The sequence below is a fragment of the Pseudoalteromonas sp. T1lg23B genome, from assembly GCF_002964665.1.
Lineage (GTDB): Bacteria > Pseudomonadota > Gammaproteobacteria > Enterobacterales > Alteromonadaceae > Pseudoalteromonas.
In genome coordinates this window covers 57672-173014 of the sequence record NZ_PQBZ01000013.1, presented here as the reverse complement: position 1 = coordinate 173014, position 115343 = coordinate 57672, and the positions used below count along the sequence as shown (strand labels likewise).

Here is a 115343-nt window from a genome sequence, read left to right as displayed (position 1 = left end):
TGCTGACGCATCCACAACACGTAAGTTAGCAACGCCGCGAACTCTAAAGCGACTATCAAGTACGGCCATAGGATCTCTGTCAGAGCCAATTTTTGCTGTACAAGACGCATGGTGACCCCAAGCCACGTTACGAATGTATTGCTCTAATTGCTCATCGCTATCAACATCAATACCAGGAATTGCTTCACCCGCAAGGTGCTGTTGAGCCGAGCCATCAAGCATGAATTCACGCACATGACGGATACCTTCAACCACCGCTTTTAGATCCGACTCGTCTGCATTGCCTTCTTCAAAATAATGGAAGTTAATTAATGGCGTGTCTGTTGGATCTGCGGAACGAAGTTTAACTCGCCCAGCCGAATTTTCGTTGTGTACTTTCAATACAAGCCAAGTCCAGTGATTAGTAATTGGCTCTAGAGAGTATTGTGGATAGTAACCCTTAAAGGCAATCGGTAAGCCTACTAAGAATATATCAGGCATATTTTTAGCGTGGCTCGACTTCATGATACGACTTGCATACACAGGGTTACTCGCGTAAGGACCAGAGAAATTACGCACCTGACCATCCGTTTGCCACTCACCATTGATATAGCTAGCTAAACACGGATCATCAACTTGGAATGCTTGGCAGCGTTCGAATAGCTTGTTACTGTCTTTTAGATTAAAGATCACAGGCACTTCATAGCGGTCTTGTAGGTTTTCACCCACGCCAGGCAAGTGTTTTACCACTTTAATACCATGCTGCTTAAGCTCTTTTCTAGGACCAATACCTGATAGTTTCAATAACTGTGGTGTATTAAAAGCACCCCCAGCTAAGATAACTTCACGTTTTGCGCGGATCCTAGTTTTTACACCTTTGTCTGCAAACTCACTCAACTTATGGGCTTTATATGATTGGCCGCCTTCTGCCATATACTCAACACCTACCGCCATTTTCTTGTGGGTCACTACTTTAGTGACCAGCGCATTGGTGATAATGAATAAGTTGTCAGGGTACTGCTGTTGTGTCTCGATTAGACGTTCACGAATAGCAACACGCTTCTTGTTAAGTGTGTTCATCGGTGTCTTGAAGTAACCGACCGATCCCGTTGCCACCAGCGGGTGGTTTACATCTAACTCTGTATTACCTTGGTAGTAAGAATCTGATAATGTTGCACCCGCTAGGCCAATATCTTTGAACTCTGGGAAGATTTCATAAGCATCTTGTTCTATTAGGCTGGTTGGGATATAGCCATTGAAGCCATGACCTTCTGCATCAGGTTGACAGTACTGACAATCTTCAATGCGCACAAAGTAGTCACGCATCGCTGCGCTATTCCAAGACTCATCGCCCGTCATTTGTACAATTTCATCAAAGTCACTGTCATGTGGATAACAGAAGATCAGTGCGTTATGTGACGCTGAACCGCCTAAACATGAGCCACGAGGATACAACACCCCTTTGCCTTCAACATATTTGAAGTCTTTGCGCTGCTGCTCTAAGTTTGCAAAGTGATCGGTAAAGAAATCCCAGCTTAATAAGGCATGCTCAGAAGCACCACCAAAGAAGCCCGGCGTTTCATATATAAAGCTCGTAGAGGGGTCCGCTTTGTTTGCACGCTCAGACATAGGGTCTAAGCCAGCTTCCAAAATCGCGACTCTGTAACCTGCACGGGCAAGATTGGCAGCGACTGGGCCACCACCAGGTCCGGCACCTACAATCACGTAATCATATTCATCATCAAAATCTAGATGCTTCTTTTTTGATGAATAGTTGGTATGAGCTAACGCGCTACCACTTGCAGCAGCAACCGCAACGGCACTTCCTTTCAAAAAGGTACGGCGGCTCATATTCCCCGCTTTTGAACGCAATTCTTCCTTATCATTTTTTTTATTATTACTCATGTATCCTCCTTAGTCTTGGCATGAATATACCCCCAATTTCTGAGCGCGTTCCGATCCTAGATCACACCTCGAAATCTACTATCACAGTCTAAAAATCGGACAAAACTATCCCGTCTGTATTTTTATCAAAATGATCTTCTGTTATTTAAAACATCTGTGGCTGAGGCACTCTTAAGAGTGAGCCACCGTTTATTTGATTATTCTTAAATTTAAAAAGTGAAGTGTCAGTTGTATAACATCATCAAGTTTGAAATCTAAAAATAAAAAAATTCATCAACCTATAAAGTCGAAAAAAACTCCAGCTTAGAGTGCGCTCTAACAAGCTAAATCCGACGTATCATCCAGAATATAAAATATCTTTCAAAAAGGCGTACAAGCTCTAACCTCAGCCAAAAATTACTGTGGGAACATGAAACAAACGCAATGTATTCATATAAGCAATAATAAGCCACAAATAATTAATTTATATTACACTGACGGTTATCAAGCATTTTTTTTATAAACTTTCTTAAGTACTGCGCATCCAGCTCTATAGCAATTGTTTGGGCTTCAAGAAAATATCCTCTTGATAGCTCACACTCGTCCTTATAAGAGAACTTACCTAAATAATATAAAGCATGAGCCAGCTCCCAACGGAAATGATAAGAGCGGTATAAAGCAACTGCTTTTTTTAAGGACTGATGCCTTGTCTGCAAACTATACTCAGGGTTAATACCAATAGACATATTTACATCTGCCTGCAACTTACCATTTAGCAAATCATACTTATGTCCATTTGTTTGCTTCTCAAATTCGCCTTTGTTTTTACGGTATAAATACGATATCAAATTCTTATCTAAACTATGCTCACTGGCATCCAACAATAAAAAGTCAGTCGTAAAATAAAACATATCATCAACTGTCGCCAATGCATTAGCTTGTTCACTCCAGCTTTGATACCCATGCCAGTCTCCAAGAGTCGCTGCCAAACTTGCCTGTAAACGGAAGCTCCTAGCCAATAGTTCTACATTCGTTGAACGCTTTACCTGTTCAATGGTGCGTTCAATTTGTTGTGGTGCTAACACCCCACGACGAAATGCTATCTCACTTTGCAAAAAGTATACGTACGCATTCAAATAAGCATCTTTATCCATAGCACTTTGCGATATATGCTCTAGCGTCTGCGTAGCTAATTGCCATTGCCCGCTGGCCAACTGTGCGTTTGCCAGATAGATGTACGTCCAGTAATTGTGCTTATTAATTTCCAAAGCCGCTTTAAAATATTTCTGCGCCAGTAGCGGTCCTGATTGGTAAAACTGCGCCAGCCCCTGAGCAATAGCCAAAGACTCCACAGGCTCACCCTTAACCTGCAATTGACCGACAGGGTCTTCGGATAACATGAGCGTGATAATTTGCCTGCTAATTTTTAGTACTTCAGCTGGCAAAGACGCAAAAGCCATACTCCCTTGCTTCACATCACCATTGGCATACACAATCATAAAGTCTAAAACTTGCTGCCCGTCATAAAGACGAACACTTCCCAGCAAAGCCGCGGCAATCCCTTGTTCCTCTAAAATAGCTTTGATCTGTATCCTGCTCGCAGGCCAACTCAAACCTTTTTCGACTAAAAGTAACCTTCCTGACGCAGGAGAAGTTACTTGAATCCGACTATCACCCTGTAACGTAACGGCCAGCATGTCTGCTAAACCTAACTCCAACCAACTCATGCTCGGATCGTTTGTCGCATTGTTCAAAGGGAGTATCATTAATGAGTTCTTTGTTATTTTTTGCTTTTCAAGCGAGACACCTGAATCAGCGTTGGATAACAAATATCCCCCCAGAACCACCACAAATAGCACCCCCAATAACACCATCCAGAAGCGCTTAGCCAACTGGGATTGATGTCTTGGTTGAACAGCAACCTCTGCCGCCTCGGTTGTAATGGCTGATGTTTCACAGACCCATCTATAACCAAGTTGAGTGAAGGTTTTTATATACTCTGGTGACTGTGCATTGTCGTTTAGCACACTCCTTAGCTCTCTGACACTTTGGGTCAGGGAGTTTTCTCGAAGCACATTCTGCGCCCAAATAGCATCTAATAGCTCTTCTTTACTTACCACACGCTCTCTGTTTTCAATCAAGTAGCAGAGTAACTTAGCAACCTTATTTCTAAGTGGTATGCAACGAGGGCCATCACTATCAACCGAGTTTTTTAAACATAATAATTTTTGAGCTGTATCAAATTCATAGTCAGCGAATTGATATCCAGGCATTTTTAGCTGCTCTCTCCATCAACACTTGGCTGTTGCGTGGAAAACATAACATCTGACGAGCGCTTTAATACCAAACTATAGCCAAGGTAATAAATCACAAACCCACTGAGCATTCCTGGCATCGCCTCGTATATTGCAGTATGAAACCCTGCCATACGCCAAGCGATTGAAACCCCAAGACCACCAAAAACCATACATAAAGACAGCCATTGAGGTGACTTTTTACCTAGCGCTTGTAAAATTGCCAAAGGTCCGATCGCGCTTGATAGTCCAGACCAAGCCAAAATAACTAACGTAAAGACACTTTCATCCGCAAACACGCTGATTAGCAACGCGAGTGTCGTCATCGCAAAAGTAAAATGAATGCGGTTAAAGCGCCCTTTCCCTAGTTTTAAATCTTCTGTTAGTACTGCCGAGCAGCTTAAAATCTGTGAATCGGTAGTAGACATAATCGCTGCAAAAATACCCGCCATCATAATCCCTACACCCACGCTCGATAACAACATTGTTGTTAACATTGGCAATGCCAATTCCGCGTCAAAGTTCATAACATCGGTAATATAAATACGTGTAGCAAAACCAACTGCCATTACCAATGAAAGAAATACCGCACTCCAAGTAAAGTAATATACACCTGAGCGTGCAATACTGGCATTTTTATCCAACGCCATAAAACGCACCATTACGTGAGGTTGACCTATCACACCAATGCCACTAAACATCCAGCCTGAAATAAACAAAAATAATGCTGTAAATGAACCAAAACGCTCTAGTCCGAGATCCAGATACGAGGGAGATACCTCTGCCAAACGCGCGATAAAATCGCCAACCCCACCCAGATTGTAAACGGCCACTGCCAAAAGCATAAACATGGCCACCATCATCACGCCCGATTGAATGACGTCGGTCACTATCGACGCCTTTAATCCACCGTACAAACAATAGGAGAGGATCAATATTCCCCCCAAGATCGTACCGACATGTTGATGCCAACCGAATAAAACATGCAGTGCTTTACCACCCGCACTAAACTGCGCTGCCGCATAAGTGATCAGAAAAACTAAGGAAATTAATCCTATTGAGACTCTCAACGTATTATTTTTCTGTCCATTCCAGTTGCTAACCAATTCAGCAAAAGTCAAAGAACCTGTGCGTATGGTTTGCTGTCGAACTTTTTCATGGACAAAGAAATATGCCAACATATCCCCGAATAGAAAACCACACATCAACCAAATAGCTGAAAGACCAAAGGTATATATGTAGCCCATCATAGCAATAAACATATAACCACTATATTTTGTAGCCGCCGCAGAAAGCGCTGCGGCCAAAGGAGATACGTCATTCCCAGCTAATAAATAATCTTCATCACCCTGATTCCTGTTTTTCCTAGATGCCCATGCCCCTGAAAAAGTGAATAATATTAATAAAATAGTAAATATGACAATTTCCATGTCTAAGTTCTTTTATTTGAAATAAGCTGTTAAATTCTAATGTGAGGGCTACCTATGCTGGCTAGCGGGTAAAAACTAAACGATTGTGCAACGATAAGTCAACAAAAATTTACTTTTTCATTCCAATTCAAAATTGAGTTGTATTCCCTATCCCTGAGAGCAATACATGCTAACCCCCTATCAAATCTTAAGTTGCGAGGCATTTCAGCATACATTATCTACATTCCACAAAACATCTCATGTGTGAGATCTTTTATCAAAACCCCCGTGCTTCAACGATAAAACTGTAACAAAAAATTAATATAATAATTTAATATTAAACCTTCAGCTGGGTAATTGACTTCATAATTCCGATGGTGATACCTTAGCCGCGTATTTTCATAAATCATCTAAAAAGTTACTTTTACTCACCTTTGGTGGACTCACACTTAGACCTTGTCCGCGTGTGCTTGCGCATCATTGCGCATTGAGTAATGTCAGGTAATACAAGAAAAACCATATATTTTGCAACAACACATTTAAGGAGATAACTATGGGTATAGGTGGAGTTAGCATTTGGCAACTGCTGATCGTTTTGGCAATCATTGTACTTCTATTCGGTACTAAGAAATTGAAAAATTTGGGTTCTGATTTAGGCGGTGCTTTAAAAGGCTTTAAACAAGCAATGGATGATGGAAAGCACAGCGATGATAAAGTACCGGCACCGGATGCCAACTTTATAGAGCAAAATGATAAAAAAGAAGCACCATCGGTTCAACAAGAAGCGCTTAAGCAAAAGGCATAGTTATGGGCATTTGGGAGTTAATGGTTGTTTTCGTAGTAGGCCTAATTGTGTTGGGACCTGAGCGACTCCCAATTGCGATTCGCACGGTATTGCGCTGGATTAATAAAGCCAAAAGCATGATGAGTTCGATTCAAACCGAGTTAAATGAAGACCTTCATAGCTTGGAGTTGAAAGAGAACTTACGTAAAGCGGCTGAGTTACGGAGTAATTTCAAAGTGCCCGACATACAACATTCTTTGCAAGATCTCACTAAAGTGGATTTGAGACAGCCGCAACACAGGGAAAATCCAAATGGGTCACAAAGCAAATAAACAAACAATTATTGAACATCTCGTTGAAGTTCGTAATCGCTTAGTCAGGATCTTGGCCGCTGTTTTAATCGTTTTCGTTATGCTGGTTGGCTTTAGCAACGATATCTATAGTTTCGTAGCAGCACCACTTGCAACTAGCCTGCCGATAGAAAACACCATGATTGCAACCGACGTAACAGCACCATTTTTCGCCCCTTTCAAATTAACACTGCTCGTTTCTGTGTTCGCGGTCATCCCCTATATTTTACATCAATGCTGGGGGTTTATTGCTCCTGGGCTCTACGGCACGGAAAAACGTATTCTGATCCCCATGTTAGTCTCAAGCATCGTTTTATTCTACAGTGGCATAGCGTTTAGCTATTACATTGTATTTCCAGTTATATTTGAGTTTTTCGCAAGCGTTGGCCCTGATGTTATTGCCCTTACACCCGATATTAGTAGCTACTTGAGCTTTGTCATCAAGATGTTTTTCGCATTTGGAATCGTATTTGAGATCCCGATTGCCACTATGCTGCTTTGCTGGTCAGGTATTACCTCTGCTGATGATTTAAAAAAGCACCGACCGTATATTGTGGTGGGCGCATTTGCTATTTCGATGCTTCTAACACCACCAGATGTTCTATCACAAACCATGCTTGCCATCCCCATGCTAGTGCTTTTTGAGCTAGGTCTTATATTTAGTAAGCTCGTCACCAAGCAACAAACCGATAGTAGTGACTCAAAAGCGCTCTCAAACACATAGTTAGAGCGTGTTCATATCGTTTTTACCCGAAAATAATGTAAACAACAAAGGAGTTGTAATGAAACTAGCCTCACTCAAAAACAATAGTCGTGATGGTAAACTGGTTGTTGTCTCAAAAGACCTCACACGCGCCGTCGAAGTATCGAATATAGCTCCAACCATGCAATACGCAATTGATAATTGGCAAGCTATTGAGCCGAAGCTGAATGATATTTATAAACAGTTAAATGCAAACCAAGTGGAAAATAGCTTTGCATTTGAACAGACAGACTGCGAATCTCCTCTGCCCCGAGCTTATCAATGGGCCGACGGTAGCGCATATGTAAATCATGTCGAACTGGTTCGTAAGGCGCGCGGTGCGCAGATGCCAGACACTTTTTGGACCGATCCATTGATTTATCAAGGTGGTTCAGACGCATTTATTGGTCCAAGAGATAATATCGAATTAGCCAGTACTGATTGGGGTATAGACTTTGAATCTGAAGTGGCTGTCATTACTGACGACGTGCCAATGGGCGTTACGCCAGAGCAAGCCAAAGACCATATCAAACTCATCATGTTGGTCAATGATGTGTCTTTAAGAAACTTGATACCGAACGAGTTGGCTAAAGGCTTCGGCTTTTTCAACAGTAAACCAGCAAGTGCCTTTTCTCCTGTTGCAGTGACTCCTGATGAGCTAGAGCAACATTGGGATGGCGGTAAAGTTTTATTGCCTTTAGTTACTCATCTCAATGATGAACTATTTGGGTCGCCAAATTGTGGTGTAGACATGACATTTGATTTCCCTACTATCATTGCACATGCTGCAAAAACCAGACATATGACAGCGGGAAGCATAATAGGCTCAGGTACAATTTCCAACTATGATCGCAGTGCAGGCTCAAGCTGCTTAGCCGAAAAGCGCATGCTAGAGGTGATTGAAAGTGGCGAGGCTCAAACGCCCTTTATGAGTTTTGATGACACCGTTTCTATCGAAATGCTCGACCCAGCGGGTCAGTCTATTTTTGGCCAAATCAAGCAACGTGTTGTCCAATATCAACAGTAAATAGTCAGATTCATGTTCAGGATAAGCTAAGCAAACCTGCCATGGGCTTAGCCTGAACATCGTTCCCTACACTCTCTAGCAACGCCCATCACTTTTTCATTCACTTTATGTTAGCTATGCCAGCAATCTCTGATGAGAGTAGCTAAGGTTAATACAGGCTAAATACCCACACAAAAAGCACATACCACCTTGATGTTTTTCTTCCCCCTAATGACGCCTAACAGTAACCACAAACTAACTGGCAATGAATAGCAAGGTATACATTTTGGCTATTGATAACGTAGCGATAAATAGGTTCAGATCTTCATCGCACATGACCACCCCAGCAAAAACCGCATACCATTGATAGTTAAGGATATATTCATATGAAATTTATATAAAATAAAATATTAGGATAATTTAAAGAGTATTTGATTGGCTCGTCGAAAAAGTACTGTACCTTACATTTCGTACCAACAATCAAGATACCGGAGCATGGAAGGTCATGAACGACATGATTCAAACAGCCTTAATGAGTGGCGAAATCTCTATCACCATCATGGGGCTAATATTTGTAGCTGGATTACTCACCAGTTTAACTCCTTGTATTTATCCCATGATCCCCATCACTGTTTCAGTCATTGGGAGTCATGCTAAAACAAGCAAGCAGAGCTGCTATTTATCCTTCAGCTATGTGTTCGGATTAGCGGTTGTATATGCTGGACTTGGCATGCTGGCAGGAAAATCAGGACAGGTTTTTGGTTCGGTCGCTCTCATCCTGCTACCTTGTCATTTGTCGCGGTGTTTTGTCTGGTGATGGCAATGTGGATAATGGGTTGGATAAAGCTCCCTCATCTTGGTGTTTCACTCACGCCAAACTTAAAATCCAAGCATTTAAATGTCTTTGTTTCTGGCGCGCTTTCTGGGCTTGTGATGGCACCTTGTACCTCTCCAATATTGGGAATGCTCCTCATGTACGTAGCAGCCCAAGGAGATGCTGTACTTGGCTCAGTCAGTATGTTTTTGTTTGCATTGGGTATGAGCATCCTACTCATTTTAGCCGGTAGTCTAAGCGGTTTTATAAACCTACTGCCGCGCTCAGGCCCATGGCTACGCATTTCAAATATTGTGATGGCATCTGCAATGGTGGGTGTATCTATCTATTTTATTCTACAAGTCCTATAGGAAATTATTTATGTTTATGAAGATCATTCATACCCTAAAAATTACGGCTGTATTACTGTGTTTTGGTATTACCTCTGCAATGGCAAAAGCACCCCAAGTAGGTGATATTGCTCCCAACTTTGAAGTAACAACACTGGATGGCAAAAAACTATCACTCAGTGAATTTAAAGGTAAAAAAGCTGTATACCTCAAGTTTTGGTCTACTTGGTGTAGTTACTGTATTGCTGAGATGCACCACCTACAAAACACATTTGACCGCTTAGGCCAAGATGTGGAAGTGGTTGCAATTAATATTGGTTTAAACGACTCAATCGAGAACATTACCAAACTATACACTCAAGAAAACTATCAATTACCTACTGTATTCGACAAAAAAGGGCATATTACACAAGACTATGGTGTTTTGGGCACCCCCCATCATGTTGTGATCAACAAACAAGGAAAAATTGCGTATCGCACTTTCTTAGTATCTGATGAGCTAGATGAAACGTTAAATAAACTTGCAGCCAAAGCTTCGTCGCAAACACACTTACAAGGAGAATAAGATGAAATTTCTGATCCTACTCTTATTACCATTCACAGCCGCCATGAGTTACGCCGCTGATAGTGCTTTGCCAAAGGAGCTACAACTAAGTACGCTACAAACTGTAGATGGTAATGTTATCGCCATTGACCATAAACAGACAACTCACTTTATCTTTTCTGATATTTGGGCCATGTATAATGGTGGCGGAGATGTTGATATTGAAAAAGTACTGCCAAATTCATTTTTAACTTCCACTAAACGTGTTTGGATACAGCCACAGTTCAATGTTACCGAAGTACAAATCAAAAAATTCCAAGGGTATTTCCCACAAATAAAACCTCTGGTGTTGGATAAAGAGCTCACCTTAATGCGCAAAATGGGTGTATGGGATAGACCTTACCATGTGCTGGTTCAAAATGATGAAATCACTTTCTCTGGTAACACCGACGAGTTAAAGCAGCATTTAGGCCTAAAAACAAATAAGGCGCAACCGGATGTGTCAGCAAAGACAGAACCCGCCACTAAAGAGGCCACGCATGTTAAAGATGTAAAATTGCTCAAACACATAAAAGTTGGTGACCCAATCGCACATTTTGCCAAAACCACAATAACAAATGACAAACTGGATAGTCAGTCTTTGTTAGCAAAGTTGGAACATGGTCAAAAGCTTAACTTGGTATTCATGGATTCTTTATGCCCCATGCCAAAATTTCCAAACTGTGCTGCGCAACTTGAGCAGCTTAAAAAACAAATCGAGAATAATTCTGAGGATCTTTGGGTGGGTATTGCAAATTCCTTTTATGTTGATGCCAACTATGTAAAGCAATTTGCTGATAAGTTCGCTCTGGATCTACCGATCATTTTCGACCAAGACAACGAAATATTCAAAGCCTACAACGTTTACTCTACGCCTTATAAAATAGAGGTAAACAAGCTTGGTATTATCGATAAAAGAGGCAGTAAATTCTAACTTGGTTAACCGCGCTATTAGTTAATATGGCTAATAGTGCGGTCATTCCTTAGGAGCTTCATGCAATGGACCTATTTCTCTGTAATCTTGACCAAGAATGTCTGAAAACAAAGAGCAAAGTTGCGCTTCAAAGCGCTGCTTCACCTCGTTACTGCGTATATGGATACCATCTAGAGAGTCTAGAGTCCCCATCTCATAACCTTTAGAAAATACTTCTATTAATATATTCATATTAATGTGCGCTATCTTGCTCTTTTCTGGCATCAACGTACTCCTTGAATTGCCATTATGGCTATCGCATTACAACAATCAACCTACTTATAGCCTATATTCTTATCTACCATTTACCTATTGACATGCTAAGAAAGTCTAAATTATTTACGTATACGTTGAATGCATTCCATGTTATTCAATCAGTGTAACAATTTTGACAAAATATGCGCACTAAGCAAACATACTAAGATATACTATCGACAACCTGAATATTGTCAATATATTGTCCACTTTCTACTAATATTAAAACGCTAGACTTTATAGTTTTACGCAACAATATAATCATATACCTATTATAAAAACACGCTTCAAAAACCTACCTCCTTGTAATATACAATACACAAACTCGATAACAATAAACTCCACCTCCCCTCTTGTATTGTCTTTATAATTCATAAATTGTAGGAAAATACACTTGTATTGGAAGCTATTTCCGTCAATATTTACAAGTCCCTAAAAAAATACAGACAACATCAACAAGACCCTTATCTCATCTTTATAGCCCACACAACTGGCCACTAACTTAGCTATTCATTGGTTTGCAAAGCAAAATATTCTGCACAAAAAGCGAACAATAAAAAACTGATCATATAACTCGCTTGCTAATCATTTTAGTTAAAACAATAACCCACTCGCCCAAAGGTGTTCTAGACCTTACTTGGCACGTGTCATAGCCTACGTGCAATGTATCAGGGCAAGTAAACCAACTGCAGTAGCTTTTAGTATTAGATCAGGAAAAATAGTATATTAACTCTAATTTGATTAAATAAGTATTCATACGATATATTGCAGAAATATGACTAGATTATAATAATCTTAAAAGACAAAGACTTGAATTGGCCCATCAAATATTTGGTAACAGTAAAAATATATGTAATAGCGTTTGTGATAACAACAATCGAACCAATCTAAGAAAGGACGTTTACCCAGTAATGAATCTTTTTCTATATGGAGAGGGTGTACATTAAAAGCCCGATTGAAGGGCCACCTAAAACACGACTAACCAGCGGTACACTTCACTTTTTGAGTTTCTCGCTCACCGATGGTGGCTTTGCCTATGCGATACTGCAACGATTTATAACGCGATTAAAATTGTCATACCTTATTACTCGGCAGTGCAGTGCTAACCCTTTACTCCATCCATCAAAGATATTTGTCTGGTTTCATCTAAGAGAAAGTTCGGCTACTGACTTTCCCTACTTCACATACAATGTAAAATTCCTTACAATGGCAGGCCAAGCTTTACTCGAGAATACAATGTACAACCCATTGTTAAGATTAACAATTATGATAATGATGCTGGCGTTCTTTGTCGCGCAGTCAATGGCTCACGCATCGATAATATTAATCAACGATAGCATGGTTGCGAACACCACAGAGCCTGCACAAGTATTAACAGCCTCGGACGATGGACATATTGCATCACAAAACTCGGATGGATGTTGTGAGGTTGAGTGTTGTGAAGAGCAATGTATTTGCCCAGCAAACACTTGTATCAGCTTTCTCTATATCGAAAACATCTCTATGCATTCAAATTTAGTGGGTTTAGTTGAGTCTATATTACCGCTGCATACAGCCACTACAAGGGCATTTATAACCTCCTTATATCGTCCTCCAATTTTTATCTCGTAGCTCCAGTTAATAAAAACTATCTCTTATTTTCTTACCAGTAATTGCGAATATGGCTTAATTACTGATATAGCTTGAGGCATAAAATGCTTAATAATAAATACTCTTTAGTTACGCTGTCTGCTGCGCTACTCTCTTCAACGCCCTACGCGGGTGAAGACCATCATGCTGAACATGATAACAAAATTGAAAAAATCCAAGTAACGGCTTCGCGCCTTGGTCGCATAGTTACCGAATCTGCCACTCGGATTGAAATCATCAATGGCGAAGAAATTCAGGAAAAAGCCTTGATGCGACCCGGCAATATTTCCATGTTGGTCGCTGAAACAGGTGGAGTACGTGTGCAAAACACTTCGCCAGCTCTTGGTAGCGCCAATATCCGCCTACAAAGCTTATATGGCCGCTACACACAATTACTCAGTGATGGCTTACCACTGTATGGAGGTTCTGTTGCCTCTATTGGTTTACTACAAATTCCGCCTACCGATCTGGCCAATGTAGAAATCATTAAAGGTTCGGCGTCTTCGTTATATGGCGGCTCCGCTCTAGGCGGTGTAGTTAACTTAATTTCTCGAACTCCCTCAGATGAGCTAGAAGCCGAAGTACTCGTTAATGCCACATCAAAGAATGGACAGGATATTACCACTTACCTAGCCGCGCCTTTAAGTCATGAACTCCGTGCCTCTATCACCGCTGGCGCACACCACCAGCAGCAACAAGACTTAGATAACGACGGCTGGTTGGATATGGCAAGTTATGAGCGAGCCACTATTCGACCTCGCTTTTATTGGTCTGGGGAAAATGACGCAAACCTCTACGTCACCTTCGGCGCAATGAAAGAACAACGACAAGGCGGCACAGCTAAGAGCGCAGTGACGCCCGATGGCACCCCCTTTGCACAAGATCAAGAGTCATTAAGACTCGATAGTGGTTTTACCTTTGAGCAACCAGTCAATGAGGAGCTTAACTTCAATGTGCGTGGTTCAGCCATGGAGCAGAGGCACACTCATGTGTATGGCATCATTAATGAAAATGACAATCATGATAGTTACTTACTAGAATCAAGTCTGTCAGGATACAGCGCTAATATCGCATGGCTTGTGGGGGTAGCTTACCAGTCAGAGCGCTTTAGTTCTGATGAGTTCTCAGCATTTGATTATCACTACCAAGTGCCAGGCTTATTCTCTCAAGTAGATTATGAGGCAAGTGACAACACTTCCATTTCATTCAGCGCTCGCACTGATTGGCATAACAAATACGGTACGCAATTTAGCCCAAGAATGTCAGTGCTTTATAGGCCCGGTAACTGGACCATCCGTGGCAGCTATGGCCAAGGTTTCTTTGCGCCTACACCATTTATTGAAGATATTGAAGATGCAGGTTTATCTCGCCTTGAACCCCTAAACAACCTTGAAGAAGAACATGCAACCACCGCGTCAATAGATGTGAGTTACGTATTTGAAAACGTTGAGACTAGCGTTACGCTTTTCTCCTCCGACGTAGAAAATGCCACTGAGCTTGAGGTTATCAACCCGCTTACCGAATCAACTGATAAACGCGTACGTTTAGTGAACGCTCCGGGTCAAAGTGAGATCCGCGGTGCCGAATTACTACTGCGTTACCGTTGGCATGACCTAAAAATAACGGGCAGTTATTTATACACAGATGCGACCAAGCAAACTCTCTTTGGTGCTGGTCGCTCTCCCTTGTCGTTGACTCCAACACACTCAGCCGGAGCGGTGATCATGTGGGAAGAACATGGGAGTCACTTATTAGGCTTTGAAGCATACTACACCGGCACACAACATCTTGAAGGTAACCCCTACCGTGAAAAAGGAGATGCCTATTGGCATTTAGGGTTGCTCGGCCAAATTACCTTGGGCAAAGTCAGCTACTTTATCAACGCTGAAAACCTTCTGGATGTAAGACAGAGCAAAGATGAGCGCTTGCTGTTACCACAACAAGCACCAAGCGGCCGCTGGACAACAGACCTTTGGTCTCGTAACGACGGCTTTACTGTGAACGCCGGTGTGCGTATTCAGTTTGGTCACTAACTGATAGCTCAACATAAAATCCCGCTAAACAGCGGGATTTTTACTGCAAAAACAAAGCCTGCGCTCAAAACTCAAGCGTATCACCTAAAATTGGGATCTCGGCCTTAATACCATGCAGTTGTTCAAGTTTATCAGCCAACCCCATTAGAGCATCAGGCTCGCCATGTACCAGCACCACTTTTGGCTTGGTGCCAAAATGACTCGCCCAATCAACCAATGCCGCTTGCCCCGCATGAGCAGAAAAGCCATTTAACGTTTCTATATTGGCTTTGACGATAATATCATCACCAAACAACTTCACATGTTGCGCTCCGTCGACCAATATTCGACCCAAGGTGCCATTCGCCTGATAACCAACAAAAATAATGGTATTACGACTGTCCCAAATTCGATGCTTGAAATGATGGGTGATCCGCCCGCCAGTACACATACCACTGCCTGCAATGATCAAAGCGCCACTGCTGATCTTGTTAATAGCCATTGAGTCTTCAGCATCCACCATCAAATGTAAGGTAGAGAGGAAATTCTTTAGTAACGTTTGCTCTCCCGTACACAGCGTTTTTACTCCCTCACAGTCCAGTGTTGGTAACCACTGGTCGTAAACAGACGTGACTTCAATGGCCATTGGGCTGTCGAGAAAGACCTGCCAATTGTCGAGATCTCCCGCCTGTTGTAGCTTGCCAAGATACAGTAATAACTCCTGTGTCCGTCCCACTGCAAAAGCGGGGATCATGACATTTCCCCCTCTCGCAAAGGCCGCATGCAGAATGTCTTTGAGCTGGGTTTGTGTGTCCCCTAAAGATTTGTGTTCACGGTCCCCATAGGTGCCCTCCATCAACACCATATCGGCCTCTGACAAATACACAGGATCCTTCATGAGTAAGGTATCGGTATTACCCAAATCGCCAGAGAACACTAATTTCTTTTGTTTGCCACTTTCAGTTATCGTCAACTCGGTAATCGCAGAGCCGAGTATATGCCCCGCATCGTGAAAACATACAAACGCCCCTTCACCAATTTCCACACGCTGTTTGTATGCAAGTGGCTTAAGGCAATCCAATACATTGAGTACATCTTCTTTTGAATAATGCGCTTCGATATCGCTCAACCCCTTTCGCGCACGCTTACGATTTTCTCGTCGTAAATCATTTTCATACAGACTCAAAGCATCAAACAACATGATGGGTAATAACTGCGCCGTTGCCTCGGTACAATAGATAGGACCCACAAACCCTTCATGTAACAAAGAAGGTAATCGGCCACTGTGATCTAAGTGAACGTGAGATAGAATAACCATATCGATACTAGCTGGGTTAAAGGCAAACTGTTCACGGGAAATAAAATGCTTAGCCTTCATCCCTTGATGCATACCACAATCTAGCAGTACTTCTCCAAGTGCATCCGAGTGAACAAGATGACAAGACCCCGTAACTTCTTGCACCGCACCGTAAAATGTAACTGTTGCCATTGATTTATCTCACTTTTATTCACAGGTAAAAACCCAAAGTATGAGAGTAAGTGTAGCTAGAAAAACACTAAGCGTAGGTTGGTGGCATAACATTATTTTATAATCGAAGAAGGCTGGATGAATCAGGTTACTGCAAAAGAGTGACATTCTCACCGAATGATGAGCTGAGGCATTGATCAGCAAATGACCGTATGTTTAGCGTAGTTAAAAGCGGATAACTAGGCAGCCCATTTGAAGCGGGCCACCTTTACTTATTCAAAAGTTAGATACTTTACTTTCGAAAGCGGGTACACCTTAGTTTATGTACGGCTTACATGGATTGCCATATCTATCACGCCAAACAATCTTGGTTTCCCATCTAGTCGCAACACGGTCTACCACTTTTTCTTCGAATGAAGTGTTTGCCAAAAACCCTGTAGCAGTTGAATTGTATGACATCCCTGTACGCACGCTAGTTACAAGAACTGGCACGGTCTGATAGCTCGGGCAGTTTGGGATACTATATCTGTCACGTACCCAAGCAGTATAAGATTCACCGCCGCCTACAATCTTGCTAAGACCATCATTAGACATATAATCAGCATAGTAGCTACATCTTGCACGATATTCTTTTACTTCATCCCACTCAACAGCTACTCGATAAGCAATGTCTTGACACATCTCACCTGCTTGCGCAGCACCAGATACACCTGCAGTAGCAACTGCTGCTAAAGCCAACATTTTAAGTTTATCCATTTTCATAAGACCTTCCATTTACTGTTTTATAGATTTTTATATAAGGAGCCACATCACATGTATTTTGATTACGACCCCGCTTCCCTATCTAAGTTACATTTCGCCAATGAAAACAGTTAATAAAAACGGGACAATAAGTTATAATATTGGGACAAACAAAAAATAAACTTAACATTCAAAAACTTACACAAAACCCAGCACAAGAAAAGTGAGCAACATGCAATATTGCCTTTTATTGGAGCAATATATCTCAATTGGGTAAACGTTAAAGCACGCACAAAATTAGGCAAAGTGAACTTATGAAGATCATACAACTATCCTTGATTTTATTATTATTATTTATAAGTTGCTTCACCCAAGCTAATACATCATCTAAGCATGTGCCTAACAATCAATTTCAACTGTCAGATCCTTTATTCCAGAAAGTTATCCCAAAAAACAACATTATTCTTGGTAATATCAGGAGTATTCAACAAGATAGCTTTGGCTTTATATGGTTAGCGTCAGCCTCAGGGCTGTTCAGATACGATGGTGAGCAATTCTTACACTATCCCCTACCCAGTTCCCCTAACGTATTTGATATGTTGGAACATGATGGTAATTTGTGGATTTCAACACTTGATCATGGACTCTATAGCTTTAACCTATCTACCCATGAAGTTACCATTTTTAACGCAACATCATCAGAAGTAGCTCGACGTCTTCCATCCAATTCTCTGTCACAACTTTCCATTAGCGACAACTTGCTATGGGTAACCAGTAGCAAAGGGATTGCACAAATAGATTTAGCCACGAAAACAACCGTCACAGACACTGAATTACTAAGCTACCTGCCCAGTAACTTAAATACCAAGGATATATTAATGGATAGCAAGGCAAGGTTATGGATAGCAACCTTGGGAAGTGGGCTATATATGTGGCGAACCACGGACAATACTTTACACCACTTTAGTGACGCCTCCTCTGCAGAGCAGAAAGTCAATAGCGCCAACGTTAGTCACATAGTTGAAGACCATAACGGAAAAATTTGGATTGGAACTTTCAATGGCGTGCAGTATTACGACGAAAAGCTAAAACGCTTCATAGAAGTAACTGCGATAGAGAACAAGTCAATAAGTAGTTTAACCATAAATAGTAACGGTGAAATTTGGGTGGGTACATGGGAACAAGAGCTTTATAAAATAGCGCCTAACTCAACTACAGCAAATCTTGTCCAACCCAAACTATCTGTGCAAGAAACAGTAACATCTATCCAAATTTATAACACATTTGAGGATAGTGCGGGACATGAGTGGTTTGCTTCAAATAACGCCATTTTCCAACTTACTTCATCCAGTAAGGCCTTTACTCACTTATACAATATTAAGAACGAGCCATGCTATATTAGAGGTTTATCATCTAGAGTCGACGATGATTTATGGTTCAGTTGTAACACACAATTACTGCTAACTAACACTAGCTTGACCGATCAACCAACAACGCGGTTTACGGCCCACGATGAAATATCAAAAGTACACTTAGATAACCGCCTCAACCTGTGGCTTACATTTTTTCGGGGGAACGATTTAGTGATGTATAACCCTGAAAAGGATACACATAAACACTTTCGTCCAAACACTAATAGCGGCTTAAATGGTGGTGTAGTGCTAGCCATCACTTCCGCTCAAAATGGCTCTTTGTGGGTTGGTACATATGCCGCACATATTCCAGACCTCAGAGGTCAATTGCTTCTATATGACCCTGTAAAAGATCAGTTTGTTCAGCAGTTAACAATTGATGTTATAACTATCACTCCATTAAACGATGGAACTTTGTTGCTGGTTTCTCCTGATGGTATTTTTAATTACCACCCCAAAACCAAAGAAAATATACGAGTCGATCCAGCGAACAATGTCTCAGGTATCGGAAGAGTCAATTCACAGTTCAAAGACAGCAATGGTGACGTGTGGTTTAGTATCTATGAAGTCGGCCTATTGAAGTATTCTCATAGAACGCACTCTTTGTCTTTTGCAGCGCTCCCCTCACGATTAAAAAATATTGAGTTTCAAACTATTACAGCAGACGAAAACAATAACTTATGGCTTGGCTCACAAAATACTCTATACAAATATTCCCCAAAAAACCAGACCGTCAGTACGTTGTCATCTCAAGATGGACTGAACATTGAGAGCGTCATGATGAATCCATCTTTGTTTTCAAAAGATAAAGAGTTACTCGTTGCCGATATAAACAGCATTGTAAAAATCGAATTGGAAAAAATACCTTCTTCACAACTAACGGCTCCAACAGTTCTAACGCAATTGAAAGTCAAGAATCAACCAATTCTCTTACAATTCAATAATGAAAAGACTTATTTGCAGAAGGCTCTTCATGACTCTGATAAACTAACACTGTCTCACGAAGATTATTTTTTCTCACTATCATTCAGAAACTTAAACTTTACTAATCAAAAGCTTAAGTACTCATACAAATTAACTGGCCTTGACGATGATTGGGTATATACATCCGATGAAAATAAAGTCGCTACCTATACAACCTTACCGGAAGGTAAATATTCCTTTGTAGTAAGAACTGAGAATCTAAATGACCAACTTATCAGTGAAAGTAAACCTCTTGTTATTAAGATAGAACCGCCTTTTTGGCGAACATGGTCTGCATATTTTGTTTATTTATTAGTATTACTAACTGCTGTTTACTTGTTTATTCGAGTCAAAACAAAAGCGTTAAAAGTTAGGACAAAAATGCTCGAAGTTGGTATTCAAGAGCGCACAACTGAACTAGAAAAACGTAGTAAAACGATAGAGTCTTTACTCGATACTAAGAAACAACTGTTTGCCAACATATCGCACGAGTTTAGAACACCATTAACGCTTATAATTGGTCCAGCCGATAAGCTACTAGACACGCAGGCCGACTCCACTTTGCTATCACAAGCTTCATTAATCAAAAGCAATGCTCAACGGTTACTTTATATGGTTGAGCAGTTGCTAGAGCTGGCAAAAATAGACTCTCCAGTACAAGTCGACAAACAGCGCTACCATCTGAATCAAAACATTTGCGCTATAATCGCTGCTTTTCAACTCACTTTAGAGAACAAATCTCAATCACTTGTGTTTAAAACAACTTTTGATTGCGAACTAGAACTCGATCGAGATTCGTTAGATAAAATATTACTCAACCTAGTATCAAATTCGACCAAGTATACTTTGCCGGGTGGGAAAATCGAGATAAGCACTTCTTTTGATAATGATGGGCTTGCCATTACAGTTTCAGACACTGGAGTGGGTATCAGTCCAAAGGAACAAGCATCAATTTTCGAACCTTTTGTGCGCGCAAACAATGAGCACACAAACTATGAAGTAGGAACTGGTATCGGCTTAGCATTAGTTAAAGAGTTGGTTCAAGCGAATGGTGGTCATATCTCTGTTGATAGTACTCTCGGGAAAGGCACTTCGTTCACTATAACGTTCCCACAAGCTACGATCTTAAAAGTGATAACGGACAACTGTGATTACTCGATATCCCACACATTAAATGCACAACCCACAGACACTAACAATGGTAGCAAACCAACTAACCATTCAGCCAAAAAGTTGAGCAATGAGCAGAATATCATCTTAATCATTGATGATAATATTCAAATGCTTAACTATCTAGAAAGTTTGCTCAGTGAAGAGTTTTCTTGTGTCTTAGCCAATGGCGGAAACCAAGGAATAAAAATGGCCACTGATATCGTACCCGATTTAATTATTTGTGACGTCATGATGCCTGATATTGATGGTTATACTGCGGTAGAGAAAATTCAAGACAATGAGATCACGAGCCACATCCCGATTATCATGCTTACAGCTAAAGGCGATATGCAAAGCAGAATTGAAGGATGGAAAAGAAATGTTGATGATTACATATCAAAACCTTTCCACTATCAGGAGCTGGTGACTAGGGTAAAACGTTTGTTGACAATACGAGCCAAGCTGAAAAGAAAATTTGCTATGAACCCAATGGATTTAAGTGCTCTCACAGAGGAGACAATCTATTCTATCGGTTCAAAAGACAAACAATTTATCGATAAGTTTAAGCTTGTTATTGAAAAAAACTTCTCGCAAGAAACATTCAATCGAAGTGAGGCCGCACAGTTACTTGCAATGAGCGAGCGGCAACTGAATCGAAAACTTTCCGCCTTACTTGACTATAACTTTACTGAATATCTACGCAAGTACCGGTTACAAAAAGCGTTAACATTACTTGGCAAAGGCTATCAAGTACAACAGATATCTGAATATGTGGGATTCTCTTCTATTAGCTATTTCAGCCAGTGCTTTAAACAGGAATTTGGTAAGAGTTTTAAAATGTATGAAAAGGAGTTGGTCGATAAAGTAAGGAGTTAACCTGAGCTGTGTCACAGCAATTGATGAGCTCACTTACATTAATACACTCTCATCAATAAAGTGAATGCTGTGATTCATTAGAACATTAGAACATTAGAACATTAGAACATTAGAACATTAGAACATTAGAACATTAGAACATTAGAACATTAGAACATTAGAACATTAGAACATTGTAGTGATTAACCGTGTAAATTTGGTACATGGATTTATGCGAAGTGGTCTGGAATTTTAGCGAACCGCTTGACTTACATAAGTAAATCAAGCGGTTACTAAAATCATTGAGTCAGCCTATAAGCCGGGTTCTGTACTCTTGCGAGCGATAATCATTCGTCTAGGCCTAGGATCACTCCTAGGCTCAAGCAACCTACCCGGTTCCGATGTGGGCCACACCATAAGGAACCCTATTTGGTCTTGCTCCGGGTGGAGTTTACCTTGCGACCAACTGTTACCAGTGGCCCGGTGCGCTCTTACCGCACCCTTTCACCCTTACCAACCCGAAAGTTGGCGGTCTCCTCTCTGCTGCACTTGTCGTAGGCTTTCGCCCCCCAGCCGTTAGCTGGCACCCTGCCCTGTGGAGCCCGGACTTTCCTCCCCCTGATCATTTTCGTCACAGGCAGCGATTATCCAGCTGACTCGGCGCGGATTATACGCTGAATCGCGATACATGCCTATAGTTGTCAGTGATAAATTACCTCTGCCAAGCTCGATTTTTGAGTTTGCGCTAAATGAAACTGCACTATCACGTTCACCAATATCAACATCGCCATGCCTATTGCTAGCACAATTACGTTGCTCACCTTGGCAATCGCAAAGGCTTCGTTTAGCCAGTTTGCGAAAAACGCAGACAACAGCGCACCGCTGAGCACGCCGACTAAACAGACAACTGAAAACTCTAAAGTCACCGCCATCATTTGCTGATTGGCACTAAGCCCTAATGCTCTAGCAATGCCCATCGATTTTTTCCGAGCGACAAAGTTAAACTTCACCACGCCCCAAACCGCGGCAAACACCACCAACACAAATGCCATGATCACCGCTTTGAGTATTGCGCCCAGAGCCATTTCTTTTTGTAAGCCCAGTGAGCGTTGCGCCAACAACGGCTCACTTCTAGTAAGCAGCCGCTTTACATCTTGCGCATAAATTACATCTGCCAATTTTTTCTGTAATTGCTGGGGGCTTTGTACGTCACGAGTATGGACTAACATAGACGTCCATTTCCCCAACTTTTGCTGAGGCAACACGAGGGTATATTGACCCCGCTGTGATTTAAAATTCGCCCCCACCAACGGATCTAGTACACCAATCACAGTATAACTTTGGCCGGAGGTTTGTATGGTTTTCCCCAATGCTGAACCACCTTCAAAAAGTGCCAAAGCCAGAGTTTGATTGATGATCGCCAAAGTGGCTTGTTGCGCTTCTTCTGCCGCAGCGGACACCACTTCTGAGGCAGTAAAGTTGCGCCCCGCCACTAACTCTATATCTAATGCCGGTAAAAAGTGTTCATCGGCATAAAACACACTGACGGTTATCTCATCTAGCGAGTTACTTCGCTCTAATGTCATCTCTGGCCCCCCGCCACCAAAGGGAGTCGGTGTTGAAAAGCTCACGATATCCACTTCGGGTATAGACAACAACGCATCTCGATCAGCTTGGGCTTGGGCACTGTAATCCACCCCGTCTTCTAAATACTTAACCCATAGTGCGATGGTGCTTGCTCCCAAATACGGGGTTTGTTCAATGTCCTGATGGGTTTTGACTAATACCGCCACCGCGTTGACAAGCACCATCACCGCTAATGCGATAATGAGTGCCATCATCGCAAAAGGTAACTTTCGGTAACTAATAAATTTGATCATTGTTTTTAGGTTCATAGCTTACCTGCGAATAAAAATGCTGTTGCTGTGACAACACTGACTGATCGGCAACACACTTGCCAAAACCACCCCAAGTAAACAACACGCTGCGGCAATAACAATCGGTGTGATATCCAAACTCGCTACCTGTTGATAACTGCTACCATAAAGTTGCTCCATGTAGTTCAACCCAATGACCGTCAGTAACAACCCCAACGCACAACCACTTAATGCTAATAAAGATAATTCTGCAAACAGCAAGCGCGATATATATTGCTTTGATGCGCCAAGCGCCCGATACACATTCAAAGAGCGACGACGTGTTGCATAACTGGCAAACAACAGTGCTGCCACACACACCAAACAAATAACCAAAAACACCACAGCTAATATCAAAAGCAACTGACTATCACTGTTAACGACTTGATTTCTTTCTAGCCATTGACCTGGGGTGAGCAACTCAAATTGATCACGCCCGCGTAGCATCCTGCCTTTTAAGAATTGTTGTTCAGTGTATCCTGCCAACGCCCTACTGAATGCCTCCATGCTTTGTGGGGAGTCAAACTGAGTCCACAACTGCAACCAAATCATAGAGGTTGTCAGTACATCTCGAAAGCCACTAATTGGCTCATTTCTGAAGCCAAGTAAGCGACCATGAGGTAACACGTCATTCTCAATTGCAGTATAAAAAGGTATGTATAAATCTTCCGTTGCGGCATAGGGGTCAACGTGTAAATCGTAGACCTTGGGGGTCATGGTAAACTCTTTGAGCACCCCTACCACGGTGTAAGTTTTACTGTCTAAATAAAGTAATTGCCCAACACTGTTCTGTGAGTCAAATAGCACTTTATTGGCATGATGAGACAACACCACCACCGCAGTTCGATTACTATCTTCGGCCATACTCCATGGGGCGCCATATTTAAACTGAGCTTGGAAAATACTGAAAAAATCCGGTGTGGTTGCCCTAGTTGTCAGTTCATGAACATAGGAAGAACTTGGCTGCTGAGCGACAAGCTTCGAATCATAAGTAAGCGCTCCCTTACCTTCACCTATTAACCCTAACAATGCCGTACCATCTTGATAACTGAGTAATGGTGGGGTCCATTGTAAGTCCTTGTCCGGACTCCAATCATCAATAATCACATAACGTGTATTGTGTTGGCTATCGGACATGGGATTGCTCGACATAATGTGATAAACGCTATAAGTCGTGCCAAACGCACCCAGCCCAGTTGCAATTAACAACACCACCAGCACACTGACTAAAGACTGCGATTTTAAATTACAAACTAAGGTACTTAACCGCATGAGGCTAACTCCTGTGGCTGAGCCTCCACTATTTGACCATCGGATAAGCTAATTTTTCGTGACGCCAAATTTGATAGGTGTTCATCATGAGTCACCATTAAAATGGTTGTGCCTTGTCGGTTAATTTCCTTGAGTAACTGCATGATCTCAACAGCCATTTGAGAGTTTAAGTTACCCGTAGGTTCATCCGCTAAGATCATTTTTGGCTCACAAACTAATGCTCGTGCAATGGCTACTCGCTGCTGTTGCCCACCTGAAAGCAAGTAGGGCTTGTGATGTAAGCGCCCCTGCAATCCCATTCTTTGTAGTTGATAATGCGCCCTGTCTTTTGCGTGCGATGTTTTTACGCCAGCGATTTCAAGTGGCAACATCACATTACTCAACACATCCAACTCTGGTAACAGGTTAAAGTCTTGGAAAATAAATCCCAAATAACGATTGCGTATTGCCGATAATTTCGCATCGTTCAACTGGCTAACATCTTGCCCAGCCAGCTCCAAGCTGCCACTTTGAAAGCGCTCTAATAGCCCGATGGTATTGAGCAAGGTGGTTTTACCCGCACCAGACGGGCCAACGATAGATACAAATTCTCCCTCATTGACGGAAAAAGACAATGATTTGAACACCTCTGTGCGAATGGTTCCCACATCGTAATACTTGCTGAGTGCATGTGCTTTAACAATTGATTGCATTATAAATTTCCTGAAGTTAGCCACCCAAAGACTGATACTTTGGTCTGCCAATGATCCATAGTCCTTTGCCTAATAATGCAAACACAACCAGCCAAAAAAGCTGCAATTGTATTGCCTCTAGGCCCGCTATCCCACCGGTGTTAATGATTTGAGAAATTGGCGCATGAAATAACGCGGCAAAGGGTGAATAAGACGCGATGCTTCCCAGCCACCCTGGTAAAATGCTTAGCGGTAACAACTGACCTGAGAGTAACATCATGATGCTAAAAAGAATGTCTCTTAGCCCAAACACCTTTTCCAGCCACAACGATAACAGCCCAATCACTTTTTGAATTTCGATGAGTATCAACAAAGACAATACACAGGCGATAAAAAATTGTAGCCAACTGCTCGCGTCATACTGGGCCTGTGAATACCACACCGCCACCACTAATACCGGCGTGGCAAACAGCGCATCAACACAGGGCCTTGCAAGATTTTTGCTACTAATCACGGTTAAGTAATCAAATGGTCGACACAGATATTTATCTAACCCACCCTCATTAATGTCGCTCCATACCTGATAGTTGACTGAATAAGCACTTGAGAGAAATGCATTAATAAAGTGCACTAAAAAGTAATACATCACCACATCTTGAAAACCAAGACCAGCAACAGAATCTGTAAATTGGAAAATACCGCGCCATAGCAAGTAGATGATCAGCAATTGCAGAGGGTGTGATAACAACCAAGCATACAAATTCATTCTAAAATGCGTGACTTCCTTTAGCTCGATTCTGATCAGATTAAAAATGCTCATTTTACCCTCCCAACGAATCGTATCGACGTAATGCGCAGCGCCATAGCCAGCAAAATAAAAGCAACCAAGCTGCGAGCAAAGCAAGTTGTGCTAGCAGTAAAACGCCACTGTTGTCATAGCTCCCCATTAGAATCATCACAGGCACTGACGACACCAGCCCGATGGGTAAAACGTAAATCAAGAAATTCTGTAACAGCTTAGGAAATAAAGTGATGGGGTAGCGCTGAAAATCTGAGAAGCTATTTATCAGATAAAACAGTTTATTAATGTTGCCAAACCAGAACGAACTGAGCGCAATACACCCTTCCATCAGCACCAGCGTCAAACTACCGGCTACAATAGAAAACACAAACAGCACAAAGTTACTGGTTTCAAATTCAAAGCCATACACTTCATTAAGCAGCACAAATAAAATGCTACAGGTCAATAATGAATGCCCCGCGGCCCAAATTTTAGTGTCTTCTGCAAGCAATGCCAGCAAAGGTGAAATAGGACGACATAAGTATTTGTCCAAGTCTCCGTTAATGACTTTTTCACTCATGGTGGTAAAACCAAAAAACAACATACGAACCGCCGAAAAAACCAGCCCAACTAAAATCAGTAAGGCGAGACTTCCCTTATCCCAAACCCCCAGATTCGTGTTTAATTGTCCGAGCAAGGCGTCCCAGAAGATGATAAAGATCCCTTGATAGATCAGTATATGTAATATGCTGATCAAAAAGTCGCTACGAAATACCGACAAATCCTTGAAAGACATCTGCAGATATCTGAAAAACACTTTAATATCCATAACTTACTCTCTTACAGACGTCATAAAGTGATGAATAGCATGATCCAAACTGGGCGGTGAAATACTCACGTCCGCAACCTGAGGCTGAAACGCCAATCTTGATAGCGTTTCCTTAGCCTGTTCATTGGAGGTTTTGATACGGTAGTAATTGTCTTCCACCAGTTCATACTCAAACCCTGCAAGCAATTGCTCATCAAACGCACTGAGTGTTTTTATCTCCAGAATTTTGAAATGCTCATAGGACAACAATTCGGTGGTTCTGCCATCATAAATGACACGACCTGCATTCATAATAACGCTGCGTTGGCAGTAGTGATGAACATCCGCCATGTTATGAGAGGTCATGATAATGGTGGTGCCATGCTCTCGATTTAGCTGCAACAGGAAGTTCATTAAATTAAGCCGAGATACTGGGTCCAGCGCAATGGTCGGTTCATCCAAAAAAATAAGCTCAGGGCGATGCAACAAAGACGCTGCCACTTCCGCTTTCATTCTTTGCCCTAACGACAACTTCTTAGGGGGTGATGTTAATAATGACTCAAGGCCCAACAAACAACTTAACTCTTCAATGCGTTGGTTCGCCTCTGTGCGGCTTAGTTTGTAGATAGAGGCATATAAGTGAAAAGACTCAATGATGGCCACATTCCACCACAACAAACTCTTTTGCCCAAACACCGCCCCGATTTTTTGCGTATACGCTTTGCGCTCTTTTACAGGGTGATGGCCCAATACTTTTAACTGTCCCGAATCGGCTTGTAGTATGCCTGTGAGCAACTTTAACAGCGTGGTCTTGCCGGAGCCATTGGTGCCCAAAAGACCAACAAATTCGCCTTTTTCCACCGACAAACTAACATCGTCAATGACCTTAAATTGCTGCTTGGGAGGTGAAAGCCATCCTTTAATTTTGCCCGAAATAGTGCGCGCCTCGGACGATGCGGGTCGAAAGAATACCTTGTTAACACTGTTAGCTTGTAAGATTTCCATATAGCACCTCAAAACATTTCGATAGGTGGTTCCGGTAACTTTGCGCACAAGTAATCGGGTGCGTACAGTCGACCATTAATGAGTTGAGCGCGGTAATAGCAACGCTGACGCACGTTGCACGCGTCAAAGTGACCACAGTCATAACAAGGCGTCCCCTGATACTCTTCTTGGGGAGGGTTGAGTAGGTAAGTCAGCGCGTCTCCATTCCAAATCTCTTTGATGGTGGATTCTTTAACGTTACCTATTCGGGCTTGCTCATACGGCATGGTGCGATCACATGTTGCGCACTCTCCATCAGACCCTATCACCAAGGCGGTCTTTCCTCCTGAACATGCGCCAAAACCTGGGATAGACAAAGAAATGTCACGCTCACTTTGCAATGGGATATTGCCAATTTCCACATCGGGGTATTGTGCTGCAATCTCATTGACGGCTTGCACTAGGTGCACTCGCTGTGAATGCGAGATCAGTAAACTATCATCATGTTTGTGTTCCGAACGTAGATAGCTAGACATGCCAATATCTTTAATGCCCTTATCTTCAATTAAATGAAGTAATAGATTGGTTATGCCATCGATGTTTTTTGCGGTAACTACAATATTAGCGCGTACCTTTAAATCGTATTTTTGGCATAATTCTATCGTTTGGTTAATTTTTGGCAGCCAGTTTTTCACTCTTACTATCGCATCTGCAAGATGAGGAATATGGCTATCAATACTGACCTGAAGCGTATCAAGCCCAGCTTTGGCAAGTCGTTCGATCAAGCTCTCGCGTAAAGGCATTTTGGTCGACACATCCACAAAAACATCATTGCTGAGTAAGTACTCAATAATGTCGATCATATCTTTGCGTAAAAACGGATCGCCGCCATGCAAGTTGATATACTTCACACCCAAAGACACACATTCTTTGAGAAACTTAAACGCTTGCTCTGTGGTCAGCTCATAGGGCGCGATTTCATTCGCTTTTAAAGTTGGGATCACACAGTAAACACAGTCCGCAGGACAGCGATTGGTCGTCATCCATACCACAGTGTTGGGCACTTCTAACTTGTTATCCCACGGTTTGTTATCAGGCTCATAGATAAACTCCGCCGGATCATAACGCTCGCTCGACTGCGCAAATGGCGTGCTTTGACACTCGATAAAATCCGCGACTTGAACAAGGAGCTCAGTAATGAGCTGCTGCGCCTTCTGTAATTCCATATCGTATATTTCAACCAGCGCTTCGCTGATCTCGGTGGTGCTGTTGCGCCCATTACACAGCGACAAAATCAGCCCATGAACCGGAAACATAGAAGCAAATTTTTCGCCCCTATCAACGATAAAGAGAATGACGCGATTAGACTCTTTGACTAGCCGCGATTTTTCTTTCAATCTTATATATTGATTAACAAACACTTTTCACCCCTACCATATACTTGCACGCCCCTTCTTGAGGACCATATAAGGTGCCCGTTGACATGTAGGCACCGTAATAACAACGACCGCGAATATTGCAGGTGTCAAAGCTATCGCACGTAAAACACGGCGTGCCTTTGTACTTTTCTCTTGGAGGGTCGAGTGATTCAACTAATGCTTTGCTGGTCCAAGCTTCATAGATACTTTGATTGAGTACACTGCCCACTATCATGTCGCCCCCAGGCAGCTTCTTATCACAGCGTGAAATATCACCATTTGGGTAAAAAAGTAGCTGTGTACGACCGTTGTGACAGACAAAACCATCTATGCTGTAGTCCATACTTTTGGCTTTCTGCTCGTTGCGAAAAACGACCTGTAACTTCGGCTTGGTTGATATGAATTCATCAACGGCTTGACGAACCTGATGCTGCTGCTCATCGGATGCATGCAGCGCATCATCATGCCTTTGTAAGTTGTCTGAATAGGTATCTATAACAATCGAATACGCACCTAATTGCTCCAGTTGCGCCAAGGTCTGACGGTAGGCATCTGCGTTCAGCGAGGTCAGGAGTGATTTGGCATGAACTCGAATTCCCGCTTGAACAAAATGTGCCACTGTTTGCGATATCTTTTTGGCAAAACCACCAATACCAGTTAATGCAGTGGCGGAGTCTTTTTCTAAGCTATCTATACTCAAATAAGCATCTTTGAGCCCAGCTTTGGCCAGCCTTTGTGCGTGCTCTGCACTGACAAATTGCTTAGAGATGAAATCTGGTGTTAAGCCATGCTCAAGCGCATAGATCATCACCTCATAGATGTCTTCTCTGAGCAGCGGCTCTCCGCCTGTGAGCATGATTTCTTTACCACCTAGCTGAGCCGTTTCACGGATCAGCCTTTTCAACACGTTAAGGTCAACGGTCGAATCTTCCGTTTTGCTGCTCAACGGCGCACCTTGATAACAATACACACACTTGCGATTACAATTACCTGTCACCAACCATTGTAAAGACAGTGGGAACGGCGAACGATTTCCTTTAAATACCGTGGAACGCGTGGTCATTTTTTCAGTGCGCGCAAGGATACAAAGCTGCGCCTGCAATTGTGCGATGTCTACCACAATCCCACTCGCATCTAAGTCATCACTAAAATGAGACTCAAATACTACGTCAACATCGTCGGTAATTTCCTGCGCATCTGCTGGAGCGATACCAAACTGAATTTGAATATCTGCCACTATGTCCGCTAAAGGCTGCTGTTTATCCAAACTATTAAGAATATAAGCAACCAATGGATGGAGCGTGATTGATGGCGCTTGTGACTGTCCTTCTAGTGGATGATAATCGAGGACATAATGCCCATTTTCAAAACATAACTGTGCCAGTTTGCCGAATCTTTTCATCATCTGCTCCTATGCCGTGACTATCTTGACATCGATATCGCGACTTGCGTGAAACTCACCAAGCGGACAATAAACATCAGGCGCATGAATGGTACCAAACTTACTTTTGGCTGAAATGGTGCATCGGCCCCTTACATAGTTACAGTCTCTAAATAAATCGCACTTGTAACATGATGTACCTTTAAAGAACTTGCGGCTAGGCACCACGATTTCTTTGGTTTTTTCACTGATCCAGATCTCTAATAATCCACTTTCATTGAGATCACCAAAGGTATTATGCGGACCGGCGGGAATATGTTCACACTTGACGCATATGCCATTGGGTTGCACCGTGATCCCTTTTAAGCCTTCCATACAACCTTTCACTTCTGTGGCATCACGCATATCAAAGTTGAAACTCATCTTTGCTTTTGGATAAGCTTGTTGAAGTGCTCTAACCTCTTCTTTTAGTTGTGCTTCTCGCTCATTCGATAACAAAAAGCGTGGCTCATGTCGGCCACATGTTTTGCCGTATACATCGATCACGAACTCCCTGACCCCCATGGCATAGGTATGTTCGATAAGCGCCCCGAGGTTATCAACATTAATAGCGGTCATCACAGGACGAAGTATGACCTTGATGCCTTTCTCACAGCACTCTTTGATGGTCACCAACATATCATCAAGCGCACCGTCTACGCCTACTAACTCAAGTACATCATTAGCGTCTATGGAATCAAGGCTAACGTGTAACTCCTCCAAACCCGCCTTGAGTAAACGCGCCATCAACTGTCCTTCCACGCGCATTTTGGTGATCACAATAGGCACAATATCTTGTTCAATCGTGTGACCTATGATCTCTGGCAAATCATGGCGCATGAGTGGTTCACCTCCGGTGAATATCAAGCGGTTGACCCCAATCAGCGCAGCTTCATCAATCGTTTTAATAACTCGCTCATAGGGAAAAGCGATATCTGTTGCATGTCCATCTGCAACATATCTGGCATCTTTGTAGCAGTATTTGCACTTTCGATTACAATCTTCAGTCACCACCCATATCATGGCGCTTGGTGCATCTTCGCGACCACTTAAAATTAGCGCTTCATCGCCTTCAAACAAGAGTGTTTCCAGCTCTATATCTAACAATGGTGTTTCTGATGGTGTGACTTTAGTGAAGAATAAGGAAAATCTATTGAGTAGCTTAGCGACCACTTCCTTGGCTGCTAACTTTTCAATATTCATGACCTCAGAAAGAATTTCAGCCACTTTAAGCTCATCATTTTGACCATTAAATAAAGCCATAATAAATGCTTGGATCGGATGAACTCGAAGTGCTGCACTTGACCCATCAGGTAATTGCCGCTGTAAAGAAACCACGCCCTCATCCTGATTAGGAATTAACTGAATATCCTGTTTTAGCAATGGAACCATTGCAGACCCCTTTTTATAGTTATGTAGTACACGCCGCAAATATGAATCCAATACTATTGAGTGACGGCTCAGTAGTATTAAGGTAAGACAACAGCACCGATACACTCTTCCTCCACAGTGCTGCTTAAGGCCTAGATGGTGCGGCTAAGCGCTTTCCCATCTTTGGAAAGTGATACTGAAATCAGTAAACACTCAGTGTAATCAGCCTAAAAAGTGATACTCACTCCAGGTAAGGGACGATTGCCTCCTACCTGGTTGGGTATTACTTAACTTGCTGTGAGTTGCCACCGCTGCTCATACTGCAACAGCTAGAACAACCTTCACTGCGCATGATGCTTAATGCATCAGTGCTGACACGAACTTGCTTAAGTTGAGACAACATTTTCAGTTTTTGCGTACTCATTGCTTATTCCTTCTATTACTTAATTTGCTGTGAGTTGCCACCGTCGCTGAAGCTACAGCAGCTTGAACAACCTTCTGAACGCATGATTTTTAAAGCTTGGTTTGATGCTTTAACGTTTTGCTTTTGTGCAATTTCTTTTAGTTTATTTACTGACATTGCTTTTATTCCTTTACTATCCACCCTTGATGTTTTTGATGCCGCGGGTGTCGGGTGGTTAAACACCATCAGCATTTAAAAGATGTCGCGTCGTTGTTAAGGTGACTTTACCTGCTGTGTGGGTTGCGATTTGGCCGTTGAACAGGTCTCAACAGCACAGTTGTCACATCCGTGACTAAAGAGTTTGACTGACACATCAACGTCCTTCAGTTGCGCTTTTATAGGCAAAGAAGCAATTTTCTTTAATGCCGCAAACTTCTCCATTGTCACCCCTTAACAAAAGTTAAAATTACGTGTTTTTTATGTTGCTCTTTGAAATCTAAATCCCTTAGAATCAAAAGCTGAATGAATATTTCCAAATTTTTCTCAAACTAAAGCGTACTTCTTTGATTTAAATGCTTTTATTTTCTAAACACTTACTAGAATAACAATGATGAAAAAAATAATAGTTTTAAGGGAAGAACATAAAATATGTATTGATGGACGATTCATTGATATCGAGCCCAAGGTGTTTGCGGTGCTCGAGTACCTATATGTGAATAGAGACAGGTTTGTGAGTATTAATGAGTTGCACGATCAGGTATGGGATGGCGTTATGGTCAGCGACGCGGCGGTCAGGCGGTGCATCAGTAAACTGCGTAGCGCATTTGATGACGATCCCAAGCAGCCAAAATATATACAACTCATCTCAAAAAGGGGCTACAAACTGATTTGCGACGTACATTTTTGCCAAGGTAAGCATTGCCCGAGCAAAGATCAGCTCCCCAATGATTGCCATCATTGGCGCGAGCCAAAACCACGCCACCACTGGCATAAAACTTTTCAAGCCTGCGCAATACTTACTCTCGTCATAATACTCATCGCTTTTATGCCAATTAGCAATCAACTAACGCTCGCTGAGCCACTACAAAATACCAATAGAATTGGTACGCAGCACATTGCGTTTGCTTATTCTTCTGACGCTCAATATGCCTATGCCACAAAACTGCCAGGAGAAACAACATTCTCCATTATGTTACGAGACCAACACAGAGGCACTGATGAAGCGGTGTTAAAGCAAGTAACTTGGCCAGATGCAATGGGGTTTTCTAATTCAGGAAGCACGCTGTATATTTCCAATGTCAAAAAAGGTAACTCTGAGATCATCGCAATAGATACCTCTACAGGCACAACAACCACAATAGTCGACAAATTTACCTTCATCGCTGATATCTTTTTGAGTAAAGATGATAATCAACTCTACTTTATTGCCAGTGATGACGAAGCACATTCGTTTAACTTGTATCATTATGATGTGAGCTCAGGCGTTCATCGACCAGTGATAAAAAACCCAGAGACTTTCATTCATTTTTTTGCCGGCTCAATGGCCCCAAGTGATGAGCATATTGCCTTGCTTAGCTACAATACCTTGCAAAAAACCACCGCCCTTGAGGTGTATAACACCAAGGAATTTAGTAAAGAGTCACACAAGCTGATAGACAGCACTGTGTTCGACTTAGATTGGCTAGATGATGGGCAGGTTATTGTTGCCACTGAAAATGGCTTGCAAAACTTTTCAATCAAGGATGGTTCTAACTCACTGATAGCGAAGCAGGTTGTTCACATGCTGAGTATTGATGAACGCAATCAACTTATTCATACCTCTAAAGCCGCGCAGAAGGCGTCGTTTTTCTATGAAATTCCGTTACCGTTAAATAGCGAAAACACTAAGAGCTACTATCACTTTTCAGAAGATATTAGTTTACTCATTAGCGAAATGGGCGATAACAAATTTATTGGTCTATCTAAACGCGATGGCAGTTCTCAAATTGTCTCATTTAGCAACACCCATCCCGAAGCAACTGAGATTATCTATGAATCAGCTCACCCTATTACACACATTAGCCATGCTGCCGATGCACAATCACTCGCGTTCATTGAGCAAGGTAAAGTAAAAATAGTCAGCTACGCGTCTAAGCTTGCTTTTCCAGTACCGCTTGGCAATGTACAACCACAGAGCATTGCACTGCTAGAAGACGGCCAATCCTTATATTTCACGGCTCGTTCTAACTCTTCATGGCATGTTTACTATTGGGATGGCAACAAGGTGCAACACCGACTCGACGGTTTTCGATATGTTTTCGAATCCAAGGGTAAGTTACTGCTTGTTACAGACGATGGCTCACTATATCTACAACCCGCTGAAGGAACACTTCATGCATTGAATCAACGAGCCCAACTAGAAGCTAATTCACAAATAGCGTTTACAGATAATATTGTGATGTGGACAGAACACGATTTGGCGTCAGTAACCTTTCACCAACTTGACTTAAGTGACGAGAATGTTTTTCACGCGTCACTTGCCATTCCATACAGCAAAAACGCCACTAAATTTTATATAAGCAGTAACAACAAAAGCTTAATAGTAAAAGGCGGTAGTGCAGTACAACATGAAGAATGGCAAAATCAGATAAAAATTACGAAAAAGTTTATGTTGAGTTATGTTGTTGAGGCACTCCTTTAAGTATTGATAGCGAAACAATGTTCAAAAAGGATATTACCATGGCTATCAAAACTATTTTGTTCTGTGTATTTGCGTACACCACTATGGCGTTTTCAGCGACGACTTCTCCCGAACCTTATACGGGCGACAATAGCACTTCAGGCTGGTGTTTAGTCAGTCCTCACTTGTGTGACAAAGAGTAAAGCTGTGTAATGTATTGGCCTCGATGCGTAGGCCAATACATTCGAAAGCCATCTAATTTGACTGCTGGATCCACGCTTTATATAGCGCGTTCTTTTTCAGTCCAAAATATTCGGCCACCACACCACAGGCTTTCTTTAAAGGCATTTCAGGCTCTAATAATGCCAGCATGCGCTGTGCATCTGCGGGGATTTCTTCTTGTTGCTTTGGCTTGCCTGGCAACATAAGTACCAGCTCGCCGCGCTGCTTTTCGGGTTCATCTGTTAAAAATGCGATAAGATCAGCAACACTACCACTGAAGAAAGTTTCGTAAGTTTTGGTCAACTCTTTGGCGAACACCACCTGTTGCTCGGCCCCTAAGGCGGTTTGTAAGTCATCTAAACTTGCCATGATGCGGTGCGTGCTTTCATACATAATACTGGTGATACCACTTTCATATGCGTCTAGAAAAAACTGTTGGCGCGCCTGACTTTTTGCTGGGGTAAAGCCTATAAACTGAAAGCGATCGGTTGGCAGACCTGAGCAGCTTAAAGCAGTAATAGCAGCACATGCTCCCGGAACGGGCGTCACATGAGCACCTTGCTCACGACATAAATTGACCACCGCATAACCGGGATCGCTGATCAAAGGGGTGCCCGCATCAGAAACGAGCGCAATATCGAGTCCTTCGTTGAGCCAATCAACAATCTGTTGGGCTTTTTGCTTTTCGTTGTGGTCATGCAAGGCAAACGTTTTTGCCTTGATATTAAAATGACTCAGTAATTTTCCAGTATGTCGAGTATCTTCAGCCGCGATTAAGTCCACGCTCGATAAAGTGGTGATTGCGCGTTCGCTAATATCGGCAAGGTTACCTATTGGCGTCGCTACTACGTAAAGGGTGCCTATTTTATCTGAGTTCGGTGCTTTAATCATTGAGCTCTCCAGGTTCAGTCAGTAAGATAGCCATCAGAGAATAAATCAATTAGGGCGTTGTTGTGCGACTGAAAATAATTAGTCTTGTAATCGCTATATTGTCGGGGTTATCCGCCTGTAGTACAACCGAAAAAATACCGAAAGCAGACGCAAAGCCAAAAAGTCAGCAAATAGAAGTCGTAGTCGATACGTCTGATGCGCATATGCTGTATCAAAAAGCCATGAATAAACAAGGTGCTGACAGAATTCAGTTGCTCTACCTAGCGCGTGATCTCGCCATTGATAACAAAAGCTGGCAAACCTTAGAAGAAATTTGTTTTGCGCTGGAAAGTAAAGCCAGTGTTGACCACGTACAAAACAAGCTGTACATCGCGCTAGCCCGCAAAGAAAGAGGCTTAGCCAGCGCCGCTTTAGCTATTTTAAATACCTTGGAGGAGCAACTCAGCTTGCCAGAGCACCAAGCGTGGCACCAATATCTAAAAGGAGACATTTACGCTTCGGAAGGGTTGCCCAATCAAGCGCTCACTTATTTCTTCAGTGCCGCAGATATTGCGGCTAAGCACGATTTAAAAGTCACCAACTTAAATAGCGCTATCTGGCAGGCTTTACAACAGCTGTCCTCTTACGCTTTAGAACGCATTGATACTGGCACGGCCTTGCAGCAAGGCTGGGTCAAACTGGCAAAATATCAACAAATATACCTTGGTTCTGGTGTACAACTACATCAAGCACTTAACAATTGGCAGCGCAGATTTAATAATCATCCTGCAAGTTACCTATTGCCAGAAGAAGTGGCTAACTCCGTCAGTCTAGTTCCCTACCGTGCACAGAAATTAGCGATACTGTTACCACAATCTGGTAGTAGTGAACGTTTTGGCAGCGCATTAAAAAATGGCTTTTTAGCCGCACTTGATAGCTTTGATGTGGAAGAAGTGTTTTTTATTGACGAAATGCAAAGCAATGAAGCGATTGAACAAACGTTAATGTTAAATCAGGCTGACTTTGTCATTGGACCACTGCTAAAAAACAATATCGATAGGCTAGCAAGTTCTCAGGTATTGGCCAACCTGCCAACCATTTTTCTCAATACGCCTAGCCAGCCAAATATGCATCCAGAACACTATTTCTTTGCATTAAACCCAGAGCATGAAGTAGAACAAGCCTTGGTCCATTTTTTAGCTAAAGAGTATCAAAAGCCTATGCTACTGGCACCAGACAACAATTCTGGTCACAGACTGATCAGTCACTTTGAACAGCAGTGGCAGAAATATAGTGAGGCAGAACCGGAAGTTGGTTTTTATACCGATAGTAAAAATATGGCTAATGTGGTGGCTGATCTACTCGAAGTCGATAAATCAAAGCAAAGAATAAAAACCATCAAATCCCTTTTCAGGCAAGATGTTGAAAGCGAAACTCGCTCACGTGGTGATATTGATGTGGTCTATATTCTGGGTGATGCGATAGAAACTCGTTTATTGAAACCTTATCTGGACGTTAATGTCAGTACCTTTGCGCAGCGAATTCCACTGTATGCCACTTCTCGCAGTTACAGTCGTCGTATAGACAGTACGGATAAAGGCGACTTGGAAGGGCTATATTTTACCGAGCAGCCTTGGATGTTACCCGAAGTGGTTCAGCCAAAGAATTTGCGAGATCAATATGTCGCCTTGTGGCCGGAGCAAGCAGACATAGAGCAACGCCTCTTCGCAATGGCCTATGATGCATTAAGGTTGATACCTGAGATCAAGCAATTAGCTCGTATTCCAGGTAAAGAGTTTAAAGGTCTAACTGGCCAACTAAGTATCAAAAGAGGCAATACGTTGCACAGAAAGTTACGCTGGGCACAGTACAAGAAGAACCAGATCCGCGTGGTGAACTTAAATGAAACACCACCGACTCCGCTGTTTATGAAACAAACCTCAACAACAAGGGAGCCGGTTCTCAACTAAGGCAGGAGGCCTTATGTTTAAAGGACTATTTAAAAATACACGTGACAAGGGTAATCATTACGAACACTTAGCAGAAAGTTTCCTCAAGAAACAAGGGCTTTGTTATGTTACTCGCAATTATTATTGCCCTTTTGGCGAAATAGATCTCGTGATGAAAGAAGCGGATTGCTGGGTATTTATCGAAGTTAAGTATCGGCAATCCAAGCAGTTTGGCGGAGTGTTGGCCGCTTTGAGTTACACCAAACAACAAAGATTAAAGCGTAGTATTTATCACTATCTAACTGAACAAAAGTTGCATAATGTACCATTACGCGTAGACTTTATCGCAATTGAGGGCAAAGATCCTCCTAATATACAATGGATTAAGAGCGTTTTTTAATATGCAAGAATCTATCAAGAGTATTTTTACAGAAAGTATTCAAGCACAAATTGCAGCAGGCGAAGTACTGCCCGATGCACTTGAGTCGGCCGCTCTGACCATAGTACAAGGCTTAATCAACGGTAATAAGTTACTGTGCTGTGGCGTTGATAGCTGTCATATGCTTGCGGAGCATTTGGCTGGCTTACTGGTGAACTTCTATGAAACGGAGCGCCCCTGCTTACCTGCTGTTGCCTTAACACAATCCAGCGTGCAACTTGGCGCACAGAACAATGCCGATGATAACGATCGTTTTGCTCGTCAGGTCAGAGCATTTGCACAGCAAGGTGACTTGCTGCTTGTTATCGCTGTTAACGGTAATGAAAAAGACGTTGTCAGTGCGACCGAAGCAGCGCTAACAAAAGACATGAAGGTCATCGCATTGGTTGGTGATGATGGCGGTGAATTAACAGGCCTACTAGGCCCCAGTGATGTAGAGATCCGTGTACCGAGCAAACGCCCAAGTCGTATTGTTGAATCTCATCTATTTATTACTCACTGCCTCAGCCAGTTAATTGATAACACCTTATTTCCCCAAGGAGAGCAATAATGCAGCTTAAGCCCATTGCCTTACTGTTAGTTGTTTCATTGTTACAGGGTTGTGCTGCCGCCGTTGTAGCTGGAACTGCTGGAGCAATATCAGCGGCTAACGACAGACGTACAATTGGCTCACAAATCGATGACAATAACATCGAGATAAAAGGCATGTTAGCCATTCGCAATATAGAGCGCTTGAAAGAACACGCCAATATTAGCTTGATTAGTGTTAATGGTGTCGTCCTGATGGTTGGCCAAGTTGCCAATGCAGAAATGAAGCAACAAGCACACAATGCGCTTAAAGACATACCTGCGATACGTCAAATACACAACCAATTGCGTATCAGTAGCAATATCGGAGTGACGACCCAAACTCATGATGTCTGGCTAACGTCAAAAGTTAAAACCAAGCTGTTGGCTGCCGAAGACGTTAGTGGTAACAATATTAAAGTTGTTACTGAGAATAGCGAGGTGTTTCTAATGGGCTTAGTTAAACAAGAAGAAGCTGACCGCGCGGTAGAAATCGCTCGACATATTAACGGTGTCACAAGAGTTGTCAAAGCGTTTGAATATTTATAATGAACGAATTTTTCAATAAAAAAACCTGCGCTAGCGCAGGTTTTTTTGTGACTGTTCTCAGAATTATTTAATAACTCTTAAGTGTGATCCTTTCTTTTTAGAAGTATCACTTTTAACACTCTCGGTCTCGCTTTCAACCGGTTCAGGTGCTTGTACTTCTTCCTCAGGAAAATCTTCCTGCGTAAAAACAGTACCTTCGCCATTTTCACGTGCATAAATCGCTAATACCGCAGCGATTGGAACATAAACTTGCATAGGTTGACCGCCAAAGCGCGCATTAAAGCTCAATTGATGGTTGTCCATGGCAAACTGCGTTACCGCCGTAGGGCTGATATTCAAGACAATCTGCCCATCTTGTACAAACTGTGTAGGCACTTGAACAGCTGGATACTCAGCGTTAACAACTAAGTGAGGTGTACACTCGTTATCAACGATCCAATCAAAAAAGGCTCTCAGTAAATATGGGCGATTTGGTGTCATTATGCTCGTATCTCACGTTCTGCTTCAGTTAAAGAAGCTTGGAATGAATCACGCTCAAATAAACGTAACATGTAGTCTTTAAGCTCTTTTGCACCTGCGCCTGAAAGCTCAATGCCTAGTTGAGGCAAACGCCACAGTAACGGGGCCAAATAACAGTCTACTAAACTAAATTCTTCACTCATGAAGTAAGGCGCTTCATTGAAAATAGGCGCTACCGCTAGTAATGCTTCGGTTAGTTCTTTACGTGCTTGTGCTTCTTCTGCTCCACCGGCCATGATTTTAGCGGCAAGGCTATACCAATCGGTATCAATGCGATGCATCATCAAACGACTGCGACCACGCATAACTGGGTAGACAGGCATTAAAGGTGGATGTGGGAAGCGCTCATCAAGATACTCCATGATGATATCCGCTTGGTACAAACCTAATTCACGGTCAATTAAAGTTGGCACCGTACCATAGGGGTTAATCTCATGAAGAGCCTCTGGCAGGTTATCCTTTTCTGCTAGGTGAATATCAACACTTACTCCTTTCTCAGCCAGTACAATGCGTACTTGATGGCTATACATGCAATTTGCACCAGAGAAAAGAGTCATTACAGGGCGCTTATTGGCAGCAACGGCCATGCCTACCTCCATTAATAATTACAAAAAGTAATAAGTCACTTTAAACAGCAATAGGGGCTAAAGCCCCTATCACAAAATTACCTTAGATTTGTTCTACTTAGTGAACATCTCTCCAGTATTCTTTCTTCAGGAAGAATGCAAGGATAAACAGAATAACTAAGAATCCTAACACCTTTATACCAAGTGATTCTGATTCAAGACGTGAAGGTTCACCTACATACGCCAAGAAGTTTGTTAAATCACGTGCTGCCTGATCATACTCATCAGTACTTAGCTCACCAGAACCATCTGTTTGTACACCCACAACTTTTGTTACAGTGTGACCATGCTCTTCCACCTCTTCGGTGATAGGCGTAGGTAAACCTTGTAACTCTTGTAGTACGTGTGGCATACCAACCGATGGGAAAATGATGTTGTTCACACCAAACGGACGAGAGTCATCTTTATAGAAAGACTTCAAGTAGGTGTAGATCCAATCCGCGCCGCGTACACGAGCAACCAACGTTAGATCCGGTGGCGCAGCACCAAACCATTTTGCAGCGTCATCTTTTTCAATTGCGTTCAAAATGTGGCTACCCACTTTTGAACCATCAAAAATCAACTGCTCTTGGCCGATCTCGGTCGGGATACCAATGTCTCTAAAAGTACGTTCATAACGTTGATACTGCATCTGGTGACAACCAAGGCAGTAGTTCATGAACAACTTAGCACCACGTTGCAAAGACGCTTTGTCTGTTAAATCATTACCTGCTTCCATCAGAGGAACTGATGGCCCCGCTGCCATCGCAAAAGTTGGCAACAATGCGAATAAACCGATAACTAGCTTTTTCATCATTTCGTCAACCTCGTTGGCAATGGTTTAGTTTTTTCATTCTTTGAGTATACGAATAGTAACACGAAGAACATGAAGTAAGTCACGTCGTAATTTGCGATAGCAACGTTTTAAAGTCTGTCTGTGGTGTCGCACCGATCCAACCAAGGATAACAAAGGTAACCACGAACTGAGCAATGTTTAGCTTGTGTAAACCGCAACGGTAGCGAATCGACTTCACTTTACCGCGGTCAATCCAAGGTAGTAACGCAAGTACTACGATTGAAGCACCCATTGCGACAACACCTAATAACTTGTTAGGAATAGCACGCAAGATTGCATAGAAAGGCGTGAAGTACCAAACAGGGAAAATATGCTCAGGTGTTTTCAGAGGGTTTGCCGCTTCGAAGTTAGGCGCTTCTAGGAAGAAACCACCCATCTCTGGTGCAAAAAATACAACCCAACAGAATAAAATTAAGAAACCAGCCACACCTAAAATATCTTTTACTGTGTAATAAGGGTGGAATGGAATTGCGTCCACGATGTCTTTCTTACTTGTGTAATATTCATGGAACTTAAATTTAGGCTTATCTTCTTCTGCTACTGTGCCTTTTTTACGTTTGATCTCAACACCATCAGGGTTGTTTGAGCCAACTTCGTGCAATGCAACGATATGAAGGAACACAAGGATAACTAGAACAAGTGGCAGTGCGATTACGTGCAGTGCAAAGAAGCGGTTAAGCGTTGCACCAGAGATTACGTAGTCACCACGGATCCAAAGCGTTAAATCATCGCCAATCACCGGAATCGCACCGAATAGCGAGATGATTACCTGTGCACCCCAGAATGACATTTGGCCCCAAGGAAGTAAGTATCCCATGAAAGCTTCAGCCATCAGCGCTAAGAAAATGAACATACCAAACAGCCACAATAATTCACGTGGTTTTTGGTAAGAGCCATAAATCATACCGCGGAACATATGCAGATACACAACGATAAAGAACGCTGATGCACCTGTTGAGTGCAGATAACGCAGTAACCAACCATATTCAACATCACGCATGATGTATTCTACTGATGCAAATGCACCTTCAGCTGAAGGTACGAAGTTCATGGTTAGCCAAATACCGGTTAAAATTTGGTTGACTAAAACCAGAATGGCTAGTGAGCCGAATAGATACCAAAAGTTAAAGTTTTTTGGCGCAGGATATTGAGCAATGTGCATATTCCAAACACGAGTCATTGGAATACGTTCATCGATCCAGTTGATAAGATTACCAAACATTACGCAACCCCTTCTTCTTCACCGACTAGAATAGTGGTGTCATCAATAAAGGTATACGGTGGAACTTCAAGGTTTAATGGTGCAGGAACCGATTGAAATACACGGCCAGCCATATCAAACTTAGAACCATGACATGGGCAGAAGAAACCATCTTCTGTACCTTCAACCTTTTCACCAAATCCACCTTGTAAGAAGCTAGGTGAACAGCCAAGGTGAGTACAGATACCAACCGCCACGAATATTTCTGGACGCTTAGAACGATATGGGTTTTTCGCTGAATCCAGCTGTTGAGGCTCTTCAGATGCTGGATCACGAAGCTTATCTTCATGAGCTTTCATTTGCTCTAGCATCTTCGGTGTACGAGAAATAACCCAAACAGGTTTGCCTCGCCACTCAACACGAATTAATTGTCCAGGCTCAAGCTTGCTGATATCTACTTCTACAGGCGCACCCGCAGATTTAGCTCGCTCACTTGGATTCCAAGACGCAATAAAAGGAACAGCAGCCCCAGCCGCACCAACACCACCAACAACAGAGGTAGCTATGGTTAAAAAGCGACGTCGGCCATTGTCTACAGGCGCATTGCTCATCCACTTATCTCCACTATGATTCTCAACACTTGCTATATTGAGAACATCAGTTACAGCAGGTTAATTTTAAGAAACTACAAAATAGAAGCGATCATAAATAAATCCCTTGATTAAAACAAGGTTATTACAGTCCCATGCCCCAATAAACCTGAACAAGTGTTAACAAGGTTACTTCGAGCATGAAGCCGATGGTATATGATAACGCTAATCTAAAAACAATATACTGACCAAGATCAACCTCATTCGAGGCTTGAGAACCACTTTATGTGGGGTTGAAACTCGCTCACTTTACTTGCACAGCAATTGTAGCAAAAAAATACGCTGAGTTATCGACGATTTACTACTAATTCTTCTAAATATTGCAGTTTTTTTATTTTTAAAACCGCTGACTAGGAAAAAAGGTGATTAATTGAGCAGTTCATATGAATAATACGAAGCGACAACACAATGTAAGATATGCTTGGCTGAAAATGAAATCTCTAAAAACAAAAAACCCAGCATAATGCTGGGTTTTTGAATTCTTGAAACGTAAAAAATTAACGTTTTGAGAACTGTGTCTTCTTACGTGCTTTCTTAAGACCAACTTTCTTACGCTCAACTTTACGAGCGTCACGAGTAACAAAGCCAGCTTTACGAAGAGTAGGACGAAGTGACTCGTCAAATTCCATTAGTGCACGCGTGATACCGTGGCGGATTGCGCCAGCTTGACCAGTCATACCACCACCTTCAACAGTGATGTAAAGGTCAAACTTCTCTGTCATTTCAACTAGCTCTAGAGGCTGACGAACAACCATGCGAGAAGTTTCACGACCGAAGTATTCTTCGATAGAACGCTGATTAATTACGATGCTGCCAGTGCCTGGGCGTAAGAATACGCGAGCACTTGAACTTTTACGACGACCTGTACCGTAGTATTGATTTGCCATGAGTGTGCTCCTTAAATGTCTAGAACCTGCGGCTGTTGTGCCGCGTGGTTGTGCTCGCTACCTGCGTAAACTTTAAGTTTACGGTACATTTCGCGACCTAGAGGGCCACGAGGTAACATGCCTTTAACCGCTTTTTCGATGATCATTTCAGGCTTTTTAGCTTGAAGTTTCTCGAAGTTCACAGACTTAAGACCGCCCGGGAAGCCAGTGTGAGCGTGGTACATTTTGTCCTTCGCTTTGTTACCTGTAACAGTAACTTTTTCAGCATTGATAACGATGATGTAATCACCAGTATCAACATGAGGAGTGTACTCAGCTTTATGCTTACCGCGAAGGCGACGAGCGATTTCAGTAGCGATGCGACCTAAAGTTTTACCTTCAGCGTCAACTACGTACCAGTCACGTTTTACAGTTTCTGGTTTAGCAACAAACGTTTTCATTTAAAAATCCAATGTTTTTCTATTTAAAACCACAGGTAACCAAATTTGATTACCGCTTACTATATGAGTGCTTTAACCCCTTCGAGTTTAAGACTTTTTTGCCGCTCAAGTCAGTGGCTAAGCCGACGAGGGCAATAGAACGCAACGTGGCAGGCCGCGGATTATAGCAACTCTATTAAGGCTTGACTAGCGTGAGATTGTTTTTTCTACAAAAAACTTTCTCACCCTAATTTATCTTCAAATACGCGCGCTCACTGCGTTAGGCTAAGTGCTCACGAGCTAGATACTCAAGAGATTGCATTTCCTGCAAACGGCTAATACAACGCTTAAACTCGAAGTTTAATGTGCCTTGTGTGTACAGCTCGGTGATGGGCGCTTGGGCTGAAATAATCAAAGTAACGTTACGCTCATAAAACTCATCCACCAATGCAAGAAAACGCCTTGCAGCATCATCGTTGTGTTGCCCTAATTGTTTGACATTTGACAGAATCACTGTGTTATATAAGCGACTGATTTCCATATAATCTACTTGTGAACGTGCCGTTTCACATAACTGACTAAAATCGAACATAACGATACAATCAGACACCTTGCGGGTAGCAATCAAACGTCCTTCAATTTCTATTTTCTCGTCAAGTTTACCCGGCTCTGGAGATAATTTATCAAAATACTCAAACAGATTTTTGTCCGCTTGTTCATCAAGCGGACTATGGTATATCTCCGCCTGTTCAAGCGTACGCAAGCGATAATCAATGCCTGAGTCTACATTCACCACCTCAGTATTTGCTTTAACCAGCTCTATCGCCGGCAAAAAACGTGCTCGCTGCAATCCATTGCGGTACAGCTCATCAGGCACGATATTAGACGTTGCCACGAGCACAATGCCTCGGGCAAAAAGCGCCTGCATTAAGCCACCGAGTAACATGGCATCGGTAATGTCCTGCACAAAGAATTCATCAAAACAAATGATATCTGTTTCTTGTTTGAACTTATCAGCCACAGTTTCTAGCGGGTTTTTGACGTCTTTGAGCAGCTTTAATTCATCGTGTACACGGTGCATGAAGCGGTGAAAATGTACGCGCATTTTTCTTTGCGTAGGTAATGCTTCGTAGAATGTATCAACCAGATACGTTTTACCGCGTCCAACACCGCCCCAGAAATAAAGCCCTTGTACACTGTGTTGTTTTGGTTTAGCAAACAGCTTCGAAAAAAAGCCCGTCGGCTTCTCTGGCACGGCTGTGAGGTCATCATACAAACGTTGTAAATGCTTAACGGCATTTTCTTGTGCACTATCATATTGAAAGTCGTCACGTTGTAAATCTTGCTGATATTTTTCCCAAGGTGTCATAGTTGTTTACATAGTTCTGCGTTTTTATTTGCGTATTATATTAACACGCATCGATTCTAGGCGTATATTTAGCTTATCATTAGATTTTATCATTAGTCGCAAACTCGCCTTGCTGTACAAAGCTCACGCGCCTCGCGATTTTTTTAGGAGAGATATATGACCTCATTTGCTTGGATGGGACTGATAGTAGTCGTAGCCATCGCCGCCTTTTTCATAGGTTCAGTGTGGACTAAAAAACAATTTAAACATGGTGAACTTGAACAACAAGCTCAGCGAGCCAAACATGAATTAGAGCAATATCGTCAAGAAGTTGCTGATCACTTAGCCAGTACTAAGAAGCTGATGACTAAAATGCAAGATAGTTACAGTCAGTTGCTTAACCATGTTGAAGAAACCAATCAAGTGTTATTGACCGAAAAACCTACACATCCAAGTGAGCCGTTTTTCTCTAAAGAAACCACTGAGCAATTACATGCTTCGTTGAAAAGCCGTCCCGAACGTAGACGCAAAGAAACAACCAATGAAGGCGCGGCTCAACCAACGGACTATGTCGATGGGGAGAGTGGCCTGTTTTCAGGGGAGCGTTCAGAAATTAAGCAATCAAAAGTCTCTTGATGAACTTTTTTTTGACCCCATAGTCAGTAAATATAGTTTTTTACAATAGCGAAATGGCAACGGGTGCTTGCCTTAAAGCATCTGCCTTTTCAATGCATTAACGCTTTTTGCGGAGTATTTACTGACTATGAAATTGAAACACTCGTTATTAACAGCAGCAATTTTATCTACCTCATTACTTCTCAGCCCACACGCTGCACTAGCCAAATTACCTATGGCGGTTGAGGGACAAACCATGCCAACACTTGCTCCAATGCTGGAGCGTGTAACCCCAGGAGTTGTCAGCATTCAGGTTTCTGGTGCTAAAGAGGTGCGCCGTCGTGTTGACCCATTTGATTACTTTTTTGGAAACCCACAGCCTCGCAGTCAAAAGCGTCCTTTCAGTGGTTTAGGCTCAGGCGTGATCATCAATGCCGATGAAGGGTATGTGGTCACCAATAACCATGTTATCGCTGATGCAGAAAAGATCATTGTCACGCTTGAAGATGGCCGAGAGTTTGAAGCCAAGTTGGTCGGCACAGATAAAGAGTCCGACATTGCGCTATTAGAAATTGATGGCGAAAACCTCACCGAAATAAAGCTAGCGGATTCAGACAAACTACGTGTCGGTGACTTTTCAGTTGCAATAGGTAACCCTTTTGGTCTAAGCCACACCGTTACTTCAGGCATCATAAGTGCACTGGGGCGCAGTGGTTTGAATATTGAAGGTTATGAAGACTTTATTCAAACTGACGCTGCAATCAACCAAGGTAACTCGGGGGGCGCATTGGTCAATCTCAGAGGAGAGCTGATAGGTATCAACACCGCAATTTTAGGCGCATCAGGAGGGAATGTCGGCATCGGTTTCGCGATTCCATCCAATATGATGAAAAACTTGGTTGATCAAATCGTAGAATTTGGTCAGGTTCGCCGTGGTTCATTGGGTATTGAGGGTCGCACACTCGATGCTGGTATCGCGAAAGCACAAGGCTTTGACGTCAAACAAGGTGCCTATGTTGCGCGAGTTATTAAAGACTCAGCCGCCGCTGAAGCTGGCATATTAGCAAACGATGTGATCATCAGCGTAAATGGCGACAGCATCAACAGCTTTGCTGAATTGGCCAGTAAAATAGCCACCATAGGTGAAGGCCGAACAGTCGAGTTAGGCGTCTACCGTGACGGTAAGAAACGCACCATTGAAGTCACTTTAAAAGGCCAAGGTGAAGCACAGGCTCCTGCTGATAGAGTCCATCCAATGCTGCGTGGTGCGGTATTAGAAAGTGGCGAACGAAACGGTAATAAAGGCGTTGTTGTTACGTCTGTAGAGCCACGTTCACCGGCAGCCAGAGTAGGTTTAGAAGAAGGTGACGTGATCATGCAAGTAAACCGCAAGCGCGTCGATAGTATCCGAGATATGAGTAATCTTATCGAGGATATTCAAGGCAACATTGTACTAGGCATCAAACGCGGCCGAGATTCGGTGTTCTTACTCATTCAGTAATGAATAAATCACAGGAAAAACACAGTGGCACTTGCCGCTGTGTTTTTCTTTGTGCATCATAAAACGATTAAAAATCATAAAGACTGCGCTTGTGTTAAAATTTATCCGTTTTTTTCTGCCTCCTATATTGATAGGACTTTGCATTGCATTCGTCATTATTTGGTTTTCTCCTAACCTAAAAAATGCGCTCCTTCCCAAATTAAACGTTACTGGCCACTACTCCAGCAGCCATATGAGCTTTGCTGATGCTGTTGCTAAAGCTTCGCCTGCTGTGGTCACTATCTTTTCAGAAAGTATTTCTTCTGTACCTCGTTATATGAGAGCCAATACCACTCAAGAGCTAGGCTCTGGTGTACTGATGTCTCATGACGGCTACATATTGACCAACTATCACGTGGTGAACGACGCTGATCAAATCATGGTGATTCTAACCGATGGACGTCGCTTCGATGATGTACAGGTCATTGGCTTTGATACCATCACTGACTTAGCCTTACTGAAAATAGATGCACAACATCTTCCAGTCATCCCCATTGATGATAACTTTGTCCCCCGTGTCGGTGATGTGGTGCTGGCAATTGGCAACCCACTCAACTTAGGACAGACTATTACGCAAGGGGTGATCAGTGCCACTGGTAAGCAAACACTTACTGACAGTCCCTATAATAATTTATTGCAAATGGACGCAGCGGTGAACGTAGGTAATTCTGGTGGTGCTTTAGTGAATTCTAACGGCGTACTCGTCGGGATCACCTCGGCACAATTTCGCACACGCTACAACATAGATATTCAAGGTATTTCGTTCGCCGTTCCTTATAAGCTCGCAAAAGAAGTGATGCAGAAGCTAATTCTTGACGGCCGTGTAGTCAGAGGATATCTAGGTTTCAGAGGCGCTGCTGTGGACAGTACAGGTAAAGAAGTCACCGACCTCTACACACGCATTGTAGGCCTCAGAGTAAGTGATTTAGACCCTCTTGGCCCTGCATGGCAAGCAGGGATGCAAGAAAATGATATTATTGTCAAAGTTGCGGGGGAGCCTGTTACTAATCCTCAAAAAACACTTAAATTTATCGGCAATACTCGCCCAGGCACACGCCTTGAATTTCAAGTTTATCGCGGCGATGAATTGCGCACCTTCACCCTCGTTGTTGCAGAGCTCGAGACTCGAGCAAATTAAACATGACTTATAGCAGCAAAAAAGCGAGCCTTTGCTCGCTTTTTTTGTTTTTAAGCCTTACGTAAGCAACTAATTATGTCTACGCTTGATTTTCGCACCTAGTTTGCTGAGCTTATTTTCAATACGCTGATAACCTCTATCAACGTGATAGATACGATCAACAATGGTTTCACCGCTGGCAACGATGCCCGTTAATATCAAGCTGGCAGAGGCTCTTAAATCAGTCGCCATCACCTGTGCGCCACTGAGCTTATCTGTTTCTGCACATATCGCAGTATTACCTTCAAGACGAATGTTTGCACCCATACGTTGTAATTCAGGCACATGCATAAAGCGGTTCTCAAAGATAGTTTCCGTGATGGTTGCACTGCCCTCAGCGACCACATTCAAAGCGGTAAACTGTGCCTGCATATCAGTTGGAAAACCAGGGTGTGGCATCGTTTTAATGTTCACCGCTTTGAGTGTTCTCCCTCGCATATCCAGATAGATACTGTTATCCGTCACTTCTAAAAGTGCATTGGCTGCGCGCAGTTTATCCAATACGGGTTCTAGGCTGGTATGATCGGTATTGGTACACAGCACCTCACCTTGCGCCATCGCAGCGGCAACCAAAAAGGTTCCCGTTTCAATTCGATCCGGTAAAATTCGATGCTCGCAACCATTGAGCTTATCGACGCCTTGTATCTCTATTCGGCTAGTGCCCGCACCACTTATCTTAGCTCCCATCGCCTTTAAGCAATCGGCAAGATTAGTGATTTCAGGTTCACGTGCCGCATTTTCCAATACTGTTGTACCATCAGCCAACGTTGCAGCCATCAACAGGTTTTCAGTTGCGCCTACGCTGACCGTTTCCATGTATATTTCTGCGCCTTTCAAGCGTCCATCAACCTTAGCGTTGATATAGCCATTGTCTACGCTAATTTGCGCCCCCATGCGCTCTAAACCGCTAATATGAATATCAACAGGACGCGCACCGATAGCACAACCGCCAGGCAAAGAAACTTGAGCCTCGCCAAAACGAGCAAGCAAAGGACCAAGTGCCAATACCGAAGCACGCATTTGCTTTACCAGTTCATACGGCGCCAGTACTTTATCAACGGTGCGACCATCCACAAATAGAGTGTCACCTTGCCATTTGATCCCTGCTCCGAGGGTTTTCAATAGTGCTTCTGTTGTACCAATATCTCTTAGTTGCGGAACATTTGAAAAACGGCTCTCGCCATCGGCAAGTAATGCAGCGAAAAGAATAGGAAGCGCCGCATTTTTGGCGCCTGATATAGTGACCTCACCCGCTAAAGTGGTGCCCCCTTGGATAACAAACTGATCCATAGTGACTCCGTTATTGCGGTAGAATAAATTTGCGTTCTCTTTGCCACTCCGTTGGCGTAAATGCTTTGATGCTTACGGCATGAATAGTGCCGTCAGAGATAGTTCCCATCAGTGGGCCGTATACTAGCTGTTGCTTTTTAACCCGACTTAAACCGTCAAAACACTCTCCAACTGCTATCACTTCATAGTGATTACCATTGGCTTTAACGATCACTTCTTGTAGTGACAATGCGTCTTTTAATAAAGTTTCGACTTGGTTTGTTTCCATTAGACTCACTCAAATAAGTTTGATACCTGACCTAACGCCATTAAATTATGGAGCTGCTCGGGCACATTTTTAAGCTCAAGGCGTTTACCTTGACTCTGTAATTTACCTAGGGAGTGAATTAACCAAGCTAAACCCGCCGTGTCAACCCTAGAGACCTCAGAAAGGTCAAAATAACGTACTGACTGAACATTTTCTACCTGCTGGTTAAGAAGGCGTTCATTCACTAGGCTATTTCTAGTTAATTCACCACAAATACGGACAAGTTCATCATCAAGCTTCACAAACTCTACTTTATTTGCTGCCATCATCCCCCCTGAACTGAACAGGTAAACGGCTTTTCTTGTCGAGGAGGTCAATCACATGTTCGATGCCTTGTTGGCGTAAAATACCATGTAGCTCGGTCTGTTTGGCATCCAATAAACTAATACCTTCTGCCATCATATCATATGCGCGCCACTCATTATTTGAGCCCCTACGCACTTTAAAATCGATTTTAATATCGGGTTTACCCGCTTCAACAATTTTGGTTTTCACAATGGCTACTTGCTCGTCTTCGAACTCTCTCGAGGTGCCAAACTCAACCTGTTGATTTGTGTACTGAGTGAATACTCCAGCATAGGTCGCCACTAGGTAGTTTTTGAATACTTCAATAAACTGCTTAATATGCTGAACTGCTTGAGCTTTCTCTTCTTTATCTTGGATATTTCTCACCTTTTGGATATAGCTACCCAGTACTCTGTACGCAGCATACTTGTAGTCGATATAAGGCAGCAGCTCTTGTTCGACAATCAAGCGCAGGTGTTCTTTATCTTGCAGTATAATCGCTTGGTCTTTTGTAATACGCTTAAATGTATTGTCCGCAACTTGTTGAACCATTTCGTACGGATCCTGTAAGTTCACCGCATCATTTGCATAAGTCGTACTGCTGCAAATCATTAATGCAGCAACGAAAAAGACTCTTACCATCGCACCCATTATTCGCTACCTTGATTAAATAAAAACTGTCCGATTAACTCTTCTAATACTAATGCTGACTTGGTATCCGTGATCAAATCACCATCTTTAAGCGCCTTACTCTCAACACCAAAGAGATCATCCAGTTCTGAGTCGCTATTTGAAGTTACTTCATTACCCAAGCAAGTTTGTTTTGCAGAGTCAGAAGCAATAACTGGAGAGATACCAAGGTATTGTTCACCTAAAATCCCAGAAGTAAGAATAGACACGGAAGAGGTATCTGAGAACTGACATTCGTAGTTCGCATCTATGCTCATTGCGACCACAGGCACAAACTCGCGAGGATGGATACTTATCCCTTCCACACGACCAATTACAACTCCACCGACTTTGATTGGCGCTCGAGTTTTCAATGATCCTATATTTTCAAACTTAGCGTTTAAGGTGTAAGTTTCGCCATTGCCGCTAATACCTGAGTTCGCAACTTTTAATGCCAGTACCGCAAAAGCTGCAACGCCCAAAGCGACAAATAAGCCAACTAATATTTCTATTTTCCGTGTATTCATTTGTTTTTAAAACCTTTTAACCTGTAAACATCACAGCAGTTAGTAAGAAGTCAAACCCTAATACTGCCAATGAAGAATGGACCACTGTCTCGGTTGTAGCCTTGCTTATCCCCTCAGAGGTAGGGATACAATCGTAGCCTTTATACAACGCTATCCATGTCACGATCAGTGCAAATACAAAGCTTTTGATCATGCCATTTAATATATCTTTTTCGAAAGAAACTTGAGACTGCATAATTGACCAAAAACTGCCTGAATCAACACCCAGCCAATCAACGCCCACCAAATGCGCGCCAAGAATGGCTACCGCAGAAAAAATCAATGCCAGTAACGGCATACTGATGAAACCAGCCCAAAATCGAGGTGAGATCACACGACGCAGTGGATCAATGGCCATCATTTCTAAACTGGATAGCTGCTCGGTTGCTTTCATCAAGCCAATTTCAGCGGTTAACGCACTACCTGCACGCCCTGCAAACAACAATGCCGTAACAACAGGCCCTAACTCACGTAACAAACTCAGTGCTACTAATGGCCCTAAACTGTCCTCTGCACCATAACCAACCAATACGGTATAGCCTTGTAACGCTAAAACCATACCAATAAACAGACCGGAGACCATGATAATCAATAGCGACTGGTGTCCGACCATATACAGTTGACGCACCAGTAAAGCTGGTCCCTTGCGCAGATTTGGGACTCTGACTAAAGCCCCGATCAACATCTGTGTTGCTCGTCCCAACGAAGCAAATCGACTAAGTGTTTTATGGCCAATCGCTTGAAAAAAATCTATCACTGCTTACTCCCCGATAATAGCTCTTCTTCATAGCCTTGTGCCTTATAGTGGAAAGGCACAGGACCATCTGAAAGACCTTGCAAAAACTGCTGCACTAATGGAGATTCGTGTTCCTGCATTTGCTCAGGTGTGCCACTGCCTATGACTCCTTGCTCTGCGATAATCACCACATGATCGGCAATGCTCAATACCTCATTAACATCATGCGTTACAATAAGAGATGAAAGCCCCAAGACTTCATTAAGTGACTTGATCAGTTTCACTAACACGCCCATCGAAATTGGGTCCTGTCCAGCGAAAGGCTCATCATACATGATAAGTTCTGGGTCCAGTGCGATTGCACGAGCCAAAGCAGCACGCCTTGCCATTCCGCCAGACAATTCTGAAGGCATTAAGTCTTTCGCTCCACGTAAGCCAACAGCCTGTAGCTTCATAAGTACCACAAGACGAATGAGATCCTCACTTAACTGAGTATGCTCACGTAACGGAAAAGCAATGTTATCAAACACCGACATGTCGGTAAAAAGTGCGCCACTTTGAAATAGCATGCTCATTTTCGTTCTTGTGTCGTACAAGGTTTTGCGTGACATGCTGGGAATACTTTTGCCTTCGAATAAAATATCCCCTTGATCTGGCTTTAATTGTCCACCAATCAGACGTAACATCGTTGTTTTTCCGATACCACTTGGGCCCATTATGGCGGTTATCTTTCCTTTGGGTACGGAGAAACTCATGTTTTTATAGATGGTCCTATCACCTCGCGTGAACGTCACATCCTTGATTTCTACAATTGCTTGCGACAAGCCGCTCTCCACATCTACTTTTACTAATGGCGCCATGATACGATTTTTTGCTCTGTGAAGGAAAAAAGTTTTCGTAATTTTTTGTAATATAAAATGTCTGACTCAAACCTGAATACGCCTAAAATAGGCAATCAAATCGCCTCTTTTACTTATACTTTTGCGAGGGCATTTGTTACTATTTGCGCCATTGTAACTTAATCAATCGGCTTCGCTTTTTTATGGTTTTATCTTTTGTCATTCTGATTCTCGGATTTGTAGCATTAGTATGGAGCGCTGACCGCTTCGTTTTTGGTGCTGCGGCGCTCGCGCGCAATTTCGGTGTTCCCACACTGATAGTCGGCCTTACCATCGTAGCGATGGGTTCATCGGCACCTGAGATGATGGTCGCAGCGCAAGCTGCATTGGCAGATAAAACCGACACTGCGGTTGGTAATGCGGTGGGTTCAAATATTGCGAATATTTTATTAGTGCTCGGTATCACCGCATTGCTTCGCCCTTTATCAGTAAGTTCAGGCATATTGAAACGAGAAATGCCTTTGCTCGTACTCGTATCTCTTGCTGCATGGTTTATTGTTAGCGATGATCACTTTAGTCTTTTTGAAGGCACTGCCTTACTGGTAGGGTTCATCGCATTTTTAGTGGCATTGATAGTCATCACTAAGAAAAGCGGCAACACTAATGACCCTCTAATCAATGAAGCCTGCGACGAAGTACCCGACAACGTCCCTACTAAAAAAGCTTTGTTTTGGTTAATCATCGGTATGGTACTGTTACCTGTCAGCTCTGGATATTTAGTTGATGCGGCCGTTGATATTGCAAAATATTTTGGCATGAGTGACCTATTAATAGGCCTGACAATTATTGCCATAGGTACCAGTTTACCAGAGCTCGCAGCTTGTATCGCAGGGGTTTTAAAGCAAGAGGATGACCTTGCACTTGGTAACATTATTGGCTCTAATATATTCAATATATTGGCTGTATTGTCTATCGCAGGGATTCTTAATCCAGCTAATATTGATATCAATATCGCTGGACGCGATATTTACATCATGCTTGGTGCGACTTTAGCATTAGTATTCATGAGTCAGAGTTTTACTGGAACGCGTCGCATTAATCGCTTTGAAGGTGGCCTTTTACTCGCAGCATTTATTGGCTATATGTACTACATAATTATCTAGGATCCACTTTCATGTTATCAAAGCAGTTTATTGATACCGCCCAGCGAGTCATTAAGATAGAACAGCAAGCTATCACCGAAATTGGCCAATACATCGACGCGCATTTTGCACGCGCATGTCAGGCAATTTTTGATTGCCAGGGGCGAACAATTGTCATCGGGATGGGAAAGTCAGGACACATTGGTAACAAAATAGCCGCAACGTTTGCAAGTACGGGAACGCCCGCATTTTTTGTTCACCCCGGTGAGGCAAGCCACGGTGACTTGGGAATGATCACAAAACAAGATGTTGTATTGCTGATCTCTAACTCTGGTGAAACCAGTGAAGTTTTGAATATCATTCCAGTGATCAAGCGCATTGGTGCAAAAATTATTGCGATGACAGGAAATCCTCACTCCTCAATGGCAAAGCTATCCGACGTCCACTTGAATATCGCAATTTCGCAAGAAGCTTGTCCTCTTGGCCTTGCACCAACAGCCAGTACCACAGCAACGCTCGTGATGGGTGATGCATTAGCCGTTGCTCTACTTGAAGCGAAAGGCTTTACTGCGGATGATTTCGCACTGTCACATCCAGGAGGCTCCCTTGGTAAGCGTTTGCTGCTTACGTTAGATGAGATAATGCACAAAGGTGAGCAAGTGCCCATCGTCTCACATTCAAGTACCATCAAAGACGCTCTGTTTGAAATGTCAGCGAAGGGATTGGGCATGACCACCGTTGTGAATGAACACGATGAATTAATAGGTATCTTCACTGACGGCGATTTGCGACGTATTATCGAACAGCGAGTTGATTTACATAACACGTCTATTCATAAAGCAATGACGGTTAACTGCACAACAGCAAAAGCTGATATGCTAGCCGCTGAAGCTTTAAACATAATGGAAACGAAACGAATCAATGGCTTAGTTGTCATAGATGGAAATAATCGCCCTATTGGTGCGCTCAATACACAGGACTTGCTACGAGCAGGAGTGCTATAACATGAACGTCAACATGCCCGTAGCCATTAGAAACAGTTCATTGTTTATTCATCAAACACACTTTAGTTTGAGAATGGATGTAACGCTGCGAACACGGTTTGGAAACTTGTAATGAGTAGTAGTCGAGTCATTTTATTTATTGTTTTCGTCATCTCAATGACCTGGCTTTGGTATCCATATTTGACACAAAAAGCGCCAAAAACAGTGTCACAGAGCGACATTATTGCCAAACCTGATTATATCGCCACAGAGTTGCAACAAACCTCTTATAATGAGGCTGGAATTAGAACCTATACCGTCACCGCAGTAAAAATGGAGCTATATCAAGATCTTGGATTTAGCCATTTTACCTCACCGGTGTTTAATTTGTATAACGGCTCACAGAGCTGGCTGATCTCTTCCCAAGAAGCCACTTTGTATGAAAATAACACGTTGATGTTAGAAGGTAATGTAGAAGCTCAAAATCTCACAACGGGTGCGATGATCACTTTAATTAAAGCGGACAATATACGCGTTGAAATAAATGAGCGACTAATGCAGTCGGAAAGGCCTGTTGAAATCACAGGGCCAAGTTTAAAAATTACTGGCAAAGGTCTCTATGCCGATTTAAACACCGATATAATTGAACTAATAAACCATACTCGAACTATTTATTATGACCAATAGATTATTATTTACCGTGACCATGCTTGGATTCCTACTATGCCAAGGCGTAAACGCTCAGCAAAATAAGGCAACCAGTGAGGTTTCTATTAAAGCTGGTAAACAGCAAGCTATGCTAAAAACCAATATTGGCATTTTTGAGCAAAATGTAGAAATCATCCATGGCAACCGCAAAATAAATGCCGACAGGCTAGAAGTTCACCGCCGCGAAGAGTTAGGTGATAATATGCAACTACTTGTTGCAACTGGTAATCCTGCTCGCTTTTTAGAGAAGCAGTCTGATGGCAGCGAGCTTACCGCCAGCGCACAAGAGATCCGCTATGACGTTGCTAATCGAACATTGGTTATTAAAGGGAACGCCACCATCAACCAATCTGGACAAATTATCCAAGCGCAATCTATCACCTATGACATGGACAAACAGCTGATCAGCGCAGAAAGAGGTGAACAAGATAACGCCCGAGTACATACCATTCTTGTACCTGAGAAAAAGTCAAAAAATCCAGACCAAGGCAAATAAATATGAGCGTATTAACCGCAACGGCTCTGGCAAAGAGCTACAAAGGCAGACAAGTTGTCAAAAACGTTAGCCTAAGTGTTGAGGCTGGTAGCATAGTAGGTTTACTCGGTCCGAACGGTGCAGGTAAAACAACGAGCTTTTATATGATTGTGGGCTTGGTGCCGAGCGATCATGGCACAGTGAGTATTAACGACCATGACATAACGCTGTTGCCAATGCATAATCGTGCTCGTCTCGGTATCGGTTACTTACCACAAGAATCATCTATTTTTAGAAAGCTCACCGTGTATCAAAACTTGATGGCTATTCTAGAAACCCGCAATTCGCTTAACAAGACAGCAAGAGAGCAAGTGCTAAACGAATTATTGGACGAGTTCAATATCCAGCATATTCGTGACAGTTTAGGTATGGCGTTATCTGGTGGTGAGCGCCGTCGAGTTGAAATTGCTCGCGCTTTAGCCGCTAATCCAAAATTTATCCTGCTAGATGAGCCTTTTGCTGGTGTTGATCCCATTTCAGTGTTAGATATAAAGAAAATAATCGAACATTTAAAAAATAGAGGGATTGGTGTGCTGATCACCGATCACAATGTTCGAGAAACCCTTGATGTATGTGAAAAAGCTTACATCGTATCACACGGTGAACTGATCGCATCTGGTACCCCTGAACATGTTTTAGCGGATCAAACAGTAAGAGATGTCTACCTTGGTGAACAATTCAGGCTATAGTTAATATACGCTTGGTCACAACAATAAAATAGAGAATAAGAAGGATTGTTAAAGGTACATGAGGCAATCGTTACAGCTGCGCATGGGGCAGCAACTTACCATGACACCACAGTTACAGCAGGCCATTCGCTTGCTGCAATTGAGTACGCTGGATCTACAACAAGAAATTCAAGAAGCGCTTGATAGCAATCCTCTTCTTGAAATAGAAGAGTCTGATTCCGATTCTGAGCACGACAGTGACGCTCAGGAAAAAAATGGTAAAGATAATAGCCATGACGATGCAAACCAAGATCAAGATACCTATGAAGTAGAAGCGGTTAGCGACTATGAAATGGACTCCGATGCAGCGTTGAGCAAAGACACCGTCAGCGAAGAGTTAGCCATGGATGTAACTTGGGATGAGTACATGAGTGCCGCCCCCGCTGCCAGCAGTGGTCCAATGCCCGAAGATGAAACCGTTTATCAAGGTGAAACAACCGAAACCCTCCATGAATACTTGATGTGGCAACTTGAGCTCACCCCCTTTAGCCCTACAGATCATGGTATCGCCGTCGCCATCGTAGAAGCGATTGATGATAATGGCACGCTAACTCTAAGTACCGAAGATATTTTAGAAAGTCTCAATGACGGTAATACCGAAGAACTAATCGAATTAGATGAAATTGAAGCAGTATTGAAGCGCATTCAATTGTTCGATCCTGTGGGTATTGGCGCACGTAGTTTACAAGAGTGTTTGTGTATTCAGCTAAATCAATTTGATCCAACCACAACACCTTGGCTCAAAGAAACCAAAATGATCCTCAATGAGCACATTGACCTGTTAGCGAGTCGAGATTATCGTACCTTGATGAAAAAAACCAAGCTCAAGGAAGCCGAACTCAAAGAGATCATGACACTCATTCATTCACTCAATCCAAAACCTGCAGCAAGTATTATCCGAGAAGAATCAGAGTATGTTATCCCTGATGTCTCAGTTAAAAAAGTCAAAGGCCGTTGGGTGGTTGAATTAAATCCTGATTGTATGCCAAAAATAAGAGTGAATGATCACTATGCAGCTATGTCACGTTCTGTGAAATCCAGCACTGACAGCCAATTTATTCGCTCTCACCTGCAAGAAGCTAAGTGGTTCATTAAAAGCTTAGAAAGCAGAAATGAAACATTAATGAAAGTTACTAATTGCATTGTGCAACAACAACAGGCATTCTTTGAACATGGCCCTGAGGCTATGAGACCTATGGTGTTGAATGATGTGGCTGAAATGGTAGAGATGCACGAATCCACCATTTCTCGAGTGACCACTCAAAAGTATATGCATACACCTAGAGGCATTTTTGAGTTGAAATACTTCTTCTCAAGCCATGTAAGTACAGAAAACGGAGGAGAGTGCTCATCTACAGCGATTCGAGCACTTATCAAAAAGCTAGTTGCTGCAGAAAATGCCGCGAAACCATTAAGCGATAGCAAAATAGCAGACATCCTAGCAGAGCAAGGAATAAAGGTGGCCCGACGCACCATAGCCAAATATCGGGAGTCGTTAGCCATTCCACCGTCCAATCAGCGCAAAAGCTTGATTTAGACGCAATACCAAAGAAGGAAAATGCTTATGCAACTAAATTTAACTGGTCGTCATGTAGAAATCACTGATTCATTAAGAGACTATGTAACCAACAAGTTTGCGAAGCTGGAAAGGCATTTTGATCACATTAACAATGTGCATGTGATCTTAGATGTTGAAAAGCTGGTCCAAAAGGCCGAAGCCACCTTACACGTCAATGGTGGCGAGTTATTTGCGTCAACAGAACATCAAGATATGTATGCTGCGATCGATGGACTTATCGATAAGTTAGATCGCCAAGTAATTAAACACAAAGAGAAGCTTACTCGACACTAATCATGAAATTAAGCTCACTTATAAATAAGGACTGCAGTAAAGCTGCGGTCCTTTTTAATAGCAAAAAACGGGTTCTTGAATATATCAGTGAATTAGCCCATGAACAGCTTCCATCTCTAAGTCAGCATGACATTTTAAATGCACTGATGAATAGAGAAAAACTGGGGAGCACTGGTATTGGTAAAGGCATTGCCATCCCACATGGCCGTATCGAAGGTATCGATGAAGTCACTGCGATGTTACTTGTCAACCAGCAAGGGATCCCTTTTGACGCTATTGATAATCGCCCAGTTGATATATTTCTCGCGTTGATAGTGCCTGAAGGTGACAATCAACAGCATTTGAAAACTCTAGCAGCCATTGCTGAAAAGCTAAATAATAAAGAATTCTGCAAACAGTTACGCAATGCTGGCAATGATGAGGAACTTTATGCCATTATTGCTTCAGCAGACTAGGTTACCAAAGGAAGCATAATGGATTTGATCATCGTTAGTGGACGTTCGGGTTCTGGAAAATCCGTTGCATTACGTGTACTTGAGGATTTAGGGTATTACTGTGTTGATAATATTCCAGTTAACCTATTGCCGTCGTTAGTACGCAGTGTGTCTGACAATTACGATAAAATTGCCGTCAGTATAGATGTCCGTAATCTGCCAAAAGAACAGCAAGACTTTAACGATATACTAGAATATTTGCCTGGTTTTGCGAACCCGATGTTATTTTACTTAGATAGTGATGATAATACGCTCATCAGACGTTTTTCTGAAACTCGCCGTCTACATCCACTCTCTATGCATGATCTCCCCTTAGACTTAGCAATTAAAGCCGAGAAAAAGCTACTTGATGTACTCACCACCCGTGCGGATGTCCTAATAGACACGACCGACTTGAGCGTTCACCAACTGGCTGAGACCATTCGTGAACGAATTTTGGGAAAGAAAGATAAACAGCTTATTGTTACCTTTCAATCTTTTGGTTTTAAGCACGGCATACCTAAGGAAGCCGACTTTGTTTTTGACGCACGTTTTTTACCTAACCCTCATTGGGAACCTGAGCTTAAGCCTTTGACTGGCTTGGATCAGCCCGTTAAAGACTATTTGGCAAGCCACAGCATCGTGCAAAAGTTTACATGGCAAATTCAAACTTTCGTGCAAACTTGGTTACCTCACCTTGAACGCAATAACCGTAGTTATTTGACGATTGCCATTGGCTGTACTGGCGGACAACATCGCTCTGTGTATTTAGCACAAACCATTGGCGAGAGCTTTGCCCGTACACATCCGAACATAAAAATCCGTCACCGAGAACAAGATACCTGACATTATGCGATGTGAAGATACATTCCTAATTCAAAATAAATGTGGACTACATGCCAGAGCAGCTTCGGTGCTCGCCCAGTTAGCAGTCAAGTTTGATGCAAAAATTACTTTATACCAAGATGATAAATCGGCCGATGGACACAGCGTACTTGCCTTACTGCTATTAGAAAGTAGTCAAGGCAAAGAGGTAAAAGTCGTTTGTGATGGACCTGATGCGCAGGGAGCTCTACAAGCAATTGGCGAGCTCATTGCTCAAAAGTTTCATGAACAAGAATAAGTTAGCACCTTTATCTTATATATAAAATCCTCTTAGATACTTGGTAAGCAGGCTGAATTTACGTTAAACTCTTAGGCAATGAGTTGTGCCTGACTTTCCTTGTCATACCTTAGCTGGCTCTTCAGCTTCTCTTTAGGCACTCAAGTTAAAAATAACAAAAGTATTTAAAGGAAGCCTATGCCTGAAGCCCTTGAACAAGACTATACACTGCAACAACTGCAACAAGTCACGCAGGCTTTAAATAGTGGACAGTTTGTTCAAGTCAGACGCATTTTGGCTGAAACTGCACCGTGCGATACCGCATTGCTGCTTGAGTCTTCTCCGCACAAGGTGCGTCGTCAACTCTGGCAACTCGTAGATCCTGACATTCAAGGGGATGTACTGGAAGAGCTTTCGGAAGATGTTCGTCTTAGTATCATAGTCCAGATGGAACCGGAGCTCATTGCTGCCGCTACCGAAGACATGGATGACGATGACTTAGGTGAAGTACTTAGAAGCTTGCCAGAAACCGTTTATCAAGATGTTGTCGGTGCGATGGACGCACAAGACAGAGAACGGGCTACTCAGGCTTTATCTTATCAGGAGCGCTCAGCTGGTGCCTTGATGAACACCGACACAGTCACCATTCGCCCTGATGTGTCACTTGATGTTGTATTAAGATACCTAAGACTCAGAGGAGAGCTTCCAGATGGTACTGATGATCTCTATGTGGTTGATAAAGATAACTGTTTTATAGGTGCTTTATCACTTAACAGCCTGCTGACTAATTCTCCAGAAAAGCTGGTCCGTGATTTGATGGATACGGAGAAAGAGTCAATTCCCATCACCATGGAAGAAAAAGAAGTAGCACAACTTTTTGAACGCCACAATTGGATTTCTGCTGCAGTTGTCGATGATAATGCCCACTTGCTAGGTCGGATCACCATCGATGATATAGTTGACGTTATTCGTGAAGATGCTGAACATAGCTTAATGAGTATGGCAGGTCTCGATGACGAAGAAGATACGTTCGCTCCGGTGTTTAAAAGTTCTAAGCGCCGTTCCATTTGGTTAGGTATCAACTTGCTCACAGCGCTTTTAGCCGCCTTTGTTGCCAGCTTCTTCGAAAGTACCCTCGACATTCTACCCTTTTTAGCCGTGCTCAATGGGATAGTTCCGAGTATGGGTGGCGTTGCAGGTAGCCAGACACTCACCTTAGTTATTCGTGGTATTGCCTTAGGGCACATAAACCAAACTAACCAACGCTTTATTCTCAGTAAGGAGTTAGCTATCGGCGCACTAAATGGCGTGCTGTGGTCTATTCTCATCGCTGGAGTCGTTGCATTATGGCAATGGGACTTTGTATTAGGCGCGGTGATTGCTTTTGCAATGTTTATGAACTTACTCGCTGCGGGCATTGCAGGTGCCAGCATTCCTATTATTTTAAAACGTATGAATATTGATCCAGCATTGGCTGGTAGTGTAGTACTGACAACCGTCACGGACATCGTAGGTATTTTTGCTTTCCTAGGTACGGCAACTTGGTTCTTGATTTAGCCAGTTAGGGGCGTATCCGCCCCTTGCTGGTCTGTTAAGTGCCTGCGACTTGCATTGAGTCAATCAAAACCGAACCTGTTTGTACACTGCTCCGATATTCAATATCTCCCCCAATCGCCTGAATATTTTTGAACATATCGGCCAAATTACCCGCTATGGTGATCTCACTCACAGGGTATTGGATCTGGCCATTTTCAATCCAGAATCCAGATGCCCCCCTAGAGTAATCCCCTGTCACTGTGCTCACGCCCTGACCCATAAGTTCTGTGACCAATAACCCTGTTCCCATTGTTTTTAGCAAAGTCTTGAGATCATCGTGAGTTTGTTGGACTAACCAATTGTGGATCCCCCCAGCGTGGCCTGTTGAGGTCATACCCAATCGACGGGCAGCATAACTAGATAATAAATACGTTCTCAGCTCACCACCGTGAATAATATCTCGATCCAGTGTTTTTACCCCTTCGCTATCGAATGGACTAGAGGCCAAGCCTTTAGGCAAATGCGGTCGCTCCAGCACGTTGACGCAAGGATTAAATATTTGCTCACCCAATTTATCCAGTAAAAAACTAGACTTGCGATACAGCGCTCCACCTCCAATAGCTGATACAAGATGCCCAAATAGGCTACTTGCAATGTCAGCTCTAAAAATAACGGGTGTCTTCATTGTGTTTAGCTTCTGGCTATTTAATTTGGCCAATGTTGACTGCGCGGCTTCTAAACCAACTGCGGTGGCAGATTTTAACCCCTGGCGCTCACGAGAAACTGTAAATGCTGAGTCGCGCTGCATTTGTTCACCGTCTTTACCAATCACCATAGTGCTAAGAGTATGGCGAGTGCGAGGAAAACCAGCTAATAAGCCGTGACTGTTACCGTACACACGCAACCCTTGGTGACTGGCAAAGCTTGCCCCGTCCGAGTTTACGATGCGCTCATCTGAATCTAGCGCGGCTTTCTCCGCTTCGATGCATAATTCAATCCCTTGCTCAGGTGTCACCTCCCAAGGGTGAAATAGATCCAAATCCGGTGGAGACATTTCAAGCAGTTCTTTGTCAGCGACGCCATTACACGGATCGTCCGATGTAAACTTGGCAATATCTACGGCTTTTTCCACGACTGCTCTAATCGCCTTTGGACTTAGATCCGCAGTGGAAGCATTACCTTTGTGATTGCCCACATACACACATACTCCTAAGCCACCATCTTGGTTAAACTCAATTGTTTCTACTTCACCCATTCGAGTGCTTACAGATAAACCCGACGTGCTGGACATTGAAGCTTCAGCCGCCGTCGCGCCAAGCCTTTTGGCGTGACTTAAGGCTTCTGACACAGCTTGTTTTACTTCATCGATTTGCGTATAGATTGGGTGTTTCTGAGAATGCGCCATGCTCATCATCTCTTCAAAATAATCTCTATAATCTAATGCTAACACACATCTAAACTATCGCCCCATTGAGAAAAAGCATTTATGCCACAAAATTGGTATACTTAGTACAAATCCGAAAACCTGTAACTATCATGGCGAAGCAAAACAAACCAATCCCTGACGAAGAAATCATTTACGTATCAAAAAGCGAACTTAAACGCGATGCACAGCAATATCACCAGCTCGCACAAGATCTCGCCAATATGCCTAAAAAACAGCGAGATAAGCTCCCGCTCAGTGATGATCTCATTGAAGCGATGGTTGTCGCCGACAAAATCCGCCAAAAAAGTGAGGCTTATCGACGTCACATTAACTACATCACTAAGACCTTGCGTCTAACAGAAAATGTAGCGGACATCGAAGCGGCCATTGGTCTAATGCTTAATAAAAATAAGCAAGCCGACGTGTTGCTCAATAAAATAGAGCTGGTACGAGATGAATTGATTAGCCAAGGCGACAGCAAAATCAACGAACTCATTGATAAATATCCAAGATTAGAACGCCAAAAAATGCGTCAGCTCGTTAGACAAGCAAGCAAAGAAGAAAAAGCCCAGAAACCTGCCAAAGGTTACAAAGAGCTCTTCCAATACTTAAAAGAAGCAATGATGCCTTAACCAAGAAAACCAGCTTCATGCTGGTTTATTGAGTATGTGTCGAGCTATAGCATCGGCACTACTTTCTTAAGCTCTAGCAACATCTTATAAGCGCTCGCTCCAGACATAAGATAAGGATTAAACTCCGAGGCTTCTGAAAACTTCAAGTTGATGGGAATGGAAATGGTTGAGCTGGGAACATAACCCATGGTCCAATCAGAGAACTCCCTTGAGTCAATTTCTCGATAATCTAACATTACGATACGGTGATGCCTATCGTCTGTTAAAATACGCTTATATGTCTCATTTACCTCAGTTCTAGACCCTTCTAAACATTGAAGAAAATAATTACAATTAAAACACAACATGCCAGTGATATTGTGTTTCTTGTTGTTGCATCGCGCTGACTCTAAGATTTCTTCTATTGTCTGCTGTGAAAAGTTATCACCAATCGTGCTGGCGTAAATTAACCGTGTTAAAAACATATCCGTTACTCTTAGTTAGGTTAAGTACAAAATTAACTGTAATCCACCCCCCCTAAAATGCGAGAAAATTTGTTTCATAAGCGACTTTTTCTCCCTTTACACATGTTGCTCATCGCTTTCCTACTGGCTCGACAAGCGCAAAGCTGGTAACTGGTGAGATGACTTTGGGTTAGCGAATTGTCGAGCCATGAACAACATCTGCTGCGATGCTTGCCACATTGCTACCAACAGGGTGTTTTCGAAGATAAAGCTATTACGGAAAGGATGTTATCTATGAAACCTTTAAAAGGTTAGGGTCTGTGTCGTCAGATAGAGCGATTAAAAACAATGCAAAGTAAAATCTGGGCCACTTTTTTACAAGGCTTGTTATCAGTGAACACCAATAACAAGCCTTATTAAATCGTCCGTTTAAGCTGTACCGCCTACGGTGATTTCATCAATCTTCAAGCTAGGTTGGCCCACCCCGACTGGCACACTTTGGCCATCTTTACCGCATACTCCAACGCCACGATCTAATTCCAAGTCATTACCAACCATCGAGATTTTATTCATAACGTCTGGGCCATTACCAATTAACGTTGCTCCCTTGATGGGCTGAGTGATTTTGCCATTCTCGATTAGATACGCTTCAGAGGCAGAAAATACAAACTTTCCTGACGTAATATCGACCTGACCACCACCAAAGTTAGGTGCATAAATTCCTTTTTTAACACTGCTGATAATATCGGCTTGAGTGTCAGCGCCTGGCAGCATATAAGTGTTTGTCATACGTGGCATAGGTAGATGAGCGTACGACTCTCGGCGACCATTCCCCGTTGGCGCGACTCCCATCAGTCGGGCATTTAGCTTATCTTGCATATACCCTTTTAGAATTCCGTTCTCAATCAATACATTATAGCCAGCAGGTGTACCTTCATCGTCCACATTTAATGAACCACGACGATTAGCCATCGTACCATCATCAATCACGGTACATAGATTAGAGGCAACCTTTTCACCCACTTTGCCGCTAAATGCAGAGGCTCCTTTGCGATTAAAATCACCTTCTAAGCCATGACCAACAGCTTCATGAAGCAATACTCCAGGCCAACCTGCACCTAACACAACCGGCATCGTTCCAGCGGGTGCATCAATCGCTTCAAGATTAACTCTGGCTTGGCGGACAGCTTCTTGTGCGTAGCCCAACCAACGAGGCTTTCCCTCTACAAGTTCTTTAAAGTAACCATAGTCTAAGCGGGCTCCCCCTCCAGCACTGCCTCGTTCACGACGACCATTTTTTTCTAATAGCACTGAGCAGCTTAATCTAATTAATGGCCTAATGTCCGTCGCAAAAGTGCCATCGCTCGCCGCAATAAGCACTTCTTCATACACTGCGGAAAGCGAGCTAACCACCTGTTGTGCATCGGGAGCGAGCTCTCGAATGGCATTTTCGACTTCTCTCAATAAATTTATCTTCTCGGCATCACTCATACTGGTAATGGGCTGAGCTGGCGCAAATTGCTGGCGAACCGCTTGCTCACTGAACACTTGTACCTTTTTCTCTTCTCCTGCTTGAGCAATGCTTCTAGCCGCCATGGAGGCTTTATCAAGCGCTTCGATATTAATAGCATCTGAATAAGAGAAGCCAGTCTTATCACCCGCCACCGCTCTGACGCCGACACCACGTTCAATGTTGTAGCTACCCTCTTTCACCGAACCATCTTCTAATACCCAAGTTTCGTGATGACTGGACTGAAAATATAGGTCTGCGTAGTCTACTTTATGCTGATGTATATAGCTTAACGTCTGTTCTAATTGCGCTCTATCTAACTGACTATCAGTCAGCAAATGCTGTTCGACACTATTCATAAAACTCACTCTTAAATCTGTTGTGAACCTGTACTGGCATATCTGTGCGAAGCCTATGCAGCTGCGTTAAGTCCAGTTCTGCGCTGATCACCCCTAATTGTTGTTTTGCATCTGCCAAAACGTCACCCCACGGTGATAATATTAGGCTATGTCCGTATGTTTTGCGGCCATTTTCATGAGTACCATATTGCGCTGGTGCTATTACAAAACACTGATTTTCTATCGCTCTGGCTTGGAGTAAAGGTAGCCAATGTGTAGCTCCCGTCACCGTCGTAAATGCGCTGGGCACCAACAGTATCTCAGCACCTAAGCTACGCATGGCTTGATAAAGACCAGGAAACCGCACATCATAACACACACTCAAACCAATCTTACCGAATGGGCTATCTACAACCACCACTTCATTTCCTGCGATAGTTAAGCGTGATTCCCGATAGCCACCGCTGCCATCGGCAACATCCGCATCAAATAGGTGTATTTTGTTATAGCGCCCTACCACTTCGCCCGCTTCGTTAAGCAAAAAACTTGCGGCATAGTAACCTCCCTCGCTGTCTTTGCTGGCGATGGTTCCGGCACTCAGCCAAATGTGAAAACGTCGACACAATTCGCCTAGTTTACCTAACCAATATTGGTAATGCTCAGCAAACTGCAACGACTGCTCTGCATCTTGCATAAACGCTAACCAACTTTCAGGTAAACATACCAAAGTTGGTTCTCTGAGATCACTTTGCTCTAGCCACTGTTCTAATTGTTTAAAATTATGCTCTGGTTGCATGCCTGAACACATTTGTACCGCTATAACACGCGCATTAAATGGCATAATTACGAACTCCAAAAATATATGTTGATGCAGTGCTCACCAAGCGCTTGTGAACATCTAGCCCATCACGGGTGTAGAGTCTGCTTTCTCATCGTGAAGGTCTGTTGGTTTTGATTGCTCTGTCGTGGCGGGTTTGCCGTTAGCTTCAGGCGGTTGATTTCTCGCAGCCTGAGGAATTTCAACTTCTCTGCTTTTACGATCAATCTCTTTGACCACTGGCTCTTGCATTGTCCCCGTCACTTTAAACTTAATTTCCGAAATAACTCTGGCGGAGTGAATGACTTTATCTAACGCTAATGCTGCCAGCCCCGATACCGGGTTTACCATCCACGCGACAATAACCGGAATACTAGACGTTACCTGAGGTGCAACAGCTAAATCATAATTGATCTCCTGAGTATTAAGGTTAGCATATCCTTGTATACTCAAATCCGCCGGTACCCCATCTAACTTAGTGTCTTTGGTATACGCAATGCCTTTTTCTAATTGCACACTACCTTTCATTTGATTGTAGAAAAAACCCTTTGAGAACACATCCCTGAAGTCTAGTTTTAACTTTCTTATTAGCGAGTCTAGACTTAGCAATGAGAATACCCGCGCGCCTTGATCACTCACTTCAGCTAAATGCCCCTCGCCAAGCTCCCATGTAATTTCACCACCAAGACTTTCAATATCAAAGTCATACGGAGCACCATGCCAATTTAGCCGATAATTGAGGTTAGCTCTGGAGTCTTTGATAGTTGAGGTAAGATCGAATTCATCGAACAGCTCTCCAATATCTTTGCTATTCATTATTCCTTCAAAGTAACTTACGCCATCAAACCAGCGTCCGGAGCCTCGTAATACATGTTCTTTTTTATCCACCACAATTTCTGACACGGTCAACTGCTTGCCATCACCAAACAATGAAGCACTGACTTTATCCAATTGATAACTTTCGAGTTTACAGTCACTACAATTGAACTCAATGGCGGGCACCCGAGTAAGCCAATCGAGTTCTTCTTTTGCAGGTTTTTGATCGGCTTGCTTTTCCAACTGGTTGATTCTTAAATAATCACTATCTATACGTATCGGCCTACTCGAACCTGACTCTGGTAATAATGCCGTTATCCTTGCTTCTCTGGCGTTTACACGCATAGTCATACCATCATTGCTTGGAAACATTCTCACTTCCAAGTCAGTGAATGGAATATTGGCAATCTGAGTATGTGCCGATTGCAAGGTCAGCTGCCGTAAAGGAGGCAAAACCCTGCGCTCGTCGGAACTTGGTGATGGTAATGAAATTATGCGGTCTATAAACTCAATCCATGGATCCAGTTCAAGCTTTTCTTGGGTAATGGCAACATGTAAACCTTCACCTGCGAGCCCCTTATTGTCTTTACCAATACTCAATTGAGCTTGACTCAACTGTGCGGACTCATTGTCTAAAATAGCATTGAAAAATAACTTATCCGCCAGATTAACCGTGATCAAGTTTGAGATGTCATCACCTTGCACCTCACCGTGTAGTAACCAAACGTCCTCACTGTTTTTTTGGTAAGGCGCTGGAAAAGAACTCGTTATGCCTTCTAAATTAGCATTAAATTTAGCGTTATAGCTAAAACCTTGCTCCGAGAAATTTAGCTGCACCTTGGTAGATAACTGGCTCTCTCCGTCAATCAAACCATCTAGTAAGCCTTGTGTATAGGGCACGAGATGCTGAGATTGAGCAAGTAAGGTCGCACTCACATTGACGGCATAGTTGTTGTTGTCACCATCTGCCATAACATTGATAGCGATGGGCATATCCAACCACGTTGCCTTGCTTTGTGTTAGCTCAATCTTATCATCCACAAAATGCAATATACCTGTGACATCCGACAGCAACATGCCCGGTTGCTTTAACATTACATCAGCACCATTTAAATCCACGCTTCCAGTTGCGCTTACTGCCAACGTTCGTAGATCAATATCGAGTTTGATTTGTGTAGTCATCTCGCCATGACCTTGTACAACGCTCAGAATATCAACCAAAGGCTCGCTTAATGGCGTTTTCTCGAAAAAAGGCAACAGTGTTTGTGCATCGGTTGTGTGGGCAATATCGACATACAGATTATCAGCTTGGTTAAGATTTGGCAGAGTCACGACAACAGGCGCGCTTAATTGCTGATTGATTAACTCTCCTGCATTAGCAAAGATATCCATGCGCTCATTGGCAAAATGCAGAGTTACATCACCATTTTTCAGTGCGGGCCAATCCGGTGCAAACAGAAATTCAGCCTGAGTAATGTGAGATAAAACCTCAAACTGGCCACTTCCATCCTCAAATGGAAACGCTGACAGTGGACCCGACAACAGCACCTGAGTAGTGTGAAGTTGGCCGCCTCTGATACCTTGATTTAAATAATCAACGAGACTCTCTTCCATGACCGTCAGTGGGAAATAGTCTCCAGCGGTGTCAGCACTGCCCCCGAGCATCTCCGCATACAAGTCCAACTTGGTCACTTCACCCAAAGTTAAATGCATTTCTGCGGCTAAGGTAATGTCTTGATTATTAAACCACAACGAATCGCTGCTTAAATGCCACTCACCATTCAACTGATAGAGCTGCAATTCGCCATTTAATTGCTCATACGCCAGCGGTTTTGTAAACATATCCGCAGTTTCAAGCTGAGACTGTTCACTAAATAAAGCGATAACCGCAGCATTATTTTGCCACAGCATTTGAGCCCGTAAATTATTTACCCCTGGGATTCCATTGTGATTAGACCAACTCAACTGCTGGCCGTTTAACCACACATCAAACTGCTGCTGTGCATCCCAGCTAATGCGGCCTTGCAGTGTCCCTTGAGCATCTAGATCAGCCACACTATCGACCCAGTCTGCCTGCATCAACAGCGCAAATTGTTTTACTAAGCCCAAACTAATGTCATCAAACCATATACGACGCAGATTATCGTTAAACAAACCTTGTAATTTGGCGGGAATAAACTGTTGATCATCCAAAGCAAATTCTAACTCGGAGCTAGTGAGATGCCATTGCCTAGCATGTGGCATAAGTTTCAGTTGTCCACGAGTGAGAGATAATGTGTGTCGCAGCTCACCCTCTTGCCACTGCATTTGACTCGGCAACGTGTTAATCGTTACGTCTTGAACCTTACCATGCTCAAGCGCCAGCCAAAGTTCACCATTTAGTTCTGTAGCGATATGCTTTTTCTGTGTCGAGATTTGTTCTGTTAACCATTCCGCCACGTCTAGGTTTTGCGCTTGTAAATACACTTGCCCTGCGAGATCTCTCAAGGTTGAACCTGTCAAAGATAAACGCGCGGCAAAACGCCCCTGCTTTAAACCTGGAATGGCCACTTCACCTTCGCCTTCGTGGCTATTCGGACTGTTTTGCCAAATCAAGTCATTTAGCAGAAGTGTATGCTGCAAGCCACTTTTCATAGTCAAGTTAAGCTGACTAGATTGAATTGAAAAATGCCCTGTTTCACCCAAAAATAGACTTTCAATCAACGATTGTTGTTCAAAATCAGCCCCCTCTGAGTCATTGACTTCAGCCAGCTTGGCAACGTCTACTTGAGCAGAAAACCCTTCCAAAACGAAATAATTAGAGCGAACTTGTAGATTTCTGAGCGACTCAAGTACATTCAATTGCAAGCTCGTTTTCGCAATTGATAGAGCAATCGGGGAACTTTGGTTGTCAACGAATGTTAGATTTTCTAACACCAGCGCTGGGCCTTCACTTTCCCAACTGGCACTAATAGAGCCAATACTGATGTTTACATCCAGCTGTTGATAGATTATCTGTTCAATGTCTGAGCGATAATCGTTAGCGTAGGGCAAGCTATACTTTATAACCGATACCAGTACCGCAAGCGTGACAAGTGTAATAGCAAACACCTGCCATATCTTGCGGACACAAAAAAAACAAAAGGTTTTAACTTGCATGAGACGTTACGTCACCTTACATCATTACGACGTCAAACTGTTCTTGGCTATATAAGCTCTCTGTTTGAATACTGACTTGTTTTCCGATAAAGAGTTCCAATTCAGCCAAATTATGATATTCGTCATTGATTAATGCTTCACTCACAGCAGGTGAAGCATAAACCATAAACTTGTCAGCATCGTAAGCACGATTAACACGTACGATCTCTCTTAATATTTCATAACAGACTGTTTCTACCGTCTTTAATGACCCTCTTCCAGAGCAAGCGGGACAGACATCACATAATATGTGCTCCAAGCTTTCTCTGGTTCGCTTGCGGGTCATTTCCACCAAGCCTAATGCTGACAACCCATTTATGTTGGCTTTGGCACGATCTTTTGCCAATGCCGTCTCTAATGAGTGTAGCACGCGACGCTTGTGTTCATCTGAAACCATGTCAATAAAGTCAATAATAATGATACCGCCAAGATTACGTAGTCGAAGCTGTCTGGCAATCGCAGAGGTTGCTTCAACATTGGTATTAAATATGGTTTCCTCAAGGTTGCGATGACCAACAAATGCACCCGTATTAACATCCACAGTCGTCATCGCTTCTGTTTGATCTATGATGAGATAGCCGCCCGACTTTAACTCAACTTTGCGATGTAAGGCCTTTTGTATTTCAGCTTCCACATCGAATAAATCAAAAATTGGCCGCTCACCGGGATAGTATTCAAGCGCCTTACCAAGCAATGGTACAAACTCTTCCGTAAAGGTTTTTAGCTCTCGGTAGGTCAGTTTAGAATCGACACGAATGCGTTCCATGTCCTCCCCAACGTAATCTCTGAGCGTGCGAAATGCTAAGGTTAAATCTTCATGGAGTATCGATGCTTTACTGGTTTTCTTACGACGGCTGATAATCTTACGCCATAGTTTTTTCAAAAACTCGGCATCATGCTGTAACTCAGCTTCACTAGCGCCTTCAGCGGCAGTTCGAACAATAAAACCGCCATTCTCATCGTTATATGCTGAGACGATTTCCTTTAAGCGAGAGCGCTCTTCTTCCGTTTCAATGCGTTGGCTCACGCCAACATGGGTTGCATCTGGCATAAACACCAAATACCGTGAAGGGATTGTAATATCGGTTGTCAAACGAGCCCCTTTGGTTCCCAGCGGATCTTTGACCACTTGAACCATAATGTACTGGCCCTGTTTGACAAGCTCTCGAATATCTTGAACCTTTTTCACCGGCTGCTCGTCAACACCCTCTTCAAATGAAGCGCTATTAACGATATCCGATGCATGTAAAAAAGCAGCTTTATCCAGTCCAATATCAACAAATGCAGCCTGCATCCCCGGTAGTACACGACTGACTTTACCTAGGTAGATATTACCGACAATTCCTAGGTTGCCAATGCGCTCCACCTGTACTTCTTGCAGCACACCATTTTCAATTAACGCGACTCGACTTTCGCTTGGTGTAACATTGATTAGTAATTCACTACTCATAACTGCCTTCGGTAAATTCTTTAATTAGTTCATCGGTTTCATATAACGGTAGGCCCATGACCGCAAAGTAGCTACCTGACAGTCGCGTGACAAATTTACCACCTAACCCTTGGATACCATAGCCTCCGGCTTTGTCCAGCGGCTCTCCACTGTTCCAGTAAGCCTCAAGCTCTTGTTCATCAAGAGATTTAAAAGTCACTTCAGTGCGCACAACTTTGCTAAGTGTACGAGTGCTGTCAGCAAGTGCAATGGCAGTATAAACCTGATGTGTCCGCCCAGACAAACGAGCCATAGTCGCCATAAAGTCTTGTTTGTCTTTTGGCTTGCCTAGCGCAATGTCGTCTATTACAACAACCGTATCACTGCCCAGCACCGGTCTGTCTGTGTAACCCTTTAATACCGCAGTTTGCGCTTTTAAGCGTGCCAAGCGCTCTACGTGTTCCAGCGGAGTCTCATCATTTAACTGGCTTTCATCAGCATCAACTGAAAATTGAATAAAGTCATACCCCAGTTGTATGAGTAACTGCTTACGTCTGGGGGAGGCTGACGCCAAGTACAAACTTTGGGCCATTAACGTATCCTAAATTGACGACGGTATTTTCGTAGAGTAAAAAGATCCAGGGCCAACATAGCATGCCCGTCAGTGCTGGCCATAAATAATGAGGACTGAAATACACGTCGAGTAAAAAATGGTTTAGCCAAAACAACAGTAAATGATACAAAGTTAAAAATAACCCAACCAACATCGCCTGCTGCCAAATTGAAAAATTACGGATTTTCTGAAAATTACTCACCGTGATGTAGATACATATGGAGTAGGTCAAAGAGTTAACTCCCAACGGGGCACCAATTGCCAGATCCATCAGCAACCCTGCAACCCAAGCCCAACCAATATTGACCCGGTGTGGTACAGCCAACGACCAGTACATTAGCACCAGCAACACCCAATCGGGACGAAATGGTTCTGCTGATATTGGTAATGGCATGAGCGCCATGACCAATGCCAGAAATACGGTAAACGCGATAAGAAAATAGTAGCGTTTAATCATGATCTAAGTTCTCTTGTGACGTACGCCCCAAAATCAACAATAAGCGTATGCGGTCAAGCTGAGCGATTGGTTCAGCATATACTTGCGCAAAAGGTAAGCCTTCATCACGATTAAGTTCCGTAACGACAGCAACGGGATACCCTTCTGGAAAAGTCCCCCCCAATCCAGATGTCACCAGCACGTCCCCGATACGTACATCTAAGCTATGAGGAACATGAGACAGCTTTAGCTTGTTGATCTTCCCTATGCCTTCAACCACAGTGCGCACATCATTACGTAAGATACGTACCGGTGTGGCATGGGTGATGTCCGTCATCAGCAGCACACGAGAAGTCGTTGTGCCCACCTGTGTGAGTTGACCAACCAACCCCATTTCATCAATGACAGGCTGACTTTCGGTAACACCATCTATCGTGCCTCTATTGACCACCACTTGATGGCTGTATGGATTAGAATGTACAGACAGGATTTGCGCAACTAGACGGGTATTTTTTTCTCGAGCTGAAGCGCCGAGCAATGCCCGCAACTTTTGGTTTTCCTTTTGCAGAAATTCGAACTGCTGAAGCTTTTCACTTTGCAACAATTGCTTGCGTCTAAGTGCACTGTTCTCTTCGCTGAGCTGTTCGCGCGTTTGTAGGCTTTTAGCACCGCTGTTAAACGCTTCATAGGGCATACTTGCCAGATACAACAAAGGACTAACCAACGTATGGAGGCTAGTCCTAATAAGCGTTCCGCCTTGTGTAAAGCGGTCACCAACAATGAGTATAATGCTGAGCATCACTGCGACCGTCAGTCGCAGTTGCAAAGATACTGTTCGGCCAAATAACAGATTCATCAGTCGTAGCTAAATACGTCGCCGCCATGCATATCTATCATTTCCAATGCCTTGCCGCCGCCGCGTGCTACACATGTTAAAGGATCATCTGCTACCACGACTGGAATACCAGTTTCTTCCATCAGCAGTCTGTCTAAATCTTTAAGCAACGCACCACCACCCGTTAGCACCATGCCGTGCGCCGAAATATCAGAAGCCAGCTCTGGTGGAGACTGCTCTAATGCAACCATCACCGCGCTCACGATACCCATTAACGGTTCTTGTAATGCTTCTAGGATCTCATGAGAATTAAGGGTAAATGAGCGTGGTACACCTTCAGCTAGATTGCGGCCACGTACTTCAATAGATACAGGCTCATCACTCTTAAACGCAGAACCAATTTCATGTTTGATATGTTCAGCTGTAGCTTCACCAATCAGGCTACCAAAGTTACGACGAACATAATTGATAATTGCTTCATCAAACTTATCACCACCGATGCGAACTGATGACGAATATACAACACCATTTAGAGAGATAATGGCAACTTCTGTCGTACCACCACCGATATCAACGACCATGGAACCGGTTGCTTCCGATACAGGTAAACCTGCACCAATAGCTGCTGCCATAGGTTCTTCAATCAAATAAACCTCTCGGGCACCTGCCCCCATTGCTGACTCACGAATGGCTCGTTTTTCTACTTGAGTTGCACCGCAAGGTACACAGATAAGTACGCGCGGACTTGGACGCATAAAGTTGTTGTTATGTACTTGCTTAATAAAGTGTTGCAACATTTTCTCAGTAACGTAAAAGTCTGCAATAACACCATCTTTCATTGGGCGAATTGCTTTAATGTTACCAGGTGTACGACCCAACATCTGCTTAGCCGCAGTCCCCACAGATGCCACACTTTTTGGGCCTCCTGCACGCTCTTGTCGAATCGCGACAACCGAAGGCTCATTCAAGACAATGCCTTCTTCTTTTACATAAATAAGAGTGTTAGCTGTACCTAAATCAATCGATAGGTCGTTCGAAAATAATCCGCGTAATTTTTTAAACATGAGGCTGGGTAACCTTAAAGAAATACTTTAAATCAAGTGGTGTACAACACCACTCATCGTTATATTGTTTTATCGCTCTCGAACCAGTCGAAAGCCAATGTAATTTGCTCTAAAATCTGTTGCTAACTCTAAACGGGTTGAGACACGAGCCAGACTTGGCGCAAAATTCCAAGCCCCACCACGTACCGTTACACCGCTTTGTGAAGCACGCTTTTGTGTCCACTCCCAGACGTTACCAACAGTGTCATATAAACCATAATGATTAGGCGAAAACTCGCCTACAGGTGCAGCACTTTTATTTGACCATTCACTTCCGCACCAACCACAGTTTGCCAGACTTTTGCCAATCTCATTGCCCCACGGGTATTCTGAGGTTGTGCCTGCTCTTGCAGCATATTCCCACTCTACCTCATTAGGCAATCGATATTGCTGTCCATGTTCACCTGACAGCCAGTTAGCATAAGCCTTTGCATCATCATAGGATACACACACAACAGGAAAATTTTCAGCTTGTTGATAACCGGGAGTTTGCCAATTGTAGTCTAACTCCCAAACTGGCTCGCCATCTTTGTAGTACGCACAACCACGGCTTTTTTCCGCGGCAGTTTGATATCCTGTACTTTCAACAAAAGCACGAAATTCTCCGATGGTCACTTCTTTGCTTTGCATGCCATAAGAGCTGCTAAGTACCTTTTCCATCACAGGGCGTTCATTTGCAAGACCATTACCAACGAGATCACCCATCTTGAATGTTCCAGCGGGAACAATAACGACTTCATTGACAGGCGTGGGCGAGATCACATTTGGCGATGTTTGACTACTTGCTTGCTCGCTTTGTGGTGTCGGTACAGCAATCGACTCAGGCTTTTTTACCAATTTAGCGTTGATCGTTCTCGCTTTACGAATCGTCACTTTCTTTTTGAACGGCTTGTAGCCCAACTTGCGGATCTCGATATCATACGTACCCGCAGGAAGTTTCACTGACAGTTTGGTCGAACCATAGCTTACACCATTGATAAACACCTCATCATCGTAAACATTAGAGCGTAATGTTAACGGGATCATGAGTTCTTGCTTTGGCTTTGCTTGCACTACGGAGTCAGATGAGCTGGTAACTTCAATGACCGGTTGCGTATTTAAACGGGAAACTTGGACGTTACTTGTGGTGCTTTGAGCGTCAGAAAAATTAAGTTGGCTGTCTGTATACACTGGCGGATAGTTAGCCTGATAGCTGCCTACCGCCCCCGCTAAAGGAGTGCCATATTCTGCACAGAAACGGTTATCGACGCTCAATAAGCTACACAATCTACTGTTATTGACATCGCCACGCATGGTCACGCTGAGGTTCACACTATAGTTGCCCTGACCGCTGAATGCACTGCCAACAACATGACTGTTAATGACCTGAACTTGAGCCCCTGCTAGATTACGCTTTGGCTCAACAAGTCGGTGTTCTGTGAGATTCGCAAACAACTGGTCAACGAAACGTTTGGTTGCCTTCTGTAGCGCCATTTGCTGACCTCGTTGCTCACAAGCAGCGAGTGTTTCTGTACGTTTACAGTTAATCGTATGATCAACTTCCAACGTACCTTCGCGAGTAAATTCATTTCTCAGCCGCTCTACCCTTGCCGTACTTAACTGATCTTTTAAGTTCTCTAAGGTGTTAACTAGGGTATGTTTGGTCACTCTGATCTGTTCGATATCTTTACGGTGCGAAGCTATGGCCGCTAGCTGCAACGTAATATCATCTTTATTCTTTTTATGTTCCATGACCGAGTTTTTATAGCGCGTTTGCGCATCCGAGATATCAATGCCAGGGTCATCAATTAAACGTCGATATAGATCATTCATCGCGTCTAAGGCCTGATTCTTTTCTTTGTCTAAGTCAGATGAACGCGCTCTTAGCATCTCAAGTTGAGCTTGTAAGCGCGTTTCTTCGCTGAGGTGCTTGTCCAATATCTGCGTGTAATTATCTAACTCAGCTTGTTTCACCGAAAGTTCTGATTCAATGGCATTCACCGTTGCAGTGTCTTGTGCCCAAGCGTCGTGTGTCACACTAGCAGCCATCAACGTGGCAGAGACTAAAAAAGATAAAGAAGCTATTCGCATATATTCCATTCCCAAAAACGCGGCAATTATTTGGTCTTTGTTGTTTTTTATAGTTAGTTCTTAATGCTATGTACTTACAAAGCAAAACACAAGCTTTGCGCCATTAATATCTGAGTTTACAACTATTAACCATAGCCTTGCCAGTAATCTGGCCATATTTTCGCGCTTAGCTGTTAGAATTACGGTAAGATATTTGTGATAAACCATCCATTAGTATGAGTTGTATGCCATTTAATTTTCCAGAATCCCCAATACAGGTAATCAGTCACCCGCTTTTGGTTGAAAAGCAAATAACATTACAAGTGAAAAGAGATGATTTATTACATCCACATATTTCTGGTAATAAATGGCGAAAATTGAAATATAATTTGCATGCTATGCAGCAACAGAATAAAAGTGCATTTCTCACATTTTCGGGACCATTCTCCAACCACCTTTACGCAGCTAGCATGGCCTGTAAACTTTTTAAAATTGAAGGTCACGCGATAGTACGCGGGCCTCAACTAGATGAAAACAACCCAACGATACGCATGGCGCATGCGTGTGGCGTACACCTACATGCGGTTGACAGAGCAACCTATCGAATGCGTAACCAGCCAGATTACTTAACTGATTTACAACAACAATTTCCTCAATGTCATATTATTCCTGAAGGTGGCAGCAATCAGGAGGCAGTGCTAGGTGTTAAAGAACTAGCCCAGAGCCTACCAAAAAGCGACTATGTACTGTGTGCTACGGGTAGCGGCGGCACCTTAGCAGGCTTGATTGCTGCGTGCGATGAACACGTAAACATCATCGGCATCGCCGTATTAAAACAAGCACAGTATCTTGAGCAAGAGATCATTAACCTTGTACCCGAAGCCAAACACGCTACCAACTGGCAGCTTTTGTGCGATCATCATGATGGCGGTTACGGCAAGTTCTCAGCCGAGCTGTGGCAATTTTGCAAAACAATGAAAAAAACGCAGCAGTTACCGTTAGAACCTATCTATACAGGAAAATTATTCTTTGCTTTATGGCAACTTATCGAACAAGACTTTTTCCCCAGAGGCAGCCGGATCACCGCTATTCATACGGGAGGGTTACAAGGTCTTGATGGTTTACGCTACAGACAGTTAATATTTGACTAATTCGAGTTGTTGTAGCAACTCAGCAAAGTAATAACCTTGAGCTCCATGCACGCCCAGAGATTTCAAACACTCCAACTCAGCTTGGGTTTCCACGCCCACCGCATAAACCGAAATATTTAACCGTTTGGCTTGATAGATGATTTGTTTAATAATTTTTTGTTGCTGAGCACTTTGCTGTACCTGATGAACCAGTTCAAACCCTAACTTCACTCCCTCAATTAATTGATTTTCGCGTAGCGTATTGACCATCAAAGGCGTGGTAACATGGTCGATGATAATCCCTGCGCTAACCCCTGTGAAAAACAATTGTTGAGCACTAATTTGTTGATTGTATTTGTAGTAGTCATCAGCTGGGATCTCAAATAATAGCTTATTAATTTTCGTAGCCTGACGCATTTGCGTTACCAACCAATTAATAAACTCCACGTCGAGCCAATTGGCAATATGAATGTTAATACTTACATTTGATTTATGGGATTCCTTAGTCAATAAAGTGATCGTTTGCTCAATGATAGCTTTATCCAACGTTTCTAAATTTTCTTTGGCATGTAACTGCGGTATAAACTGTTTCGCAGCAATTAGGCCAAGTTGTGCATGACGCACTCTGAGCAGCACCTCATTTTGCATAATATCTTGCTGCTTGAAGCCAAATAGTGGTTGAAAGAAAAGTACAAACTGACCGTTGGTAATGCAACGAATGAAGTCTTCTTCGCTGTTTTGCATTGCAGATGCATGCGTTTCTTCTAGCGGCATCATATGAACATGTTGCCAAACATTATTATTCGCAATCTCAAGTGCTGCTCTTGCCAGCTGATACACATCGGCTTGGTCCGCATCACGCTGGTAAAAACAGCCTCCGACTTTGACCTGTTTGCGTGACAAGTCAGCACGCAAAGTTCGTAACACACGAAACATGAGCTCATGTAACTTTTTACCGGTTTCAACCACGTCACCCCACGCAACTCTATCCAGCGTTACCGCTAAGGCACCTGAATTTAAATATTTAACAGAACAGGTTAACGAGTTCGGCAACTTTTTATGGATGGCAATGGAAAAGTGATTTTTGACATCCAATGTTTCATCAAGGGTGATAGACCAGCGTATTAATAGAAACACACTGAATAGGCTCTGATCTGCGACTCGGGGATCAACTGCGGATAATGCACTATTGGCGGGTATTTCCACACTATCATTGGTTGTTAAAAAGCGTTTTGGCCGCACCTGATATACCTGCCACCAGCGATAGAAAAACACCAGCAAGCCAATAAATAAAATATTAAAGAAGCTAATGATATAGGCATGCTTTTGATAGGGCTGTTGATGATATAATGTCAGTGACGCCCCTTGTGCGGTAAACTCACTCGCACCATGGGGTACTTGGCTGCCTTGTGGCACATATTCCAGCCCATAACGATGGGCTATGTCAGAAATGGTCTCCGTTGTTTGTAACTCTATAGGTAGCAACGCAACACGTTCAACTACAGTTTGCGCTCTTTGATGTATTTTTAAGTGCAATAAATGAAGTAATAGCGTATTGAGCACAACTAAAATGATACTTCCCGCTAAGATTGAGTACCAAAGCTTCTTTTTTGCTTTCCACTTCATTAAAGCCACTCTTTTGCCTTCCACTCTTTCACATAGATTAAGTGTTGTATACAAGGTGCTAAAACTCAAGTAACGGCAACGGTCATTGCGCACTTTTAATATGCATCATCAGCGTACATGCGTTGTTGCGAGAATCGGCTTAATTATGAAAAGAAATTAGGAGATTTAAAGGTGTAGCAAAGCGCAGAAACAACGGGGCGAGCTGAGCACATAACACAACTCGCTCCGTTAAAGTTTATTCGCAACGTAACGCCTCTGAAGGCTGCATATAAACAGCTTTTCTGGATGGTACAATGACGGCGACCAACACCACCAACACAAGACTTAGCAATACGGCTGCAAAAATACTGACATATGCCAATGTCGTTAATGCCAACACACTAGACACCGCAACCAACATCAAACTAGATAGTCCGCCACCGATTAACAAGCCTGCCAACAACAGCTTACTACTTTGCTTGATGAACAGCATGATAATATCTTTATCCGTTGCCCCCAATGCCCTTCTCACGCCAACTTCCTGAGCACGTTTTTCCACTGAGAACGCCGTCAAACCATAGATACCAGTCATTGCCAATATCAATGCAAATAGACCACTCATAATCACCGTGTCTCTGAATGTTGCCACCATTTTCGCGGTTGCAGAGGTCTCCATTTCCCAGTCTTCTATAGCGACAATATTAAGCTGACTATCATTGCTATTGAGAATACGGAAAAATCTATCTTCAGCAACGGCTGCATCAACGGCACGCTTAAAGAATATCGTGCCACGCGCTTGTGGAAATTGATAACCTGCCAAATACAGTTCGTCATACAACGCCGGTTTTTCCAGTGGATTATTGGTAATATCACTGACCACCCCGACAACGGTTACCGTGGCAAGCTCCTCATCCAGCGTAACCTGCAATTGTTTACCTAATGGAGAATCATTGCCCCACAAACGATGAGCCATCGACTGACTCACCATAGCGGTTTTCGCGCCATCTTTTCTATCTCTACTATCGAGGCGACGCCCAGCCAGCAGCTTAGGTCCCATAAACTCGGTACTGCCTATGACGGTATACACGGTTGCTTTAGGTTTATCGGCATCTGTTTTGTAATCAACGCCGGACAGTGCCACGGGTAGTCGCTTAAAGCTAAACCGTATTCCCGCATCCGAGAAAGCGGCATCTTCGCTCAGCTGGCGCTGCATACGCTCAAAAAATAATGCGCGTTTTTCATCAGTTGGATAATTGTGTAAAGGCAGCTCTGCAATAGCAAAATATAACTTATCGTAGTCATACCCAAGTTCTAAGTCGGTCGCTTTGTTCACTTTGAAAGATATAACCGTACCCAGCACCATGATTAATGTAATGGTCGCGATTTGTGTCACCAGCAAAAAGCGAGACAAGCGGCCAATACTGATACTCTGCGCACCTCGTGTTCCATCTCTGAGCACCATATTAAAGTCTTGTCTAGCGGCTTTATATGCAGGTAAAAAGCTCGCCACAAAAATAGTAAACAACGCAAACACCACAGCAGCCATAAACACCGTAGTATCGAGCTCCCATCGATACCAAAACGGTAATTCATTCCCCATCAGGGTATGAAAATAACTATCAATAAAATTCAACAACCAGGCGACCAACACAACGGCTAAAGCTGTGCCTGCTAGTGTGATCAAGACCCCTTCCCACATCAGCTGTGCCACAAGGCGCCAATGGGGCGCACCGATTGCGGTGCGAATAGCGGACTCCTTGCTGCGTTGTATCGCCCTTGCAAACAGTAAGTTTCCGATATTAATCGCCGCAAGCAGTAAGATGAAAAATGCCACCACATTGAGCACGAACACGGTCAAGCGCATTGGATTGTCTACATCAAACCTCTGATATAGATCCATATCGGCGCGGACCAATTCAATTCCCTTGGGCAGTTTCTCAGCTCGAGAATAGAACGCTTGTGAGGTTATGCTAAAAAACTGTGCCTGCGCTTGCTCTAGGCTCACTCCCGGTTTGAGTCGGCCAAAAAATTCAACTTTTTCGCGGTCCAGAATCACAGGATTGAGGATTTGGGCAGGCATAGGTAGCCACAGTTGGTGTGATATCGGAAAACGATAACCTTGCGGCATAACCCCCACCACTTCGGTGGTTTCTCCACTGACATAGAATGTTTTACCGATCACCTCAGGGTCCCCCCCAAACTGACCTTGCCAAATGGCATAGCTAATCACGGCAACGGGCGCACTTGAGCGTTGGCTATCAGAGTCCTCTAAAGTACGACCCAGTAACGGCTGCGTGCGTGAGATTTTGAAAATGTCGGGCGTTGTTGAAGCGGCTTCAACAATCAGCTGGTTGTTACCCAACGAGACCGAAACCGTTTTGTTTTGCCATAAACCATGCTCGGAAAATACCGTTGCATGCTCCCTTAAGCGAGCCGCTTCGTATGCTTCAAGATATCGATTTTCCCCAAATTTTTCGCTATGCCACAACAATGAAGCACGGTACAACGTTCCTTGATCTTCTATTGGTAAGGGCTTAGAAGTAAATGTATATAAGAACGCAAACGTGAATAAGCTAACCGCTAAGCCACCACACAATACAATGATCGTTAACGCGGTAAATTTAGGGGTTTTCTTCAATAGCCGCAGCGCATATAAGAGATCCCTGATCACATACATACTGCTGCTCCTTCTGACTGTTTCTTATCTGAGCCTTGCTCATTAGATGCATTGCTTGGCAATCTAATTTGACCATCTAATATTTCCACATTGCGACTGACATTGTCTAATGAACGAGGGTCATGAGTTACCATACAGATGGTGCTACCTTCTTGGTGCAATTGGTGCAAAATCTCCATCACTGCCGTCGCGTTTGTTGAGTCCAAGTTACCTGTGGGTTCATCAGCTAAAATCAAAGAGGGTTTGTTAACCAACGCACGTGCTATCGCCACCCTTTGTTGCTGTCCACCTGACAGCTGCGATGGAAAGTGGTTGAGTCGATGTTCCATATTTACTTTTTTGAGTACTTCAGCTGCCATACGTTTAGCTTGCGCGTGAGGCACATCTTTTTGGTAGCTCAGTGGCAGCATAACGTTTTCTTCTACCGTTAAATCACTGATTAGATTAAACGACTGGAAAATGAAGCCAATTTGTTGATTTCTCACACCTGCGCGTTGATCTCTATCCAAATGAGTAACATCGATTCCACAGATTTTGAAGGTGCCCGAAGACACCTCATCAAGTAGACCCAGAATTGATAATAATGTTGACTTACCACTACCAGAAGGGCCGGTGAAAGACACAAATTCGCCCTCGTTAATGGTTAAACTAATATCTGTTAAAGCATGCGTTTCTACATCATCTGTACGAAATGATTTATAAATATTGTTGAGCTCGATCACTGCCTTTGTCATAACAACTCCTAATATGTTTTAAAAAATGCAAAATTAATTAATTGAGATACACCATTTGGTGCTCTGCATAGCTGGAGGTATCTGACACAATGATTTCATCCCCCTCATTGAGGCCTTCAAGTACCTGTATAAATTTGACGGATGACTGCCCCACTTCAACTTGAATGCGCTCAGCTTGTTGACTGTCTTTATTGATTTTGTAAATCCCCACGACCGCGTTTGGTTGCACATGTGCCGGACGCTGTACAAACATTGCTTTATCAAAAGAGAGTGTGGTGATTGAACCTTCAATACTTAAAGCGATACGCGCCTCAGGCGGCAGTTCATCTAATAGTTTGACATCCACCTGCACCATGCCATTGGTGACCGATGGATGAATACGAGTTACTTCGCCTCTGATTTGGTTTTTACGTGTATCAATCATCACCGGCTGGCCTTGTCTGACGCTTTGTACTTGCAGCTCTTGAACTTGTAGCTCTGCTATCAATTGCGTGTCATCCGCTACTCGCGCCACCAAAGTACCAATACTCAGTTCTTGGCCAGGTTCTAAGTCCATACCTTGAACTACACCTTTCGTACGCGCTCTCACTTGTAATCTATCAACCTGCTGTTTGGCATGATCTAACGCGTTTTTAAGATTTGAAATTCGAGCAGAATCAGCATCGCGTCTCGCACTCATAATTTCTTCCATCTTGGCTATACGCTTTTTAAACACTCCCATAATTTGTTTCTGTTCGTCCACAGAGAAAATCGTACGTTGGTGGTCAATTTGCGACACAATACCAGGGTGGTTTGCGATAAGGTCACGCTCTGCATCCAGCTTTAGCATGTTGCTTTGATAAGCAAGCTCTGCAAGCAGTGCTTCAGATTGCAACGCAAGAAATTCAGATTCTTGTGATTTCTGGCTCGCAAACGCCTCTGATTTTGCTTGTTGATATTCCAACTCTGCTTGTTCCATTTCTCGCATCAGTAACGGGTTACTCAGTTGCACCAATACCTGACCTGCTTGTACCGTATCACCAGCGTCAACCAGCACGCGGTCAACCACACCACTTACCTGTGCAGAGATGCGTTGAAACTCTTTAGGTCTTAGTTCACCGTTACTGCGCACCAACACCTCAAATTTATCCTGCTTAACCGTTGCCGTACGTAGGGTCTTGGTATCCACCACATAGGACGCATCCCCGAACAAGGGCTTAAGCAAAAAATACAAAGCCAAACCAATGACAGGAATAAACCACTGCGCTTTTATTTTGCGCTTTTTCTTCTGTTCTAATTTAATATCCATTTATTTCTCTCTAAAAAATAACTTGATAATGAGCAATGGCTGTCTATGTTCGATACGTCACATACCTTTACAGCCGCTATTGAATTTTTACTCTTGTGCTTGTTTATACATTCCACAAAGTCATGGGTATGAGCCCCCAATACCCCATCACCAACATCCACTGTATGAAGGCTGCTAGCATCACTAAATTCAATCTATTGGTCCGCTTTTGGCGAACGTGTTGAACACTCGCAATGACACAAACAAAGGGTGCAAAAACAGACGCCAATGCCAGCAACACACTGGCGGCGTTGATATCGCCGATATGAATGAAGGATTGATTGATAAAAAATGGTACGGGGAGCAAAAAGGCAAAGTACATGGTAAATGCAATCGCCATTGGTTCTTGAGCGAGCTTAGAAAAACGCTTCACGAACACATAGCCACCATAAAAGAAAATATAAACAGCCCCTAATAGCCCTAGCACCAAGCTTATCCCCAAGCCTATGGCGCTCGTCTTCTTCACCATTTTGTAGGTACTAAAACCATTGCTGATCATGGGCGTACCATCCGCTGCACGCATCAATACATGCGAGGGAGATACACGCTGCTGGGCGACATACAGTCCACTTCCTAAAGGGCTTAACACGTCCGGCGAGGATTGCATGCTACTAAAGACTAAATTCTCACCCTGTGGTTTGAGCACATAGGTGCTAAATATTTTGTCTAGATAAGTAAAATTTCCATAACGATAAATGGTCGGGGCATACCACCCATACCAATCGGATGCATCAAAAGCTTGATGCGTTGTGGCCTCAGGGCTTGTAACTTGCAGCTCCTCGACCATTAATTTATTCAGCCGCTCGTAATTAGCCGTTTCACTGTCGGTATTGACCATCACGAAAAATGCTTTGTTTTGTTCTGGATACAGGCACAACATGCCTTTAAATCCTGCGGTATTTCCGCCATGACACAAACCTAACGTTTGGTTTCTATCTCGACGCCATAAGCCTTTGCTGCCCCCCATGTGTAAACCAGCCTGATATGAGGCTACCTCTGCGGGCTGTCCCATCATAGCGAGCAAATCAGCGTCTACCACGACTTGGCCATCTTGGAGACCATCACTCAGTAAGAACCGTATAAATTTTTCCATATCAGAGACGGTGGTGGTAAATTGCCCCGCTGCACGTAAATAGCTAGGCACCGCCGCAAATAGCTGGCCATGATCTAAATGACCATAGGTGAGTCTCTCATCCGTAAATGGTCCACTTTGACTGGTAAAAGCCATGGTACTGTCGAACATTTTTAACGGCTCCAACAGATATAACCGCAGCACCTCCTCGTAACGTAAGCCTGTTGCGGTCTCAATAACCATCGCTAGTAAATTGTAACCGAGGTTAGAATAGGCGAACTGTGAACCCGGTTTGACTTTCACTTCCAGTAAGTCTGCATCCTTGTTAAAAACCGTATTCAATGGAGAATCAGCTCTGGCTTGCGTGTTAACCAAGTGCCAGAATCTAGCATCTTGGATACCCGCGGTATGATCCAGCAGATGGGCCACCGTGACTGGGTGCGTGTCTTGCCATGGATTCACCAAATTAAGATCTGGCAGTATATCGCTCACTTTTGCATCTAACTGCAATTTACCAGCAGATACTAAGGCCAACACCCCCGTTGCCATTACCGTTTTGGTTATTGACCCCACATGAGTCTTATGTTGGATTGTTAACTTTGTTTGTTCTCGCTGGTTGCTAAACCCGCTTGCTCCCAAATAGCTTTTTTCACCGTCAACCAATGCCCAGCTCGCCCCGACTAACCCTTCCTGTGTCAGTACTTGATTAACTTTCATTTCAAGTGTTGCCGTTTGCGCATATGAGCTTTTAGCAAACAACAAATAAATGAGTGTCAATAAAATTAGCAACCAACGATTCATCATTATCTACCTGCCAGTAATTTTGTACGGTAAATACACTGCGCAAACAAAGTAAGCAGCCCATAGAAAGGAACAACCAGCATCGGCAATCCAGGCCTTTTGAACGCGTCTTTGTATAAATCTCGGATCGCTGGGTATCTTAGGTTCGAGATTTTGTGATAAGGAGAACGCCAGCAATAAGGGATAGTCATACCCACTTCATGATCGGTTGGTTGCACTCCGTGCCACCAATTTGGTGGAATATATAAGGTATCGCCTGCTTCTACATCGACCACAAATGGTTCAATTTTGTCCGCAAGGTGCTGCATACAGTTTTCATCCTTGAGTAAGGCATCCGAATAGAAGATATTTTTCAGCTCTTCATAGTTACCATCATCTGATGAGAATAGTGCAACGCGCTTATTACCATGGATCTGACACATCAACGTTTCATCAAGCACATGTAAATGCCAGTTTGAGCCTGCACCTTTGTACACGAACATACGCGCATCAGGGTAAGCCAGCGGCTTTGGTTTGTTTTTGATAAACGGAAAGCCCGTCATATCTTGTTGTAGTTTTTTGAACCCTTCGGCTTTGAAACTAACGGGTGCAAATAGCACTTCATCTAAACCTGAACGCATTTCGCTGAGTGCTTGCGCAAAATTATGTTTTTTGGCGCTGGCTTTCATCGAACTGTCACTGGAAAAGTTCATGTGTCGATAGTAGTTCACTTCACTGTCTTTACCCGCTTCTTCCAAATAGCCTGGCTGAGGCCATTTTTCATAGGCAGGCCAGTGTTTCAAACCACCTTTGATCAGTACCGGTGTATTGGTGTTTACAAACTTTTTGGCGAATGTTTTTGCGTCCATGTCTTTAGCATCGATGCAAGCAACTGTTTTGCCTTTGTCCAATCCCGGAATATTCTTTAATATTCGTTCATCTATCATGTCACTGACTCCTTAATTCTCAATCATTCGTAATTATTATTTGTTTTCAAAATGTTGGCTCATTTGCGATTGCAACCGTCTAAAGGCGCCCATCGCACTTAAGATCGCAATAATGGAGAACATGGTTAATCCACATAAGACAAAGACCAGACCCATTCCTCGCCCAGGTCCTGTACCAATAACATCCCCGAGTAAATTAGCTAACATCCCACCTGGCATCATGCTTGGCTCCAAAAATAGCTCAGCACCTACCGGGGCTAAAGTGACGGCAAACAGCATAGCCACCGTGGCAAAGAAAGCGCGGGCAGCAAATACGCGTCCTTGTACTTCTGGTACGGTGATAGTTTGCAAAATTGTTTGCGCAACCACAGTGCCAATGGGTGCAAACAAAGAGTAAATAAACACTAAAATGGCGATTCCCCATGCGTTGGTCAGTGCACCACACAACACCATCGTGATACCTGACGTGACGGTTGCCACAAATAACACCTGAATACGGTTATTGCGTGCCGCGAGTTTCCCCGCCATTAATGCGCCCATTAGACCTGCGAAACCCGCCAAGGTGACTATCCAGCCCAACGCAATAGATGACATGGTAGTTAAAATCATCGGTCTAAACAGTACCATTACCACACCATTTAAAAATGAGATAAGCGACAAAAATGTTATTAGGATCAAAACGTTCTTATCCTTAAACAACACGCCTAATACCTCTGAACGTAGATTGAAGATAGCTGCTTTCTCTTGTGTCGCTACCTGAGAACTCTCACCTCGATAAGGTAACGTTGAAAAGACCAAAGTCAGTGTTGATAGTAGATACGTTGCGATACTGGCCAAAATAATCAGCGCAATGCCAATCGTTTCTAGTAGTCCCACAGCTATCAGTGGAATTAGTACAGCACTAAAGTGAATGCTCGATTGCACATACCCGTTGGCTTTGGCATATAAATTTTTCGGCACTAACTGAGAAATTGAAGCGGTGTAAGCAATTTGATGCACCGAGCCAAACGAAGAAATGATCGGTGACATCATCATGATTGCCGTTACATTTAATTCATTCCTGAATGCCAGTACACACAACACCGCCGAAGCGAGTGTCAGTGCAAACTGACAGCCCATCATAATGTTACGTCGTGAAAAGCGGTCGCATAGCACACCAGCGACGGGCGCTAAAAAAAGCGTTGGTAATAGTTGCGCAACGATAATGCCGCCGAATTGCAACAGTGACTGCGTTTGTTGATAAACCCAAATACTAAAAGCAAATGCCACCATCTGACTGCCAAAGACAGAAATAGCTTGGCCCTTCCAGATCCTCAAAAAGTCAGGACACTGTTTCAGTTCATCTACAGATTCGTTTCTGGGTTGCGCATCAAGCAACTCTGCTTGGGTTGCCGTTTGTTTTATTTCCATTTTATTGTGCCTTCTTAACTGGCTTGTTATGTATTTGCGCTACATCAGTAGCGATTTGTGCCGCAAGTGGTGTTAATTGAGGCGCTTGCATAATGCTGAAATGATCACCATCAACGCTATAATCACGTATGCTTTGCTTACTCAGTGCCGCAAATACCGCGTTATTGTCTGGGAAGCTCGTTTTGGTCTGGGTTGCACCGTAGTAATACAGTTGGCTCACTGCTTGTTCGGTCACCTCACTTTGTGATGCAGCCAAATTGCGTAGCACCACTTCGCGTACACGTTCCACACGGCATTCACTGTTTGTCGACCATTGTTTAGCAAGCCATTGCACTTGATAGGCTTTATCAAACCGTGCGCAAAGCTCTGGTTGTGTCTGTAAATATTGTAAATATTGACTGGGGGTGTGCTCGGCGTATCCCGCTTGTTGATAGGCCTGTAAAAAGTCCTGCCATCCCGACTCATTGTGCTTCACGACTGTATCAATCAAGCCAACGTAGCCAACCTGCTCTCCCTGTGATTCGAGCAGCTGCGCAATGGTTAAGGCCACTAATCCACCAAACGACCAGCCTAGTAAGTAATATGGCCCCGCACCTTGTACTTGCTTTATTTCTGACAGGTAGCTTTGTGCCAAAGTATGTAATGAATCAAACTGGTTTAGCATCTCACTGATGTAGCATGGATGCTGCATCGCGTAGATATCAAAATCCAATGCCAACTGCTGTGTGAGCTGCCCATAACAGGCCACATCACCGCCAATTGGGTGGATCATAAATATTCGTCCCTGCGTCCCCTCTTTAAGCTTAACCAGTTGCTCATTCAGATGAACCAGACTCGCTTGGCTTAGGTAGTTAGCCTGTTTAGCAATGGTCGGATGCTGATAGAGCTGGTGTACGCTCAATACGTCACCGAACTGCTGACGAATTTCGCTAAATAGCTTAATCACAAGCAAAGAGTGACCGCCGCTGCTGAAAAAGTTTGCATCAATGCTGAGCATGTTTGGCGCTTTGTTTAGCACCTTCGCCCATAGAGCCTGCAACTGCTGCTGTACCTCAGTATGTGGTTCGATAATCTCTCGCGGCGCAACCTGCACTTGTGCCATCAATGCTTTTTGATTGACCTTGCCATTGGCTGATAACGGCACCTCCGTTAAGTTGATGAAGTGCTCCGGCATCATATAACTAGGTAACGTTACATTGAGCTGGTTACGAATGTTGGCAATCAAGGTTTCGTCCAACTGCCCAGTTGTAGGCTTGATAAAGGCAATCAGTTGCTTGTCCATTTCCTCAGCGTGCGCCACCACCACGGCTTTGGACACGCCCGGTATGTGCGCTATCTGCTGTTCAATTTCGCCTAACTCGATACGATAACCTCTCAGTTTGATTTGATTATCAGCACGACCAACAAACCATAAATTACCTTGTTGATCATATTTCACGAGATCTCCAGTGCGATAGAAACGGCTATATTTCGCTCCTGAGATGTTAAGTTCAACAAACTTTTCAGCGCTCAGTTCAGGGTTATTGAGATAGCCCTTAGCCACACCTTCGCCCCCGATGTACAACTCACCAACGACCCCAGCCGGGGTAATGGCTTGATTGCTATCCAGCACATACAGCTCGGTATTACCCATCGCTTTACCGATGGGTAACCCATTATGTAACGTTGCTAAATTAGCTGAAACATCATACATAGCACATCCCACTACGGTTTCTGTGGGGCCATAGTGGTTATAGATTTGTGCATTTGGAAAGACTCGAGTCAAACGCTGTGCAAGTTCTATTGGGAAAGCTTCTCCACCAATCACGAAACAATGTGATGAAGTACTGATAAAATCTTCTGGCAATAAACTGAGTAGCGCTTCACCATGCATCGGAGTCATGCGAACCAAGGCATTTGACTGGCGCTTGACCATCATTTGCGCAAATTCAGGTAAGGCCTCTTGCTCGGGACAAAAATCGACGCAATGACCGTTTAGCAGCGGTAAATAAAGCGCTGGCACTGTGATATCAAATGCCAATGAGGTGATCACCATTGAGCCGCTCAGATTGTCGCTGTCTCGGTAATAACTGCGCATCGCATTTTGGCAATAATCCACAACACCACGGTGACTGACTTCCACCCCTTTTGGTTTGCCTGTTGACCCTGAGGTATAACAGACATAGGCAATGTCGCTGCTATCACTCATATTAGCTTGATTGTCATTGAATGTATCAAGCCAGTTCTGCTGCATACACTCATCCAGCAATAGCAAATGACTGTGCTGTTGCGGACAATTGACGCTCAGAGAATCCATAGTCAGGATACATTTTAACTGCGCATCATCGTGGATTGTTGCAATACGTTCGGCTGTACTACTAATTTCAATCGGCACATAGGCCGCCCCTGCTTTCAGCGCGCCAAGTAAGCCAACAATAAAGAATGGGTGTCGTGGCGTATAAACCCCTACGTGATCGCCACGACCTATGCCTTGGTGCTGAAGATAACAGGCAATGCGATCCGTTATCTGATCTAATTGCTCATAACTTATTTGTAATGCGCCTTGTTGCAGTGCGATGGCGTTAGGCATTTGCTGTGCCGTTTGCGCTATCATCGCATCAAGGGTCTTATCTAGCGCGTAGTCTTGTGCCGTATCATTCCATTGGTTCAGTTGCTGCTGCGCTTGCTGACCCAGAATATTCAATTGATTGACCGGTTTGTGTGGTGCCGCAAGCACGTCATTTAATAGTGCGGTGAAGCTGTCTGCTAAGCGCTCGACTGTCTGACGATTAAACAAGTCTTTGGCATAACTCCAGTTCAATCGCAGCCCTTGCTCTGTTTCCATCACAGATAAGCTCAAATCATGCTTAATAGTCTGTGCTTGACCTGCAATGGGTCTTGCGGTTACCCCCTCAAGTTCCCAATTCGCCTGACGATTGTTCTGCATCAAGAACATTAATTGGCACAGCGGAGCATGACTGATACTGCGCTCTGGCTGTAACTGTTCCACCAACATTTCAAACGGTACATCTTGATGGGCAAATGCATTCAATGTCGTCGAACGCGCTTGCTGTAACACATCAGTGAAACGACTTTGGCCATCGATTTGATGGCGGAACATCAAGGTGTTAACGAAAAAGCCCAGCAAGTCTTCCACTTCATGATGATGACGCCCTGCGATCGGGCTGCCAATCACAATATCTGCCTCATTGCTCCAGCGACTGACCACCAATGCATACACGCTTTGTAACAGCATAAACAAGGTCACATTGTGTTGTTGTGCTAACTCACTGATTGTTGAGCTAAGCTGTTCGTCATAAGCAATAGTAACGGTATCACCGCGATAACTTGGTTTAACGGGTCTGGGTTGATCCAGAGGTAAACTATGCACTTGGGGAATATCAGCCAACTGTTCTTGCCAATAACTCAGTTGCGGGGCTATCAAGCCCTCGGACAGATGTTGACGCTGCCATGCTGCATAGTCTGCGTATTGCAAGGCCAGTGGTGTTACGACACATTGCCCCTGCTGTCGCCACTGCTGATAGAACCTTGAGATTTCATCTGCCACTAACCCTAATGACCAACCGTCGGAGGCAATGTGGTGCATCACAACCAACAACACGTGATGCTCATCACTTAAGTGAATCAGACTCACTCTGATCATCAAAGACTGCGCTAAATCGAAATCTACTGCTATTTGTTTATGCAGCACGTCGAACACGGCGTCATGCTGCTGTGATTCAGGGACGCTCGCTAAATTATGATGCTCAATCGTCACCGGTTGGGGCGCATGAATACATTGGATAGCCTCGCCATCTTGCATCTGGTAGGTGGTTCTAAGCACTTCGTGACGGGCAACCAGTGCCGTGAAACTCTGCTGTAAGCCCGCTTCATCCAACGGCCCTGTTAGCTCTAATGCTAGTGGTAAATTATATTGCGCACTGCTGCCATTGAGCTGATCGACAAACCAAAGACGCTGCTGAGAAAAAGACAAGGGTAGCGGTTGATCACGCCCAATTGGCGTTATTCTGGAGAGACTACCATGGGCTTCGAGCTCATCAATATATTTGGCAATGGCCGCAATGGTTTCATATACAAACAATACCCGCACAGGCACTTCAACATCCAACTCTCTGCGAATAGCATTACTTAGACGCATCGCCAGTAAAGAATGTCCGCCGAGATCGAAAAAGCTCACCACACAGCTGACCTGCTGTTCATTTAAATTGAGTAGTTCACACCATAAGCGCTGCACGACCTGCTCGGTAGGCGTATTGGCAGCAACATACTCGCTTATCACCACATCACCTAAGTTAGGAGCCGGCAACGCACGTTTATCAACTTTGCCATTAGCGGTTAAAGCGAATTTATCCATAACCTGAATGTGAGAAGGTACTAAGTACTCAGGTAAACTCGCCTTGAGTTTTGCTTTTATCATGGCCGCATCAGTTGTCGCATCTAATACCGTGACGTACGCCACAATATGTAGCTCATTCGCCAACTCAACCGTTGTCACCACAGCGGCTTTTAATAAATTGGTTTGCAATAGCTGCTGTTCAATTTCCTGTGGTTCAACACGGAAGCCCCTGATTTTAACCTGTTCATCGGCGCGACCTAGATACTCAATATGGCCATCGTCCACATAGCGAACCAAGTCACCTGTGCGATACATCCGCTGCTGCGGATTTTGTGGATGATAAATAAAACGTTCCGCAGTTAACTCATCACGATTAATGTATTTGTCCGCCAAACATGGACCACTAATATACAACTCTCCAACACAGCCAATTGGCACCTCTGACAAGTTACTGTCCATAATATAAGCGCTGGCGTTATGAATAGGCTTACCGATTGAGGGATATAAAGGCCAAGTTTTGACATCACCTTGGAGCGCATAATCCGTTACGACATGTGTTTCAGAAGGACCGTACAGGTTGAGAAGCTGACAATGGCGATGTTGGGCGAAGAACGCTCTTACTTGCGGGTAAATCTTCAGCGCTTCACCGGCCACTTGTAACACTTTCAAAGACGGGAGATGGAGCGCCTGATCCGTTACATATTCACAAAAGCTAACCAACATAGCGGTTGGTAAATATAAACACCCTATCTGCTGGCGCACTATGACTTCCAATAGATCAGGTAACGACTGACGTGTTGCTTCATCAACCACAACCAATTGGCTACCACTGCAAAGTGCCGTCATGATCTCATAAATCGCCATATCAAAATTTAGTGTTGAGTACTGTAAGGTTGGCAACTTCTGAGCAATATTCTTATAGCGAGCAAACTGTGAGTTCATCAAGTTTTCAAGCACTTGATGTGATAGCACTGTCCCCTTTGGCTGGCCCGTGGACCCTGATGTATAAATAACATAGGCGGGTGTTTGACCATTAATATCAACGCTTGGTGTGGTATTTGGGTAATGCTGATAATCTGTATCATTGGCATCTAACACCGTGATCTGCGTTTGTAGCGCTTGCCAACGGGATAAATCGTCGCAAATTAATATTTTGATGCCACTGTCTTGGCTGATGTAGCTCAAGCGCTCTTGAGGATAGTTAGGATCCAGTGCAACGTAGGCCCCACCCGCTTTAAGTACCGCCAACACGCTGATTATCATAGCAACACTGCGTTGCTGTGAGATCCCCACATAATCACCCGGCTGTAGGCCTTGTGCTATCAACGCATGAGCAAATTGATTGGCACAGCGGTCCAGCTGAGCATAGGTTAGCTGATTCACTCCATCGCTTAGCGCAATCTCATCCGCACTGTGTTGTACGTGTTGACTAATTAAATGCTGTACACCTTGTGAAAAGTCGCTGTGCGCCACTTGGTTTTGCGCTCGCCACTGCTGTAACGTCGCTTTGTCATTCGCAGAGGTAATCGATAATTCAAAAATAGGCGTCTCTGGAGCTGCAACAATGCTCTCCAATAACACCGTAAAACTTTGCGCCAAAGCTTGAATGGTTTTGGGTTCAAAAATGCTGGTGGCAAAGTTCCACTGCATCACAAACTCATCCCCCAACTCCCCTGCAAACAACTCTAAATCAAAGCGTGTATGCTTTACTTCACCTGCAATACCACTGGCTTCAATACCTGGTAACTTTAGTTCGCCATAGTCATTGTTTTGCAAAGCAAACATCACCTGAAAGATCGGTGAATGACTCATACTACGCTCGGGTTGTAATTGCTCTACCAACATATCAAAAGGCATATCTTGGTTGGTAAATGCCCGCAGTGCCGTGTCTTTGCTTTGTGCAAGTAACTGGGTAAACGTGACGTTTTCTTCAAGGTCTGTTTTAAATACTAGGGTGTTAACAAAGAAACCTATCAAGGGCTCAATTTCTCGTTGCGTACGCCCTGCGATCGGACAACCCATCACCACCTTAGACTCAGAACTCCAACGGCCCAGCAAGAGAGCAAAACTACACTGTAGTAACATGAACAACGTAACATCGTGCTGCTGACACGCCTGTAAAAGCTTTTGATACAAAGACTTGTCTATGTACTGTGTATATCCTTGGCCAGCAAAGCTTTGTTGTGCAGGGCGAGGTTTGTCTAAGGGCAAACCATGTGTGGTTGGAATGTCTTTTAGCTGCTGGGTCCAATAATCTAACTGCGCTTGTAAGCGTTGCTGCTGAATCTCTGAGCGCTGCCAATGGGTATAATCGCTATATTGCACAGGTAAGGGCGGTAGCGGTGACGGCTCGTCATTCACATAGGCATGATAAAGCTGCACAAATTCGCGTGTTAGAATCCCCATAGACCAACCATCAGAGGCTATATGATGCACATTAAATAGCAGTGCACAGTAATCTTCAGCCAACTGAACCAACGTCAATCGCAGCATCACATCAGAGCTTAAATCAAACGGTTTAGAGAACTCGTGCATCATCACCTGTTGCAACTGACACTCTTGCGATGTGTCATCCAGCGTGCTTAAGTCCACATTCTTGATGCTAAGGGGCTGTAACGGCGTCACTCTGTGACGCGGCTCACCGCCATCTTCAAAATATACCGTGCGTAGCACCTCATGACGCGAAACCACCTCATTTAAGGCGCGCTGTAAAGCCTCAATGTTGAGCTTGCCGCGCAAGTAGATAGCGCGCGTCATATTGTATTGGCTACTCGTTTGTTCTAATTGATCGATAAACCATAATCGCTGCTGAGAGTAGGACAAACGTGTTTCTTGACCCTGCTCAAGCTTGGTGATCACGTTCGTATTTACCGCCGCATTAGCGTGTCGGGCATCAGATAGAAAAGAGATCAAGTCCTCCTTATGGTGCTTGATCTTGGCGATTAAATCTTGAGATATTTGCGTACTTTTTGATTTTGTCTTTAGTTTTCCATGCTCAACATACGGAAAAATACCGTGTTGATTGAGCTCTTTAACTAGATGTACAACTTGCATTTTATCACCCTGAATACCCAACAATTTCCTGTTGCTCTGTTATTTTTATAATTAATCGATTGATATAACCTTTGGCTGTGCAACTGGTCACAATGCAACCTACCAAGGCCTACCCAGCTTATGCTCCTTTAACGACCGCGACATATCCTTCTCCTAGTACGTCGGCACTACGGAATATAAGTCGATGTAGTGTCTCCATATTTTGGAAAACTGTCACCTGCCATATCTACTAGGTATGGTGCTGTAGACGCTTGGAATTTAGCGAAGAAAAGCGATTTTTTAGCGCAAGAGTAAATAATCTAAAACGGCTTTAACTGACTGATTGGTAGGTTTAAGTTATAAGGTGCGATTAAATTTTAACCACTGAAGTAGGGGGTCTAAAAATCAAGGCTGACATAGCAAATTTTGGGAGATAAAAGGAACAGACTGTCACAAACAAGCGAGTTGCGATGCGATACGCAACATGACACCCTGTTCCTTTGGATTGAATACCAGCGTCCTTGCTGGTTTTGACATTAACTCATTATTAGGATTAAGTTAGTAAATTAGGATTAAGTTAGTAAATCGCGTTTTACCATTGCATCTCCACTAACTCTGACAGCTCATCAAGCCCAACGACGTTGTGACTCATTGTCACGATTTCATCGATAGTTTGTGCAAGGTGCATCACGTCACGTTGATTGAACACTTCAACCAGTGGTAGCTCTATGGCAAAGACTTCTCGCACCATGCCCACCAAACGTGTGGCATTCAAAGAGTGTCCACCGAGTGCAAAGAAGTCATCATGGCGGCCAACTTGCTCTACATTCAGGATGTCTGCAAAGATTGACGCTACAGCCTGCTCCGTTTCTGAGGCTGGTTCAACATAATTTTGTTGCGCCATCGCATCCGGTTTAGGCAGTGCCTTTCTATCTACCTTGCCATTGATGCTCAATGGCATGCTCTCTAAATGAACAACCGCACTCGGAACCATATAGTTAGGTAATGACTGCGTAAGATACGCCTTCAATTCTACTAACCAGTCGCTGTGTATTGTTGCTTCGCGGTAGGTGGTCACATAAGCCACTAGCTGTGCTTCACCATTGTCATCTTTTAACATCATGACTAAAGCATTGTTAATATCAGACTGTTTAAGAAGCACTTGTTCAATCTCTGCTGGCTCTACACGGTAACCACGCACTTTTATCTGTTGGTCAGTTCTGCCCATATAGTACAGCTGCCCTAGTTCATCGTAGCGCACTAAGTCACCTGTTCTATACAGGCGCTCAGTAACCCCATTGGCAAAGCTCTTTTCAACAAAACGCTCGGCCGTTAAGTCAGGACGATTGAGATAGCCCTTCGCAACCCCTGTCCCTGCGATGTACAACTCACCTACACAACCTACAGGCACCACTTCTTGCTCTGGCGATAACACGTATAGACGGGTATTGGGCATTGCACGACCAATTGGTAATACGTCGATGTCGCTATCGAGTTTTTCACTCACGTTGTATATGGTACACCCCACCACACTTTCCGATGGGCCGTAGTGGTTGTAAATCACACTGTGAGGGAAGAAGCTTTGTAGCTTTTTCGCATCGTTTGGTGCAAAACTTTCTCCACCAATGACAAACACATGACGCGCTTCGCTGACAAAAGATGGTTCCATCAGAGCCAACATGGCGTTTACATGCATCGGCGTCATACGCATCAAGTATTGGCGTTTATCGCCACGCGTGAGCGCAAGATGCAATCCAGATATTTCTTCATCCATGGCTGTTAGCGTGACCGTACCACCCGCCAATAATGGTAAATACAAACTGGGTACTGTCAGGTCAAATGCATGAGAGGTCACCACCAATGAGCCGCTCAAGTCGGTGTTGTAGTACAAGTCGAGACCCGTTTGACAGTAGTCCATCAAGCCTTGATGATGTATTTCAACCCCTTTTGGTTCACCCGTTGATCCAGAGGTATAAATCACATACACGCTATCGCTACCGCTTGCTGATACCGTACTGTGCTCCTGTGGCGTCACATTGGCGAGCCAATCTGCACTTAACGCATCATCCACCAGCATCACATCAACGTGACACTTAGCCGTCTGCTGCGACAGTTCTGCCATGGATACCATCAGCTTTAATTCAGCACTGGAGACGATTTTTTCTACCCGTTGTTGGGTATTTTTTAAGTCAATTGGTACATACACCAATCCAGAGTTCATCGCCGCTAACAGAGTGATCATTAACTGTGGGCAACGTGGCATATACAAACCAATGCGGTCGCCTTTACGCAATCCTTGTGACTCAAAGTACGCACTCATACGGGTTGCTTTATCTACCAACTGCTGATAGCTCAACTGCGTCTCACCCGCTTGTACCGCGATAGCGTCTGGAGTTTTGCTCGCCTGTGCGAAGACTCCTTGGTACACGGTTGCACTTTGGTCATCCTGACGCGCCGTGTCATTCCAATGTGCCAACTGTTGCGCCATCTCATCTTGACTCATTAGCCCAGTAAACGAAATTGCACTGTTTGGTGTTTGCGTAATGCTCTCGATAATGCGTTGACTATATTGCAACATGCGTTCAGCCATCGCTTCACCAAAGGTTTCTTGATCAATATCCAACGTTAGGTTGAAGGTATCTTGTGCAACTTGCTTTACTTTTGAGTAAGTCACACTGATCAAGTAGTTTTGTTCAAGTGAGCCTTGTGCTCCCATTACTTCGATGTCATCCGCAAGGCTTTCATACACATGGAAGTCAACATAATTAAACAACGATGACGAGAAATCCAAACCCGCGTCTTTTTGCATGACGCTCAGCGGTAGTGTACGCTTCGAAGCATCTTGCGACACTTGTGCATCCACTTGCTTGATTAAATCCTGCCAACTGTGATCTTCTAAGCTCGTTACAAAGGGTAGTGAGTTTAAGAACAAGCCCAATGTTTTGTCTGCCCCTTCATATTCAGGGCGACAGTTAGCCACAACGGAAGTCACAACGTCTTTGTTACCATTGACCAATGCCAATAGCACCACATGCGTAGTCAGTAGAATACTTCTTTCTTGCACCCCTAGCTGCTTCGCTAAGTCACGGATTTTTTGGCTCGACTCAGGGCTAACATCCAACACCTGACGCGATTTACCCGTCAGGGTTTTACCCGCCCACCAAGGCAGATTCGCATCTTCCAGTTTGCTGCGCCAATAATCTCTCACTTCTTGTGATTGCATGGCGGCTTGCTCTTGGTGCACTAAATACTTATATGGCAGCACTACGTCGTCACTGGCTTGATAAGTCCCTTCTCTACGCGCAATGTACTCATTGAATAACTGAGTGTTTAATGTCGCAATACTCCAACCATCAAATAATGCGTGATGGAAGCTAATGGTGTATTGGAAGCATTCTTCATCTAGTTGGTGAATGTATATGCGCCATAGTGGCTTGCTAAAATCAAACGCCGAGTTTTTCTCATCGTTAATCCACTGAGTTAGGTACTGAGCTTGTTGTTGCTCTGTCATGTCAGTTAATGACACCACTTCCGGCTCCACAGCCAACTGCTTGTATACCAACTGAGTAGAGGCTTGCGAGTCCATCACAAACAAGGTTCGTAGAATTTGATGACGCTGTGCTAACGAAGTCACCGCCGCTGCAAATGTCGGTGCATCAAATGCTGACTTAATCTTAAAGCTCATTACATCGTGATAAATACCTTGACCGCCTGCCAATAAGTTATGGAACACCATACCTTGTTGTAACTGAGTCATTGGATAAGCATCTTCGATACTCTCGAAATCAGCTTGGTCACGTAGCTTGGCATACTCTTGCTCTGCTAGCATTGAAAATGCTGGCACATCTGGCAGTGAGATCACTTCTTCTTGTGCAACCACCCCTGCGAGTTGTTTGATTGTTGGATGCTCAAACAGCGCACCTATTGACACCGAGTAACCCGACTCTTTCATTTTTGCAACTAGGCTAATCGCGCGAATAGAATCTCCCCCCAGTGCAAAGAAGTTATCGCTCACCCCAACTCGTTCGACTTTCAATACCTGCTGCCAAATATCAGCCATCGCGACTTCAACTGCTGTTTCAGGTGCTTGATAATCCTCAACCGATGCTGAGAAATCAGCTTCTGGTAGTGCTTTTCTATTTACTTTACCGTTAATTGTCAGCGGAATTTTATCAATCACAACGAAGGCCGCAGGCACCATGTGTGGCGCTAAGCTTTGGGTGATGCTGGCTTTTAAATCAGCGATCGCTTGCTGTTGCTCTTGACCCTCTGTCAGTACGACATAAGCCACTAAGCGCTTGTCATGTAACTCACCCTGCGTCAGAACTAAGACCTCATTGACTGAATGATGGTCACGGATTTGATGCTCAATCTCGCCCAGTTCAATCCTAAAGCCACGGATCTTCACCTGATCATCGATACGTCCTAGATAAACGAGTTCACCTGTGTCGATACGTTTCACTAAGTCCCCTGTGCGATATAAACGCTCGCCAGCCATAAATGGATTGTCGATAAAGGCACGTTCGGTCAAATCATCACGGTTTAAATAACCACGCGTGACGCCATCACCGCCCACATATAGTTCGCCCGGTACCCCAATAGCAACAAACTGCTGGTTTTGGTCAAGTACATATGAAGATAGGTCCAACAGCGGGAAGCCTATCATACTGCCTTGCTCGCTCATGACATGCTCTTGCGTTACGCGCTTGTAGGTAACATGTACTGTGGTTTCAGTAATACCATACATGTTGATAAGCTGTGGTGCATCGTCACCATGACGTGCTATCCAAGGCTTCAAGCTGGCAAAGTTCAATGCCGCGCCACCGAATACAACATAACGTAAGGTATCATGTGGCTCGATTTGATCTTGTTGGCTAAATAGCTCAAATGCCGCAGGTGTTTGGCTTAATACCGTCACCTTCTGTTCGTTTACTAAGGCACTGAAACGCTCTGTTTCTTTGGCCACTTCTTTTGGTACAACAACCAACTTCGCACCATAAAATAGTGCTCCCCAAATCTCCCACACTGAGAAGTCGAAAGAGATCGAGTGGAATAAGCTCCAAACATCCGTTTGCTTAAAGTCAAAATGTTCATCTGATGAGCTAAATAAACGCAATACATTTCGATGCTCTACCAGCACGCCTTTAGGCTTGCCCGTTGAACCCGAGGTGTAAATCACATAAGCCAGATTCTGTACCGACACATTGGCATCAGTAGTACTGATGTTGTCTTTACGGAAGCCTTCATAGCGCTCGGGTTCATCAACTAGCACCAACAACTGCTCTTCTGCTGGGATGGTTTCTTGCAGATGTGACTGAGTCAATACGATGCGTATATCACTGTCTTCGAGCATGTATTCGATACGCGAATCTGGATAGTCTGGGTCCAGTGGCACATAAGCCGCACCTGATTTAAGAATCGCTAAAATTCCCACAATCATTTCCAACGAACGTTCGGTGTATAAACCGACCAATTCATCCGCTTCCACACCTTGCGTCATCAAGTAATGTGCTATCTGGTTGGCACGCTCGTTCAACTCACGATAGGTTAATTGTTGATCATCACACACCACCGCTACAGCATCAGGATATTGCGCGACTTGTGCCTCAAACTGCTCGTGAATACAACGCGTCACCTCATAGTGATTGAGTTGCTCGCCCATGCTTAGCAGTTGCGTTTGCTCTTGCTGCGTTAATAGTTCTACCTGTGTTAGCTGCTCACATTGCGGCAGTTGTAATAGGATCTGAATGTAGTGATCAAGTACGCGCTGTACGGTACTTTGTGCAAACTGCTCTTTGTAGTAGCTACAACGCACAATCAACGTCTCACTAAGACCCGCATTGATTGTCAACTTGTATTCGTTCTCTTCAAAGGCGTCCACCGATTCAACCGCGATACTTGCTTCTTTCTCTGCGCTTACAGCAGCATCCAACGGGTAGTTTTCAAATGAGAAAATACTGTCAAATAGTGGATAACCACCTTCAACTTCACTGTAGGATTGAATTTCATTGAGCGGTACATAGCAATGTTCGTTCGCTTCTTGGAAGTTAGCGTGCATTGCTTGTAGTTGCTCGCGAATTGACTGTTGATTATCAAGGTTGAGTACCACAGGGATGTTGTTGATAAACAAGCCAACCATCTGTTCTACATCCAACAACTCACCAGGGCGGCCCGATACGATAGAGCCAAATACCACCTCGTTTTCATTGCTGTAGCGATGTAGTAAGTAACCCCATGCAAACTGTAGCAAGGTGTTAACGGTCACTTGTGCACTGGCGGCAAAGTCTTTTAAACGGGCTGTCTGTTCTTTTGACAATAATTGACGTTGAACATGGTGACCGCTTTCTCCATCCGTTGGTAACTTATCAATATTTAATGGTGTTGGATTATCAATGTGTCCCAACTGACCACGCCAATATTGCTGTGCATCGCTTTGTGAACGCTCACCCAACCAGCGAATGTAAGACTCATAGTCACCACTTGGTGCAGTCACCAACGGCTTGCCCTGCATTAAACACTCATAGCTTTCAACCACAGCGCCGTACACAATCGGTAAGCTCCAACCATCTAGTAGAATGTGGTGGTGCGTCCAAAGTAAACGGTACTTGTCATCTGCCAGCTTGAAGATTACAACCCGCATCATCGGTGCGCTATTGGCTAAGTCAAAACCTTGTTGACGGTCTTGTGTTCTAAATTCATCGAAACGCTGTTGTTGCTGCTGCTCACCTAATTCGCGCAGGTCCTCAACATGCCACGGTAATGTCGCTTGCTTAACAACCAGCTGATGAAGTGACTCACCCGACCCTACAAAGACGGTTCTAAACACATCAAAGCGGTCAATCACTGATTGCCATGCCTGTTGGAAATACGTGAGGTCGATTTCACCCGTAAACACGAAGTCACTCTGTGTTAGATACGCATCATTTTTTACCAAGCTTTGGAACATCATGCCCTTTTGCATTGATGTTGCAGGATATAGCCTTGCAATATCATGCTGTTGCTGTAATACATCAAGCTCTTGTTGGGTGATTGATGCTAACGGAAAATCCGATGGCGTATATTGTTGTTTAACAACTTTACAGTGTGCCACCAGCTCAATTAATGCCTGTTCTAATAAGTTACTAAACGACTTGATGTTGTCTGCTGTAAAGCGGTTTTCACTGTAATCCAGTGCCACAGACAAGCGTCCTTCGCTGACGAGTGAATTAATACCCAGCAGGTATTCACGCTGGTGTTTATCACTGACGGCTTTACCTAGGTTTCCTTCTGCAAAAGCAAAGCCGCTCTCATTGTCAACCGCCTGATCGAACTGACCTAAGTAGTTAAACAGAATTTGAGGATTATATTGGCTTGCCAGCTCAGGGTTGCGCTGTGCCCAATAACCAAAACCAATACCATTGTTTGGAATGGCGCGGTAACGCTCTTTTATATCTTTAATGGTTTCGCCCATTTCGCTATCGGCACAGTTAAGAACCAAAGGATAGATGCTGGTAAACCAACCCACCGTTTGGCTTGTATCAATGTCATCAAATAACGGTTCGCGGCCATGGCTTTCGAGCATAACTGACACGGTATCGAGCGTTTGCCACTGGTGTAATGCCTGTGCCAATGCTGACAACAATAATTCATTAATGGTGGTGTTGTAGCTACTTGGACACTCTTTTAACAAAGCTTGCGTGTCTTTTTCATTGAGTTCAAAGTGCCACATTTGTGTTGAAGCTTGGCTATTGTCACCCACTTCATCAAAGTCGGTCTCAATTCGATCAACTGGTTGTGATAAAGACCAGATGTCTTGCGCTGGGTCTTGGTAATCAGCGAGCGCTTCGGTCCATTGTTGATAGCTTGACGTTTTTGCGCCTAATGCTATCTCATGGCCTTGGTTCAATTGACCATAGGCTTGCATTAAGTCTTGTAGTAGTACACGCCAAGACATGCCATCAATAATCAAGTGGTGTGCAACGAACAACACATACTGCGTCTCTTTTGAACTCAGTAATACCGCACGAACCAACGGATCTCCAACTAGCGCAAAATTACTTTGATATTGCTCACCCACTTGTTCAATGAATTGTGCCTGTTGTGTAGTATCTTCTGGTAAATCCAATGCTACACAGCACGCATTAAGCTGTTGCTCGCTGAAAGTTTGATACTGAGCGCACCACTGACCTTGTTCATCTTGGCTAAAGCCTAAACGCATCGCATCGTGTCGAGCGACCATCGCATTAACAATACGAGTCAACATCGCGTGGTTCAACTCACTGGGTACTGACAATAACACGGCTTGATTGAAGTAATGATGGTCAACTTGCGTGTTATCTAAATAGGACTGCTGAATGGGTAACAGCGGCGCATTACCCGTTAAGGCTTCTTGCGTTGCTTTAACTTCTTGTGGCGCTTGATCTGCAAGATCAGCGGTCAATTTCTCGATGGTTTGTAGCTTTAATAGCCCTTTAGTGGTGATATTGATACCTTTTTGGTTCGCTCTAGCAACCGCTTGAATAGACAAAATAGAGTCTCCGCCCAATTCAAAGAAGCTGTCCGTGATACCCACTTGTTCAACCATCAACAATTGCTGCCATTGCTCGCACAATAAACGTTGCACTTCATCTTTAGGTGCTACATAAGCATTTGATCTATTAGCGCTTACATCTGCAATCGGTAATTTAGAGGTGTCCACTTTACCGTTGGCAGTCAGTGGATAACTATCAACCGTCACAATTACCGCAGGCACCATATAATCAGGTAGTTGATCTTTGACACCGTCTAATACCGCATGGCTATCGAACGCATCATCTTCTTTGATCACGTAGGCAACCAATCTTTTTAACTGTGAATGTGGGTCGAGGATCACCAGCGCTGACTTCACGCCCGCTTGCGCTTGAATCACCTGCTCGATTTCACCTAATTCAATACGGAAACCGTTAAATTGGATCTGATTATCAATACGACCCAAAAACTCTAGTTTGCCGTTTTCCAACAGACGAACATAGTCACCGGTACGGTACAAACGCTGAGCTTTACCAACACCTAAATCGCTTTCAATAAAGCTACGCGCGGTCAATGTTGGGTTGTGTAAATAACCTTTCGCTAATGATGCACCCGCGATCAGAAGTTCACCGGCTGCGCCGCGAGGTACTAACTGCTGGGTGTTCGGTGCAACCACATACAGGCTTAAGTTTGCCAGCGCACTACCAATGCTGACCACTTCGTTGGCGCGGATACGGTCAACCGACGCACATACGGTGCTTTCAGATGGTCCATAGCCATTATACAGTGGGAATTTATCAGCCCAACGCCACCCAGTGCCGTTTCAATCGCCTCACCGGCAACAATCAAAGCATCAAACTGATAATCACGCTCGATGTCCATATGAGTTAACAATGACGGCGGCAATGTGGCATGGGTAATGCCGTTATCAACCAGATAATCGGCCAAATCTTGTGTTGAGGTACGCGCGGCTTCTGGACAGATATACAAACTTGACCCCGCCAACAATGCCATCATCCACTCCCAGGTTGCCGCATCAAAACTGATAGAAGCAAACTGCAACACACGGCTTTGCTCACTCATTTTGAAGCAATCTAGCTGGTTGAAAAATAAGTTCAACGCACCACGATGAGATAAAGCAACCCCCTTCGGTAGCCCCGTTGAGCCTGAGGTGTAAATCACATAGGCTAAATCATTGGCCTGATTTTGTGGTAATGGACGCGCTTTGGTGTCTTGTAAAGTATCAATGCTCATCACGGTGCCAGAAAACTCAGCGCTAATCACATTGTCCGAATGATTAAGTAACATACGCGCTTGGCTGTCATTGAGCATATGCTGCACACGATCAGCCGGGTAGCTTGGGTCAATCGGTAAGTAAGCGGCACCCGATTTGAGCACCCCTAAAATAGCCACCATAAAGTCAACCGAGCGGGCCATACTGACGGCCACAACATCGCCCACCTGTACACCATTATCCAGCAAGTGATAGGCAACCTGAGCGGCTTTGGCATCAAGTTGGGCATAGCTCAATGACTGAGCCTGATCCGTCACCGCGATTGCCGAAGGAGTAGACTCAACCCATGCATTAAAACGTGCTAACACCGAGTCATATTGTACGTGTCGCTCATCGCTGGCACCTTGCGCTAGGTATTGTAATTCTTCATATTCAAATTTTGATAATAACGGCAAGCTACTAAGTGGTTGCGTATCGGCATTTAACACACACACAATCAATGCTTGGAAATTTGCCATAAAGCGCTTAACAAATGTGTCTGAAACACAATGGGTGTTGTAGCGCCAAGTCACTTCCAGTGAAGATGATTTAGCCACAAACGATACACTCAGATCACAGCCCTGATCATAGTCATGCTCAGGACGTGATTGCTCATAGTAACCGCTGAACATACGAGGTTGACCCGCCACACTAGCTTGCTCATCTTTTTGTAGTGCTTCTGCCAATAACCCGGCGGTTAAGCTGGCGTTGTTCAATGCTGCAATACGCTGTTGTTCATAATGATTTAAATAATCTTTAAATGACGCGTCGTCCGTCATTTTCATACGCAGCGCAACACTGTTATCAAAGTTATCCGCACAGTAGCCCATACCACCTTGTAAGTGCTGTGATACCACACAATCCTTCACGCCAGAATACTGATTCAGCTGAGCACATAGCGCACTGTGTAACACCGCGAAACGGTCCGTTTGTTGTGCAATGGCAAACGCATCTAGTTGCGCCAGCAATCCTGCATCCAACACGACAGTGTGCTGTGCATATTCCACACCTTGGGTATTGGCAGAGCGCTTGCTTAGCGGTACTTGCCAAGCTTGTTCACTAGAGTCTGCTAGCTGCTCTAGCCAATAGTTCTGTTGTTGCTCAATCATCGCATCATTGAGGTTCAACAAATTGAACGAAGACATCAGCTCAACCAACGCATCTTTATGCTCAACAATGCTTTTCTTTAAGTCATCTGTCATCGCACCTTTCGCTGCTCGCGCTTTCAGTTTGTTGTTTTCTAGGTAAAGTAATACGCCCTGTGCTTGTGCTTGTTTTAGTACTGTTAATGTCATTTTCTTATTCCTAATTCTTTATTATTCTTGTCATTTTTAAAATTCTAATACTTCAATCGAAGTATCTTCTGCCTGCTGAGATAACGCCTTTGTCTGCTCGAGTTGCTGCTGTATCTTGGCGTAGGCAGTGGTTGGAAGTAGCGCTACATCCATGAGTCTTTGTGCGCTGTTATCCATTAATGTCGCTAAAATTGTTTGATAGTTTTCAGACATCGTCTTGATAAACTCAGCATCAAAATGTGGCGTGTGGTAATACACCACCCATTCGAGCTGCTGCTCAGGTACGAGCATCAATGACAATGGAAATTCAGATTTATCCAGGCTATCTACCCATTCCACCCAAAGGCTGCTGTCAGGCTGCTTGGTTGGCGCTGTTAGTGGGAAGTTTTCATACACAAACAAACTGTTGATCACCTCACTCACCGAGCTTAAGCCCCCTTGTTTGAGCACTTCGCTCAATGGCAAAAAGTCGTTTTCAGCAATGCCAAGTTGTAACTGCTGACATTGTTGCAACAACCCTAAGATGCTTTGTTGCTGATCAAGTTTGATGCGCACCGGAACCGTGTTAATAAACGGCCCGACGATTTCTTCTACACCTTCAAGGGCTGCCGGACGTCCTGATAAGGTGGTTGCAAACACTACATCTTCACTGTCACTGTATGTAGATAGCGTCAGCGCCCATGCAAGCTGCGCGATGGTATTGACTGTGATGCGATGCTGTTTAGCAAAGCTCTGTACTTGCTCAGACAGCTCGGCACTAAAGTGACAAGAAAATCTGTCTATGCTGGCCACTTGTGTTGCCTCGTTTTGACCTGCCAATGGCTTACACATCGGTGCATTGCTTAAACTTTGCTGCCAGAACTGCTTGGCGGCCTGATTATCCTGTCGGTTCAACCAGCCAACATAATCGGCAAATGGATGTGCAGGAGGTAACGCCAGATCGCTGCCATCTAAATAAGCTAAATAGAACTGTGCGAGCTCTTTGAGCACCACACCACGTGACCAACCATCGGAAATCCCATGGTGTTCACTGAGCAACATGCGATAACAATCCTCTGAGAGTTTCACTAGGTTGATACGCATCAATGGTGCTTGCGCAATATCAAAGTTGGTTTGGGCATCTTGCGCTACCAAGGCATTAAACTTCGCCTCTTGTTGCTCTGAGCTCAGGTGCGTCCAATCGTGAGAATGCCAAGGCACTTGCACATACTCTTTCACCGCTTGCACAAACACCCCTTCATCATTGACATGAAATGCAGTGCGATAAATGCTGTGTCTTTCCACGATGGCTTGCCACGCTGCCTTAAAGGCCGCTTCATTGAGCTCACCACGTAGCTGGTTGACCAACTGCGATACGTACATGCCTTGTGTGTCACTGACCAAGCTCTCATACATCAAACCGACCTGTGTGGATGTCGCTGGCATGGCGCAATGGATGTCATTGTCCGCTAGGCCTGCCAATAAACGTTGGGTACTGGCGTGATGGGCATCATTGGCAAAATACTGCAACTGAGTTTGAGCCTCTGAACTAAAGCGAGGTAAGGTCTCAACTTGCTCGGCAATAAACGCCATCTTGCTTTGCCACAACTCAACCAATGCTTGAATTTTGTCACGCGCGATACGGGTCTGATTAAAGATGATGGAGAAGTTAATTTGCTTATCCAGCATCGCACCAAGGAAATCAATTTCGTACAAACGCTGCTGTCTATGTGAAGTTTGTACCCCTGAAGATTCAGGCGCAAAACTGATGTCGCGCTCATCTGCCACATCAAAGGTGCCTAAATAGTTAAAGCTCATGTGTGGTACTGGCATGTTACGCAATGCATTATCCGCAGTGTGATAACGCAGCCAGTTAAAGCTCACACCTTGATTCGGAATGGCTGCCATATGACGTTTAACTTGTCTAAAGGTGTCACTCAATTCACCCGACGCTGCGCCACTTAGACGTACTGGATAGAGTGAAGTAAACCAACCCACAGTGCGACTCACATCCGGAGTGTTTGCAGGTAGATTCTCTCGACCATGACCTTCCATCATCAGATACATGCTGGGTTGGTCAGCCCACTGCTCATAAGCCAGCAGTAGACTCGTTAATAACACCTCATTGATAGACAAGTTACACTTGGCAGGGAGCTGGCGAACTAACTTTTCTGATAGTGATTTATCCAACTTAAATTCGATGGATTGCTCTTCTTGGCGGGTATTTTCAAAACGATTATCTACAAACGCCAATTCATCATTACCGTTATCCTGCTGATGCTGCTCTAGATACCAACGGGCTTCTTCAGCACAATCATTACTGTCTAGGTACTCTTCCCATGCATTGATCCATGTGTTGTAACTTGCTGTTTTAAGTGCCTTTTGGTCTGGAGCTTGATAATAGAACATCAAGTCTTCTACCAAGATACGCCAAGATACACCGTCAATCAGTAAGTGGTGCACAACCAACAATAATCGATCGTTACCCGTACTTGGGTCTTCCAGATAGATGGCTCGAACAAGCGCCCCTTCATCCATATTTAATGAACTCTGTAACCCCGTTGCAACTCGCTCTAAACGCTCTGCAAATGGCACGTTATCATCTTGTTCAAGGGTGATACGCTCTAGTTCAATATCGTAACTCGCATCAATTTCACACTGTAATTCAGGCTGATTCACATCAAAGCGCGCACGCAGTAAATCGTGATGCTTCATCAAGGCTCGAATCGCCTTTTGTAACCGCGCAAAATCGGGCTTCTGCTTGAACTTCAACATGGTAGATAGGTTCATATGATGCGGATCGCTCAGCGCTAAGCTGTGGAACCAACGTCCAATCGCCGCCGTTTTAATTTCTCCGGTGATGAACTCATCAATATCAACCGTGACTTCATCAATACCCGCTTTAGCGCTGAGTTCTGTCAAAGATTGGGTTTCAAATAATTGGCGCGGTTCAATCGCGATTCCGACGCCTTTGGCACGGGCCACCACCTGAATAGCAATGATTGAATCGCCACCAATGGCGAAGAAGTTATCGTCATAACGCACACGAGATAACGACAATAAATCACAGAAAATCTGAGCTAAATGTGTCAGTACTGTCTTGGGCTCATCGCGACCTGCTACGTAACAAGCTTGCGCGCTATCATCCTCATTGGCATCGGTGACGCGAGTTTCAATGCGTTGTCCAAAACCATCGGTTTTAGGTAGTAGACTTAAGGTTTCGGCCGTTGATGAGATAACCTGTGTTGCATGAGTTGCTTGCGCAACGTACTGACTGATAAATAGATTGCTTTGGTCAATACCGATAAGCAGCGCGCTGTGATCCGTGCGCAATGCTAGGCGCAGAGCTGCTATCCCTTGTTCTGGGCTCAGTACGTAATACCCTTTAGCACGCGTTTGTTCGTTGTTTACATGCTCAGCACTCATACCTAACTGCTGCCACATACTCCAATGTAAGCACTGTGCTGAGTAGCCTTGCGCATTAAGTGAGTGACAAATTGCTTCTAGCTGACTGTTTGCTGCTGCGTACGCGGCATATTGTGTACCACCAAAATAGCCATTCACAGAGCCAAAGTGGATTTGTCTTACTTCCTGACGCCCAGCCAACGCTTCAGCAATGGCCATCGCACCTTGTACTTTCGCATGTAATGATGCCTGTAGTGCTGTGATATCTTCATCAGCAATCATCGCTGTACGTAATTGACCAGCTAAGTGCAACACACTGCCAATTGGCTTGTTCCAGCGCTGTTCATAGTCATTGATCACCTGCTTAAGCGCTGCGCTGTCTGTAATGTCTAAGCGTTGATAAGCCACTTTGCAGCCTGAGTTTGCGAGATTAGCTAGTTTGGATTGCTGCGCTTCATCAAGCTCACTACGTCCAACGAGTAACACATCCGCCGAGCCATTTTGTGTCATAGCCTGTGTGATCACTTGTGCGATACCACCCATACCACCGGTGATTAAAGTGAAGCTCTCAGCGCTAAATGGTTCCGGTAACTGGGTCTGATTGAACTCATTAACCTGCGCAAGCTTGTACTCGTAACGCGCACTGTCACGTAGAGCAACCGTCGCGCTTGTTGTCGCCGCTCGAAGCTCGTTTATTAAGTGAGACGACGTCTCTGTCACATCTATATGCGTACAAGTGACTGCTGGGTACTCTTGACGTAACGTGGCCAAGAATCCATGTAGGCCACCTAATTGCGTATCAACCGCTTCATCGGCAACACTAAAAGCCTGCTGCGTGATCACATCTAATCTAGCTAGTTTGTGCTGCGCTTGTTGCACTATGCTCAGCACATCACCTAGCGCCTGAGCCGTGTTCGCATGGTAGATAACACGCCACGTATCACCCACGCTTAGTGCTTGCTCTAACTGTGATAGGTCCGCAATGCACTGTACATTTGCTGTTCCTAGGGTCTCTGCGCTCAGCTGTTGAGCCAGTGAGTTGTCGCTACTGATAACTAACGTATCCAACTGGCACGAATATTCTGCACCGCGTTGTGCGCGCTGCCAGTGTGGACGATAGAACCAAGCGGGTAGATACTGCTCGTCCTGCGCCATATCAAACTCAATGATGCGCTGGTCAAACTCACCCGCCGCAAACGCGCTCGCCAGTTTATTGCGTTGGATTTTACCAATCGACGTACGTGGAAACTCATCGGCTTCTAGTGGGATAAAGTACTGACAAGCCACTTGTAGCTTACGCAAACAAGCCTGCTGAATGCGTGCTTTAAGTTCGCTAAGTTCTGCCTCTTCGACCTTATCAGTGGTAAAGAAAATCGCCACTTTGTCTGTGTCATCCGAAGACTTTCTTACCGCACAAGCGGCAGTATGTGCAACCAACACGCCTTCAACCGATTCAACGACTTGTTCGATTTCCTGACCTTGGTAGTTATTACCATTGATAATAATCAGATCTTTGGCACGACCGGTAATCGCCAACTGGCCTTGGTTAATCACCGCGAGATCTCCGGTGATAAACCAGCCATCATCCGTGAACGCTTCATCGTTGGCTTCTTCGTTATTCAGATATCCCATCGTCACAGGTGCACCCTTGATTTGCAGCTGCCCGACTTGAGATTCTTTAAGTACCTTATCGTCGCCATCTACAACGCGCATTTGCACGCCTGGCACCGCACCACCTACCGTGACATAAGGTGTATTACCTGGCTTGTTTAGCGGATCAAAGTCGGTATTTACCGCAACCCCTGAACAGGTTTCAGACATGCCCCATGCCGGATGCATGGCCTGTGAACTCAACTGATAAGGCGCTAGATTTTCTAAGAAACGTTTCGCTGTTTTTTCAACAACTGCTTCACCGCCATTGAGTACAAAGTGCAAGGCACTCAAATCCCAACCATAATCAACCTCTGGGTCGATGTGCTCGTTCAGTAATGCATACGCAAAGTTAGGAGCCCACGTGTTGTTCACCTTAAACTGGCTCAGGCAGTCAAGCCATAATAAAGGCTGTTTCAAAATAACATCGGTAGCACAGTGATATTGGTTCGAGCCTAAATAAACATCGAGTAGGTGGTACATCACAATCCCACCCACATGATCCAATGGCATCCAGTTGAAACTCGTGGTGTTTTGGTCAAATTGTCCAACTTTTGCCATAGCTGCTGAACGGCTGATCAGAGCACGATGCGTTTGCTGTACCGCTTTAGGTTTACCTGTACTACCAGAGGTCAATAATAATAACGTTACCGCATCCAAGTCTGCTGCATGCACCTCACCGGGCTGGTGGGCCAGCAACTCTTCTAATAACAAAGCATGCTCAAGTGTTGTTTGTGTTGTTAGCACGCTCTGATTAGCGTGTTCACAAATCGCGGCTTTGATATGTAAGTCTTTAACGCTGCTGGTGATTTTCTCAAAATCTTTATCTTGAACATCATAGCTGTCAGGGCACGCCACCGGCATAGGCACCATCCCTGCGACTAAACATCCCCAAAATGCACGCACGATATCGGCGTTATTCGCAAGCTGCAACACCACTCGATCCCCAGCTGTAAGACCCGCGTTGTACAAACCATTTGCCACGCGCTTTGCTTGCTCTAGTAATTCTGCATAGCCAATGCGCTGCGTCTCACCTTGCTCATTAAGCACAAAGGTC

The 115343-nt window shown here is 43.8% G+C and carries 87 protein-coding genes, 1 other RNA gene and 2 pseudogenes (2 of these 90 cut by a window edge); 33 read left to right on the top strand and 57 right to left on the bottom strand.

Annotated features, from left to right (window positions below; translation table 11 throughout):
• The 3 genes from C2M32_RS04400 to C2M32_RS04390 all read right to left on the bottom strand — a co-directional run.
• Positions 1-1884, bottom strand: partial view of a GMC oxidoreductase gene (locus C2M32_RS04400; protein ID WP_105167291.1) — the 5' portion only. The gene continues 387 nt to the left of window position 1, outside the view; 1884 of the gene's 2271 nt are visible here — the first part of the coding sequence; it begins with the start codon at positions 1882-1884; its stop codon lies beyond the left edge, outside the window.
• A gap of 458 nt (positions 1885-2342) precedes the next feature.
• A complete protein-coding gene (locus C2M32_RS04395) occupies positions 2343-4136 on the bottom strand; it encodes a winged helix-turn-helix domain-containing protein (protein ID WP_105167290.1) in 1794 nt (597 codons plus the stop codon).
• A 2-nt stretch (positions 4137-4138) separates the two neighbouring features.
• Positions 4139-5587 carry a sodium/proline symporter gene (locus C2M32_RS04390; RefSeq protein WP_105167289.1) on the bottom strand — a complete coding sequence of 483 codons (1449 nt, stop codon included), beginning with the start codon at positions 5585-5587 and terminating at the stop codon, positions 4139-4141.
• Between the two features lie 532 nt (positions 5588-6119).
• Here C2M32_RS04390 and tatA point away from each other — a divergent pair.
• The 8 genes from tatA to C2M32_RS04355 all read left to right on the top strand — a co-directional run bounded on the left by tatA (position 6120) and on the right by C2M32_RS04355 (position 11129).
• The gene (tatA, locus tag C2M32_RS04385) at positions 6120-6371 is read left to right on the top strand and encodes a Sec-independent protein translocase subunit TatA (protein ID WP_105167288.1); all 252 of its coding nucleotides are present in this window, start codon (positions 6120-6122) and stop codon (positions 6369-6371) included.
• 2 nt (positions 6372-6373) lie between these two features.
• The gene (gene tatB, locus C2M32_RS04380; RefSeq protein ID WP_105167287.1) at positions 6374-6682 is read left to right on the top strand and encodes a Sec-independent protein translocase protein TatB; all 309 of its coding nucleotides are present in this window, start codon (positions 6374-6376) and stop codon (positions 6680-6682) included.
• Positions 6663-7424, top strand: coding sequence for a twin-arginine translocase subunit TatC (tatC, locus tag C2M32_RS04375; RefSeq protein ID WP_105167286.1), 762 nt, complete (start codon positions 6663-6665; stop codon positions 7422-7424). Before tatB ends, tatC begins: the two co-directional genes overlap by 20 nt.
• Positions 7425-7482: 58 nt before the next feature.
• Complete coding sequence (locus C2M32_RS04370; RefSeq protein ID WP_105167285.1) at positions 7483-8469, top strand: fumarylacetoacetate hydrolase family protein; 987 nt, start codon at positions 7483-7485, stop codon at positions 8467-8469.
• A 484-nt stretch (positions 8470-8953) separates the two neighbouring features.
• The gene (locus C2M32_RS20980) at positions 8954-9265 is read left to right on the top strand and encodes a cytochrome c biogenesis protein CcdA (protein ID WP_267894517.1); all 312 of its coding nucleotides are present in this window, start codon (positions 8954-8956) and stop codon (positions 9263-9265) included.
• A gap of 14 nt (positions 9266-9279) precedes the next feature.
• Positions 9280-9633 carry a cytochrome c biogenesis protein CcdA gene (locus C2M32_RS20975; protein WP_267894516.1) on the top strand — a complete coding sequence of 118 codons (354 nt, stop codon included), beginning with the start codon at positions 9280-9282 and terminating at the stop codon, positions 9631-9633.
• A 10-nt stretch (positions 9634-9643) separates the two neighbouring features.
• The gene (locus C2M32_RS04360; protein WP_105167284.1) at positions 9644-10177 is read left to right on the top strand and encodes a TlpA family protein disulfide reductase; all 534 of its coding nucleotides are present in this window, start codon (positions 9644-9646) and stop codon (positions 10175-10177) included.
• Position 10178: 1 nt separating this feature from the next.
• Positions 10179-11129, top strand: coding sequence for a peroxiredoxin family protein (locus tag C2M32_RS04355; protein WP_105167283.1), 951 nt, complete (start codon positions 10179-10181; stop codon positions 11127-11129).
• 42 nt (positions 11130-11171) lie between these two features.
• Here the strand turns inward: C2M32_RS04355 and C2M32_RS04350 are convergent, their stop codons facing one another.
• Positions 11172-11393 carry a hypothetical protein gene (locus C2M32_RS04350; RefSeq protein WP_105167282.1) on the bottom strand — a complete coding sequence of 74 codons (222 nt, stop codon included), beginning with the start codon at positions 11391-11393 and terminating at the stop codon, positions 11172-11174.
• A gap of 1296 nt (positions 11394-12689) precedes the next feature.
• On the opposite strand from C2M32_RS04350, the gene C2M32_RS04345 reads away from it, so the two are divergent.
• Positions 12690-13034: a hypothetical protein gene (locus tag C2M32_RS04345; protein WP_158678123.1), complete on the top strand. Its 345-nt coding sequence runs from the start codon at positions 12690-12692 to the stop codon at positions 13032-13034.
• A gap of 83 nt (positions 13035-13117) precedes the next feature.
• A complete protein-coding gene (locus C2M32_RS04340) occupies positions 13118-15085 on the top strand; it encodes a TonB-dependent receptor plug domain-containing protein (RefSeq protein ID WP_105167280.1) in 1968 nt (655 codons plus the stop codon).
• 64 nt (positions 15086-15149) lie between these two features.
• On the opposite strand, the gene C2M32_RS04335 is transcribed toward C2M32_RS04340, so the two are convergent.
• Positions 15150-16553: an MBL fold metallo-hydrolase RNA specificity domain-containing protein gene (locus C2M32_RS04335; protein WP_105167279.1), complete on the bottom strand. Its 1404-nt coding sequence runs from the start codon at positions 16551-16553 to the stop codon at positions 15150-15152.
• 294 nt (positions 16554-16847) lie between these two features.
• Positions 16848-17288, bottom strand: a complete 441-nt coding sequence (locus C2M32_RS04330; RefSeq protein WP_158678121.1) for a hypothetical protein — start codon at positions 17286-17288, stop codon at positions 16848-16850.
• 299 nt (positions 17289-17587) lie between these two features.
• Between C2M32_RS04330 and C2M32_RS04325 the strand changes: the two genes are divergently transcribed.
• Positions 17588-21676, top strand: coding sequence for a hybrid sensor histidine kinase/response regulator transcription factor (locus C2M32_RS04325; RefSeq protein ID WP_105167277.1), 4089 nt, complete (start codon positions 17588-17590; stop codon positions 21674-21676).
• 278 nt (positions 21677-21954) lie between these two features.
• Here the strand turns inward: C2M32_RS04325 and rnpB are convergent.
• From rnpB to C2M32_RS20430, 13 genes are all read right to left on the bottom strand, one after another.
• Positions 21955-22315: RNase P RNA component class A (gene rnpB, locus C2M32_RS04320), an RNA gene on the bottom strand.
• A 41-nt stretch (positions 22316-22356) separates the two neighbouring features.
• Complete coding sequence (locus C2M32_RS04315; protein WP_105167276.1) at positions 22357-23550, bottom strand: ABC transporter permease; 1194 nt, start codon at positions 23548-23550, stop codon at positions 22357-22359.
• Between the two features lie 3 nt (positions 23551-23553).
• Positions 23554-24843 carry an ABC transporter permease gene (locus C2M32_RS04310; RefSeq protein WP_105167275.1) on the bottom strand — a complete coding sequence of 430 codons (1290 nt, stop codon included), beginning with the start codon at positions 24841-24843 and terminating at the stop codon, positions 23554-23556.
• Positions 24834-25535, bottom strand: a complete 702-nt coding sequence (locus tag C2M32_RS04305; RefSeq protein ID WP_234401220.1) for an ABC transporter ATP-binding protein — start codon at positions 25533-25535, stop codon at positions 24834-24836. The genes C2M32_RS04310 and C2M32_RS04305 overlap by 10 nt, the downstream gene beginning before the upstream one ends.
• Before the next feature lie 16 nt (positions 25536-25551).
• Positions 25552-26334: an ABC transporter permease gene (locus C2M32_RS04300; protein WP_105167274.1), complete on the bottom strand. Its 783-nt coding sequence runs from the start codon at positions 26332-26334 to the stop codon at positions 25552-25554.
• Between the two features lies 1 nt (position 26335).
• Positions 26336-27091, bottom strand: a complete 756-nt coding sequence (locus C2M32_RS04295; protein ID WP_234401219.1) for an ABC-2 family transporter protein — start codon at positions 27089-27091, stop codon at positions 26336-26338.
• Positions 27092-27127: 36 nt separating this feature from the next.
• Complete coding sequence (locus C2M32_RS04290) at positions 27128-28108, bottom strand: ABC transporter ATP-binding protein (RefSeq protein ID WP_105167272.1); 981 nt, start codon at positions 28106-28108, stop codon at positions 27128-27130.
• An 8-nt stretch (positions 28109-28116) separates the two neighbouring features.
• Positions 28117-29508 (bottom strand): radical SAM/SPASM domain-containing protein, encoded by a 1392-nt coding sequence (locus C2M32_RS04285; protein WP_105167271.1) that lies wholly within the window; start codon positions 29506-29508, stop codon positions 28117-28119.
• The gene (locus tag C2M32_RS04280; RefSeq protein WP_105167270.1) at positions 29498-30910 is read right to left on the bottom strand and encodes a radical SAM/SPASM domain-containing protein; all 1413 of its coding nucleotides are present in this window, start codon (positions 30908-30910) and stop codon (positions 29498-29500) included. Before C2M32_RS04280 ends, C2M32_RS04285 begins: the two co-directional genes overlap by 11 nt.
• A gap of 6 nt (positions 30911-30916) precedes the next feature.
• A complete protein-coding gene (locus C2M32_RS04275) occupies positions 30917-32317 on the bottom strand; it encodes a radical SAM/SPASM domain-containing protein (protein ID WP_105167269.1) in 1401 nt (466 codons plus the stop codon).
• Between the two features lie 262 nt (positions 32318-32579).
• Positions 32580-32720: a hypothetical protein gene (locus tag C2M32_RS20440; RefSeq protein ID WP_158678119.1), complete on the bottom strand. Its 141-nt coding sequence runs from the start codon at positions 32718-32720 to the stop codon at positions 32580-32582.
• Positions 32721-32735: 15 nt separating this feature from the next.
• Positions 32736-32876 carry a hypothetical protein gene (locus C2M32_RS20435; protein ID WP_158678117.1) on the bottom strand — a complete coding sequence of 47 codons (141 nt, stop codon included), beginning with the start codon at positions 32874-32876 and terminating at the stop codon, positions 32736-32738.
• Positions 32877-32972: 96 nt separating this feature from the next.
• Positions 32973-33140: a hypothetical protein gene (locus C2M32_RS20430; protein WP_158678115.1), complete on the bottom strand. Its 168-nt coding sequence runs from the start codon at positions 33138-33140 to the stop codon at positions 32973-32975.
• 166 nt (positions 33141-33306) lie between these two features.
• Between C2M32_RS20430 and C2M32_RS04270 the strand changes: the two genes are divergently transcribed.
• Positions 33307-35379: a winged helix-turn-helix domain-containing protein gene (locus tag C2M32_RS04270; RefSeq protein ID WP_105167268.1), complete on the top strand. Its 2073-nt coding sequence runs from the start codon at positions 33307-33309 to the stop codon at positions 35377-35379.
• A gap of 38 nt (positions 35380-35417) precedes the next feature.
• Positions 35418-35561 carry a hypothetical protein gene (locus C2M32_RS20425; protein ID WP_158678113.1) on the top strand — a complete coding sequence of 48 codons (144 nt, stop codon included), beginning with the start codon at positions 35418-35420 and terminating at the stop codon, positions 35559-35561.
• A gap of 52 nt (positions 35562-35613) precedes the next feature.
• On the opposite strand, the gene rsmI is transcribed toward C2M32_RS20425, so the two are convergent.
• Positions 35614-36471 carry a 16S rRNA (cytidine(1402)-2'-O)-methyltransferase gene (gene rsmI, locus C2M32_RS04265; protein ID WP_105167267.1) on the bottom strand — a complete coding sequence of 286 codons (858 nt, stop codon included), beginning with the start codon at positions 36469-36471 and terminating at the stop codon, positions 35614-35616.
• Positions 36472-36533: 62 nt separating this feature from the next.
• Between rsmI and C2M32_RS04260 the strand changes: the two genes are divergently transcribed.
• Genes C2M32_RS04260 through dolP form a run of 4 tightly spaced genes read left to right on the top strand, consistent with a single transcriptional unit; the run spans position 36534 to position 39954 of the window.
• On the top strand, positions 36534-38420 hold the full coding sequence (locus C2M32_RS04260) for a penicillin-binding protein activator (protein ID WP_105167266.1): 1887 nt from the start codon (positions 36534-36536) through the stop codon (positions 38418-38420).
• Between the two features lie 13 nt (positions 38421-38433).
• Entirely contained in the window at positions 38434-38799 is a 366-nt protein-coding gene (locus C2M32_RS04255) for a YraN family protein (protein WP_105167265.1), read from the top strand.
• Between the two features lies 1 nt (position 38800).
• A complete protein-coding gene (locus C2M32_RS04250; RefSeq protein WP_105167264.1) occupies positions 38801-39388 on the top strand; it encodes an SIS domain-containing protein in 588 nt (195 codons plus the stop codon).
• Positions 39388-39954 (top strand): division/outer membrane stress-associated lipid-binding lipoprotein, encoded by a 567-nt coding sequence (dolP, locus tag C2M32_RS04245; protein ID WP_105167263.1) that lies wholly within the window; start codon positions 39388-39390, stop codon positions 39952-39954. Before C2M32_RS04250 ends, dolP begins: the two co-directional genes overlap by 1 nt.
• A 63-nt stretch (positions 39955-40017) precedes the next feature.
• Here the strand turns inward: dolP and C2M32_RS04240 are convergent, their stop codons facing one another.
• The 8 genes and pseudogenes from C2M32_RS04240 to zapE form a co-directional block, all read right to left on the bottom strand.
• The gene (locus tag C2M32_RS04240) at positions 40018-40434 is read right to left on the bottom strand and encodes a ClpXP protease specificity-enhancing factor (protein ID WP_070992088.1); all 417 of its coding nucleotides are present in this window, start codon (positions 40432-40434) and stop codon (positions 40018-40020) included.
• Complete coding sequence (gene sspA, locus C2M32_RS04235) at positions 40434-41060, bottom strand: stringent starvation protein SspA (protein WP_105167262.1); 627 nt, start codon at positions 41058-41060, stop codon at positions 40434-40436. The genes C2M32_RS04240 and sspA overlap by 1 nt, the downstream gene beginning before the upstream one ends.
• Before the next feature lie 97 nt (positions 41061-41157).
• The gene (locus C2M32_RS04230; RefSeq protein ID WP_105167261.1) at positions 41158-41895 is read right to left on the bottom strand and encodes a cytochrome c1; all 738 of its coding nucleotides are present in this window, start codon (positions 41893-41895) and stop codon (positions 41158-41160) included.
• Positions 41892-43156 (bottom strand): annotated as a pseudogene (locus tag C2M32_RS04225) (cytochrome b). Before C2M32_RS04225 ends, C2M32_RS04230 begins: the two are co-directional and overlap by 4 nt.
• Positions 43156-43746 carry a ubiquinol-cytochrome c reductase iron-sulfur subunit gene (gene petA, locus C2M32_RS04220; RefSeq protein ID WP_105167260.1) on the bottom strand — a complete coding sequence of 197 codons (591 nt, stop codon included), beginning with the start codon at positions 43744-43746 and terminating at the stop codon, positions 43156-43158. The pseudogene C2M32_RS04225 and the gene petA overlap by 1 nt, the downstream one beginning before the upstream one ends.
• Before the next feature lie 536 nt (positions 43747-44282).
• Entirely contained in the window at positions 44283-44672 is a 390-nt protein-coding gene (gene rpsI, locus C2M32_RS04215; RefSeq protein ID WP_070983178.1) for a 30S ribosomal protein S9, read from the bottom strand.
• An 11-nt stretch (positions 44673-44683) separates the two neighbouring features.
• Positions 44684-45112 (bottom strand): 50S ribosomal protein L13, encoded by a 429-nt coding sequence (rplM, locus tag C2M32_RS04210; RefSeq protein ID WP_105167259.1) that lies wholly within the window; start codon positions 45110-45112, stop codon positions 44684-44686.
• 259 nt (positions 45113-45371) lie between these two features.
• Entirely contained in the window at positions 45372-46460 is a 1089-nt protein-coding gene (zapE, locus tag C2M32_RS04205; protein WP_105167258.1) for a cell division protein ZapE, read from the bottom strand.
• Between the two features lie 156 nt (positions 46461-46616).
• Between zapE and C2M32_RS04200 the strand changes: the two genes are divergently transcribed.
• The 3 genes from C2M32_RS04200 to C2M32_RS04190 all read left to right on the top strand — a co-directional run bounded on the left by C2M32_RS04200 (position 46617) and on the right by C2M32_RS04190 (position 49732).
• Entirely contained in the window at positions 46617-47075 is a 459-nt protein-coding gene (locus C2M32_RS04200) for a YhcB family protein (RefSeq protein WP_105167257.1), read from the top strand.
• Between the two features lie 127 nt (positions 47076-47202).
• Positions 47203-48555: a DegQ family serine endoprotease gene (locus C2M32_RS04195; protein WP_105167256.1), complete on the top strand. Its 1353-nt coding sequence runs from the start codon at positions 47203-47205 to the stop codon at positions 48553-48555.
• 91 nt (positions 48556-48646) lie between these two features.
• Positions 48647-49732 carry a trypsin-like peptidase domain-containing protein gene (locus C2M32_RS04190; RefSeq protein ID WP_105167255.1) on the top strand — a complete coding sequence of 362 codons (1086 nt, stop codon included), beginning with the start codon at positions 48647-48649 and terminating at the stop codon, positions 49730-49732.
• Positions 49733-49801: 69 nt separating this feature from the next.
• On the opposite strand, the gene murA is transcribed toward C2M32_RS04190, so the two are convergent.
• From murA to C2M32_RS04155, 7 genes are read right to left on the bottom strand one after another with little or no spacing between them, the layout of a single operon-like run.
• Positions 49802-51061 carry a UDP-N-acetylglucosamine 1-carboxyvinyltransferase gene (gene murA, locus C2M32_RS04185; protein WP_105167254.1) on the bottom strand — a complete coding sequence of 420 codons (1260 nt, stop codon included), beginning with the start codon at positions 51059-51061 and terminating at the stop codon, positions 49802-49804.
• 10 nt (positions 51062-51071) lie between these two features.
• Positions 51072-51329 carry a BolA family iron metabolism protein IbaG gene (ibaG, locus tag C2M32_RS04180; protein WP_105167253.1) on the bottom strand — a complete coding sequence of 86 codons (258 nt, stop codon included), beginning with the start codon at positions 51327-51329 and terminating at the stop codon, positions 51072-51074.
• Positions 51330-51334: 5 nt separating this feature from the next.
• A complete protein-coding gene (locus C2M32_RS04175; protein WP_105167252.1) occupies positions 51335-51634 on the bottom strand; it encodes an STAS domain-containing protein in 300 nt (99 codons plus the stop codon).
• Positions 51621-52265, bottom strand: a complete 645-nt coding sequence (locus C2M32_RS04170; protein WP_234401241.1) for an MlaC/ttg2D family ABC transporter substrate-binding protein — start codon at positions 52263-52265, stop codon at positions 51621-51623. The genes C2M32_RS04175 and C2M32_RS04170 overlap by 14 nt, the downstream gene beginning before the upstream one ends.
• A 38-nt stretch (positions 52266-52303) precedes the next feature.
• Positions 52304-52849 (bottom strand): outer membrane lipid asymmetry maintenance protein MlaD, encoded by a 546-nt coding sequence (gene mlaD / locus C2M32_RS04165; RefSeq protein WP_105167251.1) that lies wholly within the window; start codon positions 52847-52849, stop codon positions 52304-52306.
• 16 nt (positions 52850-52865) lie between these two features.
• Positions 52866-53642 (bottom strand): lipid asymmetry maintenance ABC transporter permease subunit MlaE, encoded by a 777-nt coding sequence (mlaE, locus tag C2M32_RS04160; protein WP_442792694.1) that lies wholly within the window; start codon positions 53640-53642, stop codon positions 52866-52868.
• Positions 53642-54484 carry an ATP-binding cassette domain-containing protein gene (locus tag C2M32_RS04155; RefSeq protein WP_105167249.1) on the bottom strand — a complete coding sequence of 281 codons (843 nt, stop codon included), beginning with the start codon at positions 54482-54484 and terminating at the stop codon, positions 53642-53644. The genes mlaE and C2M32_RS04155 overlap by 1 nt, the downstream gene beginning before the upstream one ends.
• A gap of 182 nt (positions 54485-54666) precedes the next feature.
• Between C2M32_RS04155 and C2M32_RS04150 the strand changes: the two genes are divergently transcribed.
• The 11 genes from C2M32_RS04150 (at position 54667) to mgtE (ending at position 63543) form a co-directional block, all read left to right on the top strand.
• The gene (locus C2M32_RS04150) at positions 54667-55626 is read left to right on the top strand and encodes a calcium/sodium antiporter (protein ID WP_105167248.1); all 960 of its coding nucleotides are present in this window, start codon (positions 54667-54669) and stop codon (positions 55624-55626) included.
• An 11-nt stretch (positions 55627-55637) separates the two neighbouring features.
• Positions 55638-56609 carry a KpsF/GutQ family sugar-phosphate isomerase gene (locus tag C2M32_RS04145; RefSeq protein WP_105167247.1) on the top strand — a complete coding sequence of 324 codons (972 nt, stop codon included), beginning with the start codon at positions 55638-55640 and terminating at the stop codon, positions 56607-56609.
• 111 nt (positions 56610-56720) lie between these two features.
• Entirely contained in the window at positions 56721-57275 is a 555-nt protein-coding gene (lptC, locus tag C2M32_RS04140) for an LPS export ABC transporter periplasmic protein LptC (protein WP_105167246.1), read from the top strand.
• The gene (gene lptA / locus C2M32_RS04135; protein ID WP_105167245.1) at positions 57265-57792 is read left to right on the top strand and encodes a lipopolysaccharide transport periplasmic protein LptA; all 528 of its coding nucleotides are present in this window, start codon (positions 57265-57267) and stop codon (positions 57790-57792) included. Before lptC ends, lptA begins: the two co-directional genes overlap by 11 nt.
• A gap of 2 nt (positions 57793-57794) precedes the next feature.
• A complete protein-coding gene (gene lptB / locus C2M32_RS04130) occupies positions 57795-58520 on the top strand; it encodes an LPS export ABC transporter ATP-binding protein (RefSeq protein ID WP_105167244.1) in 726 nt (241 codons plus the stop codon).
• 58 nt (positions 58521-58578) lie between these two features.
• A complete protein-coding gene (locus C2M32_RS04125) occupies positions 58579-60096 on the top strand; it encodes an RNA polymerase factor sigma-54 (RefSeq protein ID WP_105167243.1) in 1518 nt (505 codons plus the stop codon).
• 27 nt (positions 60097-60123) lie between these two features.
• The gene (gene hpf / locus C2M32_RS04120; RefSeq protein ID WP_010376661.1) at positions 60124-60411 is read left to right on the top strand and encodes a ribosome hibernation promoting factor; all 288 of its coding nucleotides are present in this window, start codon (positions 60124-60126) and stop codon (positions 60409-60411) included.
• 2 nt (positions 60412-60413) lie between these two features.
• Complete coding sequence (ptsN, locus tag C2M32_RS04115; RefSeq protein ID WP_105167242.1) at positions 60414-60866, top strand: PTS IIA-like nitrogen regulatory protein PtsN; 453 nt, start codon at positions 60414-60416, stop codon at positions 60864-60866.
• Between the two features lie 18 nt (positions 60867-60884).
• The gene (gene rapZ / locus C2M32_RS04110; RefSeq protein ID WP_105167241.1) at positions 60885-61730 is read left to right on the top strand and encodes an RNase adapter RapZ; all 846 of its coding nucleotides are present in this window, start codon (positions 60885-60887) and stop codon (positions 61728-61730) included.
• A gap of 4 nt (positions 61731-61734) precedes the next feature.
• Entirely contained in the window at positions 61735-62007 is a 273-nt protein-coding gene (locus C2M32_RS04105) for an HPr family phosphocarrier protein (RefSeq protein WP_105167240.1), read from the top strand.
• A gap of 177 nt (positions 62008-62184) precedes the next feature.
• Entirely contained in the window at positions 62185-63543 is a 1359-nt protein-coding gene (gene mgtE, locus C2M32_RS04100; RefSeq protein WP_105167239.1) for a magnesium transporter, read from the top strand.
• A gap of 34 nt (positions 63544-63577) precedes the next feature.
• Here the strand turns inward: mgtE and pmbA are convergent, their stop codons facing one another.
• Positions 63578-64927 carry a metalloprotease PmbA gene (pmbA, locus tag C2M32_RS04095; protein ID WP_105167641.1) on the bottom strand — a complete coding sequence of 450 codons (1350 nt, stop codon included), beginning with the start codon at positions 64925-64927 and terminating at the stop codon, positions 63578-63580.
• 131 nt (positions 64928-65058) lie between these two features.
• Here pmbA and yjgA point away from each other — a divergent pair, with 131 nt between their 5' ends.
• Entirely contained in the window at positions 65059-65580 is a 522-nt protein-coding gene (gene yjgA, locus C2M32_RS04090; RefSeq protein ID WP_105167238.1) for a ribosome biogenesis factor YjgA, read from the top strand.
• 44 nt (positions 65581-65624) lie between these two features.
• Here yjgA and C2M32_RS04085 read toward each other — a convergent pair whose 3' ends face one another.
• From C2M32_RS04085 to C2M32_RS04040, 10 genes and pseudogenes are all read right to left on the bottom strand, one after another.
• Positions 65625-66044 carry a BLUF domain-containing protein gene (locus C2M32_RS04085; protein ID WP_105167237.1) on the bottom strand — a complete coding sequence of 140 codons (420 nt, stop codon included), beginning with the start codon at positions 66042-66044 and terminating at the stop codon, positions 65625-65627.
• Positions 66045-66452: 408 nt separating this feature from the next.
• Entirely contained in the window at positions 66453-67892 is a 1440-nt protein-coding gene (tldD, locus tag C2M32_RS04080) for a metalloprotease TldD (protein ID WP_105167236.1), read from the bottom strand.
• Positions 67885-68712 (bottom strand): carbon-nitrogen hydrolase family protein, encoded by an 828-nt coding sequence (locus C2M32_RS04075; protein ID WP_105167235.1) that lies wholly within the window; start codon positions 68710-68712, stop codon positions 67885-67887. The genes tldD and C2M32_RS04075 overlap by 8 nt, the downstream gene beginning before the upstream one ends.
• 57 nt (positions 68713-68769) lie before the next feature.
• Entirely contained in the window at positions 68770-72642 is a 3873-nt protein-coding gene (locus C2M32_RS04070; protein WP_105167234.1) for a YhdP family protein, read from the bottom strand.
• Between the two features lie 16 nt (positions 72643-72658).
• Complete coding sequence (rng, locus tag C2M32_RS04065; protein ID WP_105167233.1) at positions 72659-74131, bottom strand: ribonuclease G; 1473 nt, start codon at positions 74129-74131, stop codon at positions 72659-72661.
• Complete coding sequence (locus C2M32_RS04060; protein WP_105167232.1) at positions 74124-74702, bottom strand: Maf family protein; 579 nt, start codon at positions 74700-74702, stop codon at positions 74124-74126. The genes rng and C2M32_RS04060 overlap by 8 nt, the downstream gene beginning before the upstream one ends.
• A pseudogene (gene mreD / locus C2M32_RS04055) lies at positions 74702-75180 on the bottom strand (rod shape-determining protein MreD). Before mreD ends, C2M32_RS04060 begins: the two are co-directional and overlap by 1 nt.
• Positions 75173-76015 carry a rod shape-determining protein MreC gene (gene mreC, locus C2M32_RS04050; protein ID WP_070992183.1) on the bottom strand — a complete coding sequence of 281 codons (843 nt, stop codon included), beginning with the start codon at positions 76013-76015 and terminating at the stop codon, positions 75173-75175. The pseudogene mreD and the gene mreC overlap by 8 nt, the downstream one beginning before the upstream one ends.
• On the bottom strand, positions 76015-77058 hold the full coding sequence (locus C2M32_RS04045) for a rod shape-determining protein (RefSeq protein ID WP_070983148.1): 1044 nt from the start codon (positions 77056-77058) through the stop codon (positions 76015-76017). Before C2M32_RS04045 ends, mreC begins: the two co-directional genes overlap by 1 nt.
• Positions 77059-77127: 69 nt before the next feature.
• On the bottom strand, positions 77128-79167 hold the full coding sequence (locus C2M32_RS04040) for an SUMF1/EgtB/PvdO family nonheme iron enzyme (protein ID WP_105167231.1): 2040 nt from the start codon (positions 79165-79167) through the stop codon (positions 77128-77130).
• A 215-nt stretch (positions 79168-79382) separates the two neighbouring features.
• On the opposite strand from C2M32_RS04040, the gene C2M32_RS04035 reads away from it, so the two are divergent.
• Positions 79383-80297 (top strand): pyridoxal-phosphate dependent enzyme, encoded by a 915-nt coding sequence (locus tag C2M32_RS04035; RefSeq protein ID WP_105167230.1) that lies wholly within the window; start codon positions 79383-79385, stop codon positions 80295-80297.
• On the opposite strand, the gene C2M32_RS04030 is transcribed toward C2M32_RS04035, so the two are convergent.
• From C2M32_RS04030 to C2M32_RS03980, 11 genes are all read right to left on the bottom strand, one after another.
• Positions 80283-81902, bottom strand: a complete 1620-nt coding sequence (locus C2M32_RS04030; protein ID WP_105167229.1) for an EAL domain-containing protein — start codon at positions 81900-81902, stop codon at positions 80283-80285. The two genes, C2M32_RS04035 and C2M32_RS04030, sit on opposite strands and share 15 nt — an antisense overlap.
• A 235-nt stretch (positions 81903-82137) precedes the next feature.
• Positions 82138-84558, bottom strand: coding sequence for an ABC transporter permease (locus C2M32_RS04025; RefSeq protein WP_105167228.1), 2421 nt, complete (start codon positions 84556-84558; stop codon positions 82138-82140).
• Positions 84549-85292 (bottom strand): ABC transporter ATP-binding protein, encoded by a 744-nt coding sequence (locus C2M32_RS04020; protein WP_105167227.1) that lies wholly within the window; start codon positions 85290-85292, stop codon positions 84549-84551. Before C2M32_RS04020 ends, C2M32_RS04025 begins: the two co-directional genes overlap by 10 nt.
• A gap of 37 nt (positions 85293-85329) precedes the next feature.
• Positions 85330-86580, bottom strand: a complete 1251-nt coding sequence (locus C2M32_RS04015) for an efflux RND transporter periplasmic adaptor subunit (RefSeq protein WP_105167226.1) — start codon at positions 86578-86580, stop codon at positions 85330-85332.
• Positions 86581-86683: 103 nt separating this feature from the next.
• Positions 86684-88495: a serine hydrolase domain-containing protein gene (locus C2M32_RS04010; protein ID WP_105167225.1), complete on the bottom strand. Its 1812-nt coding sequence runs from the start codon at positions 88493-88495 to the stop codon at positions 86684-86686.
• Positions 88495-89418: a cupin-like domain-containing protein gene (locus C2M32_RS04005; protein ID WP_105167224.1), complete on the bottom strand. Its 924-nt coding sequence runs from the start codon at positions 89416-89418 to the stop codon at positions 88495-88497. Before C2M32_RS04005 ends, C2M32_RS04010 begins: the two co-directional genes overlap by 1 nt.
• A gap of 36 nt (positions 89419-89454) precedes the next feature.
• A complete protein-coding gene (locus C2M32_RS04000) occupies positions 89455-90828 on the bottom strand; it encodes an MFS transporter (RefSeq protein ID WP_105167223.1) in 1374 nt (457 codons plus the stop codon).
• Between the two features lies 1 nt (position 90829).
• Positions 90830-98218: a non-ribosomal peptide synthetase gene (locus C2M32_RS03995; protein WP_158678111.1), complete on the bottom strand. Its 7389-nt coding sequence runs from the start codon at positions 98216-98218 to the stop codon at positions 90830-90832.
• 571 nt (positions 98219-98789) lie between these two features.
• Positions 98790-107471 (bottom strand): non-ribosomal peptide synthetase, encoded by an 8682-nt coding sequence (locus C2M32_RS03990; protein WP_267894518.1) that lies wholly within the window; start codon positions 107469-107471, stop codon positions 98790-98792.
• Entirely contained in the window at positions 107369-109252 is a 1884-nt protein-coding gene (locus C2M32_RS20970; RefSeq protein ID WP_105167220.1) for an AMP-binding protein, read from the bottom strand. The genes C2M32_RS03990 and C2M32_RS20970 overlap by 103 nt, the downstream gene beginning before the upstream one ends.
• A gap of 36 nt (positions 109253-109288) precedes the next feature.
• A protein-coding gene (locus C2M32_RS03980; RefSeq protein WP_105167219.1) for an SDR family NAD(P)-dependent oxidoreductase crosses the window boundary here: on the bottom strand, positions 109289-115343 show its 3' portion. 2636 nt of this gene lie beyond the right edge of the window; only the last 6055 of its 8691 coding nucleotides appear in the window; the start codon falls outside the window, past its right edge — the gene reads right to left on this strand; it ends in the stop codon at positions 109289-109291.

Coding starts and splice junctions, on each gene's coding strand:
- C2M32_RS04395 (WP_105167290.1), bottom strand. CDS start 4,136: ATGCCTGGATATCAATTCGCTGACTATGAATTTGATACAGCTCAAAAA.
- C2M32_RS04390 (WP_105167289.1), bottom strand. CDS start 5,587: ATGGAAATTGTCATATTTACTATTTTATTAATATTATTCACTTTTTCA.
- tatA (WP_105167288.1), top strand. CDS start 6,120: ATGGGTATAGGTGGAGTTAGCATTTGGCAACTGCTGATCGTTTTGGCA.
- tatB (WP_105167287.1), top strand. CDS start 6,374: ATGGGCATTTGGGAGTTAATGGTTGTTTTCGTAGTAGGCCTAATTGTG.
- tatC (WP_105167286.1), top strand. CDS start 6,663: ATGGGTCACAAAGCAAATAAACAAACAATTATTGAACATCTCGTTGAA.
- C2M32_RS04370 (WP_105167285.1), top strand. CDS start 7,483: ATGAAACTAGCCTCACTCAAAAACAATAGTCGTGATGGTAAACTGGTT.
- C2M32_RS20980 (WP_267894517.1), top strand. CDS start 8,954: ATGAACGACATGATTCAAACAGCCTTAATGAGTGGCGAAATCTCTATC.
- C2M32_RS20975 (WP_267894516.1), top strand. CDS start 9,280: ATGGGTTGGATAAAGCTCCCTCATCTTGGTGTTTCACTCACGCCAAAC.
- C2M32_RS04360 (WP_105167284.1), top strand. CDS start 9,644: ATGTTTATGAAGATCATTCATACCCTAAAAATTACGGCTGTATTACTG.
- C2M32_RS04355 (WP_105167283.1), top strand. CDS start 10,179: ATGAAATTTCTGATCCTACTCTTATTACCATTCACAGCCGCCATGAGT.
- C2M32_RS04350 (WP_105167282.1), bottom strand. CDS start 11,393: ATGCCAGAAAAGAGCAAGATAGCGCACATTAATATGAATATATTAATA.
- C2M32_RS04345 (WP_158678123.1), top strand. CDS start 12,690: ATGATAATGATGCTGGCGTTCTTTGTCGCGCAGTCAATGGCTCACGCA.
- C2M32_RS04340 (WP_105167280.1), top strand. CDS start 13,118: ATGCTTAATAATAAATACTCTTTAGTTACGCTGTCTGCTGCGCTACTC.
- C2M32_RS04335 (WP_105167279.1), bottom strand. CDS start 16,553: ATGGCAACAGTTACATTTTACGGTGCGGTGCAAGAAGTTACGGGGTCT.
- C2M32_RS04330 (WP_158678121.1), bottom strand. CDS start 17,288: ATGGATAAACTTAAAATGTTGGCTTTAGCAGCAGTTGCTACTGCAGGT.
- C2M32_RS04325 (WP_105167277.1), top strand. CDS start 17,588: ATGAAGATCATACAACTATCCTTGATTTTATTATTATTATTTATAAGT.
- C2M32_RS04315 (WP_105167276.1), bottom strand. CDS start 23,550: ATGAACCTAAAAACAATGATCAAATTTATTAGTTACCGAAAGTTACCT.
- C2M32_RS04310 (WP_105167275.1), bottom strand. CDS start 24,843: ATGCGGTTAAGTACCTTAGTTTGTAATTTAAAATCGCAGTCTTTAGTC.
- C2M32_RS04305 (WP_234401220.1), bottom strand. CDS start 25,535: ATGCAATCAATTGTTAAAGCACATGCACTCAGCAAGTATTACGATGTG.
- C2M32_RS04300 (WP_105167274.1), bottom strand. CDS start 26,334: ATGAGCATTTTTAATCTGATCAGAATCGAGCTAAAGGAAGTCACGCAT.
- C2M32_RS04295 (WP_234401219.1), bottom strand. CDS start 27,091: ATGTCTTTCAAGGATTTGTCGGTATTTCGTAGCGACTTTTTGATCAGC.
- C2M32_RS04290 (WP_105167272.1), bottom strand. CDS start 28,108: ATGGAAATCTTACAAGCTAACAGTGTTAACAAGGTATTCTTTCGACCC.
- C2M32_RS04280 (WP_105167270.1), bottom strand. CDS start 30,910: ATGATGAAAAGATTCGGCAAACTGGCACAGTTATGTTTTGAAAATGGG.
- C2M32_RS04275 (WP_105167269.1), bottom strand. CDS start 32,317: ATGGTTCCATTGCTAAAACAGGATATTCAGTTAATTCCTAATCAGGAT.
- C2M32_RS20440 (WP_158678119.1), bottom strand. CDS start 32,720: ATGAGTACGCAAAAACTGAAAATGTTGTCTCAACTTAAGCAAGTTCGT.
- C2M32_RS20435 (WP_158678117.1), bottom strand. CDS start 32,876: ATGTCAGTAAATAAACTAAAAGAAATTGCACAAAAGCAAAACGTTAAA.
- C2M32_RS20430 (WP_158678115.1), bottom strand. CDS start 33,140: ATGGAGAAGTTTGCGGCATTAAAGAAAATTGCTTCTTTGCCTATAAAA.
- C2M32_RS04270 (WP_105167268.1), top strand. CDS start 33,307: ATGATGAAAAAAATAATAGTTTTAAGGGAAGAACATAAAATATGTATT.
- C2M32_RS20425 (WP_158678113.1), top strand. CDS start 35,418: ATGGCTATCAAAACTATTTTGTTCTGTGTATTTGCGTACACCACTATG.
- rsmI (WP_105167267.1), bottom strand. CDS start 36,471: ATGATTAAAGCACCGAACTCAGATAAAATAGGCACCCTTTACGTAGTA.
- C2M32_RS04255 (WP_105167265.1), top strand. CDS start 38,434: ATGTTTAAAGGACTATTTAAAAATACACGTGACAAGGGTAATCATTAC.
- C2M32_RS04250 (WP_105167264.1), top strand. CDS start 38,801: ATGCAAGAATCTATCAAGAGTATTTTTACAGAAAGTATTCAAGCACAA.
- dolP (WP_105167263.1), top strand. CDS start 39,388: ATGCAGCTTAAGCCCATTGCCTTACTGTTAGTTGTTTCATTGTTACAG.
- C2M32_RS04240 (WP_070992088.1), bottom strand. CDS start 40,434: ATGACACCAAATCGCCCATATTTACTGAGAGCCTTTTTTGATTGGATC.
- sspA (WP_105167262.1), bottom strand. CDS start 41,060: ATGGCCGTTGCTGCCAATAAGCGCCCTGTAATGACTCTTTTCTCTGGT.
- C2M32_RS04230 (WP_105167261.1), bottom strand. CDS start 41,895: ATGATGAAAAAGCTAGTTATCGGTTTATTCGCATTGTTGCCAACTTTT.
- petA (WP_105167260.1), bottom strand. CDS start 43,746: ATGAGCAATGCGCCTGTAGACAATGGCCGACGTCGCTTTTTAACCATA.
- rpsI (WP_070983178.1), bottom strand. CDS start 44,672: ATGGCAAATCAATACTACGGTACAGGTCGTCGTAAAAGTTCAAGTGCT.
- rplM (WP_105167259.1), bottom strand. CDS start 45,112: ATGAAAACGTTTGTTGCTAAACCAGAAACTGTAAAACGTGACTGGTAC.
- zapE (WP_105167258.1), bottom strand. CDS start 46,460: ATGACACCTTGGGAAAAATATCAGCAAGATTTACAACGTGACGACTTT.
- C2M32_RS04200 (WP_105167257.1), top strand. CDS start 46,617: ATGACCTCATTTGCTTGGATGGGACTGATAGTAGTCGTAGCCATCGCC.
- C2M32_RS04195 (WP_105167256.1), top strand. CDS start 47,203: ATGAAATTGAAACACTCGTTATTAACAGCAGCAATTTTATCTACCTCA.
- murA (WP_105167254.1), bottom strand. CDS start 51,061: ATGGATCAGTTTGTTATCCAAGGGGGCACCACTTTAGCGGGTGAGGTC.
- ibaG (WP_105167253.1), bottom strand. CDS start 51,329: ATGGAAACAAACCAAGTCGAAACTTTATTAAAAGACGCATTGTCACTA.
- C2M32_RS04175 (WP_105167252.1), bottom strand. CDS start 51,634: ATGGCAGCAAATAAAGTAGAGTTTGTGAAGCTTGATGATGAACTTGTC.
- C2M32_RS04170 (WP_234401241.1), bottom strand. CDS start 52,265: ATGATTTGCAGCAGTACGACTTATGCAAATGATGCGGTGAACTTACAG.
- mlaD (WP_105167251.1), bottom strand. CDS start 52,849: ATGAATACACGGAAAATAGAAATATTAGTTGGCTTATTTGTCGCTTTG.
- C2M32_RS04155 (WP_105167249.1), bottom strand. CDS start 54,484: ATGGCGCCATTAGTAAAAGTAGATGTGGAGAGCGGCTTGTCGCAAGCA.
- C2M32_RS04150 (WP_105167248.1), top strand. CDS start 54,667: ATGGTTTTATCTTTTGTCATTCTGATTCTCGGATTTGTAGCATTAGTA.
- C2M32_RS04145 (WP_105167247.1), top strand. CDS start 55,638: ATGTTATCAAAGCAGTTTATTGATACCGCCCAGCGAGTCATTAAGATA.
- lptC (WP_105167246.1), top strand. CDS start 56,721: ATGAGTAGTAGTCGAGTCATTTTATTTATTGTTTTCGTCATCTCAATG.
- lptA (WP_105167245.1), top strand. CDS start 57,265: ATGACCAATAGATTATTATTTACCGTGACCATGCTTGGATTCCTACTA.
- lptB (WP_105167244.1), top strand. CDS start 57,795: ATGAGCGTATTAACCGCAACGGCTCTGGCAAAGAGCTACAAAGGCAGA.
- C2M32_RS04125 (WP_105167243.1), top strand. CDS start 58,579: ATGAGGCAATCGTTACAGCTGCGCATGGGGCAGCAACTTACCATGACA.
- hpf (WP_010376661.1), top strand. CDS start 60,124: ATGCAACTAAATTTAACTGGTCGTCATGTAGAAATCACTGATTCATTA.
- ptsN (WP_105167242.1), top strand. CDS start 60,414: ATGAAATTAAGCTCACTTATAAATAAGGACTGCAGTAAAGCTGCGGTC.
- rapZ (WP_105167241.1), top strand. CDS start 60,885: ATGGATTTGATCATCGTTAGTGGACGTTCGGGTTCTGGAAAATCCGTT.
- C2M32_RS04105 (WP_105167240.1), top strand. CDS start 61,735: ATGCGATGTGAAGATACATTCCTAATTCAAAATAAATGTGGACTACAT.
- mgtE (WP_105167239.1), top strand. CDS start 62,185: ATGCCTGAAGCCCTTGAACAAGACTATACACTGCAACAACTGCAACAA.
- pmbA (WP_105167641.1), bottom strand. CDS start 64,927: ATGGCGCATTCTCAGAAACACCCAATCTATACGCAAATCGATGAAGTA.
- yjgA (WP_105167238.1), top strand. CDS start 65,059: ATGGCGAAGCAAAACAAACCAATCCCTGACGAAGAAATCATTTACGTA.
- C2M32_RS04085 (WP_105167237.1), bottom strand. CDS start 66,044: ATGTTTTTAACACGGTTAATTTACGCCAGCACGATTGGTGATAACTTT.
- tldD (WP_105167236.1), bottom strand. CDS start 67,892: ATGAATAGTGTCGAACAGCATTTGCTGACTGATAGTCAGTTAGATAGA.
- C2M32_RS04075 (WP_105167235.1), bottom strand. CDS start 68,712: ATGCCATTTAATGCGCGTGTTATAGCGGTACAAATGTGTTCAGGCATG.
- C2M32_RS04070 (WP_105167234.1), bottom strand. CDS start 72,642: ATGCAAGTTAAAACCTTTTGTTTTTTTTGTGTCCGCAAGATATGGCAG.
- rng (WP_105167233.1), bottom strand. CDS start 74,131: ATGAGTAGTGAATTACTAATCAATGTTACACCAAGCGAAAGTCGAGTC.
- C2M32_RS04060 (WP_105167232.1), bottom strand. CDS start 74,702: ATGGCCCAAAGTTTGTACTTGGCGTCAGCCTCCCCCAGACGTAAGCAG.
- mreC (WP_070992183.1), bottom strand. CDS start 76,015: ATGAATCTGTTATTTGGCCGAACAGTATCTTTGCAACTGCGACTGACG.
- C2M32_RS04045 (WP_070983148.1), bottom strand. CDS start 77,058: ATGTTTAAAAAATTACGCGGATTATTTTCGAACGACCTATCGATTGAT.
- C2M32_RS04040 (WP_105167231.1), bottom strand. CDS start 79,167: ATGCGAATAGCTTCTTTATCTTTTTTAGTCTCTGCCACGTTGATGGCT.
- C2M32_RS04035 (WP_105167230.1), top strand. CDS start 79,383: ATGAGTTGTATGCCATTTAATTTTCCAGAATCCCCAATACAGGTAATC.
- C2M32_RS04030 (WP_105167229.1), bottom strand. CDS start 81,902: ATGAAGTGGAAAGCAAAAAAGAAGCTTTGGTACTCAATCTTAGCGGGA.
- C2M32_RS04025 (WP_105167228.1), bottom strand. CDS start 84,558: ATGTATGTGATCAGGGATCTCTTATATGCGCTGCGGCTATTGAAGAAA.
- C2M32_RS04020 (WP_105167227.1), bottom strand. CDS start 85,292: ATGACAAAGGCAGTGATCGAGCTCAACAATATTTATAAATCATTTCGT.
- C2M32_RS04015 (WP_105167226.1), bottom strand. CDS start 86,580: ATGGATATTAAATTAGAACAGAAGAAAAAGCGCAAAATAAAAGCGCAG.
- C2M32_RS04010 (WP_105167225.1), bottom strand. CDS start 88,495: ATGATGAATCGTTGGTTGCTAATTTTATTGACACTCATTTATTTGTTG.
- C2M32_RS04005 (WP_105167224.1), bottom strand. CDS start 89,418: ATGATAGATGAACGAATATTAAAGAATATTCCGGGATTGGACAAAGGC.
- C2M32_RS04000 (WP_105167223.1), bottom strand. CDS start 90,828: ATGGAAATAAAACAAACGGCAACCCAAGCAGAGTTGCTTGATGCGCAA.
- C2M32_RS03995 (WP_158678111.1), bottom strand. CDS start 98,218: ATGCAAGTTGTACATCTAGTTAAAGAGCTCAATCAACACGGTATTTTT.
- C2M32_RS20970 (WP_105167220.1), bottom strand. CDS start 109,252: ATGACATTAACAGTACTAAAACAAGCACAAGCACAGGGCGTATTACTT.